Annotated in this window: 108 protein-coding genes, 1 tRNA gene and 1 pseudogene (2 of these 110 running past the window's edge); 65 read left to right on the top strand and 45 right to left on the bottom strand. The window is 60.1% G+C overall.

The genetic code is table 11. From position 1 onward, the window contains the following. From ASE80_RS27135 to ASE80_RS27090, 10 genes are all read left to right on the top strand, one after another. Positions 1-163: the end of a DNA polymerase III subunit delta' gene (locus ASE80_RS27135; RefSeq protein WP_056861637.1), read on the top strand. Its footprint begins 827 nt before the window's first position; 163 of the gene's 990 nt are visible here — the last part of the coding sequence; its start codon lies beyond the left edge, outside the window; it ends in the stop codon at positions 161-163. A 63-nt stretch (positions 164-226) separates the two neighbouring features. After that, positions 227-1,012 carry a TatD family hydrolase gene (locus ASE80_RS27130; protein WP_056861636.1) on the top strand — a complete coding sequence of 262 codons (786 nt, stop codon included), beginning with the start codon at positions 227-229 and terminating at the stop codon, positions 1,010-1,012. Between the two features lie 445 nt (positions 1,013-1,457). Next, on the top strand, positions 1,458-2,126 hold the full coding sequence (locus ASE80_RS27125; protein WP_056861635.1) for a TetR/AcrR family transcriptional regulator: 669 nt from the start codon (positions 1,458-1,460) through the stop codon (positions 2,124-2,126). Positions 2,127-2,266: 140 nt separating this feature from the next. Further along, positions 2,267-3,235 (top strand): GTP 3',8-cyclase MoaA, encoded by a 969-nt coding sequence (locus tag ASE80_RS27120; RefSeq protein ID WP_056861634.1) that lies wholly within the window; start codon positions 2,267-2,269, stop codon positions 3,233-3,235. A 125-nt stretch (positions 3,236-3,360) separates the two neighbouring features. Continuing rightward, positions 3,361-3,966 carry a DUF4823 domain-containing protein gene (locus ASE80_RS27115; RefSeq protein WP_056861633.1) on the top strand — a complete coding sequence of 202 codons (606 nt, stop codon included), beginning with the start codon at positions 3,361-3,363 and terminating at the stop codon, positions 3,964-3,966. Positions 3,967-3,985: 19 nt separating this feature from the next. Continuing rightward, positions 3,986-4,546 carry a DUF1285 domain-containing protein gene (locus ASE80_RS27110; protein WP_056861632.1) on the top strand — a complete coding sequence of 187 codons (561 nt, stop codon included), beginning with the start codon at positions 3,986-3,988 and terminating at the stop codon, positions 4,544-4,546. Positions 4,547-4,617: 71 nt separating this feature from the next. Next, on the top strand, positions 4,618-5,331 hold the full coding sequence (locus tag ASE80_RS27105) for a GntR family transcriptional regulator (protein ID WP_056861631.1): 714 nt from the start codon (positions 4,618-4,620) through the stop codon (positions 5,329-5,331). Beyond that, positions 5,328-6,329: an ADP-ribosylglycohydrolase family protein gene (locus ASE80_RS27100; RefSeq protein ID WP_056861630.1), complete on the top strand. Its 1,002-nt coding sequence runs from the start codon at positions 5,328-5,330 to the stop codon at positions 6,327-6,329. The genes ASE80_RS27105 and ASE80_RS27100 overlap by 4 nt, the downstream gene beginning before the upstream one ends. Before the next feature lie 192 nt (positions 6,330-6,521). Continuing rightward, complete coding sequence (locus tag ASE80_RS27095) at positions 6,522-7,988, top strand: purine-cytosine permease family protein (RefSeq protein ID WP_056861629.1); 1,467 nt, start codon at positions 6,522-6,524, stop codon at positions 7,986-7,988. Beyond that, positions 7,981-8,898, top strand: a complete 918-nt coding sequence (locus ASE80_RS27090) for a PfkB family carbohydrate kinase (protein WP_056861628.1) — start codon at positions 7,981-7,983, stop codon at positions 8,896-8,898. The genes ASE80_RS27095 and ASE80_RS27090 overlap by 8 nt, the downstream gene beginning before the upstream one ends. Positions 8,899-9,017: 119 nt before the next feature. Here ASE80_RS27090 and ASE80_RS27085 read toward each other — a convergent pair whose 3' ends face one another. From ASE80_RS27085 to ASE80_RS27075, 3 genes are all read right to left on the bottom strand, one after another. Beyond that, positions 9,018-9,284 carry a hypothetical protein gene (locus ASE80_RS27085; protein ID WP_056861627.1) on the bottom strand — a complete coding sequence of 89 codons (267 nt, stop codon included), beginning with the start codon at positions 9,282-9,284 and terminating at the stop codon, positions 9,018-9,020. A gap of 51 nt (positions 9,285-9,335) precedes the next feature. Continuing rightward, positions 9,336-9,662 carry a hypothetical protein gene (locus ASE80_RS27080; RefSeq protein ID WP_056861626.1) on the bottom strand — a complete coding sequence of 109 codons (327 nt, stop codon included), beginning with the start codon at positions 9,660-9,662 and terminating at the stop codon, positions 9,336-9,338. A gap of 85 nt (positions 9,663-9,747) precedes the next feature. Next, entirely contained in the window at positions 9,748-10,944 is a 1,197-nt protein-coding gene (locus ASE80_RS27075; RefSeq protein ID WP_056861625.1) for an MFS transporter, read from the bottom strand. A 187-nt stretch (positions 10,945-11,131) separates the two neighbouring features. Between ASE80_RS27075 and ASE80_RS27070 the strand changes: the two genes are divergently transcribed. From ASE80_RS27070 to ASE80_RS27045, 6 genes are all read left to right on the top strand, one after another. Continuing rightward, positions 11,132-11,611 (top strand): GNAT family N-acetyltransferase, encoded by a 480-nt coding sequence (locus tag ASE80_RS27070; RefSeq protein ID WP_056861690.1) that lies wholly within the window; start codon positions 11,132-11,134, stop codon positions 11,609-11,611. A gap of 154 nt (positions 11,612-11,765) precedes the next feature. After that, positions 11,766-12,587, top strand: coding sequence for an SDR family oxidoreductase (locus ASE80_RS27065; protein ID WP_056861624.1), 822 nt, complete (start codon positions 11,766-11,768; stop codon positions 12,585-12,587). A 22-nt stretch (positions 12,588-12,609) separates the two neighbouring features. Further along, positions 12,610-13,590, top strand: a complete 981-nt coding sequence (locus tag ASE80_RS27060) for a substrate-binding domain-containing protein (RefSeq protein WP_056861623.1) — start codon at positions 12,610-12,612, stop codon at positions 13,588-13,590. Further along, positions 13,587-15,086: an L-arabinose ABC transporter ATP-binding protein AraG gene (araG, locus tag ASE80_RS27055; RefSeq protein ID WP_056861622.1), complete on the top strand. Its 1,500-nt coding sequence runs from the start codon at positions 13,587-13,589 to the stop codon at positions 15,084-15,086. The genes ASE80_RS27060 and araG overlap by 4 nt, the downstream gene beginning before the upstream one ends. 19 nt (positions 15,087-15,105) lie before the next feature. After that, the gene (araH, locus tag ASE80_RS27050; RefSeq protein WP_056861621.1) at positions 15,106-16,071 is read left to right on the top strand and encodes an L-arabinose ABC transporter permease AraH; all 966 of its coding nucleotides are present in this window, start codon (positions 15,106-15,108) and stop codon (positions 16,069-16,071) included. 182 nt (positions 16,072-16,253) lie between these two features. Continuing rightward, on the top strand, positions 16,254-17,057 hold the full coding sequence (locus ASE80_RS27045; RefSeq protein WP_056861620.1) for an IclR family transcriptional regulator: 804 nt from the start codon (positions 16,254-16,256) through the stop codon (positions 17,055-17,057). Here the strand turns inward: ASE80_RS27045 and ASE80_RS27040 are convergent, their stop codons facing one another. After that, entirely contained in the window at positions 17,058-18,110 is a 1,053-nt protein-coding gene (locus tag ASE80_RS27040) for an NAD(P)-dependent alcohol dehydrogenase (protein WP_017138342.1), read from the bottom strand. Positions 18,111-18,291: 181 nt separating this feature from the next. Between ASE80_RS27040 and ASE80_RS27035 the strand changes: the two genes are divergently transcribed. Continuing rightward, entirely contained in the window at positions 18,292-19,185 is an 894-nt protein-coding gene (locus ASE80_RS27035; RefSeq protein WP_056861619.1) for an AraC family transcriptional regulator, read from the top strand. Positions 19,186-19,355: 170 nt separating this feature from the next. Here the strand turns inward: ASE80_RS27035 and ASE80_RS27030 are convergent, their stop codons facing one another. Continuing rightward, complete coding sequence (locus ASE80_RS27030; protein WP_056861618.1) at positions 19,356-21,020, bottom strand: electron transfer flavoprotein-ubiquinone oxidoreductase; 1,665 nt, start codon at positions 21,018-21,020, stop codon at positions 19,356-19,358. A 507-nt stretch (positions 21,021-21,527) separates the two neighbouring features. Here ASE80_RS27030 and ASE80_RS27025 point away from each other — a divergent pair. The 14 genes from ASE80_RS27025 (at position 21,528) to ASE80_RS26960 (ending at position 33,152) form a co-directional block, all read left to right on the top strand. Continuing rightward, positions 21,528-22,277 carry an electron transfer flavoprotein subunit beta/FixA family protein gene (locus ASE80_RS27025; RefSeq protein ID WP_017138339.1) on the top strand — a complete coding sequence of 250 codons (750 nt, stop codon included), beginning with the start codon at positions 21,528-21,530 and terminating at the stop codon, positions 22,275-22,277. A 2-nt stretch (positions 22,278-22,279) separates the two neighbouring features. Continuing rightward, positions 22,280-23,209 (top strand): electron transfer flavoprotein subunit alpha/FixB family protein, encoded by a 930-nt coding sequence (locus ASE80_RS27020; protein WP_056861617.1) that lies wholly within the window; start codon positions 22,280-22,282, stop codon positions 23,207-23,209. An 82-nt stretch (positions 23,210-23,291) separates the two neighbouring features. Beyond that, positions 23,292-24,101: a substrate-binding periplasmic protein gene (locus tag ASE80_RS27015; protein ID WP_056861616.1), complete on the top strand. Its 810-nt coding sequence runs from the start codon at positions 23,292-23,294 to the stop codon at positions 24,099-24,101. Positions 24,102-24,110: 9 nt separating this feature from the next. Beyond that, positions 24,111-24,473, top strand: coding sequence for a DUF4398 domain-containing protein (locus ASE80_RS27010; protein ID WP_017138337.1), 363 nt, complete (start codon positions 24,111-24,113; stop codon positions 24,471-24,473). Further along, positions 24,470-25,285, top strand: coding sequence for an OmpA family protein (locus ASE80_RS27005; protein WP_056861615.1), 816 nt, complete (start codon positions 24,470-24,472; stop codon positions 25,283-25,285). The genes ASE80_RS27010 and ASE80_RS27005 overlap by 4 nt, the downstream gene beginning before the upstream one ends. 284 nt (positions 25,286-25,569) lie before the next feature. Further along, complete coding sequence (locus ASE80_RS27000) at positions 25,570-27,009, top strand: aminotransferase-like domain-containing protein (protein ID WP_017138335.1); 1,440 nt, start codon at positions 25,570-25,572, stop codon at positions 27,007-27,009. Positions 27,010-27,124: 115 nt separating this feature from the next. Then, positions 27,125-27,616: a hypothetical protein gene (locus ASE80_RS26995; protein WP_056861614.1), complete on the top strand. Its 492-nt coding sequence runs from the start codon at positions 27,125-27,127 to the stop codon at positions 27,614-27,616. Positions 27,617-27,777: 161 nt separating this feature from the next. After that, complete coding sequence (locus tag ASE80_RS26990) at positions 27,778-28,032, top strand: YkgJ family cysteine cluster protein (RefSeq protein WP_017138333.1); 255 nt, start codon at positions 27,778-27,780, stop codon at positions 28,030-28,032. 41 nt (positions 28,033-28,073) lie between these two features. After that, positions 28,074-28,679, top strand: a complete 606-nt coding sequence (locus ASE80_RS26985) for an START domain-containing protein (protein WP_056861613.1) — start codon at positions 28,074-28,076, stop codon at positions 28,677-28,679. Positions 28,680-28,782: 103 nt separating this feature from the next. Continuing rightward, positions 28,783-29,019: a hypothetical protein gene (locus ASE80_RS26980; protein WP_056861689.1), complete on the top strand. Its 237-nt coding sequence runs from the start codon at positions 28,783-28,785 to the stop codon at positions 29,017-29,019. 213 nt (positions 29,020-29,232) lie between these two features. Further along, complete coding sequence (locus tag ASE80_RS26975; RefSeq protein ID WP_003193463.1) at positions 29,233-29,574, top strand: ribonuclease E inhibitor RraB; 342 nt, start codon at positions 29,233-29,235, stop codon at positions 29,572-29,574. A gap of 414 nt (positions 29,575-29,988) precedes the next feature. Then, positions 29,989-31,398 carry a circularly permuted type 2 ATP-grasp protein gene (locus ASE80_RS26970; protein ID WP_056861612.1) on the top strand — a complete coding sequence of 470 codons (1,410 nt, stop codon included), beginning with the start codon at positions 29,989-29,991 and terminating at the stop codon, positions 31,396-31,398. Positions 31,399-31,401: 3 nt separating this feature from the next. Further along, positions 31,402-32,352, top strand: coding sequence for an alpha-E domain-containing protein (locus tag ASE80_RS26965; RefSeq protein WP_056861611.1), 951 nt, complete (start codon positions 31,402-31,404; stop codon positions 32,350-32,352). Beyond that, complete coding sequence (locus ASE80_RS26960) at positions 32,349-33,152, top strand: transglutaminase family protein (RefSeq protein WP_056861610.1); 804 nt, start codon at positions 32,349-32,351, stop codon at positions 33,150-33,152. The genes ASE80_RS26965 and ASE80_RS26960 overlap by 4 nt, the downstream gene beginning before the upstream one ends. A gap of 121 nt (positions 33,153-33,273) precedes the next feature. Here ASE80_RS26960 and ASE80_RS26955 read toward each other — a convergent pair whose 3' ends face one another. Next, complete coding sequence (locus ASE80_RS26955; RefSeq protein WP_056861609.1) at positions 33,274-34,080, bottom strand: c-type cytochrome; 807 nt, start codon at positions 34,078-34,080, stop codon at positions 33,274-33,276. Positions 34,081-34,728: 648 nt separating this feature from the next. On the opposite strand from ASE80_RS26955, the gene ASE80_RS26950 reads away from it, so the two are divergent. The 3 genes from ASE80_RS26950 to ASE80_RS26940 all read left to right on the top strand — a co-directional run bounded on the left by ASE80_RS26950 (position 34,729) and on the right by ASE80_RS26940 (position 39,035). Beyond that, a complete protein-coding gene (locus ASE80_RS26950; protein ID WP_056861608.1) occupies positions 34,729-35,934 on the top strand; it encodes an acetyl-CoA C-acetyltransferase in 1,206 nt (401 codons plus the stop codon). Positions 35,935-35,950: 16 nt separating this feature from the next. Next, positions 35,951-38,098 carry a 3-hydroxyacyl-CoA dehydrogenase NAD-binding domain-containing protein gene (locus ASE80_RS26945; RefSeq protein ID WP_056861607.1) on the top strand — a complete coding sequence of 716 codons (2,148 nt, stop codon included), beginning with the start codon at positions 35,951-35,953 and terminating at the stop codon, positions 38,096-38,098. Between the two features lie 211 nt (positions 38,099-38,309). Next, a complete protein-coding gene (locus ASE80_RS26940; protein WP_056861606.1) occupies positions 38,310-39,035 on the top strand; it encodes an amidotransferase in 726 nt (241 codons plus the stop codon). On the opposite strand, the gene ASE80_RS26935 is transcribed toward ASE80_RS26940, so the two are convergent. From ASE80_RS26935 to ASE80_RS26925, 3 genes are all read right to left on the bottom strand, one after another. Further along, a complete protein-coding gene (locus ASE80_RS26935; RefSeq protein ID WP_056861605.1) occupies positions 39,032-40,003 on the bottom strand; it encodes a magnesium and cobalt transport protein CorA in 972 nt (323 codons plus the stop codon). The genes ASE80_RS26940 and ASE80_RS26935 overlap by 4 nt on opposite strands. Positions 40,004-40,045: 42 nt before the next feature. Then, on the bottom strand, positions 40,046-40,792 hold the full coding sequence (locus tag ASE80_RS26930; protein WP_056861604.1) for a lysophospholipid acyltransferase family protein: 747 nt from the start codon (positions 40,790-40,792) through the stop codon (positions 40,046-40,048). Positions 40,793-41,220: 428 nt separating this feature from the next. Further along, positions 41,221-41,913, bottom strand: a complete 693-nt coding sequence (locus tag ASE80_RS26925) for a crotonase/enoyl-CoA hydratase family protein (RefSeq protein WP_056861603.1) — start codon at positions 41,911-41,913, stop codon at positions 41,221-41,223. A 336-nt stretch (positions 41,914-42,249) separates the two neighbouring features. Between ASE80_RS26925 and ASE80_RS26920 the strand changes: the two genes are divergently transcribed. Beyond that, a tRNA-Ser gene (locus tag ASE80_RS26920) sits at positions 42,250-42,339 on the top strand. A gap of 268 nt (positions 42,340-42,607) precedes the next feature. On the opposite strand, the gene ASE80_RS26915 is transcribed toward ASE80_RS26920, so the two are convergent. Beyond that, entirely contained in the window at positions 42,608-42,877 is a 270-nt protein-coding gene (locus ASE80_RS26915; RefSeq protein WP_056861602.1) for a hypothetical protein, read from the bottom strand. Positions 42,878-43,230: 353 nt separating this feature from the next. Here ASE80_RS26915 and ASE80_RS31980 point away from each other — a divergent pair, with 353 nt between their 5' ends. The 4 genes from ASE80_RS31980 to ASE80_RS26900 all read left to right on the top strand — a co-directional run bounded on the left by ASE80_RS31980 (position 43,231) and on the right by ASE80_RS26900 (position 45,469). Beyond that, the gene (locus ASE80_RS31980) at positions 43,231-43,437 is read left to right on the top strand and encodes a DUF4160 domain-containing protein (protein WP_082463687.1); all 207 of its coding nucleotides are present in this window, start codon (positions 43,231-43,233) and stop codon (positions 43,435-43,437) included. Positions 43,438-43,440: 3 nt separating this feature from the next. Continuing rightward, positions 43,441-43,899: a DUF2442 domain-containing protein gene (locus ASE80_RS26910; protein WP_056861601.1), complete on the top strand. Its 459-nt coding sequence runs from the start codon at positions 43,441-43,443 to the stop codon at positions 43,897-43,899. A gap of 235 nt (positions 43,900-44,134) precedes the next feature. Further along, positions 44,135-45,109 (top strand): hypothetical protein, encoded by a 975-nt coding sequence (locus ASE80_RS26905; protein WP_056861600.1) that lies wholly within the window; start codon positions 44,135-44,137, stop codon positions 45,107-45,109. Next, complete coding sequence (locus tag ASE80_RS26900; protein WP_056861599.1) at positions 45,110-45,469, top strand: hypothetical protein; 360 nt, start codon at positions 45,110-45,112, stop codon at positions 45,467-45,469. 71 nt (positions 45,470-45,540) lie between these two features. Here ASE80_RS26900 and ASE80_RS26895 read toward each other — a convergent pair whose 3' ends face one another. The 6 genes and pseudogenes from ASE80_RS26895 to ASE80_RS26870 all read right to left on the bottom strand — a co-directional run bounded on the left by ASE80_RS26895 (position 45,541) and on the right by ASE80_RS26870 (position 49,415). Continuing rightward, positions 45,541-46,581, bottom strand: a complete 1,041-nt coding sequence (locus ASE80_RS26895) for a DMT family transporter (protein WP_056861598.1) — start codon at positions 46,579-46,581, stop codon at positions 45,541-45,543. A 68-nt stretch (positions 46,582-46,649) separates the two neighbouring features. Then, positions 46,650-46,985, bottom strand: coding sequence for a hypothetical protein (locus tag ASE80_RS26890; protein WP_056861597.1), 336 nt, complete (start codon positions 46,983-46,985; stop codon positions 46,650-46,652). A 102-nt stretch (positions 46,986-47,087) separates the two neighbouring features. Continuing rightward, a complete protein-coding gene (locus tag ASE80_RS26885; RefSeq protein ID WP_056861596.1) occupies positions 47,088-47,441 on the bottom strand; it encodes a gamma-glutamylcyclotransferase family protein in 354 nt (117 codons plus the stop codon). A 9-nt stretch (positions 47,442-47,450) separates the two neighbouring features. Beyond that, a pseudogene (locus ASE80_RS26880) lies at positions 47,451-47,645 on the bottom strand (M24 family metallopeptidase); the annotation flags it as partial. A gap of 252 nt (positions 47,646-47,897) precedes the next feature. Continuing rightward, positions 47,898-48,476 carry a DUF4337 domain-containing protein gene (locus ASE80_RS26875; RefSeq protein ID WP_056861594.1) on the bottom strand — a complete coding sequence of 193 codons (579 nt, stop codon included), beginning with the start codon at positions 48,474-48,476 and terminating at the stop codon, positions 47,898-47,900. Between the two features lie 54 nt (positions 48,477-48,530). Beyond that, positions 48,531-49,415: a LysR family transcriptional regulator gene (locus ASE80_RS26870; RefSeq protein WP_056861593.1), complete on the bottom strand. Its 885-nt coding sequence runs from the start codon at positions 49,413-49,415 to the stop codon at positions 48,531-48,533. Between the two features lie 93 nt (positions 49,416-49,508). On the opposite strand from ASE80_RS26870, the gene ASE80_RS26865 reads away from it, so the two are divergent. Then, positions 49,509-50,477, top strand: coding sequence for an NAD(P)H-binding protein (locus tag ASE80_RS26865; protein ID WP_056861592.1), 969 nt, complete (start codon positions 49,509-49,511; stop codon positions 50,475-50,477). Here the strand turns inward: ASE80_RS26865 and ASE80_RS26860 are convergent. Both ASE80_RS26860 and ASE80_RS30975 read right to left on the bottom strand, forming a co-directional pair. Then, a complete protein-coding gene (locus ASE80_RS26860; RefSeq protein WP_236708871.1) occupies positions 50,437-50,763 on the bottom strand; it encodes a DUF2784 domain-containing protein in 327 nt (108 codons plus the stop codon). The two genes, ASE80_RS26865 and ASE80_RS26860, sit on opposite strands and share 41 nt — an antisense overlap. A 61-nt stretch (positions 50,764-50,824) precedes the next feature. Beyond that, positions 50,825-50,971, bottom strand: coding sequence for a hypothetical protein (locus tag ASE80_RS30975; protein ID WP_156376425.1), 147 nt, complete (start codon positions 50,969-50,971; stop codon positions 50,825-50,827). 58 nt (positions 50,972-51,029) lie between these two features. Here ASE80_RS30975 and ASE80_RS26855 point away from each other — a divergent pair, with 58 nt between their 5' ends. Next, positions 51,030-51,719: an HAD-IA family hydrolase gene (locus tag ASE80_RS26855; protein WP_056861591.1), complete on the top strand. Its 690-nt coding sequence runs from the start codon at positions 51,030-51,032 to the stop codon at positions 51,717-51,719. Between the two features lie 127 nt (positions 51,720-51,846). Here the strand turns inward: ASE80_RS26855 and ASE80_RS26850 are convergent, their stop codons facing one another. Beyond that, on the bottom strand, positions 51,847-52,593 hold the full coding sequence (locus tag ASE80_RS26850; protein WP_056861590.1) for a 3-oxoacyl-ACP reductase family protein: 747 nt from the start codon (positions 52,591-52,593) through the stop codon (positions 51,847-51,849). A 105-nt stretch (positions 52,594-52,698) separates the two neighbouring features. Here ASE80_RS26850 and ASE80_RS26845 point away from each other — a divergent pair, with 105 nt between their 5' ends. Continuing rightward, positions 52,699-53,622, top strand: coding sequence for a LysR family transcriptional regulator (locus ASE80_RS26845; protein WP_056861589.1), 924 nt, complete (start codon positions 52,699-52,701; stop codon positions 53,620-53,622). Between the two features lie 201 nt (positions 53,623-53,823). On the opposite strand, the gene ASE80_RS26840 is transcribed toward ASE80_RS26845, so the two are convergent. The 3 genes from ASE80_RS26840 to ASE80_RS26830 all read right to left on the bottom strand — a co-directional run bounded on the left by ASE80_RS26840 (position 53,824) and on the right by ASE80_RS26830 (position 57,296). Next, the gene (locus tag ASE80_RS26840) at positions 53,824-54,546 is read right to left on the bottom strand and encodes an aspartate/glutamate racemase family protein (protein ID WP_056861588.1); all 723 of its coding nucleotides are present in this window, start codon (positions 54,544-54,546) and stop codon (positions 53,824-53,826) included. 13 nt (positions 54,547-54,559) lie between these two features. Next, entirely contained in the window at positions 54,560-56,089 is a 1,530-nt protein-coding gene (locus ASE80_RS26835; protein WP_056861587.1) for an NCS1 family nucleobase:cation symporter-1, read from the bottom strand. Between the two features lie 472 nt (positions 56,090-56,561). Beyond that, on the bottom strand, positions 56,562-57,296 hold the full coding sequence (locus ASE80_RS26830; protein ID WP_056861586.1) for a phosphoadenylyl-sulfate reductase: 735 nt from the start codon (positions 57,294-57,296) through the stop codon (positions 56,562-56,564). Between the two features lie 151 nt (positions 57,297-57,447). Here ASE80_RS26830 and thrH point away from each other — a divergent pair, with 151 nt between their 5' ends. Continuing rightward, positions 57,448-58,065 (top strand): bifunctional phosphoserine phosphatase/homoserine phosphotransferase ThrH, encoded by a 618-nt coding sequence (gene thrH / locus ASE80_RS26825; RefSeq protein WP_056861585.1) that lies wholly within the window; start codon positions 57,448-57,450, stop codon positions 58,063-58,065. A gap of 111 nt (positions 58,066-58,176) precedes the next feature. Here thrH and ASE80_RS26820 read toward each other — a convergent pair whose 3' ends face one another. From ASE80_RS26820 to rloA, 6 genes are all read right to left on the bottom strand, one after another. After that, positions 58,177-58,533, bottom strand: coding sequence for a helix-turn-helix domain-containing protein (locus tag ASE80_RS26820; RefSeq protein WP_056861584.1), 357 nt, complete (start codon positions 58,531-58,533; stop codon positions 58,177-58,179). Then, entirely contained in the window at positions 58,533-58,835 is a 303-nt protein-coding gene (locus ASE80_RS26815; protein ID WP_056861583.1) for a type II toxin-antitoxin system HigB family toxin, read from the bottom strand. The genes ASE80_RS26820 and ASE80_RS26815 overlap by 1 nt, the downstream gene beginning before the upstream one ends. Positions 58,836-59,062: 227 nt before the next feature. Further along, positions 59,063-60,406, bottom strand: coding sequence for an aminodeoxychorismate synthase component I (gene pabB / locus ASE80_RS26810; protein WP_056861582.1), 1,344 nt, complete (start codon positions 60,404-60,406; stop codon positions 59,063-59,065). A 185-nt stretch (positions 60,407-60,591) separates the two neighbouring features. Beyond that, on the bottom strand, positions 60,592-61,578 hold the full coding sequence (locus ASE80_RS26805; RefSeq protein WP_056861581.1) for an alpha-L-glutamate ligase-like protein: 987 nt from the start codon (positions 61,576-61,578) through the stop codon (positions 60,592-60,594). Then, the gene (gene rloB, locus ASE80_RS26800) at positions 61,578-63,110 is read right to left on the bottom strand and encodes an osmotic stress tolerance membrane protein RloB (protein WP_056861580.1); all 1,533 of its coding nucleotides are present in this window, start codon (positions 63,108-63,110) and stop codon (positions 61,578-61,580) included. The genes ASE80_RS26805 and rloB overlap by 1 nt, the downstream gene beginning before the upstream one ends. A 5-nt stretch (positions 63,111-63,115) precedes the next feature. Continuing rightward, positions 63,116-63,652 carry a retropepsin-like aspartic peptidase RloA gene (gene rloA, locus ASE80_RS26795; protein WP_056861579.1) on the bottom strand — a complete coding sequence of 179 codons (537 nt, stop codon included), beginning with the start codon at positions 63,650-63,652 and terminating at the stop codon, positions 63,116-63,118. A gap of 272 nt (positions 63,653-63,924) precedes the next feature. Here rloA and ASE80_RS26790 point away from each other — a divergent pair, with 272 nt between their 5' ends. From ASE80_RS26790 to prpD, 6 genes are all read left to right on the top strand, one after another. Then, positions 63,925-64,638 (top strand): GntR family transcriptional regulator, encoded by a 714-nt coding sequence (locus tag ASE80_RS26790; RefSeq protein ID WP_056861578.1) that lies wholly within the window; start codon positions 63,925-63,927, stop codon positions 64,636-64,638. Next, positions 64,635-65,528 (top strand): methylisocitrate lyase, encoded by an 894-nt coding sequence (prpB, locus tag ASE80_RS26785; RefSeq protein WP_017134742.1) that lies wholly within the window; start codon positions 64,635-64,637, stop codon positions 65,526-65,528. The genes ASE80_RS26790 and prpB overlap by 4 nt, the downstream gene beginning before the upstream one ends. Positions 65,529-65,570: 42 nt before the next feature. Continuing rightward, the gene (prpC, locus tag ASE80_RS26780; protein ID WP_017134743.1) at positions 65,571-66,698 is read left to right on the top strand and encodes a bifunctional 2-methylcitrate synthase/citrate synthase; all 1,128 of its coding nucleotides are present in this window, start codon (positions 65,571-65,573) and stop codon (positions 66,696-66,698) included. A gap of 124 nt (positions 66,699-66,822) precedes the next feature. Beyond that, positions 66,823-69,417: a Fe/S-dependent 2-methylisocitrate dehydratase AcnD gene (gene acnD / locus ASE80_RS26775; protein ID WP_056861577.1), complete on the top strand. Its 2,595-nt coding sequence runs from the start codon at positions 66,823-66,825 to the stop codon at positions 69,415-69,417. Between the two features lie 10 nt (positions 69,418-69,427). Then, the gene (prpF, locus tag ASE80_RS26770) at positions 69,428-70,618 is read left to right on the top strand and encodes a 2-methylaconitate cis-trans isomerase PrpF (protein WP_056861576.1); all 1,191 of its coding nucleotides are present in this window, start codon (positions 69,428-69,430) and stop codon (positions 70,616-70,618) included. 216 nt (positions 70,619-70,834) lie between these two features. Beyond that, positions 70,835-72,319 (top strand): 2-methylcitrate dehydratase, encoded by a 1,485-nt coding sequence (gene prpD, locus ASE80_RS26765; protein ID WP_056861575.1) that lies wholly within the window; start codon positions 70,835-70,837, stop codon positions 72,317-72,319. Positions 72,320-72,463: 144 nt separating this feature from the next. Here prpD and ASE80_RS26760 read toward each other — a convergent pair whose 3' ends face one another. Both ASE80_RS26760 and ASE80_RS26755 read right to left on the bottom strand, forming a co-directional pair. After that, positions 72,464-73,786: an ABC transporter ATP-binding protein gene (locus ASE80_RS26760; RefSeq protein WP_056861574.1), complete on the bottom strand. Its 1,323-nt coding sequence runs from the start codon at positions 73,784-73,786 to the stop codon at positions 72,464-72,466. A gap of 14 nt (positions 73,787-73,800) precedes the next feature. Further along, entirely contained in the window at positions 73,801-75,546 is a 1,746-nt protein-coding gene (locus ASE80_RS26755; protein ID WP_056861573.1) for an ABC transporter permease, read from the bottom strand. 360 nt (positions 75,547-75,906) lie between these two features. On the opposite strand from ASE80_RS26755, the gene ASE80_RS26750 reads away from it, so the two are divergent. Continuing rightward, positions 75,907-76,833: a hypothetical protein gene (locus ASE80_RS26750; protein WP_056861572.1), complete on the top strand. Its 927-nt coding sequence runs from the start codon at positions 75,907-75,909 to the stop codon at positions 76,831-76,833. Between the two features lie 64 nt (positions 76,834-76,897). Here the strand turns inward: ASE80_RS26750 and ASE80_RS26745 are convergent, their stop codons facing one another. The 5 genes from ASE80_RS26745 to ASE80_RS26725 are packed head-to-tail and all read right to left on the bottom strand — an operon-like array spanning position 76,898 to position 82,380. Further along, entirely contained in the window at positions 76,898-77,626 is a 729-nt protein-coding gene (locus tag ASE80_RS26745) for an alanyl-tRNA editing protein (RefSeq protein WP_056861571.1), read from the bottom strand. A 2-nt stretch (positions 77,627-77,628) separates the two neighbouring features. Then, complete coding sequence (locus ASE80_RS26740; RefSeq protein WP_056861570.1) at positions 77,629-78,621, bottom strand: serine O-acetyltransferase; 993 nt, start codon at positions 78,619-78,621, stop codon at positions 77,629-77,631. Positions 78,622-78,658: 37 nt separating this feature from the next. Then, positions 78,659-79,573 carry a PLP-dependent cysteine synthase family protein gene (locus tag ASE80_RS26735; RefSeq protein WP_056861569.1) on the bottom strand — a complete coding sequence of 305 codons (915 nt, stop codon included), beginning with the start codon at positions 79,571-79,573 and terminating at the stop codon, positions 78,659-78,661. A gap of 15 nt (positions 79,574-79,588) precedes the next feature. After that, entirely contained in the window at positions 79,589-81,451 is a 1,863-nt protein-coding gene (gene moeB / locus ASE80_RS26730; protein ID WP_056861568.1) for a molybdopterin-synthase adenylyltransferase MoeB, read from the bottom strand. 35 nt (positions 81,452-81,486) lie between these two features. After that, on the bottom strand, positions 81,487-82,380 hold the full coding sequence (locus tag ASE80_RS26725) for a DMT family transporter (RefSeq protein ID WP_017134754.1): 894 nt from the start codon (positions 82,378-82,380) through the stop codon (positions 81,487-81,489). 160 nt (positions 82,381-82,540) lie between these two features. On the opposite strand from ASE80_RS26725, the gene ASE80_RS26720 reads away from it, so the two are divergent. Then, complete coding sequence (locus ASE80_RS26720; RefSeq protein ID WP_056861688.1) at positions 82,541-83,965, top strand: aminotransferase-like domain-containing protein; 1,425 nt, start codon at positions 82,541-82,543, stop codon at positions 83,963-83,965. 210 nt (positions 83,966-84,175) lie between these two features. Here the strand turns inward: ASE80_RS26720 and ppsR are convergent, their stop codons facing one another. Beyond that, positions 84,176-84,994, bottom strand: a complete 819-nt coding sequence (gene ppsR, locus ASE80_RS26715) for a posphoenolpyruvate synthetase regulatory kinase/phosphorylase PpsR (RefSeq protein ID WP_003193298.1) — start codon at positions 84,992-84,994, stop codon at positions 84,176-84,178. A gap of 178 nt (positions 84,995-85,172) precedes the next feature. Here ppsR and ppsA point away from each other — a divergent pair, with 178 nt between their 5' ends. The 8 genes from ppsA (at position 85,173) to ASE80_RS26675 (ending at position 93,316) form a co-directional block, all read left to right on the top strand. Beyond that, positions 85,173-87,548 (top strand): phosphoenolpyruvate synthase, encoded by a 2,376-nt coding sequence (ppsA, locus tag ASE80_RS26710; RefSeq protein WP_056861567.1) that lies wholly within the window; start codon positions 85,173-85,175, stop codon positions 87,546-87,548. Between the two features lie 106 nt (positions 87,549-87,654). Next, a complete protein-coding gene (locus ASE80_RS26705) occupies positions 87,655-88,644 on the top strand; it encodes an alpha/beta fold hydrolase (RefSeq protein ID WP_056861566.1) in 990 nt (329 codons plus the stop codon). A 234-nt stretch (positions 88,645-88,878) separates the two neighbouring features. After that, the gene (gene rraA, locus ASE80_RS26700; protein ID WP_170875840.1) at positions 88,879-89,367 is read left to right on the top strand and encodes a ribonuclease E activity regulator RraA; all 489 of its coding nucleotides are present in this window, start codon (positions 88,879-88,881) and stop codon (positions 89,365-89,367) included. Positions 89,368-89,392: 25 nt separating this feature from the next. Beyond that, entirely contained in the window at positions 89,393-90,388 is a 996-nt protein-coding gene (locus tag ASE80_RS26695) for a zinc transporter ZntB (RefSeq protein WP_017134759.1), read from the top strand. Between the two features lie 86 nt (positions 90,389-90,474). Then, entirely contained in the window at positions 90,475-90,720 is a 246-nt protein-coding gene (locus tag ASE80_RS26690) for a hypothetical protein (RefSeq protein WP_005790375.1), read from the top strand. 2 nt (positions 90,721-90,722) lie between these two features. Continuing rightward, entirely contained in the window at positions 90,723-91,547 is an 825-nt protein-coding gene (locus ASE80_RS26685; protein WP_003193288.1) for a mechanosensitive ion channel family protein, read from the top strand. An 87-nt stretch (positions 91,548-91,634) separates the two neighbouring features. Continuing rightward, the gene (gene sigX, locus ASE80_RS26680; protein WP_017134760.1) at positions 91,635-92,225 is read left to right on the top strand and encodes an RNA polymerase sigma factor SigX; all 591 of its coding nucleotides are present in this window, start codon (positions 91,635-91,637) and stop codon (positions 92,223-92,225) included. A 107-nt stretch (positions 92,226-92,332) separates the two neighbouring features. Further along, positions 92,333-93,316 (top strand): OmpA family protein, encoded by a 984-nt coding sequence (locus ASE80_RS26675; RefSeq protein ID WP_056861564.1) that lies wholly within the window; start codon positions 92,333-92,335, stop codon positions 93,314-93,316. 59 nt (positions 93,317-93,375) lie between these two features. Here ASE80_RS26675 and cobA read toward each other — a convergent pair whose 3' ends face one another. The 8 genes from cobA to ASE80_RS26635 all read right to left on the bottom strand — a co-directional run bounded on the left by cobA (position 93,376) and on the right by ASE80_RS26635 (position 104,717). Further along, positions 93,376-94,119 carry a uroporphyrinogen-III C-methyltransferase gene (gene cobA, locus ASE80_RS26670; protein WP_056861563.1) on the bottom strand — a complete coding sequence of 248 codons (744 nt, stop codon included), beginning with the start codon at positions 94,117-94,119 and terminating at the stop codon, positions 93,376-93,378. A 10-nt stretch (positions 94,120-94,129) separates the two neighbouring features. Further along, positions 94,130-96,838 carry a nitrate reductase gene (locus ASE80_RS26665; RefSeq protein ID WP_056861562.1) on the bottom strand — a complete coding sequence of 903 codons (2,709 nt, stop codon included), beginning with the start codon at positions 96,836-96,838 and terminating at the stop codon, positions 94,130-94,132. Further along, a complete protein-coding gene (gene nirD, locus ASE80_RS26660; RefSeq protein WP_017134764.1) occupies positions 96,838-97,155 on the bottom strand; it encodes a nitrite reductase small subunit NirD in 318 nt (105 codons plus the stop codon). Before nirD ends, ASE80_RS26665 begins: the two co-directional genes overlap by 1 nt. Next, positions 97,152-99,605: a nitrite reductase large subunit NirB gene (nirB, locus tag ASE80_RS26655; RefSeq protein ID WP_056861561.1), complete on the bottom strand. Its 2,454-nt coding sequence runs from the start codon at positions 99,603-99,605 to the stop codon at positions 97,152-97,154. Before nirB ends, nirD begins: the two co-directional genes overlap by 4 nt. Positions 99,606-99,836: 231 nt before the next feature. Next, entirely contained in the window at positions 99,837-101,507 is a 1,671-nt protein-coding gene (locus ASE80_RS26650) for a bifunctional protein-serine/threonine kinase/phosphatase (RefSeq protein WP_056861560.1), read from the bottom strand. Continuing rightward, positions 101,507-102,718, bottom strand: coding sequence for a nitrate/nitrite transporter (locus ASE80_RS26645; RefSeq protein WP_056861559.1), 1,212 nt, complete (start codon positions 102,716-102,718; stop codon positions 101,507-101,509). The genes ASE80_RS26650 and ASE80_RS26645 overlap by 1 nt, the downstream gene beginning before the upstream one ends. Before the next feature lie 183 nt (positions 102,719-102,901). Then, entirely contained in the window at positions 102,902-103,477 is a 576-nt protein-coding gene (locus tag ASE80_RS26640) for an ANTAR domain-containing response regulator (protein ID WP_053257467.1), read from the bottom strand. A gap of 13 nt (positions 103,478-103,490) precedes the next feature. Beyond that, on the bottom strand, positions 103,491-104,717 hold the full coding sequence (locus ASE80_RS26635) for a CmpA/NrtA family ABC transporter substrate-binding protein (protein WP_056861558.1): 1,227 nt from the start codon (positions 104,715-104,717) through the stop codon (positions 103,491-103,493). Positions 104,718-105,005: 288 nt separating this feature from the next. Between ASE80_RS26635 and sctC the strand changes: the two genes are divergently transcribed. The 4 genes from sctC (at position 105,006) to ASE80_RS26615 (ending at position 108,611) form a co-directional block, all read left to right on the top strand. Beyond that, positions 105,006-106,463, top strand: coding sequence for a type III secretion system outer membrane ring subunit SctC (gene sctC / locus ASE80_RS26630; protein WP_056861557.1), 1,458 nt, complete (start codon positions 105,006-105,008; stop codon positions 106,461-106,463). A 205-nt stretch (positions 106,464-106,668) separates the two neighbouring features. After that, on the top strand, positions 106,669-107,058 hold the full coding sequence (locus ASE80_RS26625; protein WP_056861556.1) for a winged helix-turn-helix domain-containing protein: 390 nt from the start codon (positions 106,669-106,671) through the stop codon (positions 107,056-107,058). Further along, positions 107,051-107,506, top strand: coding sequence for a transglycosylase SLT domain-containing protein (locus ASE80_RS26620; RefSeq protein WP_056861555.1), 456 nt, complete (start codon positions 107,051-107,053; stop codon positions 107,504-107,506). The genes ASE80_RS26625 and ASE80_RS26620 overlap by 8 nt, the downstream gene beginning before the upstream one ends. A gap of 85 nt (positions 107,507-107,591) precedes the next feature. After that, positions 107,592-108,611: a quinone-dependent dihydroorotate dehydrogenase gene (locus ASE80_RS26615; protein ID WP_017134772.1), complete on the top strand. Its 1,020-nt coding sequence runs from the start codon at positions 107,592-107,594 to the stop codon at positions 108,609-108,611. A gap of 264 nt (positions 108,612-108,875) precedes the next feature. Here the strand turns inward: ASE80_RS26615 and rmf are convergent, their stop codons facing one another. Beyond that, positions 108,876-109,091, bottom strand: a complete 216-nt coding sequence (gene rmf, locus ASE80_RS30515) for a ribosome modulation factor (protein ID WP_002553055.1) — start codon at positions 109,089-109,091, stop codon at positions 108,876-108,878. Between the two features lie 532 nt (positions 109,092-109,623). On the opposite strand from rmf, the gene rlmKL reads away from it, so the two are divergent. After that, positions 109,624-111,888 carry a bifunctional 23S rRNA (guanine(2069)-N(7))-methyltransferase RlmK/23S rRNA (guanine(2445)-N(2))-methyltransferase RlmL gene (gene rlmKL / locus ASE80_RS26610; RefSeq protein WP_056861554.1) on the top strand — a complete coding sequence of 755 codons (2,265 nt, stop codon included), beginning with the start codon at positions 109,624-109,626 and terminating at the stop codon, positions 111,886-111,888. 151 nt (positions 111,889-112,039) lie between these two features. Next, positions 112,040-113,160 carry the start of a sensor domain-containing diguanylate cyclase gene (locus ASE80_RS26605; RefSeq protein WP_056861553.1) on the top strand. 1,264 nt of this gene lie beyond the right edge of the window, so only the first 1,121 of its 2,385 coding nucleotides appear in the window; the start codon lies at positions 112,040-112,042; its stop codon lies beyond the right edge, outside the window.

Here is a 113,160-nt window from a genome sequence, read left to right as displayed (position 1 = left end):
GGTGCAGTACCTGGCGCAAAAAAGTGCGCAGGACAAGGTGCTTAACATTCAGGACTGGATCCTGGCCCAGCGCCAGAAAGTCCTCGGCAAGGCCAACCTCAACCGCGTGCTGTTGCTCGAAGCACTGCTGGTGCAATGGGTCGGCTTGCTCGGCAGGCGTTAATTTTCGTGGCCGACGGGTGTATCGTCGGCCAGACACTTCCCATGAATTAAGTCGTACTTTCCTATGCTCGTAGATTCCCACTGCCACCTTGATCGCCTCGACCTTGCCCAGCACGGCGGCTCCCTCGATGCCGCCCTGGAAGCGGCACGCCAGCGTGGGGTAGGGCACTTTCTGTGCATCGGCGTGAGCGCCGACAACGCCGCCGACGTCAAAGCCTTGGCTGATCGCTATGCCGATGTCGATTGTTCGGTCGGCATCCACCCGCTGGACCTCAAGCCGGGTGAAGCGCCGGCCCTGGATTGGCTGTTGGCTGAGCTCAATCACCCACGTGTGGTGGCGATTGGCGAAACCGGCCTGGATTACCACTACGAGCCTGAAGCCGCGCAATTGCAGCAAGCCTCCTTCCGCCTGCACCTGCAAGCCGCCCAGCAGACCGGCAAACCGGTGATCGTCCACACCCGAGGCGCCCGCGCTGACACCCTTACGCTGTTGCGCGAAGCGGCCTTGCCCCAGGCCGGCGTGCTGCATTGCTTCACCGAAGACTGGGATATGGCCAAGGCCGCGCTGGACCTGGGCTTCTATATCTCCCTGTCGGGCATCGTCACCTTCCGCAACGCCGACGCCTTGCGCGACGTGGCGCGCCAGGTGCCGGTCGACCGCCTGCTGGTGGAAACCGATTCGCCTTACCTGGCGCCGATTCCCCATCGCGGCAAGCCGAACCTGCCGGAATACGTGCGTGATGTGGCCGATTACCTGGCGATGCTGCGCGGTGAATCCGTTGAGCGCTTTGCCGAACAGACCACCGAGAACTTCAAGCGTCTGTTCCCGCTGGCCCACGTGGCCGGTTGAGGCGGTCAAATCGCAGGCAAAAAAAACCCGGGTTCTGGGGGGTGAATCCGGGCTAAGACCATTAGGAGTAAAACAAGGGCACACAGTCCGTCGGTACCCAGGTCGACGCGTCACTTGGGGGAGATGCCGCGCCGACAATTCAAGTATTGATCAGTATCCGATTCAGTCCAGTCGCGATTGATCGTTTTTTAAACAGATTTGGAATACGCGCGCTTCGCTTGAGTTCTCATTGAGCGCAAGCACGGCTGCCATTGTGATGTATTGTTTCTGACTGAAATCCATCCATTCGTTGGCGCGCTGAAACTAAAGTGCGTGGTGGGTTCACATAGGCGTTGCCCAACGACCGTTCAGTCGGGATAATCCCTCGCATCGGGTAAATCGTATCGCCATGAAGTCGTGGCCCGCGTAACCCTCCCTAATTCCGACCTCTGCAGACCTCTTCCTCATGCACAAAGAACCCCGTAAGGTCCGTGAGTTTCGCCGCCGTGAGCAGGAAATTCTCGACACTGCACTCAAGTTATTCCTCGAACAAGGTGAAGACAGCGTCACCGTCGAGATGATTGCGGATGCCGTGGGTATCGGCAAAGGCACGATCTATAAACACTTTAAATCCAAGGCCGAGATCTACCTGCGGCTGATGCTCGACTACGAGCGCGATTTGAACGAGCTGTTGCATTCGGCTGATGTGGACAAGGACAAGGAGGCGCTGTCACGCGCCTATTTCGAGTTCCGCATGCGTGACCCGCAGCGCTACCGCCTGTTTGACCGCCTGGAAGAAAAGGTGGTCAAGGGCCATCAAGTGCCGGAAATGGTCGAGGAGCTGCACAAGATCCGCGCCTCGAACTTCGAGCGCCTCACCCTGCTGATCAAGGGCCGCATCAGCGAAGGCAAGCTGGAAGACGTGCCGCCGTATTTCCACTATTGCGCCGCCTGGGCGTTGGTACATGGCGCCGTTGCGCTGTACCACTCGCCGTTCTGGAGCAATGTGCTGGAAGATCAGGAAGGCTTCTTCCAGTTCCTGATGGACATCGGCGTGCGCATGGGCAACAAGCGCAAGCACAGCACTGAGCTGCCGAGTGCTGAGCCCAAGGGCAGCGACGCTCCTGCTGTTTAAGCCATTCCCGACAGTGATGGCGCAATGATTTGCTGCCGCTTGCAGTACCCCAGGAATATACTCAGGCAAGGACGCTTGCTAAAAGCTGATTTTTCAGTCAGCTTTTAGCGCGCCTGAACCATCCTCTGCCGGAGTGTTCCATGATCGTTGATCGTCAAGGCAGGCGATTTCGCAATTTGCGGATCAGCCTGACCTCAGCCTGTAATTACGCGTGTACCTACTGCGTGCCTAACGGCAAGCGGCTGGTGGCTGCCCAGGACGAACTCTCGGCCGAGGCCATGGCGCGTGGCGTGGCCTATCTGATCGAAGCGGCCGGCATCGAGCGCTTGCGCATCACCGGCGGAGAGCCGTTGGTCAGCCCCAAGCTGGAAGCCTTTATGGGCGCTGTGGGCGGCATGGGCCTGAGTGACATCAGCCTGACGACAAATGGCCAACTGCTGACGCGCAAGTTGCCACTGCTGGTCGACGCGGGTATTCGGCGCATCAACGTGTCCCTCGATACCCTGGATGCTGACGCCTTCCGCAGCATCGCCCGTGGTGGCGACCTGGCCACCGTGCTTGATGGCATGGACCAGGCCCGCGCTGCTGGCATCAAGATCAAAGTCAATATGGTGCCGTTGCGCGGGCAGAACCTCGACCAGGTGATGCCGTTGCTCGACTACTGCCTGGAGCGTGGCTACGAGCTGCGCTTTATCGAACTGATGCGCATGGGCCATCTGGCCAAGGATTCCAATGCGTTCCTGCAGCAGTTTGTCAGCCTGCAACAACTGCTCAGCCTGATCGGCGAGCATCACGAATACCTGCAAGCCAACGCGCCGATTGATGCCACGGCGGTGCGCTACGAAGTGCCGGGCAAAGGCTTCTTTGGCGTGATCGCCAACGAAAGCGTGCCGTTCTGCCGCACCTGCTCGCGCCTGCGCTTGTCGTCGACCGGTTGGCTGCATGGCTGTTTGTCGTCGAGCAACCGCCACTACGTGGGCGACCTGCTGGACCAACCGCGCCATCAGGCACTGCCGGCCTTGCAAGGGCTGTTGATGAAGGCCTTGGGTGACAAGCAGGAAGTGGCCTTCTCCGGCGGCGCCACGGTCATGAAGATCATCGGCGGCTAAAACCGCACCCAGTCCAATGTGTAAGCCAGCTCCCACATTTGGTTATGCATCCTTCTTGAATGGCGCGGATTCTGCATTAAGTGCCCATTCGCCGGTTTTCCGTCACCGGCTTCTGGAGGATTAGGATGCGTAGTCTGGTTTTGTTGCTGGCGTCAGTGGCGCTGAGTGGCTGCATGACCGTCAGCGATATGGCCGAAGGCACCCGCTATCAGATGAGCGACGCCGGGCTGCTGGACCACAGTGATACCCGCCGTACCGCCTCGGTGCGCATACAGCCGGACTCCTTTGTGTTTATCGCCCAGGGCGCCTTTGTGCCGCCCGGCAGCGCCTACCCGCGTCCCAACGTGGTGGCCGAAGAAGCCTTCAACGGCTTTGTCGAATATTTCCCGATGGTGCGCCGCGCCCGTAAGCCGGAAGGCCTCGAACAGGCCATGGCCGAAGCCCGTGCGGCGGGCGCTCATTACCTGCTGTATTGCCGCTTTGCGGCAGCCGATGACCGAATCGGCAATGCCGATGAGTGGACCGACCAGCAAGCGTTGGACCGTGTTGGCCTGGACAACGGTGTGATTCAGATCATGTTGATCGAGACCAGCACCCAGTATTTGATTGATACTGCACGCATTCGCAGTCGTGGCGGTTTACTGACGTTCCACGACAACAAGCCAGAAGACTTGATTGCCCGCCCGCTGGCCCAATACGCCCGCGGCCTGTTGGGGATGGGGGATCAATAAAAATCCAGAGGAGAACCCTATGACCGATTCCGCCAAGGCCAATGACTTATTGGCTCAACTGCCCAAGGGCAGGGGGCCGGCACCGGTACATCTATGGAACCCGGATTTCTGCGGCAACATCGACATGCGCATCGCCCGTGACGGCACCTGGTTTTACCAGGGCACGCCGATCGGGCGTAAGCCGATGGTCAAGCTGTTCTCCAACATCATCCGCCGCGATGGCGATGATTATTTCCTGGTCACTCCGGTGGAAAAGGTCGGCATCAGCGTCGATGATGCGCCCTTTGTCGCGGTAACGCTGGAAGTCGAAGGGCAGGGCGAAAGCCAGGTGCTGCGCTTTACCACCAATGTCGACGAGGACATTGAAGCGGGCCTTGAACACCCCTTGCGCGTGGTGATCGACCCGATCACCCAAGAACCCGCGCCTTACCTGCGAGTGCGCGCCAACCTTGAAGCCCTTGTGCATCGCAACGTGTTTTACCAATTGGTCGAGTTGGCGGTCAGCCGTCCGATCAACGGTCAGAACTGGCTTGGCGTATGGAGCGGCGGGGAGTTTTTCCGCATTGGCCTGGAGCCTTGAGGCCAATTTTTTCATCACCCTGAAATAATTTTGCTTGCTGAGATCGGGCGCTTTCGGTTATCAATTTGTACATGATTAGACATGTCCGATTTGATAAGAAAAAACGCGTTGTCGACGAACTCATCCGCCGTATCGAAGGTGGAGTGATGGCCGACGGCGTCCTGCTGCCGGGCGAGCATCAACTGGCCGAGGAGTTTGCGGTCAGCCGTGGCACCTTGCGCGAAGCGCTGGCGGAGCTCAAACGGCGCAACTACATCGCCACGCAGAGCGGCGTCGGCTCCATCGTCACCTTTGACGGCATGGCGCTCGATCAACGCAGCGGCTGGGCACAGGCGCTGGCCGATACCGGCGCGTTGGTCATCACCGACATCCTGCGCCTGGAAGCCGTGACGCGACCGGACCTGCTCAGCCGTTTCGGCAGCGACCAATTTATCGCCCTCGACCGCCGTCGGCGCACCCCCGATGGCACCGCTGTGTCTCTGGAACGTTCGCTGATGCCCGCCACCGGCGGCTTGGAAAGCCTGCCGCGTGTCGGCCTGATCGATAATTCCCTCACCATCACCCTGGCCGCCTACGGCTACGTGGGCGCCGAAGGGGACCAGTGGATCGGTGCCGAGCCCTTGAGCGATGAAGACGCCGAGTTGCTCGGCCGCCCAGCCGGTACGGTGTTTCTCAAAGCCTCGCGCACCACCTACGACCGCCGCGAGCGCCTCATGGAGCATGTCGAAAGCTTGCTCGACCCTTTGCATTTTCGCCTGCACCTGCAGTTTGGAGCTTCGAAATGACCGCGCAAAATCGTGCCCTCGGTGCCTTTTACGGCCTGGCCCTGGGCGATGCATTGGGCATGCCCACCCAGTCGTTGAGCCGCGAGCAGGTGCAGCAGCGCTTCGGGGCCATCACCACTCTGGAAGCGGCTGGCGCCGACCAACCCATCGCGCCGAACATGCCGGCCGGCTCCATCACCGATGACACCGAGCAGGCGATCCTGGTCGGTGAGTTGCTGGTGCAAGGGCGGGGCAAAATCGAACCCACGGTGCTCGCCCAGCGCCTGATCGACTGGGAAGCGGCGATGCGCGCCAAAGGCTCCCAGGACTTGCTGGGGCCATCGACCAAACGCGCTATCGATATGATCCTCGCCGGCCACACCCCGGAAGAATCCGGGCGTTACGGCACCACCAATGGCGCTGCGATGCGCATCACGCCGGTCGGTATTGCCGCCGACGTCAGCGACCCGGCGCGGTTTATCCAGGCGGTGATCCAGGCCTGCCAGGTCACTCATAACACCAACCTGGGCATCTCCAGCGCGGCGGCGGTGGCGGCGGTGGTTTCGGCCGGTATCAACGGTGTGGATTTGGGTGAAGCGCTGAACATCGGCACCCAGCTCGCCCAGCAGGCCGAAGGCCATGGCCACTGGATTGCCGGTGGGCGGATTTCCACGCGCATCAGTTGGGCGCGCACCTTGAGCGTCGGCAGCGGCGACAAAGCCCTGTTTGCCGACCTGCTTTACGAACTGATCGGCACCTCCGTCGCCTCACAAGAGTCGGTAGTGGTGTCGTTTGCCCTCGCCCAGCAAGTGGCGGTGGGCGACATGAATGCCTTCGAGGCGCTGTGCCTGGCGGCCAGCCTTGGCGGCGACACCGACACCATCGCCGCCATGCTGGGCGCGATGTTGGGCGCGTGCCTGGGCATGCAGTGCTGGCCTGAGGCGATGATTGAGCAGGTCAAGCAGGTCAATGGCCTGGATTTGCAGGCGTTGGTTCAAGGGCTGCTGCCATTGCGCTGAACACCACTAAGCAAACATGTGGGAGCTGGCTTGCCTGCGATAACGGTGTGCCAGCCACTGATGCACTCACTGAAAGACCGCTATCGCAGGCAAGCCAGCTCCCACATTAAATCGTGTTTGAGTCAGGACGACCGATTAAAGCTTTGACTATCTGCCACAACCACAACAATACAGGCACCAGGAGCACCCCTCATGAGCAGCACTTCTTCCGGCCAAAGTGCCGGGCAATTGGAAACACGCGGCATCGAACCGGTCCCCGAAGGCGAGTGCAACGGCCACCCGCTGCAACTGTTCTGGGTGTGGTTCGCCGCCAATATCAGCATCCTCGGCTTGCCGCTCGGCGCAACCCTGGTGGCGTTTCGTGGCCTGGCAATCTGGCAGGCGATCATTGTGGCGATCCTCGGCGCCGCCGGCTCCTTCGCCGTGGTTGGCATCATCTCGATTGCCGGCCGTCGCGGCCGGGCGCCAAGCCTGACGCTGTCGCGCGCCATCTTCGGTGTGCGCGGCAACATCGGCCCCACGCTGGTCTCGCTGATGTCGCGGCTGGGCTGGGAAACCGTCAACACCACCACCGCCGCCTTTGTGCTGCTGTCATTGTGTTCGATCCTGTTTGGCTCGCCGGTCGAAGCCAAAAGCGCGCCTGTGCTTACGCTGATCTTTATCGGCATTTTCGTGCTGCTGACCTTGTCTGTATCCGGCCTCGGCCACGCCACCTTGCTGGTGATCCAGAAGTGGGCCACCTACGTGTTCGGCGCGTTGAATATCCTGGTGGGCGGCTTCCTCTGTGCCACCATCGACTGGAGCGCGGTGTTCAACGCCACTCCGGCGCCACTGAGCGCCATGATCATCGGCGTCGGCACCATGGCCGCCGGTACCGGTATCGGCTGGGCCAACGCCGGTGCCGACATGTCGCGCTACCAGCACCGCAGCGTCAAGGCCGTGCGCCTGGTGGCGTCTGCCGCCTTTGGTGCGGGCATTCCGCTGGTGCTGTTGATCACCCTCGGCGGCCTGCTGTCGGTGGGCAACAACGACCTGGCGTCGGCCACCGACCCGATCATCGCGATCCGCGACATGCTGCCGACCTGGATGGCCGTGCCGTACTTGATCACCGCGTTCGGCGGGCTGCTGCTCTCCAACAATCTCTCGGTGTACTCGGCCGGTCTCACCACCTTGACCTTGGGCCTTAAGGTCAAACGCGTGCATGCGGTGATCGTCGACATCGTGGCGATCTTCGCCGGCTCCATCTACTTCATGTTGATTGCGGACAGTTTCTACGGCCCGTTCATCACCTTCATCTCGCTGCTGGCCGTGCCCATCACCGCCTGGGTGGGGATCTTTGTGGTCGACCTGATTCACCGTCACTACTACAGCCCCAAAGACCTGCTGGACGTAAGCCCGAGCAGCGCCTACTGGTATCGCGGCGGTGTGGAATGGCGTGCATTCGGCGCCTGGGCCGTGGCGATCGTGCTGGGTTTCAGCTTCACCACCATCGGCACCACTGCCGAAAACATCTGGTTCGCCGGCCCGTTGTCCGACTCCTGGCTGGGCCACAACGGTCTGGGCTGGATCGTCACCTTCCTGGTGGCCGGTGGGATTTATGCGGTACTGGGCGGCGCAGCTGACCGTCGTCCGGCTTTGGTAGAGCGCGCTAATGTCTAGATTGCTGCACACCGGCCAGGTCATCGTCGACCTGGTCATGGCCCTCGACACACTGCCTGCTACCGGCGGCGATGTGCTGGCAAAATCCGCCAGTTTCGAAGCCGGCGGGGGCTTCAACGTGATGGCTGCCGCCCGGCGCAATGGTTTGCCGGTGGTTTACCTTGGCCGCCATGGCAGCGGGCGCTTCGGCGACCTGGCGCGCGCCGCCATGCAGGCCGAAGGCGTGGAAATGGCCCAGGCGGCCAGCGAGGGCAAGGACACCGGTTTGTGTGTGTCGCTGACCGAAGCCAGCACCGAGCGCACGTTCATTTCGCATATCGGCGCTGAAGGGGATTTGAGCGCAGAGGACCTGGCAGGCGTGGTGCCGCGCGCAGACGATTATGTCTACGTCAGCGGCTACAGCTTGTTACTCGACGGCAAGGCCCAGGCGCTGCTTGATTGGTTGCTGGCGCTGCCACGGGAGATCACCGTGGTGTTCGACCCGGGGCCGTTGGTCAAGGCGCCGGATTCGGCATTGATGGTCGCCTTGCTGCCGCGCATCGACATCTGGACCAGCAATGGCCCCGAAGCCCTGGCGTTTACCGGGGCCGGTACGCTGGCCGAAGCGCTGCGCGAACTCAATCGTCACCTGTCGGCCGAAGCATTATTGGTGGTGCGTGATGGGCCGAATGGCTGCTGGGTGAGTCGCCACGGCAGGGCCGAGCATGTGCCGGGTTTCAAGGTGCAGGCGGTGGACAGCAACGGCGCGGGTGATGCCCATGCCGGGGTGTTTCTGGCCGGGCTGGCCGAGGGTTTAACCCCTGCAGTGGCTGCGCGTCGAGCCAATGCGGCGGCGGCGCTGGCGGTCACGCGCTGGGGTCCGGCGACGTCGCCTGGGAGTGCTGAAGTCGACGCATTGCTGGCTGATTAAACATAAATAAAAATGTGGGAGCTGGCTTGCCTGCGATAGCGGTGGGCCAGCAACTACATCGGCTGCTGACACACTGCCATCGCGGGCAAGCCCGCTCCCACACTTGATCTTCGTCTAGCTTAAACCGTGCCTTCGCCTTCCAGCTTACGCGCCTCGTCAACACCCGAGGCGGTCAGCTTGATCGGCAGGTTCAACGAGTATTCACCGGCGTCGTCGGTGGTCACATGCCCATCCTTGATAAACCCGCGGTCCTGCAAAAACGCCAGCACACTGGCGACCTTTTTTTCGCCGCGGTAGTTATCCAGCACCTCCTTGCCCAGGCCGTTGGGGTGGGCGTGCAGCAGGCGGGTGAGGACTTCTTTTTCAAGGTTTCTATCGACGTTCATGCGTACCTCTTCACTGGGAAATGATCGGGTGTCGGTGCGGCTATCGATGCATCAAGGCGCAGGTTGTTTCGGGGCGCCCGGGATGTTGCTGTCATCGCCTTTGTTGATTTTGGGTTCATTGTTAACGCCTGGGCCCATTTTGCCGTTACCGACGGCAGCCGGTGCCTGGCGTTGGGTGTCGGCGCCTTTGGTGCGAGGGTCTGCGCCGTTATCGATAATCGCGCCACCGTTGGTTTCCATCCCTGTGCCCATCGAATCCTGAGACTCCTTGGTAGCAGGGTTGGTGGTGCCGGTAGACGAGGTGGCGGCAACTGCACTCAACGAAGCGGCGGACAGCAGGCCGGTGAGGGCGAGGGCAGCAAACTTGGAATTCTTCATGAGGGTGTCTCCATATGATTAATGTCCTTACCCCTTATTGGTCCGCCCCGGTTTGCGGTTCGTGCCTTGATGGCGACGAACGGTCTTAACTCACCTGTAAGATTTTGTGTGCCGAACGCTGGCGCCAGATCAATCGCGCCACCGTGATCAACCAGTTGAACAAGGCCACGCCCAGCACACTTGCCAGCAGCGTCGGCAAGCCGTAATCGACGATGAGCTTGCCCGCCAGCAGCGGAAAGCCGAACACCCCGACAAAGTACGCCAGGCTAAACAGCAGCAAGGCTTGTGACGTCGTACCAGGCGGCGCCTCATTGGCCACCAGCCCATTGATCACCGAATACGTAAGGCCATAACCCACGCCCAGCGTGGCGGCTGCCAACAGGTAACTGAGGTTGCCGCTCACGCCAAACGCAAACAGCGCGATCGAGCCGAGCATGATCCCGGACAGCACGCAGGCGGCCCCGTACGCATCGCGCTTGACCACGTAGCCCGCGATCAATAGCCGGCTGGTAATGGCGGCGCTCAGGAAGCCGCCGAAGAACAGCGAATAGTCCAACCCATGCGCAGCGGCATAGCTGGTCTGAAACGATGAAAGCCCACCAAACACACAGCCGCCCAGGCCAACCATCAGGATCGCAAACGCGGCTTTGGATGACAGCACGCGGCGGCTCGACGCCCAGGAAATCTTCGAGGTGGGCGCATTCGCGTGGTGTTTGAGGTGGGCGCCCATTCGCCAGAACAGCAGCACGCCGACCAGGCTGGCCACACCGGCAATATAGAAGGCCGCTGTCAGCGGCAGGCCCAGCGCGCCGGCGGCGCGGCCGAGCAAAGGCCCGGCACCGATTCCGCTCAACATACTGCCCGACAGCAGCGCAAAATATCTGGCCCGCTGCGCCGGTTGCACCAGCAGTGTCACGATGATCGGCCCCAGGGTGTAGAACACGCCCCAGCCCAACCCCAGGGACAGACCGAACAGCATCAACCCCAGGCCAAACCCGGGTGTCAGGGCAAACCCCAGGCACGCCACCACCAGCAATACGCCCATGCCCGCAATCGCGCGCGCCGCACCGACGGCATCGGCCAAGTGCCCGCAGAACAGCACCGCCACGAACGTACTGAGCATCGCCATGGAGATTACGCTGCCGGCGTCGTGTTCATTGCCGCCGCGCGAATGGATCAGCAACGACAATAAAAACGTCGAGCCGTAGGACAATGACAACAAGAAGCTGGCGAGGCAGAACAGGGCGAACAGCTTGGTGTTTACCGCAGGTGTGGAATGCATGGGGCAACCTGGAATTTATTAGCGTGAGTTATTAGCGTTATGCCGACTGTTTACCATGCGCGCGTGCCGGGTTTGTTCTGTGGTTGGTGGTGCTTGCTTTACGCGTGGCCGGAGTAATCAAATTGCACTGCAATCAGTCATCAAAGCGCCTTAGTATGTGGCCTTTGACATTGCCCAAGGCCCGCCCATGACCATCGAGATTCGCCCTGCCGTGCCCAGCGACGCTGCGCAGATCCTGACCTTCATCACCGAGCTTGCCGAATACGAGAAAGCCCGCCATGAAGTGATCGCCAGCGTGGTGGATATCGAGCGCAGCCTGTTCAGCGAGGGCGCCACCGCCCATGGCCTGATCTGTTCACGGGATGGCCTGCCGATTGGCTTTGCGGTGTTCTTCTTCAGTTACTCCACCTGGCTGGGCAGCAACTGCCTGTACCTCGAGGACCTCTACATCAACCCCGAGCAACGCGGCGGCGGCGCAGGCAAGAAGCTCTTGCGCCACCTGGCGAAGATCGCCTGCGACAACGGTTGCGGGCGTTTCGAGTGGAGCGTGCTGGACTGGAACGAGCCGGCGATTGCCTTCTACAAGTCCATCGGCGCGCAGCCGCAGGAAGAGTGGGTGCGCTATCGCATGGAAGGTCATGCACTGCGCGATTTTGCCCAGGGCTGAAAGCACTGAAGATCAACGGTGGGAGCCAGCTCCCACTTTTTTTGTGTTTTGTCTCACTATATGGGATGCAAATTTATATATTGAGATATTTCAAAAGATGGGTTTATAGTCGGCGGCATCAGCACTCACTACCAAAAATAAAACAGGTGAAGCGATGCAGCCCCAACCGTTGTCATTACCCGCCGTGCCCGAACCCACCTATGGCGAGCGGCTGAAAAACAAAGTGGTGATCATCACCGGCGCCGCCCAAGGGATAGGCGAGGCGATCGTCGCCTGCTTCCAGGCCCAGCAGGCACGGCTGGTGATTGCGGATATCCAGGCCGAAAAGGTCGAGCACGTCGCCGCCCACTGGCGCGAACGCGGTGCTGAAATCGTTGCGCAGGGCGTCGATATCACCTCCAAAGAGCAATGGCAGGCGCTGGTCAACCTGGCCATCGAGCGCTTTGGGCGCGTGGATGTATTGATCAACTGCGCCGGCGTCAACGTGTTCCGTGACCCGCTCCAGATGACCGACGAAGACTGGCGCAGCTGCTTCGCCATCGACCTCGACGGTGCCTGGTTCGGCTGCCGCACCGTGCTGCCGCACATGATCGAGCAGGGCATCGGCAACATCATCAACATCGCCTCCACCCATTCCAGCCACATTATTCCCGGCTGCTTTCCCTATCCGGTTGCCAAGCATGGCCTGCTTGGCCTCACCCGCGCCCTGGGCATCGAATACGCGCCCAAAGGCATCCGCGTGAATGCCATCGCGCCGGGCTATATCGAAACCCAGCTCAACGTCGATTACTGGAACGGCTTCCCTGACCCGCATGCCGAGCGCCAGCGCGCCTTCGATTTGCACCCGCCCAAGCGCATCGGCCAACCGGTCGAGGTGGCGATGACGGCGCTGTTCCTGGCCACCGACGAGGCGCCGTTTATCAACGCCACCTGCCTGATGATCGATGGCGGGCGTTCCGTGATGTACCACGACTAACAACAATCAAGAGAGGTGGTTCATGTTCAAGAAGACGTTAGGCGCCGTGGCGCTGGCGGTAGCCTTCAGCGGTTTTGCAGCGGCCGAAGAAGTGAAGATCGGCTTCCTGGTCAAGCAGGCTGAAGAGCCCTGGTTCCAGACCGAATGGGCCTTTGCCGAAAAGGCCGGTAAGGACCAGGGCTTCACCGTGATCAAGATCGCCGTGCCCGACGGCGAGAAAACCCTGTCCGCCATCGACACCCTCGCCGCCAACGGCGCCAAGGGGTTTGTGATCTGCCCGCCGGACGTGTCCCTCGGCCCTGCGATCATGGCCAAGGCCAAACTCAACGGTTTGAAAGTGCTGGCGGTGGATGACCGGTTTGTCGATGCCAAGGGCAAGCCCATGGAAGACGTGCCTTATGTGGGCCTTGATGCCTACAAGATCGGCCAGAAACAAGGCGAGTCCATGGCCGCCGAAGCCAGGCATCGCAACTGGGACTGGAAGGACACCTACGCCGTCATCAACACCTTTGACGAGCTGGAAACCGGCAAGAAACGCACCGACGGTTCGGTCGAAGGCCTCAAGGCTGCCGGCTTGCCCGCTGACCACATCCTGTTCAGCGCACAGAAAACCCTCGACGTGCCAGGCAGCATGGACGCCACCAACTCGGCGCTGGTAAAGCTGCCGGGCACCGCGAAAAACCTGATCATCGGCGGCATGAACGACAGCACCGTGCTGGGCGGCGTGCGCGCCACCGAAAGCGCCGGCTTCAAGGCGGCCAACGTGATTGGCGTCGGCATCAACGGCACTGATTCGATTGAAGAGTTGAAGAAAACCGACACCGGCTTCTACGGCTCAATGCTGCTCAGCCCCGATGCATCCGGCTACAAAACCGCCACGGCGATGTTCGAGTGGGTCACCAAAGGCACCGAGCCTGCCAAGTTCACCGCCCTGGATAACGTAACCCTCATCACCCGCGCCAACTTCAAGGAAGAGTTGAGCAAAATCGGACTGTGGAAATGACCGGCGCGGCGTTGCGTTTCAACGGCATCGGCAAGGAGTTTCCCGGGGTCAAGGCGCTGGCGCAGATCAGCTTTGAGGCGCGGCCGCACTCGGTGCACGCGCTGATGGGCGAGAACGGCGCGGGCAAGTCCACGCTGCTCAAGATTCTCGGCGGTGCCTACACGCCCAGCAGCGGCACGGTGCAGATCGGCGAGCAGGTCATGGCGTTCAAGAACGCTGCCGACAGCATCGCCAACGGCGTGGCGGTGATTCACCAGGAGCTGCATCTGGTGCCGGAAATGACCGTGGCCGAGAACCTGTTTCTCGGGCATTTGCCGTCACGTTTCGGCGTGGTCAACGGCGGCCAGCTGCGCAAGCAGGCGTTGGCGTGCCTTAAAGGCCTGGCCGATGAAATCGATCCCCAAGAGAAGCTCGGGCGCTTGTCGCTGGGCCAGCGTCAACTGGTGGAAATCGCCAAGGCGTTGTCCCGTGGTGCCCATGTGATTGCTTTTGACGAGCCCACCAGCAGCTTGTCGGCGCGGGAAATCGACCGCTTGATGGCGATCATCACCCGCCTGCGTGATGAGGGCAAAGTGGTGCTGTATGTGTCGCACCGCATGGAAGAAGTGTTCCGTATTTGCGATGCGGTGACAGTGTTCAAGGACGGCCGTTATGTGCGCACGTTTGACGACATGGCCACACTGACTCACGACCAACTGGTGACCTGCATGGTCGGGCGCGATATTCAGGATATCTATGACTATCGCCCGCGTGAGCGAGGGGAGGTGGCACTCACGGTCAAGGGGTTGCTTGGGCCTGGCTTGCGCGAAGCGGTCAGCCTGCAGGCGCACAAGGGCGAGATTCTCGGCCTTTTCGGGTTGGTGGGCGCCGGGCGTACCGAGCTGTTTCGTTTGCTCAGTGGCCTGGAACGCGCAACGGCCGGGCAGTTGGAATTGTTTGGGCAAACCCTGCAACTGCATTCACCACGCGATGCCATCGCCGCCGGCGTACTGCTGTGCCCGGAGGACCGTAAAAAGGAAGGCATCATCCCGCTGTCCAGCGTGGCCGAGAACATCAACATCAGTGCGCGTGGCGCGCATTCGACCTTTGGCTGGCTGTTGCGTGAAGGCTGGGAGAAGGGCAATGCCGACAAGCAAATCACGGCCATGAAAGTCAAAACGCCGAACGCCGAACAGAAAATCATGTACCTGTCCGGCGGCAATCAACAGAAGGCCATTCTTGGCCGCTGGCTGTCGATGCCGATGAAAGTGTTGCTGCTGGATGAGCCCACACGCGGCATCGATATCGGCGCCAAGTCGGAGATCTACCAGATCATCCATAACCTTGCGGCCAGTGGCATTGCGGTGATTGTGGTGTCGAGCGACCTGATGGAAGTGATGGGCATCTCTGATCGCATCCTGGTGATGAGTGAAGGCGCGCTGACTGGCGAGTTGACCCGCGACCAGGCGGATGAAGCGAAGCTGTTGCAACTGGCTCTCCCGCGTTCGCGGGCTTGAAGAATTCGAGGGTATAGGTATGTCACAGGTAAAAACTGCAAAGGGCTTTTGGCCGGGCTTCAACCAACGCAAATTTCTCGATGACTGGGTGATGCTGCTCGCCGCGTTGAGCATCTTTGTGCTCAGCGCGTTGTTTATCGACAACTTCCTCTCGCCGCTGAACATGCGCGGCCTGGGCCTGGCGATTTCGACGGTGGGCATTGCGGCGTGCACCATGCTGTTCTGCCTGGCCTCGGGGCACTTCGACTTGTCGGTGGGCTCGGTGATTGCCTGTGCCGGCGTGGTCGCGGGGATTGTGATCCGCGACACCGACAGCGTGGTGCTCGGCGTGTCGGCGGCCCTGGCCATGGGCCTGGTGGTAGGGCTGATCAACGGCATCGTCATCGCCAAGTTGCGCATCAACGCCTTGATCACCACCTTGGCGACCATGCAGATCGTGCGCGGGCTGGCCTATATCTTCTCCAACGGCAAAGCCGTCGGTGTGATGGACGAACGCTTCTTCGTGTTCGGCAACGGCCAACTGATGGGCGTGCCGGTGCCGATCATCATCACCGTGTTGTGCTTTGTGTTCTTCGGCTGGCTGCTCAACTACACCACCTATGGGCGCAACACCATGGCCATCGGCGGCAACCAGGAAGCGGCGTTGCTGGCCGGGGTGAATGTCGACCGCACCAAGATCATCATCTTTGCCGTGCACGGCTTGATCGGCGCACTGGCCGGAGTGATCCTCGCCTCACGCATGACCTCGGGCCAGCCGATGATCGGCCAGGGCTTTGAGCTGACGGTGATCTCGGCGTGTGTACTGGGCGGTGTGTCGTTGAGTGGCGGTATCGGCATGATCCGTCATGTGATTGCCGGGGTGTTGATTCTGGCGATCATCGAGAACGCGATGAACCTGAAGAATATCGACACTTTTTACCAGTATGTGATTCGGGGTTCGATCCTGCTCTTGGCGGTCATCATCGACCGCATGAAGCAACGCTAATCTCCGGCCTTATGAGGATCAAAATGTGGGAGCTGGCTTGCCTGCGATAGCGGTGGGTCAGCTAATTATTTGTAGGCTGATGCACCGCTATCGCAGGCAAGCCAGCTCCCACAGTGGATCTCCTCTGTTCAGCAGGGCGGTATTTGCCATAATGCGCTCGCTTTCATACTTATAGGCCCGATATGCAGGAAAACGCCCACATCCCCGTCAAAGACGCCGCCCCCACCGGCACCCAGACCCTGCTGCGTGGCCTGGGCGTGGTGCAAGCGGTGGCGGCGGGTGCGCGCGACTTGAAAGAGATCGCCAAGCGCATCGGCACCACCCGCAGCACCACCCACCGCCTGGCCAGCTGCCTGGTGGAGGAGCGTTACCTGCGTGTGGTGCCGCAAGTGGGTTATCTGCTCGGGCCGAAGCTGATCGAACTGGGTTTTCAGGCCCGTGACGAACTGCCGCTGGTGACCCTGGCGGTGCCGTATTTGGATGAACTGTCGGCATTGACCGGCGACACCATCCACTTGGCGATTCGTGAATACGACGACGTGCTCTACCTGCACAAGAACCCCGGCCGCTACGGCCCGGAAATGCGCTCGCGAGTCGGCCATCGCATGCCGTTGGCGCGCACCGGCGTGGGCAAGGCAATGTTGCTGGATGACTCTGTGCAGGAATGGCAGCGCCTGTATGAAGCCAGCCTGCCCGCCGAAGGCAAGAGCCAGCAATGGCCGTTGCACCCGGAGCAATCCTGGGCGCAGTTCGAGCAGCGCATGCGCGAATACGTGGTGGGCGGGTATGCGTTCGACCTGGAAGACAACGAACCGTCGATCCGTTGTGTGGCGGCACCGGTGCGCGATGCCAGCCGGCGAATCGTCGCCGGCATCAGCATCGCCAGTACCGTGCCCTACATGCCGCTGGAAAAGATGGCCGAGCTGATCCCTGTGATCAAACAGGTCGCAGCGCGGCTGTCTGCGGAGTTGGGCGCGAAGGCCTGATCAGGCCTTCAAGGTCGCCATGTCGATGACAAAGCGGTACTTCACATCACCGGCGATCATGCGGGTGTAAGCCTCGTTGATCTGGCGGATATCGAGCATTTCGATGTCGCAGGTGATGTTGTGCTCGGCGCAGAAATCCAGCACTTCCTGGGTTTCGGCAATGCCGCCGATCAACGAACCGGCCAGCACTTTACGGCCCAGCACCAGCTTGGCGGCATTGACCGGCGGGTCGACGGGCTCGATCAAACCGACCAGGATATGCACGCCGTCAAAGCGCAGCACGTCGAGGTAGGGGTTCAGGTCGTGCTGCACCGGAATGGTGTCCAGCAGGAAATCAAAGCTGCCAGCGGCGGCTTTCATTTGCTCGGCATCGGTGGACACGATCACGTGGTCGGCGCCCTGACGACGGCCTTCTTCAGCCTTGCTCGCGGAGCGGGTGAACAGCGTCACTTCCGCGCCCATGGCCTTGGCGAACTTGATGCCCATGTGGCCCAGGCCGCCCATGCCCAGCACGCCGACTTTGTCGCCCGCCTTGACGCCGTAGTGCTTGAGCGGCGAGTAGGTGGTGATGCCTGCGCACAGAATCGGCGCGGCGCTGGCCAGGTCGAGCTTGGCCGGAATCTTCACCACAAAGTGCTCGCTGACCACGATGCTGTCGGAGTAGCCGCCCATGGTGTTGCTGCCATCTACCCGGTCCGGGGTGGCGTAGGTCATGGTCGGGCCTTCGAGGCAGTATTGCTCAAGGTCCGCATGGCAAGCGTCGCAGTGGCGGCACGAATCAACCATGCAGCCCACGCCCACCAGGTCGCCGACTTTGTGCGCGGTCACGCTGGCGCCGACGGCGGTGACTTTGCCGACGATCTCGTGGCCCGGCATCAGCGGGTACACGGCGATGCCCCACTCGTTGCGTGCCTGGTGGATATCGGAGTGGCACACGCCGCAGTAGAGAATCTCGATGGCTACGTCGTCGGCGCGCGGGCTGCGGCGTTCGAAAGACATGGGGGCGAGGGGAGTGGTGGCCGACTGGGCGGCATAACCGATGGCGGTGTACATGCAGAAACCTCGCAAAAGAATTGACTAGGGAGGTGGCGCATTTTCCGCGCTGGGCCGGGATGCGGCTATGGCGATTGCTCCGAACCTCATGCCTATTCGTCCGGGAGTGCCCTGTGATTGGATTCATGCGCGCTCAGACCTGCGATGATGCACTTATCCCTTTTTAACGAAGTTTTTTGCCATGTTGTTGACCCGCCATCTCGATGCCAATGCCACGCTGGTTGCCTTGATTGAGGACCTCACGCCCTGCGACGGTTTCTCCCCGACGTACCTGCCCGGCGTGAAGGTATTGCGCGCCAGTTGCGACGTGGCACGCGGCCCGCAGATCTATGAGCCGAGCCTGATGTTTGTGGCCCAGGGCAGCAAAGTCGCCTATCTGGGCCCGCGCACACTGGAGTATGGCGCCGGGCATTACCTGATCCAGGCGATGCCGGTGCCGTTTGAATGCGAGACCTTTGCCATGGCGCCCGACGCGCCGCTGTACGGGGTCACCGTGGGGATTGATCGCGTGGTGCTGGGTGAATTGGTCATGGCCATGGGCATGCAGGCCGGGCCGCCGCCGACGGCGCAGACGTTGGAGTCCATGAGCTCGGTAATGCTCGATGATGCAATGCGCGGCAGCGTCGAGCGGCTGCTGCAGTGCCTGCACGATCCGCTGGAAAGCCGGATCATGGGCCCGGCGCGGGTCCGGGAAGTGTTGTTTACCGCATTGCGCGGGCCACAGGCGGATGTGCTGCGTGCATTGGTGGAACAACAAGGGCAATTCTCACGTATTGCCACCTCGTTGCATCACCTGCATGCCCATTACGCCGAGCCGCTGAACATTGAGACATTGGCCGGGTATGCGCATATGAGTGCGTCGACCTTTCACGAGCACTTCAAGCGTTGCACGCTGTTATCGCCGGTGCAGTATTTGAAGCGCCTGCGGTTGTTAAAGGCGCAGCAGTTGTTGCTGGTGGAAGGCTTGGGCGTGGCGCAGGCGGCGCATAACGTGGGGTACCAGAGTACATCGCAGTTCAGTCGGGAATATAAGCGTTACTTCTTGCGTAACCCAGGTGAAGAACGGGTCGCCTGACACCACGCGGTCAAAACTGTGGGAGCTGGCTTGCCTGCGATAGCGCAGTATCAGTCAACCAATCTTTAGCTGACCCACCGCTATCGCAGGCAAGCCAGCTCCCACATTGGATCTGTGCCGGGCATAAAAAAGGCTCCCGTTTGGGAGCCTTTTTTGTTCAAGCAGCCGCCTTACATATTCGGGTAAGTCGGCCCACCCGCGCCTTCCGGCGTCACCCACGTGATGTTCTGCGAAGGGTCCTTGATGTCACAGGTCTTGCAGTGCACGCAGTTCTGGGCGTTGATCTGGAAGCGCTTCTCACCGTCTTCCTTGGTGATCACTTCATACACGCCAGCCGGGCAGTAGCGCTGCGCCGGTTCATCGTAGAGCGGCAGGTTGGTGCCGATCGGGATGCTCGGGTCTTTTAGCTTCAAGTGGCACGGCTGCTCTTCTTCGTGGTTGGTACCGGAGATGAACACCGAGCTCAGCTTGTCGAAGCTCAGCTTGCCGTCGGGTTTGGGGTAGTCGATCTTCTTGCTGTCCTTGGCGAGCTTCAGGCAGGCGTAGTCCGGCTTGGTGTCGTGCAAGGTAAACGGCATTTTGCCGCCGAGGATATTCTGGTCGAACCAGTTGAAGCCGGCGCCGATGATCGGGCCGAACTTGTGCATCGCCGGGCCGAAGTTGCGGCTGGCGAACAGCTCTTCGTAGAGCCAGCTGGCTTTGAAACCGTCGACGTAGTTGGTCAGTTCGTCACCGCCTTCGGATTCGGCGAACAGGCGCTCGGCCACGGCCTCGGCGGCGAGCATGCCGGACTTCATCGCGGTGTGGCTGCCTTTGATCTTGGCCACGTTCATAGTGCCCAGGTCGCAACCGATCAATGCACCGCCCTTGAAGACCATCTTCGGCAACGAGTTGATGCCGCCTTTGGCCAGAGCGCGCGCGCCGTAACTGATGCGCTTGCCGCCTTCCAGGTACTGGGCCAGCACCGGGTGGTGCTTGAGGCGCTGGAACTCATCGAACGGCGACAGGAAGGTGTTGCTGTAGGACAGGTCGACGATCAGGCCGACGACCACCTGGTTGTTTTCCAGGTGATAAAGGAACGAGCCGCCGGTGTTCTCGTTGCTCATGATGTCCAGCGGCCAACCGGCGGTGTGTACCACCAGGCCTGGCTGGTGCTTGGCCGGGTCGATTTCCCAGATTTCCTTGAGGCCGATGCCGTAGTGCTGGGCGTCGGCGTCGCTGTCCAGGTTGAAGCGCTGGATCAGTTGCTTGCCGATGTGGCCACGGCAGCCTTCGGCGAACAGCGTGTATTTGCCACGCAGCTCCATGCCGGGGGTGTAGACGCCTTCTTTCGGATGGCCTTCGCGGTCGACGCCGAGGTCACCGGTGATGATCCCGCGCACCACGCCGTTCTCGTCGAACAGCGCTTCCTGGGCGGCGAAGCCTGGGTAGACTTCCACGCCCAGGTTCTCGGCTTGCTGGGCCAGCCAGCGGCACAGGTTGCCCAGGGAGATGATGTAGTTGCCTTCGTTGTGCATGGTCTTGGGCACAAAGAAGTCAGGCACCTTGGTGGAGGCGTCGGGGCTGCGCAGTACATAGATGTCATCGCGCACTACCGGGGTATTGAGCGGGGCGCCGAGGGCTTTCCAGTCCGGGAACAGTTCGTTCAGGGCGCGTGGTTCAAACACGGCACCGGAGAGGATGTGGGCGCCGACTTCGGAGCCTTTCTCGACCACGCAGACGCTGATTTCTTTACCGGCTTCGGCGGCCTTCTGCTTCAGTCGGCAGGCGGCAGACAGGCCTGCCGGGCCAGCGCCGACGATGACCACGTCGAATTCCATGTATTCGCGTTCCACAGGCTATCTCCTACTCAAGGCTCAACAGGCTTTTTTTTCTAATGGGTGGAGGTTCGGTGTCGTCTTGCAACAATGGCAAGACCCACCTTTCTCTCTAGGTGGCGCATTATATCTACACCACTGGCAGCGTCCAATACAAACGTTTGTTTGAATTGCTTGCAGGCTAGGTAAATCAAAGCAACGCGGCTTATGACTGGCTATTTTGGCGTATTGACCAGAATAGGCGTTCCGGTCAATATACGGTCGGTTTTGCGCTTACCGTAGGCAGACTGCAGGTTTCAAGAGCACGTCCAAAAGCACGACAGGTGACGCGCGTCCAAACGATGGCGCGCAGTTTACACGCTGCGATAAAGAATGACCTCTCAGTCACCCCTGACGAACGGTCATCATTTCCCGTGAGCAAGGTCATCCGCCGAAGTTTTTGGAGGTGCCCTTGTGTGCCGATGAGCATCAACCGCCAGGTTCGCCTAGGCGACTTTCTTTTCACCGGAGAGTAACGAGGAATCCATGAAGGTTCTTGTAGCTGTCAAACGCGTTGTCGATTACAACGTGAAAGTTCGCGTCAAGGCGGACAATTCCGGCGTCGACCTTGCTAACGTCAAAATGTCGATGAACCCTTTCTGCGAAATCGCTGTGGAAGAAGCTGTACGCCTGAAAGAGAAAGGCGTGGCGACTGAAATCGTGGTGGTTTCCATCGGCCCGACCACTGCCCAAGAGCAGCTGCGTACCGCCCTGGCCCTGGGCGCTGACCGCGCCATCCTGGTTGAGTCGGCTGAAGACCTGACCTCCCTGGCCGTGGCCAAGTTGCTCAAGGCCGTTGTCGACAAGGAACAGCCTCAGCTGGTGATCCTCGGCAAACAAGCCATCGACAGCGACAACAACCAGACTGGCCAGATGCTGGCTGCGCTGACCGGTTACGGCCAGGGCACCTTCGCTTCCAAAGTCGAAGTGAGCGGCGACAGCGTCGCTGTGACCCGTGAAATCGACGGTGGCGCACAGACCGTTTCGTTGAAACTGCCGGCCATCGTCACCACCGACCTGCGTTTGAACGAGCCGCGCTACGCGTCTCTGCCAAACATCATGAAAGCCAAGAAGAAGCCGCTTGAATCGGTGACTCCAGAAGCTTTGGGCGTTTCCACCGCCTCTACCAACAAGACCGTCAAGGTTGAAGCACCGGCTGCACGCAGCGCGGGCATCAAGGTCAAGTCGGTGGCTGAACTGGTCGAGAAACTGAAAAACGAAGCGAAGGTGATCTGATCATGGCTATCCTCGTAATCGCCGAACACGACAACAAGGTGCTGGCCCCGGCCACCCTGAACACTGTTGCTGCCGCAGCCAAAATCGGTGGCGACATTCACGTGCTGGTAGCAGGTCAGGGCGCTGGCGCCGTGGCTGAAGCCGCTGCGAAAATCGCGGGCGTGAGCAAAGTCCTGAACGCTGACAATGCTGCTTACGCGCATCAGTTGCCGGAAAACGTTGCTCCGCTGGTAGCTGAGCTGGGCGCTGGCTACAGCCACATCCTGGCTGCCGCCACTTCCAACGGCAAAAACATCCTGCCACGCGTTGCCGCGCAGCTGGACGTTGACCAGATCTCCGAGATCATCTCGGTCGAAAGCGCTGACACCTTCAAGCGCCCGATCTACGCCGGTAACGCCATTGCCACCGTACAATCCAACGCTTCGGTAAAAGTCATCACCGTGCGTGCCACCGGTTTCGACCCGGTTGCCGCTGAAGGTGGTTCGGCTGCCGTTGAAGCCGTCTCCGCTGCCCACGACGCTGGCACTTCCAGCTTTGTCGGCGAAGAGCTGGCCAAGTCGGATCGCCCTGAGCTGACCGCTGCCAAAATCGTCGTTTCCGGCGGCCGCGGCATGCAGAACGGTGACAACTTCAAACACCTGTACGCCCTGGCCGACAAGCTGGGCGCTGCGGTCGGCGCTTCCCGCGCGGCCGTCGACGCAGGTTTCGTACCCAACGACATGCAGGTCGGCCAGACCGGCAAAATCGTTGCGCCACAGCTGTACATCGCCGTCGGTATCTCCGGCGCGATCCAGCACCTGGCCGGTATGAAAGACTCCAAAGTGATCGTTGCGATCAACAAGGACGAAGAAGCGCCGATCTTCCAGGTGGCTGATTATGGCCTGGTGGCAGACTTGTTCGAAGCCGTACCCGAGTTGGAGAAGCTGGTCTAATCCAGCCGCTTCACTTATAAAGAGCCCGGTCTTGTGACCGGGTTTTTTTTGCCCGGCTTTTTTGAATATCGGAGAAACCGCCATGGATCTGCGTCCCGTATTGCTGGTTTTGTCGCTATTGCCCGGCCTTGCGTTAGCCGCCGGCAAGTGTGATCGCCTGGTGATCACCGGCAGCCCGGACGCGCCGCCGTTGCTCTGGCGTGACCCTCAAGACCCAACGCACCTGATCGGCGCCACTGCCGATGTACTGCAACACGTCGGCAAGGACCTGGGCGTTAAAATCGACCTGCTCTACGGCGGCAAACGTTCGCTGGCCCTGGATGAAGTGCGCAGTGGGCGCATGGACATTCTCGCCGATGCGCCGCTGAACCTCGGCGAGCTGGAAACCCTCGATTACATCCACCCGGCGCTGGTGCAGATCGACTACTTGGTGTGGACGCGCAAGGATTCGCCGCTGGTTTACACCACTGCTGACGACTTGCACGGGCATAAAGGCGCGGTCTCCGAGCGTGCGCGCTTGAGCGCTGGTTTCGACACCTTCGCCGGCCAACAGTTGAGCCTGCAACGCCTGCCCAGCTTGACTCCGGCGTTCCAGAAACTGCTGCTGGGTGAAGTCGACTACGTGCTGGCCGGGCGCTACTCAGGCATGGCCATGGCCCAGACGCTGGGCATGAGCAATGACCTGATCGCCCGCGAAATCCCTATCGACCAGCCCGGCCTGTACCTGGCGATTTCCCACAACTCCGCCTGCAACGATCCGTGGCTGCGCGGACAGCTGGCGAAAAAGATGACAGAATTGCCCGCGTCCGGTGTCGCGCAAGCCGCCTTGCAGCGCAACCTCGAACGCTGGAAAGCGCAATTGCAGCAACCCGTCGGCACCCCAGCAAAGTAAGGATTTTCAGTGACTCTTCGACCTCTTTTCGCGGCCCTCGCCGTTGTCGCTCTGGCGGGATGTGCAGCTGATCCTGCGCCGAATGAACAAATACGCCTCACTCAGCAGGCCTTGGAACAGGCCAATGCCGTGGGCGCCAGCACCGATGAATCGCCTGAACTGAAACTGGCTGAAGACAAGTTCGCCAAAGCGCGGGCCGACATGGCCGACCAGTCTTATAAGGATGCACGCATGCAGGCCGAACAGGCCGAGCTGGACGCGCGCCTCGCTGAAGCACGGGTATTGACGCGCAAAAGCCAGGAGCAACTGAACGTGCTCAACACCCGCATCGCCCGACTACGCAAACAATTGCAGCTGGGAGAAGCCCAATGAGCCCGCTGATCCGTGGTTTGAGTGGTGTGTTGCTGCTGGGCAGCGTGGCGTTGGGCGGTTGCGTCAGCCATCCCAACAGCGAGCAGGCGCTGCAACAAGCCGGCAGCGACTTCCAGAAGGTCAAGGAAGACGCGAATGTGCTGCGCTTTGCGCCCAAGGACGTGATTCGCGCCGGCGAATCCCTGGCCCGCGCTGATCGCTTGTCCAGCTACTGGGGCAGCGGCCCCGATGTGGTGCACTACGCTTACCTGAGCCAGCGCTACAGCGAGATCGCCCGCGAACACACCGAGCAGGGGCTTAATGCCGAGCGCGGCACCAAGCTGGAACTGGAGCGCCAACGCCTGCAACTGGCCCTGCGTGAGAGCAAATTGGCCAGCGTGCAGCAGCAGGGCAAGTGGCTCGAAGAGCAAATCGCCAGCCTGACCACCACCCAGACCAATCGCGGCCTGGTCATGACGTTGGGCGATGTGTTGTTCGACACCGGTGACGCCGAGCTGCAAAACTCGGCCAACCGCACCGTGCTGAAGATCGTGCAGTTCCTGCAGTTGAACCCCAAGCGCGTGGTGCGCATAGAGGGTTATACCGACAACACCGGTGGCGAGCAGGAAAACCTCAAGCTGTCCCGCGACCGCGCGCAATCGGTGGCCGATGTGCTGATGGACCTGGGCATCGATGAAAAACGTATCCAGGTCGAGGGCTACGGTGACCAGTACCCGGTAGAGGCCAACGCCTCAGAGCGCGGCCGCGCGCAGAACCGCCGGGTGGAAATTGTGTTCTCCGACGAAAAAGGCCAACTGGGCGCTGCCCGCTAAAACCCGGCATCGATCAATGTGCGAGCTGGCTTGCCTGCGATGCAGGCGCCTCGGTACAGCAGGCAAACCGAGGCGATGCTATCGCAGGCAAGCCAGCTCCCACAGATTGCCGTGTACACACAGAACCGATCATTGATCGGTTTTTTTATGCATCTTGCCCTAACAGTTTTTTCTATCACTGCCGCCCGCGCTCGACTATTGTGGCAACTGTCCCCGTACACTTCTAAACTGTGCCGGTATGTTTCACACAAAAATAAAATACCCGTGAAATCGAGTGCTGCGTCATGACCAATCTGTTGCTTTACCAACGTATCGCCCAGCAACTGGCTGAGGACATCCGGCGCGGTGTTTATCAACCCGGCGAGCGTGTGCCTTCGGTGCGCAAGATGAGCTCACAGCTCAACGTCAGCCACGCCACGGTGTTGCAGGCCTACGCGAACCTGGAAGACCAGGGGCTGATTCGTGCACGGCCGCAGTCGGGTTATTACGTGCACCAGACGCCTGCACTCACGGCGCCGACGCCGGATATCGCCCGGGTTGAGCGCCCGGGGTTGGTCACGCGCAGCAGCATTATCCAGCAGGTATTGGTCGAGTCGCGCCGCGAAGGGGTATTCCCGCTGGGCGCGGCCGTGCCGAGTGTCGACTACTTGCCGGTGCGCGCGTTGCATCAGCAACTGGCCAAGGTCACGCGTTTCCAGAGCCCGCGGGCCTTCAGCTACATGTTCAGCCCCGGTTTCGAGCCGCTGCGCCGCCAGGTGGCGATTCGCATGCGTGATGCCGGCGTGGTGGTGGACCCGTCCGAAGTGGTGATCACCCACGGCTGTGTTGATGCGTTGCAGATGTCGTTGCGTGTGTTGACGCGCCCAGGCGACTTGATCGCCGCTGAGTCGCCGACCTATTACGGCTTGCTGCAACTGGCCGACCTGCTGGGCCTCAAGGTCATCGAGATCCCCAGCGACCCGGCGACGGGCATGAGCCTTGAGGCGCTGCAACTGGCGGCCAACCAATGGTCGATCAAGGCCCTAGTGCTGACCACACGCCTGAGCAACCCGCTGGGCGCGACCATGCCCGAGGAGCGGCAGAAACAGTTGCTGCGCCTGGCTTCGGATTTCGACATTCAGATCGTCGAGGACGATATCTACGGCGAGCTGATGTTCGAGCTGGGTCGTACCAAGGCCCTTAAAGCCTATGACCGCCTGGACCGGGTGATCTACTGCTCGAGTTTCTCCAAGACCTTGTCGCCTGGCGTGCGCATTGGCTGGATGATTGCCGGCAAGTATCAGCAGGAAATCCAGCGGCTGCAGATGTTCAGCACCCACTCGGCGTGCAGCGTTACCCAGATGGGTGTGGCGGCGTACCTGGAAAACGGTGGCTACGACCGGCATCTGCGCTACATCCGCCAGGAATACCGCAAGAACCTCAGCGCATTCCAGCTGGCGGTGCAGCAGTATTTCCCCGAAGGCACGCAGATGACCCGCCCGACCGGCGGCTTTATCCTGTGGGTCAGTTTGCCGGGAAGGGTCAATACCCAGGAACTGCACGTGCGCGCACTGCAGCAGGGCATCAGCATCGCACCGGGCGTCATCTTCAGTAATACGGAACAGTTCAACCACTGTATTCGGCTTAACTGCGGCACGCCGTGGAACCGCGAAGCAGAGCGGGCGCTGATGACGTTGGGGATGTTGGCCAGCCAGTTGTGCCAGGAAACTGCGGCCGGATTTTGAACCTGGACTGAGGCGCGAAAAGGGGACACTTACATTGACCGGCTGATCACAAGGGTTGTCATGCCGCGCTCAACAAGCGAGCATATGGCCTTCTGCCGTTAATGCTGTAGGCAATATGACCTCTATTTTTCGCGCTGTTGTGGTGATTGGCCTGTTAAGCCTGTGTAACGTCGGCACCGTCCTGGCGGCAGCCCCCGTGACTCAAAGCAAGCCCGCAGCCAGCACTGAGCAGAAGGCTCCCGCGAAGAAACCGGCGTCGGCTAAAAAAGCCCCGGCGGCCAAGAAAAAAACCGCCGTCGTGAAAAAACGTGCACCGATGGCGAGCAAATCCAAATCTGCCCACGAAGTGGCCCAGACCAAACTGCCACCGGCACAGTTGGACCTGTCCCTGCCCACCGAAATGGTCAGGCACTTGCAACCCATCGGCACCATGCCTAAACCCAAGAGCGTGCCGCTGTTGCCGCCGATGTTTGCGGAAAAACCCACCGACAACAGTGCGTTCCAGATCAATGGCCGCTTGCTCAGCAACCAGATGCAGTTGCAACTGCGTAACGAAGAGCGCCGTGACATCGAAGGCGCGGCGCTGGATTTCGAGTTCAAGCAATAAAATTGCCCGCTTAGGTGACGTACGCCTTCCACCATCTGTCGCAGACTGGTTGGTCACTTTTGTTTTGTGCGAAAAACCTCTGTTAGACCATTTTAAAACGGCTGTTTAAGGGCGTACTCTAGCCCGGTCATCCACATTGAGTCGTCGAGGACCTGCTGGTCATGAAATGCCGTGAAGGCTGTGGCGCATGCTGCATTGCCCCCTCCATCAGTTCGCCGTTACCGGGAATGCCCAATGGCAAACCGGCGGGAGAACGTTGCCTGCACCTGTCGGTCGAACAGCTATGCCAGCTGTTCGGGCAACCGGAGCGGCCGGCGGTGTGCAGTGATTTCAAGGCAGACCTTGAGGTGTGCGGCAACGATCAGGCCGATGCGATCCGTTTGATCGGCTGGTGGGAGCAGATGACGGCGGCTTGATGGGCTTTACTATCGGAACTTCAAAAATAAGGAATACAACAATGGGTTCGCTGAAACGATTGGCTGTGGTGTGCGGTTTTACGGTGTTGTTTGCTGCCACTGCCCAGGCTGAAGATTGGCAAGTCGCCAAGGACGAAGACGGTATCAAAGTGTCCTTGAGCGAAATCGCCGGCTCCAAGTACAAGGCTTATCGCGGTGTCACCGTGATCAAGGCCCCCATCGCCAGGATCCAGGCCCTGCAGGAAGACGTGGCCGGTGCCTGCGCCTGGATTCACGAGTGCAAATCGCAAAAACTGCTCAAGACCGAAGGTGACAAGAGCTGGACCTACACCCAGTTCAAGGCGCCGTTCCCGGTGACCGACCGCGACTCGATCCTTGAGATCACCACCTCCAAGGCCGCCGACGGCACCGTGACGCGCAAGCTGCTGGAAGTGCCGAAATACCAGCCCGAAGTGAAAGGTTACGTACGTGTTGAGAAGGTAGACGGCTACTGGAAACTGGTGCCAAAAGGCGATAACCAAACCGAAGTCACCTACCAGGTGCACACCGAGCCAGGCGGCAGCGTGCCCTCGTGGCTGGCCAACAAGTTCGTGGTCGACGCACCGTTTAACACCTTGAAAGCCTTGAAAGAACACGCTGAAAAATAAGCGCAGTTAATCCGGTGCCCGAGGCCTTGAGTGGAACGTTTGCCGACCGCTCAAGGTCCAGATAGATGTGAGCCCACACATGGGCTTTATCGAGGAGGCACCGATGCAAACGTGGCAGATTACCTTCGTAGATGATCACGGTGTACAGACCGTGGAGCAGTTCGCCTGCGCGCAAAAGCCCAGCCTCGAAGACGCGGCGCACATGATCCGTAACAAGCTGGTGCCCGTGGCCGCCGAACTTGACCTCAATGACCTGGAGGGCCGCAAGCCCGAGCCTACGGTCAAGATCCTCAAAGATCAGAACAGCATCCAGATCCTCGACATCTCACCCGCCGCCTGAACATTTCCTGTAGGACCACGAAACCCCTCTGGTGGAGGTGATAGCTTCGCGCTACTCTGCAATTGAGATCAGCGAATGAATCGCTAAGGTCTGGTCTTGTCAGCTACATGCTTGTTTTCCCTCGGTGTTGTTATTGCCGTAGTACCCGCGCCAGTAGGGCGCGGGCTTCGGGAAGCACGGAAAGTCTATCCATCGGTTTGAGGAGGACGTTTCATGAGCACAGCCTATCAAGAAGACATCAGCACCAACGTACTGCGCCGGATGAAAGAAGGCGGGTTCGACTTCTCGCGTTTTCACCCCATCGAGTTCTACGCCATTTTCCCGGATGAGGAACGTGCGCGCAGGGCTGCGGGTCGCTTTCGCGGGGAATCCCTGAATGCCCAGGTCAGCGCGCGCGATGACGGCGCCTGGTACCTGGAACTGAGCAAAATCATGTTCGCAACCTACGACGGCATAGGAGACTTCGAGCAGGACTTTGAAGCGGTGGTGGAACCGCTGGGCGGCATCATCGAAGGATGGGGCGTCAAGCAGGAGGTGCGTGGGTTACCCATGTAGTTCAATTGTGATGAGTAAAGCAGCGTATCGGCTGACCTTCGGGTTGGCCGATTTTGTGTGTGCTGTATGAAATCTCCTAACCCTGTACCTCACTTTTCTTGCACCAAAAAAAAGCCACTTAAACAGGGTGGCCCAAAGGGAAGAGCGGTTCGCTGAAACTGTAGGACGTGTCCTGTTCAGCCGATAGGGGTGATTATCCGCAAGGCGGGGCGGGCAGTGAAATCAACTCTGACTATGCTGTTGATAGTCAAAACCCGCATTGTGATGAAGCGCGGGGCGTGACGGCGGGCATTCTGCGCACCAGGAAGGTGCAAGCGGAATCCGTTGTTTATTCAACTTACTGATTTTTAAGTGTTTATGCCGATGGCGCGGGCCTTGCAACACTGCTTGCGTCCGAGTGACAAGGAGTACGGCATGACCCGCACTTATTACGATGAAATGTACGACGGGGCAGGGCAGGTCCGGCCCCATTACCGCGAGTTCGCCCGCTGGCTGGCTGAAACGCCCGCCGAACTGCTGGCGCAGCGTCGGCGTGAGGCTGATTTGCTGTTCCACCGCGCCGGCATCACCTTCACCCTTTACGGGGATGAGCAGGGCACCGAGCGCCTGATCCCGTTTGACACCATCCCGCGCAGCATTCCCGCCAGCGAATGGCGGATGGTCGAGCGTGGCTGCATTCAACGGGTCAAGGCGCTGAACCTGTTCCTGGCCGACCTGTACCACGAGCAGCGCATCATCAAGGCCGGCATCATCCCCGCCGAACAAGTGCTGGCCAATGACCAATACCAACTGGCCATGCAGGGCTTGAACCTGCACCGCGATCTGTATTCGCACATCTCCGGTGTCGACCTCGTACGTGACGGCGACGGCACGTACTACGTGCTGGAAGACAATTTGCGCACGCCGAGCGGTGTGAGCTACATGCTCGAAGACCGCAAGATGATGATGCGCCTGTTCCCCGAACTGTTTGCGGCCCAGCGCATTGCGCCCATCGACCATTACCCCAACCTGCTGCTCGACACCCTCAAAAGCTCAAGCCCGCTGGATAACCCCAGCGTGGTGGTGCTGACGCCGGGGCGTTTTAACAGTGCGTTTTTCGAGCATGCCTTTTTGGCCCGTGAGATGGGCGTGGAATTGGTGGAGGGCGCCGACCTGTTCGTGCGTGATGACCGTGTGTTCATGCGCACCACCGACGGCCCCAAGGCGGTGGACGTGATCTACCGGCGTCTCGACGACGCATTCCTCGACCCGCTGGCCTTCAACCCCGATTCGATGCTCGGCGTGCCCGGCCTGCTGGCCGCGTACCGCTCGGGCAATGTGGTGCTGGCCAATGCGATCGGCACCGGGGTAGCGGATGACAAATCGGTGTACCCGTTTGTCACCGAGATGATCCGTTTTTACCTGGATGAAGAGCCCATTCTGCAGAACGTGCCGACCTTTCAATGCCGCAAGCCCGATGAATTGTCCCACGTACTGGCCAACCTGCCGGAGCTGGTGGTCAAGGAAACCCAAGGCTCCGGTGGTTACGGCATGCTGGTGGGGCCGGCCGCCACGGCGGCGGAAATCGAAGCCTTCCGCGCACGCATCAAGGCCAAGCCCCATGCCTATATCGCCCAGCCGACCCTGTGTTTATCCACCTGCCCGACCTTTGTGGAAAACGGCATCGCGCCACGGCATATCGACCTGCGCCCATTCGTGTTGTCCGGCAAGGAAACCCGCGTGGTCCCCGGCGGCCTGACCCGTGTGGCGCTGCGCGAAGGCTCGCTGGTGGTCAACTCGTCCCAGGGCGGCGGCACCAAAGACACCTGGGTGGTCGAGGATTGAACCATGTTGAGTAGAACTGCCTCGGATTTGTACTGGATGTCGCGCTATCTGGAGCGCGCGGAAAACCTCGCGCGCATGCTCGATGTCAGCTATTCGCTGTCGCTGATGCCCCAGGACGGGCGCGGTGACGGCCTGCACGAATTGGCCATGCCGCTATTGATCACCGGCACTCTGGACGATTACCACGCGCGTCACGGCGAGTTGCATGCTGAGCGCCTGCTGCACTTTTTCGCGCTAGACGCGGCCAACCCGGCGAGCATCTACAGCTGCCTCGGCGCCGCGCGGGCCAGCGCCCATGCGGTACGTGGGCGAATTACCGCTGACATGTGGGAAAACATCAACGCCACCTGGCTGGATATTCGCGATATCGCCCGGCAAGGGCTGAGCCGTTACGGCATGAGCCGGTTTTGTGAATGGGTCAAGGAGCGCTCGCACCTGTTCCGCGGCGCCACCTACGGCACCATCATGCGTAACGACGCGTTTCGCTTTATTCGCCTGGGCACCTTTATTGAGCGTGCCGACAACACCTTGCGGCTGCTCGATGCGCGCTATGAAATGGCCGGCGACCAAGCCGCCGCCGTCACCGACGGCACGGCCCATGCCTACTACCAGTGGAGCGCCTTGCTGCGCGCCTTGTCGTCGTTCGAGGCCTACACCGAGATCTATCGCGACGCACCCGGCGCCCGGCAAGTGGCTGAATTACTCTTGCTACGGGCCGACGTCCCGCGCTCGTTAAGGGCGTGCAGCGAAGAGATCGACCAGATCCTCGCCAGCCTGCCGGGCATCAACGGCCGCCCGGCCCAGCGCCTGGCCGCCGAAATGGACGCGCGCCTGCGCTTTACTGCGATTGACGAAATCCTCGAGGAAGGCCTGCACGCCTGGCTGACCGACTTCATCCCCTTGGTGCGCCAGTTGGGCGACGCCATCTACAGTTCCTACCTGGAGGCCGCATGAGACTCTCCATCAGCCACGAAACCACCTACCACTACGAAGACCAGGTGCGCGCCAGCATTCAGTACCTGCGCCTTACGCCCCACGACAGCGAGCGCCAGCATGTGATCAGTTGGCAGCTGGATTTGCCGCGCCCGGTGCGCGCGCAAGTCGACCCGTTCGGCAATATCCTGCACGTGCTGACCCTGGATGAGCCCCACGATGCAATCATCATTGGCGCCCGTGGCCAGGTGGATATCGACGAGTTGCGCGAGGCGGAACACGAAAGCCAGTCAGCGTTTCCGTTCCTGCGCAGCACGCGCCTGACAGAACCCGATGAAGCCTTGCTGGGCTTTGCGCGACAGCACTGCCATCAACGTCGCGACCGCAGCGCGTTGATCGACCTGATGCACGCGCTCAACCAAACCATGGTCTACACGCCCGGTGCCACCGAAGTCGACACCTGCGCCGCCCAAGCCTTTGCGGGTCGGGCGGGCGTGTGTCAGGACCACACCCACGCGTTCCTGGCCTGCGCACGCAGTCTGGGGGTTCCTGCACGGTATGTGTCGGGGTATTTGTACACCGAAGACAGCACGCACCTGGCCAGCCACGCCTGGGCCGAAGCCTGGCTGGATAACGCCTGGTACAGCTTTGACGTGACCAACCAACTGGCCCGACCGGAGCGGCATTTGAAGCTGGCGGTGGGGTTGGATTACCTCGACGCCTGCCCGGTGCGCGGCATGCGCAGAGGCGGCGGGCATGAGCAGATGCATGCCAAGGTGTTCGTGGCGCCGACGCCGGTGGTTTCGGTGCAGCAGCAATAGGCACAGCACTTTAAGTGTGGGAGCTGGCTTGCCTGCGATAGCGGCCTGCCAGCCAGCACAGGTGTAGCTGACCCACCGTTATCGCAGGCAAGCCAGCTCCCACACTGGGTTTGTGATGGGCTCAGGGTTGCTGTTTACGCCCCGCCATATGCTTCAAGTACCCCACCAGCAGATCCAACTCGCCATCGGGCAACACACTGGCGCTGAACGCCGGCATCTTCGCCTGTGGCCAATGCCGCAAGCTCTGCGGGTCGCGAATGTAGCGCTTGAGGAAATCCCCGCTGAAATACTCGGTGGGGTTGTAGGGAATATTCAGGTCCGGCCCCACCTGCGCATCACCGGCGCCATTGAGACGGTGACACGCCAGGCAATTCTTCTGGAACAGCGCAAAGCCCTGGTTGACCGGATCATTCGCGGCCAACTTCGGGTCAGGCAACAAGGCCGGAAAACGCTCCGCCACCGTCTTCAATTGCTTGATCGCGGACACCTGGAACGGCCACTGTTCAGGGCTGATATGCCCGGCTTGTGGGTCGGTCCATACCAGATAGAAAGGCCCGGCACTCGGTTTGCCGTCTGCCAGCGCAGGCCATGGCTGGGCCGGGTCTTCCACTGCCAGCCAGGCGCGAGCGCCGTGTTTCTCCAGCAACGGCGCAGCGGTGAGTTCGGCGGCAAACCCATCCAGTGCCACGGCTTGCAGATGGTTCGCAGGCTTCAGACCCGGCAGCAGAGAGGCCATCGGCACGGCGCGATAGGTCATGGTGCGCTTGTAGGAAACGTCATCGACGATCTGCACCGTCTGCGCATCCGGGTGCTTGAGCAGGTCGGCGGTCTGCCAGGTCTTGCGGGTGTGGTCGAGTTCGATGGTCAATTGCGCGGCCGTTGCCGGCAGGGCCAACATCAAGGCGAGGAAGGCAAGGATCGGTTTCAAGGGAAAGTCCGGTTCGAAGTGGCGGTGGCGCCCACGATACCGGAAATCTGCGCGCAAAAAGACAGCCCCTGCAACAGGACCGCTATGCGCAATGTCCCGGCAGGTGCTGCCAAAAACTGCAGTCCTGATGCTGTGTGTACACGGAATCCGGAGGCTGAATCGTCACCCGATAACCTTGGTTAAATTGGGCAAGATCAGAATCAGTGTGGTGGCGAACAGAATAAGTCCCGCCTGACGTACTTTCGAATGTTTAAACATGGCTGACTGCCTTTTGTTGTTATTCCTGAGCGTCAAATGCGTGCCGATGTATTTCAGTATCGCGATGTGACGTTGCACTTTTCTTACAACTGCCCCAGCAAAACCCGGCAGCAGCTTCCTACTGATTCAACCTTAGAGCCCTCGTTCTTCGCGGCTTAGATCCATTTCATATCAGCTAATCATTATTTGCGCTAAAAACGGCATGAGGCTTATTGCCATCTTCGCGGCAGCCCCGAGGCTAGACAGCTAAAACGATTAATCAGCGGTTTCCCATAGCTGCCTACCGTTCGTCCGAGCGAGGGGGTCAAAAGCAATGAGCGCATCCGTCATTGAAACCGTGTCAATCGGGCCTGAAGGTAGGCACACACGCACTGGCTGCTCGAGGATGTCATGACCCAAGCTTTGATCTTTGATGCGATACGTACGCCCCGTGGCAAAGGCAAGGCCGATGGTGCCCTGCACAGCGTCAAACCGGTAAACCTGGTGGCGGGCCTGCTGACGGCGCTGGCGCAACGCAGCGACCTCGACACACGCCAGGTGGATGACATCGTCCTCGGCTGCGTCACCCCGGTGGGTGACCAGGGCGCCGACATTGCCAAGACCGCCGCGCTGGTGGCCGACTGGGACGTCAGCGTCGCTGGCGTGCAGATCAACCGCTTCTGCGCCTCGGGCCTCGAAGCGGTGAACCTTGGCGCAATGAAAGTGCGCTCGGGCTTCGAAGACCTGGTGGTGGTCGGCGGTGTCGAGTCCATGTCCCGCGTGCCCATGGGCAGCGACGGCGGCGCCTGGGTGCTCGACCCGCAGACCAATCTGCACAGCCACTTCACGCCACAAGGCATCGGCGCGGACCTGATCGCCACACTGGAAGGCTTCACCCGCCAGGACGTCGACACCTTCGCCCTACAGTCCCAGCAGAAAGCGGCCAGGGCTCGTGCAGACGGTTCCTTCAACAAGTCGCTGATCGCGGTGCAGGACCAGAACGGCATTGTGCTGCTGGACCACGACGAATTTATCCGTAGCGACTCCACCCTCGAAGGCCTCGGCAAGCTCAAGCCAAGCTTCGAAATGATGGGCCAGATGGGTTTCGACGCCACCGCGTTGCGGGTCTACAGCCATGTGGAGCGTATCCACCATGTACACACGCCGGGCAACAGCTCCGGCATCGTCGACGGCGCCGCGTTGATGCTGATCGGCTCCGAGGCCAAGGGCCGCGAGCTGGGCCTGCAACCGCGAGCGCGCATCGTCGCCACGGCAGTCACCAGCACCGACCCGACCATCATGCTCACCGGCCCCGCACCGGCGACGCGCAAGGCCTTGGCCAAAGCCGGTTTGCGCGTTGAAGACATCGACCTGTTCGAGGTCAACGAAGCGTTTGCTTCTGTGGTCCTCAAGTTCATCAAAGACATGGGGGTCGACCCTGCCCGAGTCAACGTCAACGGCGGCTCCATTGCCATGGGCCACCCGTTGGGCGCCACCGGTTGCGCGATCCTCGGCACCCTGCTCGACGAGCTGGAAGCACGCCAGCAGCGCTATGGCCTGGCCACCCTGTGTGTCGGCGGTGGCATGGGCATCGCCACCATCATCGAACGCCTCTGAGCCCAAGGAATTTGTCATGACCGAAGCCATTCGTTACGAAAAAGGCCACGACCAGATTGTGGTGCTGACCCTCGACATGCCCGGCCAGAGCGCCAACACCATGAACGGCGTGTACCGCGAGGCCATGGCGGCCACCGTCACACGTCTTGAGGCGGAAAAGGCCGACATCGCCGGCGTGGTTATCACCTCAGCGAAGAAGACTTTCTTTGCCGGTGGCGACCTCAATGAACTGATCAAAGTCGACAAAGCCCACGCCAAGGATTTCTACGACAGCGTGCTGGTATTGAAGGCGCAACTGCGGCGCCTGGAAACTCTTGGCAAACCGGTGGTGGCTGCGATCAACGGCGCTGCGCTGGGCGGCGGCTGGGAGATTTGCCTGGCGTGTCATTACCGCGTGGCGCTGGATGACAAATCCACCCAGCTTGGCCTGCCGGAAGTCACCCTGGGCCTGTTACCGGGCGGCGGCGGGGTAGTGCGCATGGTGCGCATGCTCGGGCTGGAGAAGGCTTTGCCGTATTTGCTGGAAGGTAAAAAAGTGCGGCCGCAGCAGGCTTTGCAGGCGGGGTTGATCAATGAGCTGGCGGCAGATCGTGATGAACTGCTGGCCAAATCCCGCGCCTGGATTTTGGCCAACCCCGAGGCCAGACAACCGTGGGACAACAAGGGATACCAGATCCCCGGCGGCACACCGTCAAATCCAAAAGTTGCGCAAATGCTCGCCATCGCCCCGTCGATTTTGCGCAGTAAAACCAATGGCTGCTTTCCCGCGCCGGAGAAAATTCTCTGTGCGGCGGTAGAAGGCGCCCAAGTGGATTTCGACACCGCGCACCTGATCGAAACCCGCTACTTCACCGAGCTGGTCACCGGGCAAGTGGCAAAAAACATGATCGGCACCTTCTGGTTCCAGCTCAATGAGATCAACGCCGGCAGCTCACGGCCCAAAGGTTTTGCCCCGTATGTCACGCGCAAGGTGGGCGTGCTGGGCGCCGGGATGATGGGCGCAGGCATTGCTTATGTGAGTGCCTGTGCGGGCGTCGAGGTGGTGCTCAAGGACATCAACCTGGCGGCAGCCGAGAAGGGCAAGGCGCATTCGGCGGCGCTGCTGGACAAGAAAGTCAGCCGTGGGCAATTGACCGCCGAACAGCGGGAAAGCACCTTGGCGCGGATTCATCCTACGGCCTCCGATGCCGACCTGGCCGGTTGCGACCTGGTTATCGAAGCCGTATATGAGGACCGGGATCTCAAAGCCAAGGTTACGGCGACGGCGCAAAGCGTGGTCGGCAGCGAGGCCGTGATCGCCTCCAACACCTCCACGTTGCCCATCACTGGCCTGGCGACAGCGGTGCCCGATCAAGGCCAATTCATTGGCCTGCATTTCTTCAGCCCCGTCGACAAGATGCCGCTGGTGGAAATCATCAAGGGCGCCCACACAAGCGACGAAACCCTGGCCCGGGGTTTTGATTTCGTACTGCAAATCAAGAAAACCCCGATCGTGGTCAACGACAGCCGCGGCTTCTTCACCTCGCGGGTGTTCGGCACCTTCACCAACGAAGGCATCGCCATGCTCGGCGAAGGCGTGGCCGCGCCGATGATCGAAACCGAAGCGCGCAAGGCCGGTATGCCGGTGGGGCCGCTGGCGGTGTCGGATGAAGTGTCCCTCAGCTTGATGAGCCATATCCGACAGCAGACGGCGAAGGATCTGCAAGCCGAAGGCAAAGCGCTGCCGACTCACCCGGCTACGGTCGTGATCGATCTGTTGGTGAATGAATACAAGCGCACGGGCAAGGCGGCAGGCGGCGGTTTTTACGATTACCCTGCGGGCGGGCACAAGCAACTGTGGCCCGAGTTGAAAACCCGCTTCGAACAAGCCGGCAAACAGATCTCAGCGCAGGATGTGCGCGACCGTTTACTGTTTATCCAGGCGATTGAAACCGTGCGGTGCGTGGAGGAGGGCGTGTTGCTGTCCACGGCGGATGCCAACGTCGGTTCGATCTTCGGCATAGGTTTTGCCGCGTGGAGTGGCGGCGCATTGCAGTTTATCAACCAGTATGGCCTGAACGACTTCATTGCCCGGGCGCGCTACCTGGCTGAGCAATACGGGGAGCGGTTCTCGCCGCCGGCGTTGTTACTTGAGAAGGCTGCAAGAGATGAACTATTTGCCTGACCCGACCTGTTTGAATGATGGAGAACCCCTGTGGGAGCGGGCTTGCCCGCGATAGCGTCATATCAGCCGATATTTGCAGTGGCTGACACACCGCTATCGCGGGCAAGCCCGGCTCCCACAAGTGTTCACTCGGCGGGACTTGCTTTGCTGGGGTGTTTCAAGGCAGGCTCTGGGCTGTGCATTATTCCCATCACCGTGTCAGGTATTTTTTATGTCGCTACGCGTCTGTATCCTGGAAACCGATATCCTGCGTCCGGGCTTGATCGATCAATACCAAGGGTACGGGCAGATGTTCAAGCGCCTGTTCTCCAAGCAACCGATTGCCGCCGAATTTGTCATCTACAACGTGGTGCAGGGCGAATACCCGCCTGCCGACGAGGTGTTTGACGCCTACCTGATCACCGGCAGCAAGGCCGACTCCTTCGGCACCGACCCGTGGATCCAAACCCTCAAAACCTACGTGCTTGAGCGCTACGAGCGTGGCGACAAGTTGCTGGGCGTGTGCTTCGGTCACCAGCTACTCGCGCTGCTGCTGGGCGGCAAGACCGAACGCGCCAGCCAAGGCTGGGGCATGGGCATCCACGACTACAAGCTCAACGCCAAAGCACCTTGGATGAGCCCGGTGGTGGAAGAACTGACCTTGCTGATCAGCCACCAGGACCAGGTCACCACGCTGCCTGACAACGCCACCGTGATTGCCTCCAGCGATTTCTGCCCGTATGCCGCGTACCACATCGAAGACCAGGTGCTGTGCTTCCAGGGCCACCCGGAGTTTATCCACGACTATTCCCGCGAGTTGCTGGAGATTCTTCAGACAACCCTGGGCGAAAAGGTCTACACCCACGGCGTGGCCAGCCTGGCGCGTGACCACCACGGTGCCACCGTGGCGGAATGGATGATGCGCTTTGTCGCCCACAAGCCAGAGGCTGCGGCTTAAAGCCAGCCCGAGCGTTTAAAGCTGGCCCACAAACTGGTGCAGCCCACCGCAATAAACCCGAGCACCGCAAAATAGCCGTAGTGCCATTGCAGCTCGGGCATGTTCTGGAAGTTCATTCCGTAAATCCCCGCCACCGCCGTGGGGAACGCCAGAATCGCCGCCCACGCGGCGAACTTGCGCTGCACCACGCTTTGCCGTGAAGCCTCCAGTAACACACCGATCTCGATGGTCTGGCTGGCGATGTCGCGCAGGGTGGTGAGGTCTTCCATCTGCCGCGTCACGTGGATCTGCACATCACGAAAATACGGGCGCATATTCTTGTCGATAAACGGGAAGCTCAGCTTCTGCAGCTCCTGGCTGATCTCCACCATCGGTGCCACATAACGTTTAAGCCGCAGCACATCGCGGCGCAGGCCGTGCAGGTTCTGTATATCGCGCTCGCTCAGGGAACTGCACAGTACGTTGCGCTCCAGCTCATCAATCTCGGCGTGGATCGCTTCGCTCACCGGCTGGTAGTTTTCGGTGACGAAATCCAGCAGCGCATAGAGTACGAAATCTTCCCCATGCTCCAGTAACAACGGCCGCGCCTCACAGCGCTGGCGCACAAAGCCGTAGGACGCCGAGTGACCGTTGCGCGCAGTGATGATGTAGCCGTTGCCGGCAAAGATATGGGTTTCGATAAACTCCAGCTTGCCGTTCTCGCGCACCGGTGAGTAGGTAACGATAAACAGCGCATCGCCGAAGGTTTCAAGCTTGGGGCGGCTGTGTTTTTCCAGGGCGTCTTCGATGGCCAGTTCATGCAGGTTGAACTGGCGTTGCAGGTTGGCCAGCTCCTGGGCGCTGGGTTCTTCCAGGCCGATCCATACAAAATGGTTGGGTTTGGCAGCCCAGGCGGCGCCTTCGTCGAGGGTGATATCCGTGACTTTCTTACCGGCGCTGTAAACGGCTGCCGCAACAACTCTACCCATGGTGCTGATCGCTTCTTGTTAGGAGGACAGGTGTTGGGCAGCTTAGCTGGAGGGGAGTTCTATTGTTGCGGCATTTTGCAGTTCGCGGTCCATTGCCGCGATGCAGTCTTCCATCTGCGCCTGACAGGTCTGCATCAACGCCGGGATGTCATCCGAAGTCAGCCCACAGGTAGGAATCGGCGGCAACGAGCGTATGAGCACATCACCGCTGTTCCAGCGATTGAGCTGCATATGCTTGACGTAAGTGCTGGCACACACCTGAACGATCGGCACACCGGCCGCAATCGCCATATGGAACGCGCCCTTCTTGAACGGCAGCAAGCCGTTACCCAGGTTGCGCGTGCCTTCGGCGAACACCCAAATCGAGGTGTCCTCATGCTGCAAGGTCTGGGTGGTGGTGAGCATCGCCCGGCGCGCCTTGTGCGCATTGCCGCGGTCAATCAACACATTGCCCGCCAGCCAGAACAACTGGCCGAACAACGGCACCCACTTCAGACTCTTTTTGGCGATACACACGGTGCGATGGGGCACCACATTGCCGAATATAAACAGGTCATAGTTGGACTGATGGTTGGCGATGACCACACAGGTGCCGGGCTTGTTACGCAGCGAGTCGACATCGGCCTTCAGGCGCAAGCCCAGAATACGCATGGCAGGCAACGCATACAGGCGAGCACACAGGCGGCTGTTGTCCGGGTTGAACGGCCGGCACACACCCAAAAGCACGCCCAATACCCCGGCGACCATAAAGTGCAGGCCCATCAACAACATACGTAACAGAAAAAGCATCGACACAGCCCATCGGGACAAAAGGTGGCGCAGTGTACGGATGTGCACTGTATTCGGCAATTGCCCCTACAGACGTAGGAGATAGGCGATGTTTAAGCACATGTTTCAACGTATGCCGACATAGGCCGACTAGAGCGGCTAAAGACGTTTCGGATTTATTTGTAAGAAAAAGCCCGACTCAAGGTCGGGCTTTGGCACATCAGCTTTAGGTATCTTCACAATTATTAACGGCGGCCACCTATTCTGTGGCGAGCGGGCTTGCCCCGCGTTGGGCTGCGAAGCAGCCCCAGTAAAGGCACTGAGGTTTCTCCTGAAACAACTCGTTGCCTGGTTTTGGGGCCGCTGCGCAGTCCAACGCGGGGCAAGCCCGCTCGCCACAACAGCCCGCTCAGAGCAGATTTTGCCTATAGATGCTCAGCTACGGGGCATCAGCCCAGGTTGTGGCCCTGATCCTGAATAATTGCATCATCCAAGGCTTCCAGCAGTGCCTTACGCACCTTCAGCTTGGTGTGTTTGTGGGCATTCATATTGATCTTCTTCAACTGCCTCGCAGCCTCCAGGGCCGCTGCGTGCAACTCATCCGGCGCCACCACCTTATCCAGGAAGCCAGCGCCCAACGCGCCCTGCGGATCAAACATCTCGGCATTGATCACCGAACGATGAAACGCCGACTTACGCAGACGATCCCGCGCCAACTCGATACCGGCGTGATGCATGGTCATGCCGATCGCCACTTCGTTCAGGCCAATGCTGAACGGGCCTTCCACACCAATTCGATAATCCGCCGACAACAGCAGGAATGCACCCTTGGCCACCGCATGCCCAGGGCATGCCACGATCACCGGAAACGGGTGCGACAACAGGCGCCGCGCCAGCGTCGAACCCGACGTCACCAGGCCAATGGCTTCTTTAGGCCCGGCCGTCATCACCTTCAAATCATAACCACCCGACAGAATCCCCGGCGTACCGGTGATGATCACCACCGCCCGATCCTTCTCGGCCTGATCCAGCGCAGCGTTGAACTCAGCAACCACTGCCGGAGAAATGGCGTTTACCTTGCCGTTGCTCAAGGTCAGGGTCGCGATACCGTCTTCGAGGTGGTAGGCAATCAACTCACTCATGACGCGGTTCCTTGTAGGAATTGTTATAGATAGGCTGTTAATAGAAGCACATGCGCAGACGTTACCCACCACGCCCGCCCCGGTAAAGCGCCGTGACTGACTACACAGTCAGACTTTTCCCGCATTCCCAAGGGTAGACGGCCCGCAGCAGGGCACAGCCGCCGTGCCAGACGCTCGCGACCGATGCCCAAGAATGGCAGATTCACCGCCCCTCACCGAGCGAGTCACGGCATATCCGTCTAAGCGCATGAAAATTCTGAAAAAAACCTTTGCCATCAGAAAGGCTTTCGACTACATTAGCGCGCCTCGACAGACTGAACTGGTTTGACGAGATACGGTGAAGTGTCCGAGTGGCTTAAGGAGCACGCCTGGAAAGTGTGTATACAAGAAATTGTATCGAGAGTTCGAATCTCTCCTTCACCGCCACATTCTACAAACACAAACCCCTGATTTTCCTAGAGAAAGTCGGGGGTTTGTGGTTTTTGGCGTTTGAAAAAGAGCCGTTTGGGAACATGCCTGGGAATACACCTCGCCAGACAGGGCTGCGCTAGCAAGCGTACTGAGGAATCGAAAAAGCGAAACGGGGGACGGTTTTTTTATTCTTCAAGCACCCCTGTGACAAACAAAACCCCTGGTTTCGTGAGAAGTCAGGGGTTTTATAGTTTCTGGCGTTTGAAAACGTGTCTTTTTTAAATCATGCGCAAGGCATATCCATGCGCCGGCCTATTACGTCCAGCAAGTCGCAGCCATCGCGCAACGGGATTGAACACAGCAAGGCAAAATCACTGAGAACAACTGCATCACTACTGATCTCGCTACGCAGTGCAAGGTTCTCAAGGACTTGGGTGACGGCACGCAGCCGAAAACTCGCAGCGTCGAGGAGGATTTCCAGGGGGGCGGTGGTATCGACAAAAAGGGCAGGTGTGGCGCTGTCGTTGCTGGTGAGGGCTATGTATTGGTTCATGCGTTAAATCCATTGAGACAAAGATAATAACGACGGAGTTTTCATGGTCTACAGCCAAAAATGGCAGTCGCCTGAAATAGCGTCGTTTACATTCCGTCTTATCATCGAGTCGCCAAACCCGGCCGCCATATGGGCGACCGAGTGACTATAGGCTCGACGATTTTGAAGTGCGAGACCGACGCTTCTGAACGGTCTGTAGGACGTTGCCTGGATTGCTGGAAATGGGCAGTCCTGCCTACGAACCCTGCGACCTCGAGAGTGGCAAATTGAGTAACCGTTTGAAATTACGATTGTACTAGGGCGATTTTTTCTCTAGCGTCCCTCCCCATGGCGACCCTTCACAGTGAACGAAGCTGGAAATAAAAATCCATCCCGACGACCACGCGCCGCCGCACTTTCACGTGCAGACGCCGGATGGCGAGTCGCTGGTTCAGACAGAAGGGCTTGTTGTGCTCGGTACAGGGGCAGAAACAAAGGCCTTGAAAGCCGCCCTGCTTTGGGCAAAAGCTCATATCGCGGATCTCAAGCGCGTATGGGATGAACAAAACCGGAGGAACTGACTTATGACCAGCAAGCTTCGCATCTCTGCTGTGCAATCAGTTGCCGGCAAGCATGCCTTACAGATCGAATGGAATAGCGGCAAGCGGCATACCGTTGATCTTCTCGATCATATAAATGCCTTTCCGATCCTCAAACCTCTTCTGGATTTGGCTCGATTTAGCCAAGTAGAAGTCGGTGAGTGGGGGTTTGATGTGACGTGGGGTAACGACCTCGAACTGTCAGCTGTCACGCTGCACCGTCTAGCATTGGAGCAATCCGGTGAGGTGATGCTGACACAGGATTTCCGACAGTGGATGCTCAGTAACAACCTGTCCCTTTCCGCAGCGGCTGTGGAGTTGGGGTTCTCTCGCAGGACCATCACCGCCTATAGCAGCGGCGCTGCTTTGATTCCCAAGCATGTGGGGCTGGCGTGCAAGGGCTGGGAGTACGAGCATAAAGGTTACAAAGAGCACTACGCCTGAAGGTGCCGGTATTACGCAAAAAGGGTGGTCAATTGAGCCGCTCTAATTCATTTTGTTGAAAATCTACCGTCCTGTGCGATGTGTACACATGATCAGCAGAAGCGCGCAATGCGTGGGCATATACCTGGATTAAAGTAGTCCATTTCTGAAACGTTAAAACCGCCCCTCTGCACGTCTTACCTGCGCCGTTACGCTTTCTTATAGTCCTGCGCCTCAGCCACTTGGAGGTGCACGCATGCAGGGACCCTACGCATTTATCAATGAACATCCCCAGCCTTATCTATTGCTTAAACTAAGCTTGGCGCTTGATCCGCATACACACACCAAGTTCGACACCCTCAACCAGCACATCCGCAATACGGTGGTGTTGCCGGGGCAATTGGTGATCATCGGTGATAGCCGAACCGCCGCTTGCACCGCTGAAGAGGCACAGTTGATGCGCTCGGCGCAAAATATAAAGCTCGCCCTGTTGGCGCACTCCGCAACTGACCAATTTCTGATCAAAAACTATGATCAGTTGCAGGCCATCTTGACCTATTCGTCCCTTGGCATCGGCAGTGCCAGCAGTGCATGGAGCAAGCATTTGGCGCAAGTTGAGAAGACCCTTATGGAAATCGAGAGTTTGCATAAGCAGTACTTGAGCAAAGGCACCACTGGGGCGAGGGAGGAGTTTTTGGTTAAACGAAGGGCGCTATTTTCCAGGTTGGACAGCCAAATCTCGGGCATGGCGCGCTTTGGTACGGGGTTGAGAAACGAAGGTTCCATTAAAAAGATGTTGGGAATCTCCAGTAAAAGCTACTGGCACCACGGAGAAATTCGTGGATATGAGGAAAGGGTCAAGCATTTGGCCAAGGCCTCGCAAATATTGAAGAAGGGGACTTACATTGGCATAGCGCTGGATGTTGGGGCGACGGCGCTGGAGATAACGGAGGCGTGTTCCACGGGGCGTGAGCAAGCGTGTACGCAGGCGACGTATGTTGAAGGGGGTAAGTTAGTGTTTGGAGTCGGTGGTGCATCGTTAGGTGGAAGTATAGGTGCCTCTGTAGGAATAGGGGCCTGCATGGTTGTTTTTGGCATACCTACAGCAGGTGCCGGAGCTTTGGGGTGTGCCATCTTTGGCGGCGCCACAGGCGGACTCGTTTTAGGCAAAGCTGCAAGCGCTCTCGGAGAAAGCACGGGAAAAGTTCTCTATGAGGCGGTGAGGGATTAAATGGTCTTCGAATACATCGGCATGTGTGCGGGCGTCATCATGCTACTCAGCCTTCCTCTCACTTTTTTTGTCATGTTCAAAAAGCTCGATGCAGCAGAACGCTTTGTGGAGCACAGCGACTATGTAGCCATGCACAAGCGCATTTTTCGTAATGCTCCATTTGAAGGCCGACAAGTGCGCGTATTCGCCATGGCCACCATCATTCTTATGCCAAAAGTACTCCAATGGAGGCGTTTAGTGCGGGTTGAGGACGTTGAAAAAATCCCACGACATCTCAAGTATTGGATGGTCATCCCGACACTGATTGCTTTCACTTCCGCTATCGTCATGTGTATTGCCTGGCTTTTTATAGAGAACTAATCCGCCTTTTTGGGCGACTGTCTTTTGCCCTTTCCCAAAACATCATCCGGCAGACTTCTGTCGTCAGGCCCTCAATGCCGATGCCGATGATGCACATCCGGAAAATGCGCATGGCTATGCCGCATCACACTGTGAACATGCACATGACTGTGCGGCTGCGCCGGGTCCCACTCAAACCCGTGCTCATGCTGGTGATGTTCATCGTGCACGTGCCGATGCCCATGTTCCGTCGCCTCATGCAGATGCTCATGGGCATGCCGCTCCGTCAGGTGCAGCCACACGCCCACGGCCATCAGCGCGGATGCAATCCAGAACGCCACCGTTACCGATTCCCCAAATGCCAGCAGGGCAACAGCCGCGCCGAGGAATGGCGCCGTCGAGAAGTAAGCACCCGTGCGTGCGCTGCCCAACCCCCGCAACGCCAGCACGAACATGACCAGGCTGATGCCATACCCCAAAAATCCAACCAACAAGATGGGCGCCAGCTGCGCCACACCCGGAATCTGCGCGCCGAGGTAAAGCGCCAGGCTGCAATTCACCAGCCCGGCTATCAATCCCTTGGCGCCGGCGATGAACAGCGCGTCCGAGGCCGAGACCTTGCGCGTCAGGTTGTTATCAATCCCCCAGCATGCGCACGCCAATGCCACGGCAAACGGCCCGGTCCAGTCGTGGCTGGCGCCGCCGCCGTCGGACCATGACAACACCACGCCGCCCAGCACGATCGCGAGCATGCCGAGGACGATGCGGCGGTCGGCGTTTTCTCTGAACACCAGCCAGGCGATCACGGCGGTCAGCACCGATTCAAGGTTGAGCATCAGGGAGGCGGTCGCGCCGGCGGTGCGGGTCAGGCCGAACATCAAGGCAACCGGGCCGAGGATGCCGCCGAAGGCGATGGCGCCGAGCAGCCAGGGCCATTCAGCACGGGTCAGCCCGCTGGGTTTCCAGCCGCGATCACGGATAAGGCGCACGCAGGCCAGGCCGAGACCGCTGCCGAGGTAGAGCAGGCCGGCGAGCAGTACGGGCGAAAGGTTCAGGCCGAGGCTTTTGGCGAGCGGGGTGCTGGCGCCGAACAGGGCGGCGGCGGCGAGTGCGTAAACGATGCTGAGGTTCATGGGCCATCCTCGAAAGGTTGACCCATGATACGTCGCTTGCCAGGGTCAGCGCCCTGACAACTTGAGACTTACTGCGCGGTTTTCAGCTTGATCACATCACCCGAAATCTTGGTGGTGTAACCATTCAGTACCCAAGCCCAGAACCATTTTTCCTGCACTTGAGTGTTGATCAGCGCGTCGCCGCCTTTGGCCTTGATGGCGGCATCCTGGGCGCGCACGAAGCGGCTGTTCTGACCGATCGGGATGATGCCGAGCAACATCACGCCGGTGGCGCTGCCTTCACTGTGGCCCAAAACGGTGTATTGGCTGCTGTCGTACTGCGGGGATTTGATGGCGGTGCCGGTGCAGCCTGCGAGGGTGAAACCGAGAACAGCTGCTGCAACTACTTTACTGACGTACTTCACTGTGTAACTCCATGGACTGACCCTCGGGATTCAATTCTCGAGGGGGCGCTACTTTAAATCCTACATTGGCAGATTGAAATCAATTACCGGGATGTTTCATTTTCACGCCTGCACGTACACCCACGCTGTAAGACCCGAAGCCAGCGCCACGGACACGCGCTTGTAGTCCGACACCTCATACGCATCCGCTGCCGCCAGTTCCTGCGCGTTAATCTGAAAGACCATGCCTTCGACGCTGGCAGCCTTTTCTTCGGTGGGCGCGACAATCGGGTGATGGGTCTTGCCGCTGGTGGCCAGCACTTGCGGGTCGGTGATTGCTACCCAGCTTTGCGCATAGCCGAGCATGGCGTCGTGCTGGCCGACCAGTTCCCGGCCGAAGTTGGTCAGTTGCACGGCCTTGTCCTGCAAGGTGCCGTAGGAAAACAGCAGCACGGGAAATTGGGTGGAGCGTTCCATGGATGTTCCTTAAGCGAGTAGGTCTTCGTAAAAAGCGCCGTAGGGCTTGCTCGGGTGGGCGACCTGGATTTCCAGGATCCACAGCCCGGCATTCGGGTAATGCTCGAAATCGCCCAGGTCGCCGCCGCGATGGATGGCGTGGGGGAAGTCGCTGACGCGGTGGCCTTTGATGTCGAGGTTGAGTCGCCAGCCCATGGCCTGGGCGTAACGCATGGCGTCGATGCTGTAGGCGGCGCCCACGGCTTCTTTGGGTTGTGCAGTCACCGGTGTTCCCTCGCAGTCAGGCTGTGCTGGTCGTTATGCGTTTTACTATATAGCGATGCGGAGACGGAACCCAACCCTGAAAACACCAAAAATCAACTGTGGGAGCTGGCTTGCCTGCGATAGCGGTGGCTCAGGCAGCATAAGTGTTAGCTGACCCACCGCCATCGCAGGCAAGCCAGCTCCCACATGCTGTCAGAGATGCAGCCAGGCCAGGCTACCCAGCACCATCGCCACGCCACCTGCGGTATAAGACATGCGCTTGAGCCACTCCTTGCGCGTCAGCAACGTAATTGCCGCCAACGAAATTGCGATCTGAATCGCGGTCATCGCCTGCGCCCAGCGGTGATGCTGGTGCAGCGCCTCTTCGGATTTCTGGTCCCATTCCTTGGATGTCGCCTCAAGCTTCTCGGCCTGTTTGCGCACCTCTTCCTTCTGGCCCTTGTAGCGCTCGATCTCGTCCTTGTAATGCGCCGCATCCACACCCGGAATGTGCGTGGCCAGCTCCGCCAGGTTCTGGCGGCTGGATTTGGCCTGGTAGTAGTTCCACTGGTTGGCGGCTTCGGTCTTGATAATGGCGGCGTTGTTCTTGTCCATCGCCGCTTCGCTCTCGGTGGAGCCGGCCTGGTAGCTGAGCATGGCACCCAGAGTGGCCATCAACGCGGTCATTACGGCGATGCGGCTGGCGAAATTGTCACCGCGCCCGTGCGCATGTTCGGTGGTGTGTTCAATGTGTTTTTCGTGGGGGCTGGGGACTTCGAAGGCTTCGGACATGGGGGCGTCTATGAAGGGACTGAGGGAGTCTGATTCTTTACCAGTGAAGCTGTCTCAAGCCTGTACGTAACGCTGCAAACCCTGCACCAGCGCATCAAATGTCACGCGGCAGCGCGGGCTGTTGCGCAGGTCTTCGTGCATGGTTACCCAGGTGTCCAATTTGAGCGCAAAGCCATCGGGCAGCACCCGGCGCAAACGCGGGTCGCGCTGGGCCAGTTGCACCTGGCAGCCGCCGATACCGGCACCGGCGCGGATCAGCGCCAGTTGCGCCAGGTCGCTGTCGCTGCTGATGGCGAAGGCGCTGCGTTCAAAGCCCTTGATGGCCAGGCTGCGGATAAACGCGTTTTCCTGGTCGAAACCGATGACGTAATGGTTGACCAGATCCTGCATGTGCAGAGGAATGCCATGCAGTTGCAGGTAATCGTCGCGGGCGTGCAAGCCGACCTCAATCAAACCGACGCGCTGCGCCAGCAGTTGCTCCTGACTGGGGCGGACCATGCGCACGGCAATGTCGGCTTCCAATTGCAGCAGGTCGCTGAGGCGGTTGGTCAGCACCAGTTCAACCCGCAGGTGCGGGTGCTCGCGGCGCAATTGGGTGATGATCGGCGGCAGTACTTCCACGCCGACCACCTCGCTGGTGGAAACTCGCACCACCCCGCGCACTTCATCGCCGTGGGATGAGGCGGCGCGCTCCAGGGCGGCGGCGGTGCGTTCCATGGTGTCGGCATGGGCGCGCAAGGTGTGGGCCACCGCCGTCGGCAACAGCCCGGCGGGCGAGCGGGTGAACAGCACCACGCCCAGTTCGGCTTCCAGCGCAGCGATGTGCCGGCCCACCGTAGGCTGTGTGATACCGAGCTGCCGCGCGGCACCCGATAACGATCCCTCCTTGAGTACGCCGAGGAACGACCGGTAAAGCTCCCATCCAATTGTCGATGCCATGCATAAATGTATAGCGGCTGGATGGTCTTCGGCAATTTATCTATAGCCAGGCTGCGCACACACTGGCCTCACCAACCCGTGGAGGAGAAGGTGATGAGCAAGGTTCTGGTGCTGGGTGCAACCGGCGGGATCGGCGGTGAAGTGGCGCGGCAGTTGCACGCGTCAGGCTGGGAAGTGTGTGCGCTGACGCGCAATGTGGGCAAAGCCCGCCAGGCGAATGCCGACTTTTCCTGGATCGAGGGCGATGCGCTCAACCGTGATGAGGTGCTGGCCGCCGCCCGTGGTTGTGCGGTGATCGTGCATGCCGTCAACCCACCGGGTTATCGCAACTGGGCTGAGCTGGTCATGCCGATGATCGACAACAGCATTGCGGCGGCCATCGCCGAGGGCGCGACGATTGTGTTGCCGGGCACGGTCTACAACTTCGGGCCGGATGTGTTTCCGGTGCTGTATGAGGATTCGCCGCAGCACCCGCGAACGCGCAAGGGGGCTATCCGCGTACAGCTGGAGCAGCGTCTGGAACAGGCGTCCCTCCGTGGCGCCCGTGTGCTGATTGTGCGCGCCGGGGATTTTTTCGGCGCTCGGGTGGCCAACAACTGGTTTGCCCAAGGCTTGATCAAACCCGGCAAACCGGTACACGCCGTGAGCTATCCGGGCGCGCCGGGTGTGGCGCATCAATGGGCTTATTTGCCGGACGTGGCGCGCACCCTGGTCGAGCTGCTTGAACGCCGGTCAACCCTGGAAGCTTTTGCGCGCTTTCACATGGCCGGGCATATGGACACGGACGGCACGCAGATGACCCACGCGATCCAGCAGGTGGTGCTGCGCAGGACAGGCCAGCAACCACGCGTAGGTCGTTTCCCATGGTGGTTGCTGACAGTGGCCGCGCCCTTTGTCGTCACTCTTCGCGAGATGCAGGAGATGCGTTACCTGTGGCAAACCCCATTGCGTCTGGATAACACGCGCTTGGTCGCGGCCTTGGGTCGCGAGCCGCACACGCCGCTGGAACAGGCGGTGGAAGCTACATTGCTCGGTCTGGGGTGTTTGCCTGACGCCGTCTGATCAAACGCACATACACCGCGATATTGACCAGCAGCACCACGGCACCCAGCCCCAGTTGAATCTCTGGTGTCAGCCCGGCCGGGTAGATCAGCGTAAGCAGGTAATGCTCGATAAAACCGCCGCCATAACCGTCCTGCCCGGCGAGGTGACGCAGCAGGTTCTCCCAGCGGGTCAGCGGGCAGGGCAGGTGGAACACTTCCACCGCCACGCCCCAGGCTGCAGCCACATGACTGGCCGCCACTTGAGCGCCAGCAACCCGCCAAACAGCACGAACAGGATAAAACACAGGTGGAACAGCACGAGGCTGTCGGCGGCAATGCGATAGAGCATGAAGAGGTTCGCTTTTATCAGGGCTGGCGTTGAGTTTGCAGGTAGTCGATAAACACGCGCAGTTTTTTTGGCGTGTTGCTGCGGTTGAAGTCATACAAGTACAGCGCACTGTGGGCACCTTGAATAGCGCCGCAGGGTGAAAGGCCGCCAAGGTTGCTTACCAACGCTGTAGGCCGCTATTGTGCTGAATCCTTTTAGTCCTTCCCCCAAGGTTCTGTTGCGATGAATGTACCGCGTACCGCAGTCGGTCCCATCAAGGCCGTGATTTTCGATATGGACGGGTTGTTGCTGGATACCGAAGGCATCTACACCGAAGTGACACAGATCATCGCCGAACGCTACGGCCGCACCTACGATTGGGGCATCAAGCAACACATCATCGGCCGAGGCGCCCAGGACCTGGCCGACTATGTGGTGAAAGCGCTGGACTTGCCAATCACCCCGGCGGAGTTTCTGCAGATTCGCGAGCCTTTGATGAGTGAGCGTTTCCCCAAAGCCCTGGGCATGCCGGGGGCCGAAGCGCTGGTGCGGCACCTGAAGGCGCACAATATCCCGATTGCCGTGGGCACCAGTTCGTCGCGCAATTCATTTGGCCACAAGACCACCTTGCACCGTGAATGGTTTGGCTTGTTCGGCACCATCGTCACCGCCGATGACCCTGAAGTGGGGGCCGCCAAACCCGCGCCGGATATCTTCCTCACCGCCGCCCGCCGCCTGGGTGTCGCGCCTGAGGATTGCCTGGTGTTCGAAGACTCGCCGTTTGGCGTGACCGCCGCCAAGGCCGCCCACATGACTGCCATCGCCGTGCCCGATGAGGCCATGGCCGACAGCAAGTACCAGCATGCCGACCAGATCATCCGCAAGCTGGCGGACTTCGACCTGGCGGCCTACGGCTTGCCGCCAATGTCCTGAGTAAAACACGCTCAAAAAAATGTGGGAGCTGGCTTGTCGGGTCGCCGCATCGCTGCGATGGCGATCTTGAGGACGCTATCGCAGGCAAGCCAGCTCCCACATTTGGTTTGGCAGTGCTGCAGAAGTCTCAGGCGCTGAAACCACCATCAATGGTCAAGCTCGCGCCCGTGATGTAGCCCGCTTCCGGGCCAGCCAGATACGCCACGAAGCTGGCAATCTCCTCGACCTGCCCATACCGCCCAACCGCCATCAACCCCATCAAACTCTCGGCAAACTCACTGTCCGCCGGGTTCATATCGGTATCCACCGGCCCGGGCTGCACATTGTTAATGGTGATGCCACGCGGTCCCAGATCCCGTGCCAGGCCCTTGGTCAGCCCCACCAGCGCCGCCTTGCTCATCGCATACGGCCCGCCACCGCCAAACGGCATGCGCTCGGCATTGGTGCTGCCGATATTGATCACGCGGCCGCCTTCGCCCATGTGTTTGGCTGCTTCCTGAGTGGCGATAAATACGCTGCGCACATTGATCGCCAGGGTCTGGTCGAAGTCTTCCAGCGTGAAGTCTTCCAGTGGCGCGATGGCCAGCACACCGGCGTTGTTCACCAGGATATCCAGGCGCCCAAAGGCTTCGACGGTGGCGTTGACCGCGTTGCGAATCGCCGTGGCATCGGCGCTGTCGGCCTGAATGGCCAAGGCTTTGCCGCCTGCACTGATCACGCTGTTTTGCAGTTCCTCGGCCTTGGCGGCGGAGCTGACGTAGGTAAAGGCGACGGCCGCGCCTTGCGCTGCCAGGCGCTTGACGATGGCAGCGCCAATGCCGCGGGAGCCGCCCTGGATCAATGCAACTTTGCCGCTGAGGTTGTGTGTGTTCATGTCGATCTCCAAGTAGTTGATGAGCCGAGTATCGGCCTCACCCACCCATGTCGGTAGACCGTGATTGCTATAGTCTGTGTAAACCAAAAGTTTAGAGTGGTCGACATGGAAAGCTTTGGCAGTATCGAATGTTTCGTGCGCAGTGCCGAAGGTGGCAGCTTCGCCGAAGCGGCCCGGCATCTGAGTTTGACCCCGGCGGCCGTGGGTAAAAGCGTCGCCAAGCTGGAAGCGCGCCTGGGGGTTCGGCTGTTTCAGCGTAGCACTCGGCGGCTGACGCTGACCGAAGCCGGCAAGCTGTTCCTCGAAGAAGTCAGCGCCAGCCTCACCACCATCCAGAACGCGGTGGCTAACCTTGCCAGCGCCGAAGGGCGGCCGGTGGGTACCTTGAAAGTCAGCATGGGCACGGTGGTCGGGTGTTTGTATATCGTGCCGTTGCTGGGCGAGTTTCTGAAACGCTTCCCCGATATCAGCCCCGACTGGCATTTTGATAATCGCCAGGTTGATCTGATTGGCCAAGGGTTCGACGCCGCATTGGGCGGTGGGTTTGAACTGCCTCAGGGCGTGGTCGCGCGTAAGCTCGCGCCGGCGCATCGAGTGCTGGTGGCCTCACCGGATTATCTGGCGACACGTGCGAGGGTGTTGCAGCCCGAAGACCTTGAGCACTGCGAAGGCATTCTGATTCGTTCGCCACAAACCGGCCGCGTGCGCTCCTGGCAGCTGACCGGTCGCCACGGCGGGCACGCCCCGCTGAACCTCAAGGCGCGCATGACCATGAGCGATTCCCAGGCGGCCTGCGTCGCGGCAGACCAGGCGTTGGGCATCGCGCTGGTGAGCATGCCGTTTGCCGTGCCTTGGCTGGCCAGCGGCAAGTTGGTACGCGTACTGCCCGACTGGTACGTCGACGATGGCAACATCTCCATTTACTACGCTGAACACAAACTGCTGCCCGGCAAAACCCGGGCGTTTGTCGACTTCATCATCGAGCAGTTTGCCGAGCAGAAACTGGGGCAAGTGTTCAGCGCGATTTGATCACGGCGATCTGCCGAGTGGCGGCCAATGTCTGTGGTGAGGCGCCCGTTGTGGCGAGCAGGCTTGCCCTGCGTTGGGCTGCGAAGCAGCCCCAAATCCAGGCGCTGAGTACCTTCAGAAGGAACTTCAGTGCGTTTACTGGGGCCGCTGCGCAGCCCAACGCAGGGCAAGCCTGCTCGCCACAGGAGAATATGGATGCCTTCAGCGGTGGCCTGGCCAGCCGATCACCTTCTTCGGCCGTGGCGTTGCATAAGTCCTGATCTTCGACGTCGACAACCCCAGGCGCACCAGCGATTCGGCAATGGTCACCGCCGCCGTGACGCCATCCACCACCGGCACGCCGGTACGCTGGCGAATCTGCTCATCCAGCCCAGCCATGCCGCCGCAGCCCAGGCAGATGACTTCGGCCTTGTCGTCGCGAATGGCCAGCTCCGCCTCGCGCACGATGGCTTCCATGGCGGCCAGCGGGTCTTCTTCCAGCTCCAGCACCGCCATGCCGCTGGCGCGGACCGAGGCGCAGCGTTGATAGAGACCTGCGAGTTTCAGGCGGTCTTCGATCAGCGGCACGGTGCGGTCCAGGGTAGTCACCACCGAATAGGCATGCCCCAGAAACATCGCCGTGCTGGCCGCCGCCTCGGTAATGTCCACCACCGGCACGTTGAGCAATTCCTGCAAGCCTTCACGGCCATGTTCGCCGTAGCCGGCCTGGATCACCGCATCGAACGGTTGATCGTAGGCCATCACCCGGTCCATCACGGCGATGGCGGCCAGGTAGCTTTCAAAGTTGCCTTCCACCGATTCGGCGCCAAAGAACGGCGTAAGCCCGACGATTTCGGTGCCCGGTGACGCCACGGCCCGCGCCTGCTGGGCGATGGTGTCGGTGATGGATGCGGTGGTGTTGACGTTGACCACGAGGATGCGCATGGAATGTCCTTGATTAATGAATGACGTTATCGACTGCAATGCTTTCGCCGCTGACATCGGCGTAGAACCCTTGGCGCTTGGCAATCAGCAAGTACAGCAGCCCTGCAATACCGGCGCCAAACAGCCAGGAAAACGGTGCCACGCTGGCAAAACCCGGCAACAGCGCCAGCAGAATCGCGATGACTGCTGCCGGAATAAACGCCGCGACCGCGCGTAAATTGACCCCACGGCTGTAGTAATAAACGCCATTCGGGTCTTCGCTATACAGCTGCAGTACATCCACCTGGCTTTTACGGATCAGCCAATAATCGACCATGATCACCCCATACAACGGCCCCAGCAGCGCACCCAGCCCGGAGAGGAAATACACGATCACCAGCGGGCTGTTGTAGAGGTTCCACGGCAGGATCAGCACCGCCACAGTGGCGCTGATCAGCCCGGCCCGCCGGAAGTTCAGGTACTTGGGCGCCAGGTTGCTGAGCACAAAGGCCGGCGCGACAAAGTTGGCCATGATGTTCACCGCCACGGTAACGATCAGGAACGCCAGGCAGCCGAGCACGAGGAAGAAGGTATTGGGGATGGCCGCGATGATTTCGGTCGGGCTTTCGATCACTCGGCCATTGAGCTGGAATTGCCCGCCGCAGAGCAATACGGTGATCGCGGCAAACACCAGGATATTCACCGGCAAGCCCCAGAAGTTGCCGACCAGGATGGTTTTGCGGCAGGGCGAGGAGCGGGCGAAATCGCAGAAATTGAGGATCAGCGTGCCGTAGATGCTCAGCCACAGCGCGCCACCGGCAAAGATATTGCGCCACATCTCGCCGCCGCTCAAAGGCTCGCGGATCGACCAGGCAATATTGCCGCCGACCTGAAAGTACATCCAGCCGGCCAGCGACGCCACGGTCACCAGAATCACCGGCCCGGCGAAGGCTTCATAGCGGCGCACCATTTCCATGCCGTAGGCCAGGATCGCCAACTGCACAAACCAGATCGTTATAAAACACGCCCAGCCCAGGGTCGACAGGCCGAGGATGGCGTTGTGGTCATAATCGGCAAATCCTGGATGAATCGCCGACAGCAGCACACGAAAAACCACCGAGGCCAGGTAGGTCTGAATACCAAACCAGGCAATCGCAATCACCGCGCGGATCAACGCCGGGATCTGCGCACCATGAATGCCGAAACTGATACGGCTGATCACCGGAAACGGCACCCCGGTTTTCTGGCCCATAAACCCCGACAAGTTCATGAAGAAATACACCAGCGCTGCGCCGATCCCCAGGGACAGCAGAATCTGCCAGCCGCCGAGGCCCAGCGCATACAGGCCGATGGCAAACGAATAGTTGGCGATGTTGTGCACGTCGTTGGTCCACAACGCGAAGATGCTGTAACGCCCCCAGCGTCGGCCTTCGGCTTTGGTGGGCGCCAGGTCCTTGTTGTGCAGGCGCGGGCTGAGCACCAATGGGCCGGGGCTTGCCGCCTCGGGGTTCAGGGCGGAGGAGGGCAGATCCAGTGCGATGTCATTCGAGAGGCTTGTACGCATTCCGGCAGGCTCCGGCGCATCTGCAGGAACGCTGCAGATGGCAAAGTGTATGTATGTTTTGTATTTATTGTATACAAAGCGTCATTCACCTTAAGCCACATGTGTGCCAGTTTTGGATCTATGAAAATCAAGGTTAATTTCGTTTTTTTAGGTTTTATAAATAACTAGCTGAATTAAAAGCAATATAAATTGACCGATTGAACAGGTAATTATTTTTTGACGGGGAGGCGCGCTATTGAAGCGCCGAACAGCATGCGGAAATGGGTGTTACGTTTTGGTGCGGATGACCCTGGATTGCACACATAAATGGCACTTATGGTTACATTGGTGTGTACATTTTTACGGTGTCGCGCAAAAAAAATGTGGGAGCGGGCTTGCCCGCGATTACGGTGGATCAGTCGATATCTTCATGACTGATAAACCGCAATCGCGGGCAAGCCCGCTCCCACATTGATTATTGACCGTAAGGGAATCAAGCCTTGCTGATGATATTCCCAGCATGCAGCCCGCATTCCTTCTGCGTTGCCTCTTCCCACCACCAACGCCCTTCGCGCTCGTGCTGATTAGGCAATACCGGGCGGGTGCAGGGCTCGCAGCCGATGCTGATAAACCCGCGCTCATGCAGGGTGTTGTAGGGCAGCTCCAGCATGCGAATGTAGCCCCAGACTTCCTCGCTGGTCATCTGCGCCAGCGGGTTGAATTTGTACAGGGTGCGCTCCGGGGTGGAGAACGCCGTATCGATCTCCAGCGCCGCCACCTGGCTGCGGGTGCCGGGGCTCTGGTCGCGGCGTTGGCCGGTGGCCCAGGCGCTTACGTCGGACAGTTTGCGCCGCAGCGGCTCGATCTTGCGCACGCCGCAGCATTCGCCATGGCCGTCTTTATAGAAGCTGAACAGGCCCTTTTCCTTGACGAAGGGTTCCAGCTTGCTCTGGTCCGGCGAAATCAACTCGATGTCGATCTTGTAGAAGTCGCGCACCTGCTCGATAAACCGGTAGGTCTCCGGGTGCAGGCGGCCGGTGTCGAGGCTGAACACCTTGATGTTCTTGTTCAGCTTCCAAGCCATATCGACCAGCACCACATCCTCGGCACCGCTGAAGGAAATCCACAGGTCATCACCGAACTGGCTGAATGCCAGCTTGAGAATGTCCTGGGCGGATTTGTTGGCATAAGTCGCGGCGAGTTCAGCGACGTCGAAGGCTTGGTTCATCAGGACGGTTCCTACAGGTCAGTGGCGCTGAGCGCTCTATAGGGGAGCGATGGTATCAAAATCCGCTCTGCGTTGCGGCGCCGCGCTTGAATCGCTAGAGTTCGGCAGTCCTTTTGCTCGCTCAACTAATAACATCCAATAGGAGTGTCTTGTGGAAATTGCCTGTCTCGACCTGGAAGGGGTGCTGGTCCCGGAAATCTGGATCGCCTTCGCTGAAAAAACCGGTATTGAATCCCTGCGGGCCACCACTCGTGACATTCCCGACTACGACGTGCTGATGAAGCAGCGTCTGCGCATTCTTGACGAGCATGGGCTCAAACTTGCCGATATCCAGGAGGTGATCGCCACCCTCAAGCCGCTGGATGGCGCCATCGAGTTCGTCAACTGGCTGCGCGAACGCTTCCAGGTGGTGATTCTGTCGGACACCTTCTACGAATTTTCCCAGCCTTTGATGCGCCAGCTGGGTTTCCCGACCTTGCTGTGCCACCGCCTGATCACTGATGAACATGATCGAGTGGTGAACTATCAACTGCGTCAGAAAGACCCTAAGCGCCAGTCCGTGCTGGCGTTCAAGACCCTTTACTACCGCGTGATCGCCGCTGGCGATTCCTACAATGACACCACGATGCTGGGTGAAGCTGACCGCGGGATTCTGTTTCATGCGCCGGAAAATGTGATTCGCGAGTTCCCGCAGTTCCCGGCGGTGCACACCTTTGAGGACTTGAAGAAAGAGTTTATCAAGGCATCGAATCGGCAGTTGAGCCTGTAATACACCCAGCGCTGTTGATGGCCCCATCGCAGGCAAACCAGCGCCCACACTGAATGCGGTCAGCCTGTGGGAGCTGGCTTGCCTGCGATGAGGCCCGTGCGGCCACTGTGCCTAAACCCCGGCCAGTAACCGCTCATAAGGAATGCTCAAGCCTTCATGCAGCCGCTTGATCATCGACAGGCTCAGCTTGCGCTTGTGGTTAAGCACCTCTGACACCCGCCCACTGGTGCCAATGAAGGGCTCCAGATCACGGGCAGTCATGCCAAGCTGTTCCATGCGAAATTTAATCGCTTCCACCGGGTCCGAAGGTGGCATTGGAAAGTGTTCCGCCTCGTACTTCTCGATGAGTACGGCGAGAATTTCCAGCTCGTCACCCTCAGGCGAGCCGATTGGCGCGCCCCAAAGCTGCTCCACACGCGCAAGCGCGGCAGTCAGGTCTTCCTGGGAATGAATAGGTTTGATGTTCATCACACGGTCTCCGCGTTTATCTGGTCATACTGCATATGGGTGCCCACGAAGCGCACGAACCCCAGCTGTCGTTGATAGTCGATCGCCATGATCACTCGATACTTGTTGCCGCCCACGTTGAAAACAACCCTGCTGCCCTTGAGAATACTCGCCGTTCTAAGCTCTGCCTTGAGTGCCTGTGGCGTTGTGTAAGTGGTCCTCTCCATATGGCGATACAGTTCGACCAGCGGTGTTTTGGCATCGGTATAAGCGGGATGGCTTTCCCAGAATGTCCTTAAGGTAGAGAGGGCGATTATCCGCATCGCTGTATCCTCCCAATTTGGGAGATATTAGGTGGGGTTAGTGTGAGATGCAATCTCGGAATTAATTTCTGACGAATAGGCAGTCGCTTCATGTGATCCTTCACAGGTGGCGGGTGGACGGTCTGAACCGGACGCTATCCGCCCGCTCATACTTCGTCCACAGCCGTTCTGATTCAGGTTTTTTCTGTCGCTGGGCGCCGCGTACGAGCGCCAGGAAAGGTGGGGTGCTACAGGTTTTCCAACGTGTGTAACAAGACCCGTACTTTGGTCAGCGACTCTTGATACTCCGCCTCCCACTGCGAGTCCGCGACAATTCCGCCGCCGCCCCAGCAGTTCACGTGCCCATCCTTGACCAGCAGACTGCGGATGGCGATGGAGCTGTCCATCTCGCCGCGTACATCCAGATACACCAGCGAGCCGCAGTACAACCCGCGTCGGGTCGGCTCCAGCTCATCGATGATCTGCATCGCGCGAATCTTCGGCGCGCCGGTGATGGAGCCGCCAGGGAAGCTGCCGGCGATCAGGTCGAGGGCGTCTTTGTCGTCGGCCAGCACCCCGGTCACGCTGCTCACCAAGTGGTGCACATTGGGATAGCTTTCCAGGCTGAACAACTCCGGCACCTTCACCGAACCGGTGCGGCACGTGCGGCCGAGGTCGTTGCGCAGCAGGTCGACAATCATCAGGTTTTCGGCGCGATCCTTGGGGCTGGCCAGGAGTTCGGCGGCGTTGGCGGCATCCTCTTCGGGCGTCAAACCCCGCGGGCGGGTGCCTTTGATCGGGCGGGTTTCCACCTGGCGTTCGTTGATCTGCACGAAGCGTTCCGGCGACAGACTGAGTACCGCGCCGTCATCCGGCAGGCTCTGAAACCCGGAAAACGGTGTAGGGCAGGCCTCTCGCAGCGCGCAATACGCGACCCAGGGATCGCCGGCACAGGGCGCGCGAAAACGTTGCGCAAAGTTGACCTGGTAGCAGTCGCCCGCCTGGATGTAGGCCTGGATACGCACGATGGCCTGTCGGTAGGCCTCGGGCGTAAGGTCCGGCGCCATGGGACCGTTCAGCTTGAAAGTGTCAGATGATTGAGCCGTTGGTTGCCCAAACAGGTCGAGCAACCGAAGCCGTTCGCTGTCGGCCAACGCGGGGTGAAATACCAACTGGCTGGTCTGCGCCTGGTGATCGCTGATCAGCGCCCAGGCATACAGCCCGAAGCGCGCATCCGGCAGGTGCAGGTCATCCACGGCCCAATCAGGCAGTTGCTCCAGGTGCCGGCCAAAGTCGTAACTCAAGTAGCCAATCAAGCCGCCAGCGAAGGGCAGCGCATAACCTGCCGGCAGATCCGCTTCGCCCAACTGCGTCAGGTTTGCCCGCAAGCGTTGCAGGAAATCGCCGCCACTTTCGTCAGGCGCTACCGTCAATGTCGCTTGCGGCCAGGCGCTGAGCAGGTCATAACGCCCGCGTTCGGCTGCCGGGCGGCCACTGTCGAGCAGCACTGCGCCAGGGGCATGACGAATCGCCGCAAAGTAGTCGGCGGGGTTGGCCCGGTAGGGCAGCGGGTGTACGGAGCAGGTCGACATTGCAGGGTGGATCAGCTGTTGGCGTGGGGGTGGCGATTGTAGTCCCCTGAAGGGTTTGGTCCTAGAGGGGATGTCGGTGATAGCTCGATAGAGGTGTTGCTTGTCAGAAAGCTATCGCAGGCAAGCCAGCTCCCACTGGTTGATCGCGTTCTCCTGTGGGAGCTGGCTTGCCTGCGATGAGGCGATCAGCCTTCTACCGCAGGAATATGCCCAAACATTTCCTGCACAAACTTCACGCGTTCTTCCGCAGTTTCGGTCACGCCAGCTGCTTTGAGTTCGTCCAGTCGCGCTTCCACCGCGTGGGTACGCAACGTCAAACCGCAGTCATTGGCGATCTGGATATTCAGCCCCGGCCGCGCATTCAGCTCCAGGATCAACGGGCCTTTTTCCTGGTCCAGCACCATGTCCACGCCGATATAGCCCAGCCCGCACAGCTCGTAGCAGCCGGCCGCAAGCTTCATGAAGCCGTCCCAGTTGGGCAACTGCACGCCATCTACCGCGTTGGTGGTGTCGGGGTGTTTGGTAATGATGTTGTTCAGCCAGGTGCCGCGCAGGGTCAGGCCGGTGGCGAGGTCCACGCCCACGCCAATCGCGCCCTGGTGCAGGTTGGCCTTGCCGCCGGACTGGCGGGTCGGCAGGCGCAGCATGGCCATCACCGGGTAGCCCATCAGCACGATAATGCGGATATCCGGCACGCCTTCGTAGCTGATGCTCTTGAAGATCTGGTCGGGCACCACGCGGTATTCGATCAGTGCGCGGTCGCGGTGGCCACCCAGGGAATACAAACCGGTGAGGATGCTGGAGATCTGGTGCTCGATTTCTTCATGGCTGATGATCTTGCCGGACACCGTGCGGTAGCGCCCTTCAAACCGGTCGGCCACCACCAGGATGCCATCACCGCCGGCGCCCTGGGCCGGTTTGATTACGAAGTCGCTGCGCCCGCCGATGATGTCGTCGAGCTTGTCGATTTCCTTCTCGGTGGAAATGACCCCGTACATCTCGGGCACATGGATGCCCGCTGCAATCGCCCGTTCCTTGGTGATGATCTTGTCATCCACGATCGGGTACAGGCTGCGCTTGTTGTATTTGAGCACGTAGTCGGCGTTTCGCCGGTTGATGCCCATGATCCCCCGCGCTTCGAGGGCCTTCCAGGTTTTCCAGAAGCCGAACATTACGAGTCAGCCTTGAGGAAGGCCTTGAAACGCACCAGCTCGGTGAGGCGATAGCCGCGATAGCGACCCATGGCCAGCATGAAACCCACCAGGATCAACAGGATGGCCGGGAAGGTGAACACAAAGTAAACCAGCTCCGGCACGCTCATGATGATGTGGGCCAGGGCGGCGGCGAACAGGGTGCCCACGGCCACTTTCAACGCATGGTTGGCGCCGCGTTCTTCCCAGGTGATCGACAGACGCTCGATGGTCATGGTCAGAATCACCATCGGGAACAGCGCCACCGACAGCCCGCGTTCCAGGCCCAGCTTGTGGCTGAACAGGCTGATGGCCGCAATCAGCACCACCACAAAGGTCAGCACCACCGAGAGCCTTGGCAGCATCTGCAACTTCAAATGTTCCAGATACGATCTGAGCGACAGGCCCAGCGCGGTGATGATGGTAAACAGCGCAATGCCGAAGCCCAACTGCGTCTCGCGAAACGCCAGGGCGATCAGTACCGGGGTGAAGGTGCCCAGGGTTTGCAGGCCGATCAGGTTGCGCAGGATCAGAATCACCAGCACGCCGATGGGGATCATCACCATGATCATGAAGGTCTGCTGGGTTTGCAGCGGCAAGCCGTACAACGAGTATTCGAGGAAATTGGCGTCGGTGTTTTCGTCGGTCAGCTTGGCCAGGCGAATCGCGTTCATCTCGCTGTTGTTCAGGCTGAAGGTCACCATGGCTTTCTTGCCGCCCTCCACCGAAATCAGGTTTTCATCACCGGTCCACCACAGCAGGCGGTCGGCAGGCAGGCCCTGCTCGCCGGTTTCCGGGTTGAAGTACAGCCAGTCATTGCCGTTGAAGCTGCGCAGCCACAGTTCCGGGGTTTGCGGCTGGTCGGCGACGAGCCGGATAGTGTGGACTTTTTCCACCGGCACATGGGCGATGGACAGCAACAGTTCGACGATCTTGGCTTTGTGCGGCGTGGACGGGTCGCCCGCCAGCAGCAGCTTTACATTGTCGTCGTTGAGGTTGTTGGTGCGCTTGATCGCTTCGGTGATAAAGGTCTCGACGTCGGCCGAATGCTGGCGGATCGGCGCCAGCAGGGCTTCGGCGGCGATTTTTTCGGGGCCTTCGACGGCGATACTGTCGCGGAAGGTGGGGCCTTTGACCTTGACCTTTTCGCCGCTGTAACGCTTGGTCAGCACCAGGCGGTAATACAACGTCTGGTTGCCCTTGGCGCGGCGCGCCGACCAGGTGACCTTGCGGTTGCCGTCGGCGCGGTTGACGCTCACGCCGTAGTTATTGGAAATAAAACTCTCGTTAAGGCTGACGAAGTCGCGGCTCAGGGGCGGCACGAACATCGAAATTTTCACCGGGTCCTTGGGGTTGGCGACGAATTCGACCTTGGCGTCGATGTTCCACAAGTCGTCGGTGGCGTCCTCGGTGACGGGGATCCCCAGCACGAAAATCTGGTAGGCGGTGACCGAAATACCCAATACCACCAGGATGGTGATGAGGATTCTCAGGTGCAGGGTCAGAGAGCGCATTCGGTTTACTCGGCGGTATGAGCGTCGGCGGCGCAGGCGGGTTTGCCCGCTGCGTATTTAAGACTGGGGTCGACCAGCGCATCAAAGCGTTTCAACGCTTCGGAGCCGATCAGCAGCGGGTATTGGAAGGCGCTGCGGTCAGTCAAGTTCACTTCGATGCTGCGTAAAGCGGTGCCCATGCAGATATCCAGGGCAATCACTGGGCGGGCGGTGTAGTTCTTGTCCTCATCGGGGTCGTAGTCACCGGCGCGGCGCTTGATCTTGCTCACGCGGGCCAGAGGACGTTCGATGGGGTGGGAATGGGCGGTGTCGATGGCGAGATAAAAGCGTACCCAGGATTCGCCGTTGCGCTTGAAGCGCTTGATATCGCGGGCGCTCAACGAGGCGGTCTTGGCGCCGGTGTCGAGTTTGGCGGCCACTTCCAGGTCGATGCCTGCCAGTTTGGCGTATTCATTCAGGCCATACACGGTCTTCTCGGCGGCAACGCCAAGGCCAGGTATGCACAGTAGGCAAATAATAAGAAGGAAGGGCTTGAGTCTCATAGATCCTGACGCGGTGCAGTGCGATGTTCAATTCAAGGCGACTGGCATTGCTGCGCAAACTCCCTCGTGCGCCGTTTCATCAAGTGATGTCAGGCAAAAGCGGCGGGCATTCTAACATGATGCTTTTCTGGCGCCAGCGCTGGCAGGCGGCCATGCCCAGTGAAGGTGGGGCAAGAGTTATTAGACGATTGTCGACAATGTGTATTTATTCTTTGACTAACAGGGCTTGATTGGCTAGTTTTTGCGGCATTGCTTTTAAAGGTGTCGACAATATGCTGGATCAACTGGAAACGCCGGTGGTGGCGCAAGACGATTCCCAGACCATGTCCGAGAACGTTTTCCGGCGCATCCAGGCCGCCATCGTCAAAGGCGAGATCGCTCCCGGCAGCAAAATCTCCGAACCGGAGCTGGCGCGCACCTACGGCATCAGCCGTGGCCCTTTGCGTGAGGCTATCCACCGCCTCGAAGGCCAGCGCCTGCTGGTGCGCGTGCCTCACGTCGGCGCCAGAGTGGTGTCCTTGAGCCATGCCGAGCTGATCGAGCTGTATGAAATCCGCGAATCCCTGGAAGGCATGGCTTGCCGCCTGGCGGCCGAGCGCATGACCGACGCGGAAATCGAAGAGCTGCGCCAGGTGTTGCACACCCATGAGCGCGACGAAGCGTTCCAGGCGGGCCTGGGCTACTACCAGCAGGAGGGCGACTTCGATTTTCATTACCGGATAATTCAAGGCGCCGGGAACCGCACCCTTACCCAAATGCTCTGCGGCGAGCTGTACCAGTTGGTGCGCATGTACCGCATCCAGTTTTCCGCCACCCCTAATCGTCCACGCCAGGCTTTTGCCGAGCATCACCGCATTCTTGACGCGATTGCCGATCGCGACGGTGAACTGGCCGAGTTGTTGATGCGCCGCCATATCGGCGCTTCCAAACGCAATATTGCCCGTCACTTCCCGGACGGCGCTCCTTCATCACGAGGTGAGTCATGAGTTCCAACAATAAAACCACTCCAGGCCAGCGTTTTCGTGACGCCGTCGCCAGTGAACAGCCCTTGCAGGTGGTCGGTGCGATCAACGCCAACCACGCGCTGTTGGCCAAGCGCGCCGGTTTCAAGGCGATTTATCTGTCAGGCGGCGGCGTAGCTGCCGGTTCCCTGGGCGTGCCGGACCTGGGCATCACCGGCCTGGATGACGTACTCACCGACGTACGCCGCATCACCGACGTGTGCGACCTGCCGTTGCTGGTCGACGTCGACACCGGTTTCGGCTCCTCGGCGTTCAACGTGGCGCGCACCGTCAAGTCGATGATCAAGTTCGGCGCCGCCGCCATCCACATCGAAGACCAGGTTGGCGCCAAGCGTTGCGGGCATCGCCCGAACAAAGAAATTGTGTCCCAGCAGGAAATGGTCGACCGCATCAAGGCCGCCGTGGACGCACGCACCGACGACAGCTTCGTGATCATGGCGCGTACCGACGCGCTGGCGGTTGAAGGCTTGGAGTCGGCCTTGGAGCGTGCCGCCGCCTGCATCGAAGCCGGCGCCGACATGGTGTTCCCGGAAGCCATCACTGAGCTGGAGATGTACAAGCTCTTCGCGTCAAAGGTAAAGGCCCCGATCCTGGCTAACATTACCGAGTTCGGTGCAACCCCTCTCTATACAGTCGATCAACTGAAATCTGCCGATGTTTCCATCGTGCTGTACCCGCTCTCGGCTTTCCGCGCCATGAACAAGGCCGCCGAGAACGTCTACACCGCGATCCGTCGCGACGGTACGCAACAGAACGTGATCGACACCATGCAAACCCGCATGGAGCTTTACGATCGCATCGACTACCACACCTTCGAGCAGAAGCTCGACGCGCTGTTCGCCGCGAAAAAGTAACGAACGCGCCTCCCTGAATAACTACAAAATTGGAGAAGAACCATGGCTGAAGCAAAAGTACTGAGTGGCGCCGGCCTGCGTGGCCAGGTGGCCGGGCAGACCGCACTGTCCACCGTCGGCCAGGCCGGTGCCGGCTTGACCTATCGCGGCTATGACGTTCGCGAATTGGCCGCCGATGCGCAATTTGAAGAAGTCGCCTACCTGCTGCTCTACGGTGAGTTGCCGAGCAAAACCGAATTGGCCGCTTACAGCGCCAAACTCAGCAAACTGCGCGACCTGCCGCAAGCGCTTAAAGAAGTATTGGAACGCATCCCCGCCGACGCCCACCCGATGGACGTGATGCGCACCGGTTGCTCGTTCCTGGGCAATATCGAGCCCGAGAAAGACTTCAGCGCCCAGCACGATGTCACCGACCGCCTGCTCGCCGCTTTCCCGGCGATCATGTGCTACTGGTATCGCTTCAGCCACGACGGCAAGAAGATTGACTGCGTGACCGACGAGCCCAGCATCGGCGGCCACTTCCTGCACCTGCTGCATGGCAAGAAGCCGAGCGCGCTGCATGAAAAAGTCATGAACGTGTCGCTGATCCTCTACGCCGAGCACGAATTCAACGCCTCGACATTCACCGCCCGCGTATGTGCTTCAACCCTGTCCGATCTGTATTCCTGCGTGACCGCCGCCATCGGCTCGCTGCGCGGCCCGTTGCATGGCGGCGCCAACGAAGCGGCGATGGAGATGATCGAGCGTTTCGGCTCGGCCGAAGAAGCCGTCGAAGGCACCCTCGGCATGCTGGCGCGCAAAGACAAGATCATGGGGTTTGGCCACGCGATCTACAAAGACAGCGACCCGCGTAATGAAGTGATCAAGGGCTGGGCGAAAAAGCTCGCCGATGAGGTGGGCGACAAGGTGTTGTTCCCGGTCTCGGAGGCTATCGACAAGACCATGTGGGAACAGAAAAAGCTGTTCCCCAACGCCGACTTCTACCATGCCTCGGCGTACCACTTCATGGGCATTCCGACCAAGCTGTTCACGCCGATCTTCGTGTGCTCGCGCCTGACCGGCTGGGCCGCGCATGTGTTCGAGCAGCGCGCCAATAACCGCATCATCCGTCCAAGCGCCGAGTACATCGGCGTAGAACAGCGCAAGTTCGTGCCAATCGAACGTCGCTGAGTGGGCTGAACCCGGCACATTGGCCAATGTGCTGTTCTGTGGGAGCAGGCAAGCCAGCTCCCACAGAGAGCCAGGCCAGTGTCGACAGTTCGCCTTGTGAACCTACCGTGACCGAGTCCTGACGATGAACACTGAATTTCGCAAACCGCTGCCCGGCAGCCGCCTGGATTTCTTCGACGCCCGCGCGGCTGTCGAGGCAATCACCCCCGGCGCCTATGCCACCTTGCCGTACACCTCGCGCGTGCTCGCCGAAAACCTGGTACGCCGCTGCGACCCGGCCACCCTCAATGCTTCCCTGAGCCAACTGATCGAACGCAAGCGCGACCTCGACTTCCCATGGTTCCCGGCGCGTGTGGTGTGCCACGACATCCTCGGCCAGACCGCGTTGGTCGACCTCGCCGGCCTGCGCGATGCCATTGCCCTGCAGGGCGGTGACCCGGCGCAGGTCAACCCGGTGGTGCCGACCCAACTGATCGTCGACCACTCCCTGGCCGTCGAAGCCGGTGGTTTTGACCCGCAGGCCTTCGAGAAAAACCGCGCCATCGAAGACCGTCGTAACGAAGACCGTTTCCACTTTATCGAGTGGACCAAAAAGGCCTTCAAGAACGTCGACGTGATCCCGCCGGGCAACGGCATCATGCACCAGATCAACCTGGAGAAAATGTCTCCGGTGATCCAGGTGCGCGATGGCGTGGCCTTCCCCGACACCTGTGTCGGCACCGACAGCCACACGCCGCACGTGGATGCCCTGGGCGTGATCGCCATCGGCGTCGGTGGCCTTGAAGCCGAGAGCGTGATGCTGGGCCGCGCCTCATGGATGCGCCTGCCGGAAAGCGTCGGCGTGGAGCTGACGGGCAAGCTGCAACCGGGCATCACCGCCACCGACATGGTGCTGGCGCTGACCGAGTTCCTGCGCAAACAGAAAGTCGTGGGTGCCTGGCTGGAGTTCTTCGGCGAAGGCGCTTCGGCACTCACCCTGGGCGACCGCGCGACCATCTCCAACATGGCCCCGGAATACGGCGCTACCGCCGCGATGTTCTACATCGACCAGCAAACCATTGCCTACCTGAAACTCACTGGCCGTGAAGACGAACAGGTCACGCTGGTCGAGCAATACGCCCGCCATACCGGCCTGTGGGCAGACGACCTCAAGGGCGCGCAATACGAGCGTGGCCTGACCTTCGACCTGTCCAGCGTCGTGCGCAACATGGCCGGCCCGAGTAACCCGCATGCGCGCGTGGCGACCAGCGATCTGGCGTCCAAAGGCATCTCCGGTCAGTGGGACGAAGTGCCGGGGCAAATGCCCGACGGCGCGGTGATCATCGCCGCCATTACCAGTTGCACCAACACCAGCAACCCGCGCAATGTGATCGCCGCCGGCCTCTTGGCGCGCAACGCCAACAAGCTCGGGCTGACCCGTAAACCGTGGGTCAAATCCTCGCTGGCGCCGGGCTCGAAAACCGTGGCCATGTACCTGGAAGAAGCCGGCCTGGGCCATGAGCTGGACAAGCTCGGCTTTGGCGTGGTGGCGTTTGCTTGCACCACCTGCAACGGCATGTCCGGTGCGCTCGACCCGCTGATCCAGCAAGAAATCATCGACCGCGACCTGTACGCCACGGCCGTTTTGTCGGGTAACCGCAACTTCGACGGGCGTATTCACCCGTATGCCAAGCAAGCCTTCCTGGCGTCGCCGCCGCTGGTAGTGGCCTATGCGATTGCTGGCACCATCCGTTTCGACATCGAAAAGGACGTGCTGGGCCTGGATGCCGACGGCAAGGAAATCCGCCTGAAAGACATCTGGCCGAGCGACGAAGAAATCGACGCTGTGGTCAAGGCCTCGGTCAAGCCGGAGCAGTTCCGCGCCGTCTATATCCCGATGTTCGCGATCCACGAAGACACCGGCCCCAAAGTCGCGCCGTTGTACGACTGGCGCCCGCAAAGTACCTATATCCGTCGCCCACCTTACTGGGAAGGTGCGTTGGCCGGTGCGCGGCCGCTCAAGGGCATGCGCCCGCTGGCGGTACTGCCGGACAACATCACCACCGACCACCTGTCGCCGTCCAACGCGATCATGCTCGACAGCGCCGCGGGTGAATACCTGGCGAAAATGGGCCTGCCGGAAGTCGACTTCAACTCTTACGCGACCCATCGCGGCGACCACTTGACCGCCCAGCGCGCGACCTTCGCCAACCCGAAACTGTTCAACGAAATGGTGCTGGAAAACGGCAAGGTCAAGCAGGGTTCCCTGGCGCGTATCGAGCCGGAAGGCCAGGTCACGCGGATGTGGGAAGCCATCGAAACCTACATGGAACGCAAGCAGCCGCTGATCATCATCGCCGGCGCCGACTACGGCCAGGGCTCGTCCCGCGACTGGGCGGCCAAGGGCGTGCGCCTGGCCGGTGTGGAGGCGATTGCCGCCGAAGGGTTCGAGCGCATCCACCGCACCAACCTGGTGGGCATGGGCGTGTTGCCGCTGGAATTTTTGCCGGGCACCGACCGCCACACACTGAAGATCGACGGCAGCGAAACCTATGACGTGGTCGGCCAACGCACCCCGCGTGCGCAACTGACGTTGGTGATCAACCGCAAGAATGGCGAACGTGTCGAAGTGCCGGTGACCTGCCGCCTGGACACCGCCGAAGAAGTGTCGATCTACGAGGCGGGTGGCGTGTTGCAACGTTTTGCCCAGGACTTCCTGGAATCGGCGGCGACCGCTTAAGGGGATAACCATGGCACATGCAGCGCAAATCAAGATCCCCGCCACCTACATGCGTGGCGGTACCAGCAAGGGCGTGTTTTTCAGCCTCAAGGACCTGCCCGAATCGGCGCAGGTGCCGGGTGCTGCTCGCGATGCCTTGCTGTTAAGGGTCATCGGTAGCCCTGACCCCTACGACAAGCAGATCGACGGCATGGGCGGTGCAACCTCCAGCACCAGCAAAACCGTAATCCTGGCCAAAAGCACCCGCGCCGATCACGACGTGGATTACCTGTTTGGCCAGGTCTCGATCGACAAGCCGTTTGTCGACTGGAGCGGCAACTGCGGCAACCTGTCGGCGGCGGTGGGTTCGTTTGCCATCAGCGCCGGCCTGGTTGACCCGGCCCGCGTGCCGCCTAACGGTGTGGCGGTGGTGCGGGTGTGGCAGGCCAATATCGGCAAGACCATCATCGCTCACGTGCCGATCACCGACGGCGCGGTGCAGGAAACCGGCGACTTTGAGCTCGACGGCGTGACCTTCCCGGCCGCCGAAGTGCAGCTGGAGTTCATGGACCCGGCAGCGGAAGAAGAGGGTGGCGGTGGCTCGATGTTTCCCACCGGCAACCTGATCGACGACCTGGAAGTGCCGGGAGTCGGCACCTTCAAGGCGACGCTGATCAACGCCGGCATCCCGACCATTTTTATCAACGCCGAAGACCTCGGCTACACCGGCACCGAGCTGCAAGGCGCGGTCAACAGCGACCCGAAAGCACTGGCGATGTTCGAGACCGTGCGGGCCTATGGCGCGTTGCGCATGGGCCTGATCAAACACCTGGACGAAGCCGCCCAGCGCCAGCACACGCCGAAGGTCGCATTTGTGGCCAAACCTTTGGATTACGTGGCGTCCAGTGGCAAGGCAATCAAGGCCGGCGATGTGGATTTGCTGGTGCGCGCACTCTCCATGGGCAAGCTGCACCACGCGATGATGGGCACAGCGGCGGTGGCGATTGGCACGGCGGCAGCGATTTCCGGCACCCTGGTCAACCTCGCGGCCGGTGGTGTGGAGCGCAACGCGGTGCGGTTCGGGCACCCGTCCGGCACTTTGCGCGTGGGCGCCGAGGCCACCCAGGTAAACGGCGAATGGGTGGTAAAAAAAGCCATCATGAGCCGCAGCGCACGGGTGCTGATGGAAGGTTTCGTGCGCGTCCCCGGCGACGCGTTCTAACCCTTGCGGGAGCTGGCTTGTGTGGGAGCTGGCTTGCCTGCGATGCAGACACCTCTGTGTATCAGACGAACCGAGGTGATGCCATCGCGGGCAAGCCCGGCTCCCACACAAGCCCGCTCCCACAGGTAATCCTCTATTTCAAGGCAGACACACAAGATCTGCTCTCCAACAACCGTAAGCCCGAGGACTAACCCCAACCCACTTTGGAGTACTGCCATGAGCGCCAACGTCGACCAGAACAACCGCCCGGACTACGACCAGGTCCTGCAGGACATTGCCGACTATGTCCTCAGCTACCGCATCGATTCCCGGGACGCCCTGGACACCGCCCGCAACTGCCTGATGGATACCCTCGGCTGCGGCCTGCTGGCGCTGCGTTTTCCCGAGTGCACCAAGCACCTGGGGCCGATTGTCGAAGGCACCGTCGTGCCGTTTGGCGCGCGTGTGCCGGGCACCTCATTGCGCCTGGACCCGGTCAAGGCTGCCTGGGACATTGGCTGCATCGTGCGCTGGCTCGACTACAACGACACCTGGCTCGCCGCCGAATGGGGCCACCCTTCGGATAACCTCGGCGGCATCCTCGCCGTGGCCGATCACGTGTCGCAAAAACGTGTGGCCAACGGTGACGCGCCACTGACCGTGCGTGCGGTGCTGGAAGCGATGATCATGGCCCACGAAATCCAGGGCGTGATTGCCCTCGAAAACGCCTTCAACCGCGTCGGCCTCGACCATGTGTTGCTGGTGAAAGTCGCCTCTACGGCGGTCACCGCCAAGCTGATGGGCGCCAACCGTGAACAGCTGCTGTCGGCGTTGTCCCACGCCTTTGTCGATGGGCAGGCGCTGCGCATCTATCGCCACGCGCCCAATGCCGGTTCGCGCAAATCCTGGGCGGCCGGGGATGCATCGAGCCGTGGCGTGCGCCTGGCCGATATCGCAATGCGCGGCGAGATGGGCATCCCCGGTGTGCTGAGCGCGCCGCAATGGGGTTTTTATGACGTGCTGTTCAGCCACACCAACAAAGACCTCGCACTCAAGCCTGAGGACAAGCGTGGGTTCAGCCTGCCCCAGCCTTATGGCACCTATGTGATGGAAAACGTGCTGTTCAAGATCAGCTTCCCGGCCGAGTTCCATGCGCAAACGGCCTGTGAAGCGGCGGTGACCTTGCACCCGCTGGTCAAGGATCGCCTGCATGAAATCGAACGCATCGTGATCACCACCCACGAGTCGGCGATTCGCATCATTTCCAAAGTCGGGAAACTGGCCAACGCCGCCGACCGCGACCACTGCCTGCAATACATGACTGCCGTGCCGTTGGCGTTCGGCAATCTGGTGGCCGAGCAGTACGAGGATGAATTCCACGCGGCGCACCCGATCATCGATGAGCTGCGCGAAAAGATGGAGGTCGTTGAGGACTTGCGCTACAGCCGCGAATACCTGGAAGCCGACAAGCGCTCTATCGCCAATGCCGTGCAGGTGTTTTTCAAGGATGGCACCCACACTGAACAAGTCGCGGTGGAATACCCGATTGGGCATCGCCGCCGTCGGGTGGATGGCATTCCATTGCTGGAGGACAAGTTCAAAGCCAACCTGGCCACGCGGTTTACCGCGCAGCGCAGTGGCGAGATTTTTGCGTTGTGCAAGGATCAGGCGCGGCTTGAGGCTACGCCGGTGAATCGGTTTGTGGATCTGTTCGTAATCTGACAACCACCCCGTATCCACTGTGGGAGCGGGCTTTTGTGGGAGCTGGCTTGCCTGCGATAGCATCACCTCGGTATAGCTGAAAGACCGAGTTGTCTGCATCGCAGGCAAGCCAGCTCCCACAAAAGCCAGCTCCCACTTGGTCCATTACATACTGCCTTCCACATCATCCAGGCTAAACGTCTCGGTATGGTCGTCATACGAAAAAATCTCCGCATAACGCCCCCACGCAATCACGCTTTCGAGGGTTTTTTCCACGAACGCTTCGGTCATCGAGTCTTCCAGCTCCTGCTCGAAACGCACCCGTGGCGCGCGATGCCCGCTGCGCTCGAGCAACACCTGATGAATCCGCGCGGCCAGGGGCACGTGTTTGATCAAATGCTCGGCGAACAGGGTTTTGCGCTCTTGGGTGCCGTAGTCGGCGAACAGCTTGCCGGCCTCGGTGAGGGTGATGTCGGCGCCCTTGAGTTCAGCGAAACCCAAATGCTCGAGCATCTCGGCCACCGGAAACAGGTCATCGACTTCCAGCAAGCGTCGTTCGGCCACGGTGGGCAAACCGGCATGGCCGTTGTAAGGCTCGGCGGCCAGGGTTTCGATCAGGCCGGCCATCAGGTTGGTGGACACCTCCGGCAGCAGGCTGCCCATTTTCAGCTCGGGTATGCCACGGCTGGCATCGGCGCTGCGTCGGTCGGTCATCAGGGCGTAGATGTCATCGACCATTTGCCGGAACGTTGGGTCCAGGCGGTTGCGCGGGTGCGCGAACGGCACTTTGATCTCGGCGACCACGCGGCCGGGGTTGGATGACAGCACCAGGATGCGGTCGCACATCAGCACCGCTTCTTCGATGTTGTGGGTCACGATCAGGATCGACTTGATCGGCAGCTGCTTGCCGCTCCACAAGTCCAGCAGGTCGGTACGCAGGGTTTCGGCGGTGAGCACGTCGAGGGCCGAGAAGGGCTCGTCCATCAGCAACAGCGTCGGGTTGACCACCAGGCCACGGGCAAACCCCACGCGCTGGCGCATGCCGCCGGACAGCTCGCGCGGGTAGGCGTTTTCAAAGCCGTCGAGGCCGATCAAGTCGATGGCGGCCAAGGCGCGCCGACGGGTTTCCTTGCGCTCGACTTGCAGGGCTTGCAGGCCGGCTTCGACGTTTTCCAGCACGGTCAGCCAGGGGAATAGCGCAAAGGTCTGGAACACCATGGCCACGCCTTCGGCCGGGCCGTTGAGCGGCGCGCCGTTGTAGCGGACTTCGCCGGAGGACGGCTGGATCAGCCCGGCGATGATGCGCAGCAGGGTGGATTTGCCCGAGCCGGAACGGCCAAGCATGCCGACGATCTCGCCTTCGTGCAGGCTCAGGTCGACGCCGCTGAGCACTTGCAGCTCGTCTTTACCTTTGCCGAAGACTCGGTTGACGTTTTTCAGCGAGTAGATTTGCGGGGTATCGGCAGTGTTTTCGGTGTAGGTAGTCATCACAGCGAATCCCATCAATTCAGACGAAGTTTGTTTTCAGCGATGGCGTACATCGGCCGCCAGACCGCGCGGTTGAACGCCACCACGAAGATCGACATCACCACCACGCCCAGGGCAATTTTCGGAAAGTCGCCGGCGGCGGTGGTTTGCGCGATGTAGGCGCCCAGCCCATGGGCGACCACGTTGTCCTGGCCCCAGGACACGTACTCGGACACGATGCTGGCGTTCCAGGCACCGCCCGAAGCAGTAATGGCGCCGGTGACGTAATAGGGGAAGATCCCCGGCAGCATCACCTTGCGCCACCACAGCCAGCCGCGAATGCGGAAGTTGGCGGCGGCTTCCTTGAAGTCATTGGGGAAGGCGCTGGCGCCGGCAATCACGTTGAACAGGATGTACCACTGGGTGCCCAGCACGATCAGCGGGCTCAGCCAGATATCCGGGTTGAGGTTGTAGTGCAGGATCACGATCACAAACACCGGGAACAACAGGTTCGCCGGGAAGGCCGCGAGAAACTGCGCCAACGGCTGGATTTTTTCCGCCAGCGCAGGGCGCAAGCCGATCATCACGCCCAGCGGCACCCAGATCAGCGAAGCGATCAGGATCAGCCCGGCCACCCGCAGCAAGGTGATCAGGCCCAGCACAAACACATGGCCGACTTCGGCGAAGGTCACTTCGGTGCCGACGTATTGCACGATGTGGTACAGCGCATACGCGGCCAGCAGCGCAATCAGCGTGCCCCACACCCAGTCGATCACTTTTGACGCCGCCGGTGTTTCGGCCGGCAACGCCTTGAACGCACCACCCGCCAGGCTGAAGCGTTTGTTGCCGATGCGGCTGAAGGCCCGGGTGATGGGGCGCAGGATGCGCTGCACGATGCGCGTGCGCTGGATCAGGTTCAACAGCCAGGATTGTGGCGCCGCGCCCTGGGACGCGGTGGTTTCCATGCGGAACTTGTCAGCCCAGGCCACCAGCGGGCGGAACAGCAACTGGTCATACAGCAGGATCACCACAATCATCGCCAGAATCACGTAACCCACGGCGTGCAGGTCTTTCTGGGCGATCGCCAAGGCCAGGTACGAACCTACGCCCGGCAGGGTGATGGTCTTGTCGCCGACGGTGATGGCTTCGGAAGCCACCACGAAGAACCAGCCGCCGGACATGCTCATCATCATGTTCCACACCAGCCCCGGCATGGCGAACGGCACATCGAGCTTCCAGAATTTCTGCCAGCCGGAAAGCCGCAGGTTGGTCGACACCTCTACCAAATCGTGGGGCAGCATGCGCAGCGACTGATAGAAGCTGAACGTCATGTTCCAGGCCTGGCTGGTGAAGATCGCAAAGATCGCTGCGAGCTCGGCGCCGAGCACGCGCCCGGGGAACAGCAGCAGGAAGAACGTCACCGTGAATGAGATATAGCCGAGCACTGGCACCGATTGCAGGATATCGAGCACCGGCACCAGCAGCTTTTCAGCACGTCGGCTTTTGGCGGCCAGGGTGCCGTACAGCAGGGTAAAAACCAGCGCCGCGACCATGGCTGCGAGCATGCGCATCGTGGTGCGCATCGCGTATTCCGGCAGGTTGGCCGGGTCCAGGGAAATGACTTCACTCTGCAACGTGGCGATGGGCGCCCAGGTTTCCCGGGCCGTGAGGGAGAAAAACAGCAGAAAGCCGATCACCAGCGGCAGCGCGACCAGGTCCCAGCGGTTGGGCAGCAAGCGCAGGGTGGATGCCGGCAGGTAATCGCGGAACACTTTGTTCATAGGCATTCAGTCCTGCAGCGTTCAGGTTCAGGGGCGTAATGAGGGTGAGCTTAGCTGCTGCACGAATGACCCACCGAGAAGGGGCGGGCGCTGTGTTCGTGAGTCAGGGGCAACGAGACGTTGCAGGCGGGATTGTACGTTTCTGAATGTTACAGGCGCGTAAATTTGCTGTCAGTTTCCTGTACGAACTGCGGCTTTGACACAGGGGGTGTTATGTCACTGGCCCAAGCTGGCACTCAATTTTTCTTACGCCAAGGAACGATTTTTCGATACTGGCCAATTAGGTTGGAGGATGACTTGTTGTGCCAGATCGTCCGACGAACCCAGCGTAAGAATCCGTGAAAAACTGAAAGGTCCTTTATGACAACCATAAACAATCAACAGTATGCGCCCCAATACCGCTACGAGATGCCCCCGACGCGGCCACCTGTCTCATCTGACGACAATACCGATGCACAGGCCAATCACAATACCTCACAAGATTCAGCGCGGCCTCGCGCTCCGGTGGGTCCGGAACAGCGTGGTCAATTTTCCAGCCATAACAAGATCGTCAACCAGCAACCTCAGAACGCTGACTCACAGGGTGAGATCGCAGACCTGACGCGTAAAAATAAAAACCTTATTGCTAAATACAATGTGTTGGTCGAAAAATTTAAGGCGAAGCTCACTGAGTTCAATACGAAAATTGAAAACCTGACCAAGCAACTCGGTAATTCAGGTAACGAGACTGCAGATGCACCCGTTGCGCCGGATGCTCAGCCACAGGGCCGTGGCGCTGCCGATCAGTCTGTTGCGCCTGAAACACCCACCACGCAGAACACCCAGGCTCAGCAGAGTCAGGAGACACCGAAGACGGAGCAAAGCCAGTCTCAAGGGATTGATGAATTGGCTGCTCAAATCACCGAGATGAAAGACGTATTCAAAAATTTGTTGGATCAACTCAATATTGCAATAAATACGCTGACGCAAAAATTGGAAAATCTGACGCAGATGATCAGTAAAGGTGCCCCTCAAGACCAGACACCTGCGGATCAGTCAGACACCACCGAGACGGCTTCGTCGAATGACGTGGCACCTGAGCAACCCGCCGATCCGCAAAGCGAAGAGTCGGCCACAGCCGATGAATCCAAAGCGCATGCCCCTGGCTCCATTGATCACTTGAAGCAGGAAAACCAGAAGCTTGAGGCGCAAATTGCTGAGATTGAACAGACCTTTGAGCAGGCGATGTCAAAACTTCAACAGCAGTTCGAGACCTTGACCAAGCAAGTGAGCGAGCGAAAGCAATAAAGCCGGATACCGGGTTGGCGAGTGTGGGGTAATGTCCGCACTCGCACCTGGCAGCATCCATAGCTCACTCAAACCGCAGAATCACCCGGCGGTTGTGCTTGCTCTTCTTCTCGATTTTTTCGCAGAACACCCGGCCGATTTCTTCGGTGTTGATCACATGGGTGCCGCCGCACGGCTGGATATCAATTCCGGCAATTTCAATTACGCGTACAGAGCCCTGGATGACCGGTGGCGCCACCGCCTGGGTACGGGTGATCTGCAGCAGCGTCGAATACTCCGAAGCGGGCATCGACAGGGTTTTCACCGCATGGGCTTGTTCGATCAAGGCATTGAGGTCGCGGGTGATGCTGTCCTTGTCGAGGGTCATTTCCGGTAAGTCGAAGTCCAGGCGGCCTTTGTCTGCGCTGATGCTGCAGCCGGTGACGGGCGCATCAATGATCGAGCACAGCAGGTGCAGGCAGGTGTGCATTTTCATGTGCTGGTAGCGGCGTTCCCAATCCAGGCCGGCATCCACCTGTACGCCGGCCGTCAATTGCTCGGGGCAGTGTTCAACCTGGTGCCAGATGATCGAGCGCAACACCGGGTCGCGCACGGTGCCGGTCACGTTGACCCGCGTGCCATCGGCCAGGGTCAGGTGCCCGGTGTCGCCCGGTTGCCCGCCGCCGGTGGGGTAGAACAGCGTGTGTTCCAGGGCAATGCCCTGTTCGCTGACGGCAATCACCCGGGCGCTGAAAGCGTTCTGGTAGGGCGCGCTGTCAAACAGCGCCAGGGTTTCCATGGTATGCACGGACATGTTCAACCTCCGACGATCAGTGGGCTGGCTTGCAGCAGGTGACGCACCATTGCGCTCAAGCCAGGCGGGGAGAGCAGGGTGATCTCAAATTCGGGGCCACAGACTTTCAGGTTCAGCGGCAAGCGTGGCAGATGGTCGCCGGTGTCCAGGCGACGCAGGCGAAACTGCAAGTGATGACGCTCCTTCACCGTGGGCTCCAGCATCAGCCCGTGCAAAGGGTGAAAGTCGGCATCCAGCACCGTGACCTTGTGGCTGGCGCTGACTTCGCCGACCACGTGCAAACGTTCATCCAGCGCGAAAGCCCCCAGGTAATTGCTGTGATCCGATTCGGCGTTCTTTTGTAACTGGATCTGGTTGACCACTTTGACCTTGGTGCCCGCAGGCACGTCCTGGGTGATCACACACGAAGGGCTGATAAACACGTTGTCGCCAATCTGCACATAGCCCAGCACCCGCGCGCCGGAGCCAACCTCGACGTTATTGCCCAGGCGCGGGTGGCGTTTGCCGTCCGGGTTGTTGGCAATGCCTCGGGCACCGAGGGTCACGCCGCAGAGGATGTAGCAATCGTTGCCGATCTCGCAGGTTTCACCGATCACGGTGCCGAAACCGTGGTCCAGCACAAAGCGTCGGCCGATCCGGGCTGCGGGGTGGATTTCGGCGCCGGAGAGGATTTTGCCCTGGTTGCTGAGCTTGAGGGCCATGCGTGAGAACAGACCGTTGGCCTGGTCGGGAAAATTCCACACCAAGTGTGCCAGTCGGTAGAACAACACCGCCTTGAACGAGGCGTAGGACTCCAGGATCAGCTCGCCCCGCCCACGGGACGCCGGGTCGCGGTAGGCATAGGCAATCAAGTCCTCTGCCACGGCCTGTGCGGCATTCTGGATCAATGGCGCCAAATGCGGTTCCAACTGCTTCATCTGCGCAGGCGTCAGGGTCTGGATGAGGTGGGTCAGCAACTCATCGTGCAGCTGTTGCATGTCGATAAAGCCCCCCATGGAGGCACCCCCACAGTCTGGATGGTTGAAAAACCGGTTATTCGAAATTGGGCAGGTAGCTGTCGGCATTGTCGTAGACCATGGTCAACACCACCGTTTCGGGCGGGAGTTCGGGGGCGAGTTGGGCGATGGCCACCATGTTGGCGGCCGAAGACAAACCCAGGCTGATGGCGTCGGTGCGCATGATGCGTTTGATCATGTCGATGCACGCCAGGCGCGAGACCTTGAGCATGCCGTCAATGACACCCACGTTAAGAATGCTCGGGATCAAGCCGATCGACAGGCCCTGGATATGGTGCGGCGCGTGCTGGTCCTTGAGCAGGTCGCATTCTTCCGGCTCCACGCCCATGACGCGCAGCGCAGGCCAGGCCGCCTTGAGGGTTTCGCCGATGCCGGTGATATGGCCACCGGTGCCGATGCCGCTGACGAAGTAGTCCACGCGCTGTTCACCGAAGGCGCGGAGGATTTCCGGTGCGGTGGTGTCGCGGTGGGTCTGCGGGTTGGCGCCGTTGCGCTGCTGGTTGAGCATCACGAAATTGGGGTTTTCCAACTGCAGTTCCATGCACTTTTCGCCGTGGGAATTGTTCCCGAGGCGGCTGTCCGACAGCACCACCTTGGCGCCGTACAAGCGCAGCAGTTTCTGCTTTTCGGGGCTGTAGTTGTCAGGGATCACCAGCACCACTTTGTAGCCCAGCACATTGCCGGCCATCACCAGGCCAATGCCGGTATTGCCGCCGCTGGGCTCAATGATGGTTTGCCCGGAGTCGCGAATCAGCACGCCTCGACGTTCTGCGTCGAGGATCATGCCCAGGGCGATACGCGCCTTGTGGCTGCCGCCAGGGTTGAGGGATTCGAGCTTGGCGTAGACCTCGATGCCGAGGTCTTCGGAAAACTGCGCCAGGCGCACGATCGGCGTATGGCCGATCACGTCGAGAATGGAGTTATGCAACATCGCTCAGCCCCCGGATCAGTACAAAGGCATGTCGGGTTCGACGTCGCGAACCCAATGTTTCATGCCGCCCTGCAGGACTTTGGTATTGGCGAAGCCGGCGGCCAGCAGAGTGCTGGCGGCTTGCTCGGCGCGGGTTCCGGCGTAGCAGATCAGGTAATGGGTATTGTCGCGGCTCAGGCGGCCCAATTGCCCGTCCAGTTCGGCCAGGGGGATATGCACCACGCCCGGCAATTTGCACACTTCCAGCTCGCTGGCGTCGCGCACATCCAGCAACACGTCGGCGCTGCGCGGGTGTTCGAGCAGTTGCTTGAGCACGCGTGGTTTGATATAGCGCTCTTCGGCCAACGCGGGCTGGCTCGGAACGGCATCCGCGCACACGGCTGGCGCGACGCTTTCGCTGTGGCGCAGGTCTGAGCAGCATGGGCAGTCGGCGCGGCGTTTGAAGCGGATCTCGCTGAACTTCATGGCCAGCGCGTCGAAGCGCATCAGGCGGCCCGACAGCGGTTCGCCAATGCCAATGAGTAATTTGATCGCTTCGGTGGCCTGGATCATTCCGACCACACCCGGCAGCACACCGATCACGCCACCGGCGCTGCAGTTGGGTGCCAACTCGGCCGGCGGTGCTGAAGGAAACAGGCAGCGGTAGCACGGCCCGCCTTTGTAGTTGAGTACGCTGATCTGCCCATCGAAACGGTAGATGGCGCCGTACACCAACGGCTTGCCCAACTGCACACAGGCATCGTTGACCAGGTAGCGGGTGTCGAAATTGTCAGTGCCGTCGATCACCAGGTCATAAGCGCCTACCAGCTCCAGCGCATTGTCGGCGTTGAGGGCGGTGTTGTGGGCATTGATCTGGATATGGCTGTTGAGGTCTTGCAGCCGCCGCTTGGCCGACTCGACCTTGGGCATGCCCAGGGTGCTGTTGCCGTGCACGATCTGGCGTTGCAGGTTGCTGCTCTCGACCACGTCGAAATCCACCAGGCCCAGGGTGCCGATGCCGGCTGCCGCGAGGTACAGGCTGATGGGCGAGCCCAGGCCGCCGGTGCCGATGATCAGCACCTTGGCTTTTTTCAGGTTCAACTGGCCTTCACGGCCGACGCCGGGCAGGGTGATGTGGCGCACGTAGCGCTGGACTTCTTCGTTGCTCAGTGCGTCGACGTCCATGCCGCCGGAGGTGGCCAGCAGCACTTCGATACTGGCCTTTTCCGGCAAGGGTTCATCGGCGCCGATCAATTCTTCCTCGGCGGTGAACAGGAAGTGTTCCTTGAGCTGGTTGTTGTTTTCGTGGAACAGGTGCGAGCGCAGCTGCGGGTGGCTGCTGCAGAGGTTTTCAATGACTTCGCGCAATGTCGATCCAGTGCCCTCAAGGGTCGATTCCGGCAGCTTGGCCACGCGAACCAGGATATCGGGGAAAGAGACAGCGTTCATGGACAACTCCGTGTGCAGGTCGTTGAAGGGTTTAAGGGCGAATTGCTTGCCATCCCAGGCAAACAGCTTTGAGCCCAGGGCCTGGCCCTGGCGCACGTCCACCACCAGGTAGCTGACAGGGTGGATCGGCTCACCCAGGAACAGTGCCTTGTCCTGGTCTTCATCACTGAAATAGGCGCCGACGTCCGGGTGGGAGTGATAGATCACCACCACCGGGTTGTCACTGCGAAACGCCTTGTTCAGCAGCAGGGTGTCGGCCACCGAAAAGGTATAGCCATTGGCCGCGCTGCGCGGGTACATCTCGGGGTTCTTGTGGTGCAGCTCATTCTGGATATTGTTGCCCAGGTACACACTGCCATCGGCGAAGACAAAACCGCAGCATTCGTCCGGGTAGCTGCGGCTGGCGTGGGCATAGATCTGTTCCAGAGCGGTGGGGCGGAGTACTTCCATGTTTCTCTCGCGTTGTTGTCGTTGTGGTTTAAGGGTCAATTTTTCTTGGCCAGGAGTTTTTCAACCGGCAACTTGGTGATCGCAAATCCCGCCAGCAGGATGGCCGAGTACAGCATCAGGTCACGGGAAATTTCTACGCCTTCGTACCAGGCGCCGATGATCACCGCGAACACCGGGAAAATAATGAACACGAACGACAAAATGATCGGGCTCAAACGTTTGAGCAACATGAAATACACAATAAAACCGCCCACCGACGCCACCAGCCCCAGGTAGAACAGCGCACTCCAGGAGCGCAGGGTGATGTTTTCGAAGGTCGGTGTTTCAAACCACAGGCCGGCCACGAACAGCATCAGCCCGGCAATACCGATGGGCAGTGTGTTGTAGGTAATCACGCTGATGGCGCTGCCTTTTTGCTTGGTGATGACGTAGCACAAGGCATGCATGATCGCGGCGGTCAGAATCGCCAGCACGCCGAAGAATTCGGCGTGGTCCAGGTGCAGGCCCTGGCTCTTGATGATCATGTAAAGGCTGCCGAAACCGATGCCGATGCCGACCACCTGGGAAAAGTAGATGCGCTCGCGCAAAAACAGCGCGGAGAAAATCAGGATGAACACCGGCATGCAGCTGAACAGCAGGGCGGTGAGGCCGGACGACACATGCATTTCGCCGTAGTTGAGCAAGTAATAGGGAACGCTGAAATAAGACAGGGTCACAAATACGAAGAACCAGCGGCTTTCACGCGGGAACAGGATCGGCTCGCGGCGCACGAGGGCAAAACACAGGAACAGCGGGAACGCGATAAGAAAGCGCAGCCCGGCAGACGTCAGCGGCGGCACGCTTTCGACGGCGATCTTGATGCCCAGCCAGGTGGTGCCCCAACTCAGGCACACGATAAGAAACATCACGCTGGTGACCAGACCGGCCAGCCACTGTTTCTGATTTTTTGTTTTTGTAGTGTTTTCAAGAACGGCGGACATTGGCATCGTTTATTGCTTCCCTGAGCCGGAATTGAACTCTATATTGACTGTGTATTAAGTTGTTTCACCCGGTGATTGAACCCGTAAAAGCACACTATTAGGGCGAATGATGGCTGTCAAAACAAATATTGACATGGTGTCAATTATGCGTGAGGGGTTGGCCAGCGGTCAGGGCGTGAAGTACAAACGCCTGTCCGATGTGATGGAGCGGGGCATCCTTGAAGGCTTGATTGAACCGGGGCGCAAACTGCCGCCCCATCGGGTTCTTTCCGATAATCTCGGCGTGACCATCGGCACCATCAGCCGCGCCTACGGCGAGCTGGAGCGACTGGGGTTAGTGGTGGCACGTGTTGGTGACGGCACCTTCGTGCGCAAGCGTGGGATGGAGCGCCAGCGTGATGAAGGCTTTCGCAACGTCAGCGAAGAGCCGCGCCAGTATTTCGACATGAGCCGAAACATGCACATTCCCGGGCAAGAAACGGTGTTCCTGGCCCAAAGCTTCCAAACCTTGTCGACCAACGCCAAGTTCCTCCAGGACATCAGCGCCTACACGCCGGACGCCGGTTTGCCGCGCTACCGCGAGGCCGGTGCGCAATGGCTGGTGCAGCGCGATTTTCATCCGATTCCCGAGCAGGTCATCTGCGTCAATGGCGGCCAGCATGGCCTGCTCTGCGCCATGATGGCGTTGCTGCGGGCGGGGGATACGGTGGTCACTGAGCAACTGACTTACCCAGGGCTTATCACCGCCGCACGCATGCTCGGTGTACGGCTGATCGGCCTGGAGATGGATGACGAAGGCGTGCTGCCCGGTGCGCTGGATGAAGTCTGTCGTAATCACCGGGTTTCGGCGTTGTACTGCACCCCGACGATTCAGAACCCGACCACGGCCGTGCTGTCGGTCGCGCGCCGGGAAGCGCTGGCCAAGGTGTGCCGCGAGCATAATCTGCTGATTCTGGAAGACGAAGCCCACGGTGTGTTGGTGGAAGATCGCCCGCCGCCGCTGAGTTTTTTCGCGCCCGAACGTACGATTTTGATCAGCAGCCTGAGCAAGGCGGTGTCTGCCGGATTGCGCGTGGGGTATGTGCATGCGCCACCGGCATTGGTCAGCCGGATTTCGGCGGCCTTGCGCTCGACCTGCTGGATGGCCACGCCGGTGACGCTGGAGCTGGCGACACAGTGGATCGAAAACGGCACGGCAGAATACCTGTTGCGCCAGCAAATCAACGAGATCAGCCGGCGCAAGGCCCTGGTGCGTGATCTGCTGGTGGGGCTGGAATACCGCACTCACCTCAACAGCCCACACTTCTGGATTGAAGTGCCGGAGCCCTGGCGTGCGTCGGAAATCGAGGCGGAACTTAAGCAGAATAATTACCTGATCGCCACCGCAGAGGCGTTTGCCGTAGGGCAGACGGCGGTGCCGCAGTTTATTCGGGCGAGTATCTGTAATACGTCGGGTGACGATCAGTTGCTGCGTGAGGGCTTTGACGCGCTCGCCACCGCGCTGGGGCAGGGCGGTGACAGGTTTCAGCTGTAGGCAGGTTTACCGCGTTATCGTTCATCGCAGGCAAGCCAGCTCCCACATTTGGAATGCATTCCCCTGTGGGAGCTGGCTTACTGGGGCCAGTTCAGGCATCCACTCCTCGAATCAGCACTCCACACCTTTCTCCACCAGAATCTCCCCCATTTGGAATGCATTCCCTTGTGGGAGCTGGCTTGCCTGCGATGGCGCCCGTGCAGGCACCCACTATTTGAAGCGGCGCTCCACACCTTTCTCCACCAAAATCTTCGCCGAAATCTCTTCCACCGAAAAATGCGTGGAATTGATGTGCGCAATATTCTCGCGACGGAACAAATTTTCCACTTCGCGCACTTCGAACTCGCACTGGGCATAGCTGGAGTAGCGGCTGTTGGGCTTGCGCTCGTTGCGGATGGCGGTGAGACGGTCCGGGTCGATGGTCAGGCCGAACAGCTTGTGCGAATGCGCACGCAGGGCGGCGGGCAGCGTCAGGTGCTCCATGTCGTCTTCGGTGAGCGGGTAGTTGGCCGCGCGGATACCGAACTGCATGGCCATGTACAGGCAGGTCGGGGTCTTGCCGCAGCGAGACACGCCCACCAGGATCAGGTCGGCCTTGTCATAGTAGTGGGTGCGAGCGCCGTCATCGTTGTCGAGGGCGAAGTTCACCGCCTCGATACGCTCCATGTAGTTGGAGTTATGGCCAATGGAATGGGACTTGCCCACGGAATAGGAGGAATGTTCACTCAGCTCCTGTTCCAATGGCGCCAGGAACGTAGAGAAGATGTCGATCATGAAACCATTGGAGGTTGCCAGGATCTCACGAATGTCCTGGTTGACGATGGTGTCGAAAATGATCGGGCGAAAACCGTCTTTTTCGGCCGCCAGATTGATTTGTTGTACCATGGCCCGCGCTTTATCCACGCTGTCTATATACGGCCGCGTGAATTTGGCGAAGGTAATGTTTTCGAACTGCGCGAGCAGGCTCTGGCCCAATGTTTCGGCTGTAATGCCGGTGCCGTCGGAAATAAAGAAAGCAGATCGTTTCATTTGAGCCCTGGGCCTTAAGCTGATGGCGAATCTTGGATATGATAGGCGCGATTTTGCCGTCCCGCAGTGGGCCGCATTCTCACTTATTTTCCAGGTCCAGGCCACAAGCGCTGGCGTTTGCTCCTACTGAGCCGCCGGCGTCCTGAGCTTTTCCAACACAGAAAGTGGAGAGATCACCTTGGTAGAGTACGTAGTTTCCCTCGATAAGCTCGGCGTCCATGATGTAGAGCATGTGGGGGGCAAGAACGCATCCCTCGGCGAGATGATCAGTAATCTTGCAGGCGCTGGAGTCTCGGTGCCCGGTGGTTTCGCCACCACGGCCCAGGCTTACCGCGATTTCCTCGAGCTGAGCGGCCTCAACGCCCAGATCCACGCCGCGCTGGATGCCCTGGACGTCGATGACGTCAACGCCCTGGCGAAAACCGGCAGCCAGATCCGCCAATGGATCATGGACGCCGAGTTCCCCGAAAAGCTCAACGAAGAAATCCGTACCGCCTTTGCGGCACTGTCGGCCGGCAACCCGGACATGGCGGTTGCCGTGCGCTCCTCGGCCACCGCCGAAGACTTGCCGGACGCCTCCTTTGCGGGCCAGCAGGAAACCTTCCTGAACATCCGCGGCGTTGAAAACGTGATCCGCGCAGCCAAGGAAGTGTTTGCCTCGCTGTTCAACGATCGCGCTATTTCCTACCGCGTACACCAGGGTTTCGACCACAAGCTGGTGGCCCTGTCTGCCGGTGTACAGCGCATGGTGCGTTCGGAAACCGGCACCGCCGGCGTGATGTTCACCCTGGACACCGAATCCGGTTTCCGTGACGTGGTGTTTATCACCGGCGCCTACGGCCTGGGCGAAACCGTCGTACAAGGCGCGGTCAACCCGGACGAGTTCTACGTCCACAAACACACCCTTGAGGCCGGCCGCCCGGCCATCCTGCGCCGCAACCTGGGCAGCAAGGCCATCAAGATGATCTACGGCGACGAGGCCAAGGCCGGTCGCTCGGTGAAAACCGTTGAAGTCGACAAGGCCGAACGCGCGCGTTTCTGCCTGACCGACGCAGAAGTCAGCGAACTGGCCAAACAAGCGATGATCATCGAAAAGCACTACAAGTGCCCGATGGACATCGAGTGGGCCAAGGACGGTGACGACGGCAAGCTGTACATCGTGCAAGCGCGCCCGGAAACCGTGAAGAGCCGCACTTCGGCCAACGTGATGGAACGCTACCTGTTGAAAGAAACCGGTACCGTGCTGGTGGAAGGCCGCGCCATCGGCCAGCGCATCGGCGCCGGCAAGGTGCGGATCATCAAGGACGTGTCCGAAATGGACAAAGTCCAGCCCGGCGACGTGCTGGTCTCCGACATGACCGACCCGGACTGGGAACCGGTGATGAAACGCGCCAGCGCCATCGTCACCAACCGTGGTGGGCGTACCTGCCACGCGGCGATTATTGCCCGTGAGTTGGGGATTCCTGCAGTTGTGGGTTGCGGCAACGCCACCCAACTGTTGAAAGACGGTCAGGGTGTGACGGTGTCCTGCGCTGAAGGCGACACCGGCTTCATCTTTGAAGGTGAACTGGGCTTCGACATCAAGCAAAACTCCATCGATGCCATGCCGGACCTGCCGTTCAAGATCATGATGAACGTCGGTAACCCCGACCGCGCCTTCGATTTCGCACAGTTGCCGAACGCCGGTGTGGGCCTGGCCCGCCTCGAGTTCATCATCAACCGCATGATCGGCGTGCACCCCAAGGCCCTGCTGAACTACGACGGCCTGCCGCTGGAGATCAAGGAAAGCGTCGACAAACGCATCGCCGGCTACAACGACCCAGTGGGTTTCTACGTCGAGAAGCTGGTGGAAGGCATCAGCACCCTGGCGGCGGCGTTCTACCCGAAAAAGGTCATCGTGCGCCTTTCGGACTTCAAGTCCAACGAGTACGCCAACCTGATCGGCGGCAAGCTCTACGAGCCCGAAGAAGAAAACCCGATGCTGGGCTTCCGTGGCGCTTCGCGTTACATCAGCGAAGCCTTCCGCGACTGCTTCGAGCTGGAATGCCGTGCCCTCAAGCGCGTGCGCAACGAGATGGGCCTGACCAACGTCGAGATCATGGTGCCGTTTGTACGCACCCTGGGCGAAGCGAGCCAGGTCGTCGACCTGCTGGCTGAAAACGGCTTGTCCCGCGGCGAAAACGGCCTGCGCGTGATCATGATGTGCGAACTGCCGTCCAACGCCATCCTGGCCGAAGAGTTCCTGGAGTTCTTCGACGGCTTCTCCATCGGCTCCAACGACCTGACTCAGCTGACCCTGGGCCTGGACCGTGACTCGGGGATCATCGCGCACCTGTTTGATGAGCGTAACCCTGCGGTCAAGAAGCTGCTGGCCAACGCTATCCAGGCCTGTAACAAGGCCGGCAAGTACATCGGCATCTGCGGCCAAGGCCCTTCCGACCACCCGGACCTGGCCAAATGGCTGATGGAACAGGGTATCGAAAGCGTTTCCTTGAACCCCGACTCCGTGCTGGAAACCTGGTTCTTCCTGGCGGAAGGCCAAGCGTCCGCCTAAGGTCGTGACGTCAAAAGTGCCGGTCCCCCAGCCTGGGTGACCGGCATTCTTATCTGTACAGGGCGGAACTCCATCCGGACGCCGCCCTTTTTTGTGCAAGAGCATTATGCAAAGCAGCAGCAACCTATTTCCCGTCGCCTTGATCAGTGCTGAACGTCGTGGCGACCTGAGTGAAGATGTGTACCGCCTCAAACCCGGTAACAGCCCCGACGGCACCGTCGAGCTGGCTGTGACCCGTTTGGGTTTGGCGGATGCCCCGGAAAACCGGGGCACGCCGGTTATTTTATTGCACGGCAGTTTTTCCAATCGGCGCTTCTGGTATTCGCCCAAAGGTATCGGCTTGGGCGCTTACCTGGCGCGTCAGGGATTTGATGTATGGATCCCGGAAATGCGCGGCCATGGCCTGTCCAAGCGCAATCAGGACTACGCCAGAAATCGCGTCGCCGATTACGCGCGTTACGATTTGCCGGCGATCGGCGCATTTGTCCGTGAGCAGAGCGCACAAATCCCGCACTGGGTCGGCCACTCCCTGGGCGGCACCGCCTTGGCAGCGGCCCTGGGCGGTCAGCACCTTGGCGCGCCAGCTGTGGCGTCGGTGGCGCTGTTCGGTTGCCAGGTCAGCCGCACCCACTGGCCGTTGAAGATTCCGCCGCTGGAGTGGACCGGCCGGTTGCTCTTGAAACGTTTTGGTGAAGTATCCGGCGTACGGCTCAAACGCGGCCCCGAGGACGAGCCGGCGGGCGTGATGATCGAAGCGATGCGCTGGAATGGCCTGTTCGGTCGTTTTGGCGATGGCAACCAGGACTGGTGGAAAGGCCTGGCCGATGTCGACGTGCCGCTGCTGGCGGTCAGCGCTGCCGGCGATCAACAGGACCCGGACTGGGCCTGTCGCAAATTATTCGAACAAGTGGGCTCTGAGCATCGCCAATACCTGTGCCTGGGGCGCAAGCAAGGCTTCAGCGGGGATTTCGGACATGTCGAGATGCTGGTCAGCAAGGCCGCGCAGGTTGAAGTGTGGCCGTTGGTGGCGCAGTGGTTGAAAGAACCACTGACACCTTTATTCGCGGCAGAGCCGCAGGTCATCGCCATGGTTTGACGCAGCCGCTCTGCCAGGGGCGTTTCACTCGCGCGAGGTTGCGGCTAAGATATGACGCGGCAAACGTTTCTGGTCATATTCAGTCGTGCAGTGGCTATTGCGTTGCGACGATGTGAGTCTGATCATGGCCGCGACTGACGAGAGCGCACTTAAAGTTCAACCGTTGTGACGCGTTTTTCTGATGTACACCGTGGGATGTTCGACCTCTTCCTTGATGACAGGAGTTTCCCGATGATCCATTACGTGACGCCCGATCTTTGCGACGCCTACCCTGAGCTGGTGCAGGTAGTTGAGCCGATGTTCAGTAATTTCGGTGGCCGAGACTCCTTTGGCGGTGAAATCGTCACCATCAAGTGCTTCGAAGACAACTCGCTGGTCAAGGAACAAGCCGACCAACCAGGCGCCGGCAAGGTGCTGGTAGTGGACGGCGGCGGCTCCCTGCGTCGCGCGCTGCTGGGCGACATGATCGCCGAGAAAGCTGCAAAAAATGGCTGGGAAGGGTTGGTGATCTACGGTTGCGTGCGTGATGTCGATGTCCTCGCCCAGACTGACCTGGGTGTGCAGGCGTTGGCACCGCACCCGATGAAGACCGACAAGCGCGGCATTGGCGACCTGAACGTGGTAGTGACGTTTGCCGGCGTGACCTTCCGCCCTGGCGAATACATCTACGCCGACAATAATGGCGTGATCGTTTCGCCAAGCCCGCTGAAAATGCCTGAATAAACCGCAGTAGCCGAAAGGGGTGAGGATGTTCGAGGAAGAAAACGCGCAGTGGGGGCTGGTGCATGCCCTGGTGCTGGACGGTAAAGGCGGTGCGCGTTCGATTGCCCGGACTGAGCTCGACGATTTACAGCTGCAGCCCCAGGAAAGCCTGTGGCTGCATTGGGATCGCAGCCATCCACAGACCCAGACCTGGTTGCGTAAATCCAGCGGTCTGAGCGAATTCGCCTGCGACCTGTTGCTGGAGGAGAACACCCGCCCGCGCCTCTTGCCGCTGCCGGACAGCGAATTGCTGCTGTTTCTGCGTGGGGTCAACCTCAACCCGGGCGCCGAGCCGGAAGACATGGTCTCGGTGCGTATTTTCGCGGCCGCCAGCCGCGTGATTTCCCTGCGCTTGCGCCCATTGCGGGCTACCGACGAGCTGCTGGTGCAACTGGCGGAGGGCAAAGGGCCAAAAACCGCCTCTGAACTCATCCTTTATATGGCGCAGTACCTGACCAATAAAGTGCAGGATCTGGTCACCGACCTGTCCGAAGTCGTCGATTTAGAGGAAGAAAAACTCGATGCCGACGAACGGTATACGCCGGAGCACGGCAACGTGTTGCAGATCCGCCGACGGGCTGCCGGACTGAAGCGTTTCCTGGCGCCGCAGCGGGATATTTTTGCCCAGCTGACGCGGATCAAATTGCCGTGGTTCTGTGACGACGATGCTGACTACTGGAACGAGTTGAACAACAGCCTGACCCGTTACCTGGAAGAGCTCGAACTGACCCGGGAGCGCGTGGGGCTGGTGCTTGAGGCCGAAGACCGGCGCTTGAGCGTGCGCATGAATCGCACGATGTACCGCTTCGGGATCATCACCGGGATCTTCCTGCCGATGAGTTTTCTGACCGGTTTGCTGGGCATAAATGTGGGCGGGATTCCGTTCTCCGCCAGCCCCTATGGATTCGTGATTGCCTGCTTGTTGATGGTCTCGGTAGCGCTCGGACAATGGTGGTTATTTCGACGATTGCGCTGGGTTTGACCTGAATATGACCTGAACACAAGCAGGGGCATATGTGACCCCAAGAATTTAACCCTCGTCTTTTAACTCACTTGCGAGAGGTCTTTATGCACGATCCGTTCGAACAGTCTTTGCGTGACATGCTCAATGCTTCGCCATCCAACCGTGATGACGATGCCTGCCTGGGCCGCGTGTTGAAAACCGCCAATCGTCAGGTAGGGGCGGGTGACCTGTTCGGGCTGCTGGGTCGTTGGTTGCCGGCGTTGATGATGGCCCTGAACAATGGTTCGGCCCACGTATCGCCGGTTTCGCGTCGTAAACCTCTTGCTCGCACTGCTGATAAGGCTGATTGAATATGGAACTTGATCTCTGGACCCAGAGCCTGGTCACCGCGATGACCGCATTGTGGACCAAGGTGGCGAATTTCATTCCCAACCTGTTTGGTGCTCTGGTTTTGGTGTTGCTGGGCTTTGTCGTGGCCAAGTTGCTCGATACCCTGCTGTCCAAGTTGCTCGCAAAATTGGGGCTGGACCGCTTGATGGCAGGCACCGGCCTGACTAAGCTGCTGGGCCGCGCCGGGTTGCAGGTGCCGATCTCCACCCTCATCGGGAAGATCGTTTATTGGTTTGTTCTGCTTATTTTTCTGGTTTCTGCGGCTCAATCCCTTGGACTTGAGCGAGTTTCAGCTACGCTCGACATGCTGGCGCTGTATTTGCCGAAGGTTTTCGGCGGCGCGCTGGTGTTGCTGGTAGGTGTTTTGCTGGCGCAACTGGCCAACGGGCTGGTGCGCGGGGCCGCTGAAGGCGTGGGGCTGGACTATGCTGCGGGCCTGGGGCGAATCGCCCAGGGACTGGTGATCATCATCAGTATTTCCGTCGCGATCAGCCAGTTGGAGGTCAAAACCGACCTGCTCAACCACGTGATTGTAATTGTTTTGATTACCGTTGGTCTGGCCGTTGCACTGGCCATGGGTTTGGGAAGCCGGGAAATTGCCGGTCAGATTCTTGCGGGAATCTATGTGCGTGAGCTGTATCAGGTTGGGCAACAGGTGCGTGTGGGCGAGGTTGAAGGGCAAATCGAGGAGATCGGCACGGTCAAGACGACGGTGCTGACCGATGACGGTGAGCTGGTATCGCTGTCCAATCGGATTCTCCTCGAGCAGCAGGTCAGTAGCCGCTAACCCGGCAAATCCTGCTAATGTACGCCGCCGCAAACCCGGGTGACCGGGCTGTAGCGGACATTGACCTGACTGTCGGCACGACTTGTTTTGAATAAAGCCCAAACGCTGTCCACGCGCTATGACCCCCGTGAGCTCTCTGATGAGGAGTTGGTCGCGCGCTCGCACACGGAGCTGTTTCACGTAACACGCGCGTACGAAGAATTGATGCGCAGATATCAACGCACTCTGTTCAACGTTTGTTCAAGGTATTTGGGGAACGATAGAGACGCGGATGATGTCTGTCAGGAAGTGATGCTCAAGGTGCTATACGGCCTGAAGAACTTTGAGGGAAAATCGAAGTTCAAGACATGGCTCTATAGCATCACGTACAACGAGTGCATCACGCAGTATCGTAAGGAACGGCGAAAGCGTCGCTTGATGGACGCTTTGAGTCTGGACCCCCTTGAGGAAGCGTCTGAAGAAAAGGCGCCGGTACCCGAGGAAAAGGCCGGACTTGATCGCTGGTTGGTGCATGTGAATCCGATTGACCGGGAAATTTTGGTGCTACGATTTGTCGCAGAGCTGGAGTTTCAGGAAATTGCTGACATCATGCACATGGGTTTGAGTGCTACAAAAATGCGTTACAAGCGTGCTCTTGATAAATTACGTGAGAAATTTGCGGGCGAGACTGAAACTTAGTGCGTGGCAAATATCTCTTACGTGTAGGCAAGTTCTGTTAGACTTGTCGCCGAGTTGTCCCCCGGTTTGTGGGACTGCTTTACAATCACCAGATGGGGATTTAACGGATGAAACTGAAAAACACCTTGGGCTTTGCCATTGGTTCTCTTATTGCTGCCACTTCTTTCGGCGCTCTGGCACAAGGCCAAGGCGCAGTTGAAGGCCAGCTGTTCTACAAGAAGCAGTTCAACGATAGCGTCAAGCACATCGAAGACGGCTTCAACCCTGGCGCTAGCATCGGTTACTTCTTGACCGACGACGTGTCGATCAACCTGAACTACGACACCACCAACCACACCCGTTCGAACGACGGTACTGGTTCCCAGAAGATCAAAGGTGACACTGGCAGCGTAACTGCTCAGTACCACTTCGGTCAGGCTGGTGTTGATTCCCTGCGTCCATACGTAGAAGGTGGTTTCGGTCACCAGAGCCGTACCAACGTTGAAGCTGATGGCCACAAAGGTCGTGACCAGACCACTCTGGCAATCGCTGGCGCTGGCGTGAAGTACTACTTCACCAACAACCTGTTCGCTCGTGCTGGCGTTGAAGCTGACTACGGCATCGACAACGGCAAGTGGGACTACTCCGCACTGGTTGGCCTGGGTGTGAACTTCGGCGGCAACGCTGGCGCAGTCGCTCCAGCTCCTACCCCAGCACCAGCTCCAGAGCCAACTCCAGAGCCAGAAGCTCCAGTTGCTCAGGTTGTTCGTGTTGAGCTGGACGTTAAGTTCGACTTCGACAAGTCGGTTGTTAAGCCTAACAGCTACGGCGACGTGAAAAACCTGGCCGACTTCATGGCTCAGTACCCAGCTACCAACGTAGAAGTTGCTGGTCACACTGACTCCATCGGTCCAGACGCTTACAACCAGAAGCTGTCCCAGCGTCGTGCTGACGCTGTTAAGCAAGTCCTGGTTAAAGACGGCGTTGCTCCTAGCCGCATCACCGCGGTAGGTTACGGCGAATCCCGCCCAGTTGCTGATAACGCAACTGAAGCTGGTCGCGCTGTTAACCGTCGCGTAGAAGCGTCGGTTGAAGCTCAAGCTGCTCAGTAATTACTGAGTAGTAGAAAAAGCCCGGCTTAGGCCGGGCTTTTTTTTGCCTGAAATTTGCCTCAGGCGCTCGCTGACACCGCAATGCAGGCGGCTTGCTCTGCGCCAGCAACACTGCCGATCACCAGGATCGCCGGGCTTTTCAGAGCAAATACCTGTGCATCGGTGTGCATGTGCGCCAGAGTGCTGCGCCATTCGCGCTGCTGAGGCAATGAGGCGTTCTCGATCATCGCCACTGGCATATCCGCTGCCATGCCACCCTCCAGCAATTGCTGACGAATCTCCTCCAGCTTCGCCACGCCCATATACACCACCAATGTCGTCCCGCCCTCGGCCAAGGCGCGCCAGTTCAGGCTGCTGTCGTCCTGGGTATGCGCGGTGACCAGCGTGACGCCGCGACTGACCCCGCGCAGCGTCAGGGGAATATCGCAGTTCGTTGCACCCGCCAGGCCCGCGGTAATCCCGTTGACCAATTCCACCTCTATCCCGTGTTCTCGCAACCACAGCGCTTCTTCGCCACCCCGGCCGAAAATACACGGGTCGCCGCCTTTGAGCCGCACCACGCATTTGCCTTGGCGCGCATAGCGCAACATCAGGCGCTGGATAAAATCCTGGGGTGTCGAACGGCAGCCGCCGCGCTTGCCCACGGTGACTACCCGGGCGTCCGGGCAGTGTTCCAGCACCCTAGCGTTGACCAAGTCATCGATCAGCACCACATCGGCCGCGTGCAGGGCGCGTACCGCTTTGAGGGTTAACAGCTCCGGATCACCGGGGCCTGCGCCTACCAGCCAGACTTTTGCGCTCATGTTTATCCCCTCACACACTGATTGCGATTGGCAGCGACGTGCTGGCCAAAAGACGTTTGATTTCCGGAACGCAGGAGCCGCATTGCGTGCCGCACCCCAGTTCCTGTTTAAGCCCGGCCAGGTCCAGGCCACGGCCAATACCGGCACATACCGCGCTTTCACTGACGTTCTTGCAGTTGCACACAATTTTGCTGCTGGCCGCTGCGCCTCCCGGTGGTGCACTGAGCGGCGCAAGTAACCAGCGCCGAAGTTGATCGTCGGCACGGCCTTCCAGCCACAAACTCTGCAGCCAATGCCGCGCCAGGGTTTCGCCGGCCAGGCGCAGCGCGGTAATGCGGCCTTTTTCGATTTTTACCCGCTTGCCAATCGAGCGGCGCGGATCGTCATAGGCCATGACCGGGCCGTCATTGAGGCCCAACAGTTCGTCGATACGGGTTAACAGTTGCAAATCGGGCGCTTCGGTATGGGCTGCGCGCACCAGAAGAGCCGGCCGTTCACGCCCGGCCAGGCTCAAGCTGACGTAGGCAAAGCCCTCACACAGCGGGCGGAGGGCGTCAAAGTGTTGCTGTACATTTCCTTCGATCAACGCGAACAACTGCCACGGTAGTTGCACGGCCTCCAGGCGCACGCCGCTGTGTTTGAGTTCGGGCTGTTTCGACAAGGGGTCGAACGCCGGCTGGGTAAGGGCATTAACACCGCCCTTGAGAAAACGATCACCCCAATGCATGGGCAGGAACGCCTGACCTGGGCGCACGCTGTCATCACTGCTGACGGCGACAATCACACTGCCGCGACGGCTTTTCAGGCTGATCAGGTCGCCCTCTTTGAAACGATGCCGACGCAGCTCATCCGGGTGCAGGCTCAGCAAGGCTTCATTGACATGGCCGAACAATTGCGCGGCCGTGCCGGTGCGGCTCATGCCGTGCCATTGATCGCGCAGGCGCCCGGTGATCAGGGTCAATGGGAAGCGCGCATCACGTTGTTCTTTGGCGGCGCGGTAAGGGTCGGCGATAAAGTGCGCGCGACCGCTGTCTGTCGGGAACACACCCTCGGTGTACAGGCGCGGCGTGCCGGCGTGTGCGCCCTCTGGAAATGGCCATTGCTGCGGGCCGAGCCGGTCGAGCAGGGCATGGCTGATACCCGACAAGTCGAGGTCGCGGTGGCGGGTCAGCACCTTGTATTCATCAAAGATCTGCGCCGGTTGCTCGAAGGCGAACAAGCTCGGCAACCCCGGACGCAAGTGTTGCTCCAGGCGCTGTGCGAAATCCACGGTAATCGCCCAGTCCGGCCGTGCTTCCCCAGGTGGGGCGACGGCGCGTCGTACGTGGGAAATCCGCCGTTCGGAATTGGTCACCGTGCCTTCTTTCTCGCCCCAACTGGCGGCGGGTAACAGCAGGTCGGCGTAGGCGGCGGTTTCGGTCGTGCGAAAAGCCTCCTGCAATACCACGAATGGGCAGGCCGCTAATGCCGCACGCACGCTGTTCTGGTCCGGCAATGATTGCGCGGGGTTGGTGCAGGCAATCCACACGGCCTTGATCTTGCCGGCCTGGATCTGTTCGAACAGTTCGATAGCCGTCAGCCCGGTAGACGCTGGCAACGTTTCGACGCCCCAATAAGCCGCGACTTCGGCCCTGTGCTCAGGGTTGGCCGCCTCGCGATGCCCCGGCAGCAGGTTCGACAAACTGCCGGTTTCGCGCCCGCCCATGGCATTCGGTTGGCCGGTCAGGGAAAACGGCCCGCAACCCGGCCGACCAATAGTGCCGGTGGCCAGGTGCAGGTTGATCAGCGCACTGTTTTTGGCACTGCCGGCGGTGGATTGGTTAAGCCCCATGCACCACAGCGAGAGAAAACTGCTGGAGGTGCCGACCCACTCTGCACACAGACGCAACTGCTCAACGCTGATGCCGCACAACTGCGTGACCATCTGCGGCGTGTAGTCATGCACCAGTCGCTTCAATTCGAGCAACCCATCGGTATGCGCCTGGATAAAGTCGCGGTCGATCCAGTCTTCCCACAGCAACAGGTGCAAGATCCCATGGAACAGCGCCACATCGGTGCCCGGCAGGATCGCCAGGTGCAAGTCGGCCAAATCGCAGGTATCCGTGCGCCGTGGGTCAATCACCAGCACTTTCATTTGCGGGCGCCGTGCCTTGGCTTCCTCAAGGCGTCGGAACAGGACCGGATGGGCGTAGGCCATGTTGCTGCCGACGATCATCACGCAGTCACTCGATTCCAGGTCCTCATAGCTGCACGGCGGCGCATCCGCACCCAGGCTGCGTTTGTAGCCGACCACCGCCGAAGACATGCACAGCCGCGAATTGCTATCGATATTGTTGGTGCCCACCAGTGCGCGGGCCAGCTTGTTGAAGCTGTAGTAGTCCTCGGTCAGCAACTGGCCGGAGATGTAAAACGCCACGCTGTCCGGCCCATGTTCGGCAAGGGTGTCGGCGAACACGTTGGCCGCGTGGTCCAGGGCGCTGTCCCAGTCGGTGCGGGCACGGGCCAGGCCTTTGCCCAGGCGCAGTTCCGGGTACAAGGCGCGGGCCGCCAGGTCGCCGGTCAAGTGCAGGCTGGAACCCTTGCTGCACAACTTGCCGAAGTTAGCCGGGTGGCTCGGGTCGCCTTGCACACCCAGGATCTGCGTGCCGTCATGCTCGATCAGCACGCCGCAACCCACCCCGCAGTAACAGCAGGTGGACGCAGTGGTCTGGCGGCTCATCAACCGGCGTCCCGCAGGGCCAGCATCACCCGGCCGTTTTCCACACGGGCGGGGTGATGATGGGCGCAGCCGATGTCCGGCGCCTGGGCTTCGCCCGACGCCAGGTCGATCTGCCAGTTGTGCAGCGGGCAGGCCACGCGTTTGCCGTAGATCAAGCCTTGGGACAGCGGCCCGCCTTTGTGTGGGCAGCGGTCATCGAGTGCGAAAACTTCATCGTCACTGGTACGAAAAATCGCAATATCGCCTTTTGGCCCATTGATGATGCGCGAGCCCAGGGCGTTGATCTCATCGAGGGCGCAGATATCCAGCCAGTTCATACCGACACCTCCAACTGCTTGACGGGGATGACTTCGAATTCCTTTTTCAGCAGCGGCTGTTCCAGGCGTTCTTTCCACGGGTCTTGTTCGAATGACAGCGAGAATTGCAGGCGCTCGTTGAGGGCCTGACGCCGGGCCGGGTCTTCCAGAACAGCTTTCTTGATGTGCTCCATGCCTACCCGTTGCAGGTAATGCACGGTGCGCTCCAGGTAGAAAGCCTCTTCGCGATACAGCTGCAGGAACGCGCCGTTGTATTCGCGCACTTCCTCGGCGGTTTTGAGCTTGACGAAGAACTCCGCGACTTCAGTCTTGATCCCGCCGTTGCCGCCGATGTACATCTCCCAGCCGGAGTCGACGCCGATTATGCCGACGTCCTTGATACCCGCTTCCGAGCAGTTGCGTGGGCAACCGGACACCGCCAGCTTGACCTTGTGCGGCGACCACATGTTGAACAGGTCGTGCTCCAGCTCGATGCCCAACTGTGTGGAGTTCTGCGTGCCGAAGCGGCAGAACTCGCTGCCCACGCAGGTCTTCACGGTGCGGATGGATTTGCCGTAAGCGTGGCCGGAGGGCATGTCGAGGTCCTTCCACACACCGGGCAAATCCTGTTTCTTGATGCCCAGCAGGTCGATACGCTGGCCGCCGGTGACCTTGACCATTGGCACGTTGTACTTGTCGGCCACGTCGGCAATGCGCCGCAGCTCCGACGGATTGGTCACACCGCCCCACATCCGTGGGACTACGGAGTAGGTGCCGTCTTTCTGAATATTGGCGTGGGCGCGTTCGTTGATCAGGCGCGATTGCGGGTCGTCCTTGGCCTCGCCGGGCCAGGTGGAGATCAGGTAATAGTTCAGGGCCGGGCGGCAGGTGGCGCAACCGTTGGGGGTGCGCCAGTTCAGGTAGCTCATGGTGCCGGCGATGGTCAGCAGGTGCTGGTCGCGGATCGCCTGGCGAATTTGCCCGTGGTTGAGGTCGCTGCAGCCGCAGATGGCTTTTTCGCTTTTGGGTTTGACGTCGGCGGCGCCGCCCACGGTGTTAATCAAAATCTGCTCCACCAACCCCGCGCAGGAGCCGCAGGAGCTGGCGGCCTTGGTGTGTTTTTTGACGTCATCGACACTGAACAATCCGTGTTCCTGGATCGCCTTGACGATGGTGCCTTTGCACACGCCGTTGCAGCCGCAGACTTCGGCGTTGTCGGCCATGCTCATGGCTTTGTCCTGGCCTTGATGGCCCACATCGCCCAGCGCGTTCTCACCGAACATCAGGTGATCACGGATCTCGCCAATCGCGTGGTTCTCACGGATCTGGCGGAAATACCAACCACCGTCGGCGGTATCGCCGTACAGGCACGCGCCGACCAGGATGTCGTCCTTGATCACCAGCTTCTTGTACACGCCGCCAATCGGGTCAGAGAGGGTGATGGTCTCAGTGCCTTCGCCACCCATGAAATCCCCGGCGGAAAACAGGTCGATGCCGGTGACCTTCAGCTTGGTCGAGGTCACCGAGCCTTTGTAAGTGGCAAAGCCCAGTTGGGCCAGGTGATTGGCGCAGACCTTGGCCTGTTCGAACAGGGGCGCCACCAGGCCGTAGGCGATCCCACGGTGGCTGGCGCACTCGCCGATGGCATAGATGCGCGGGTCGTAGGTTTGCAGAGTGTCATTGACCAGAATCCCACGGTTGCAGGGGATGCCGGATTTCTCTGCCAGTTCGGTGTTGGGGCGGATGCCGGCGGCCATCACCACCAAGTCGGCGGGGATGATGTCGCCATTCTTGAACTGCACCGAGCCGACACGACCGTTGCCGGCGTCGTGCAGGGCCTGGGTTTGCTCGCACAGGCGAAACACCAGGCCACGGCTTTCCAGTTCGGTTTGCAGCAACTGGCCGCTGGTCTTGTCCAGCTGGCGCTCCAGCAGCCATTCGCCGATGTGCACCACGGTCACGTGCATGCCGCGCAACATCAGGCCGTTGGCGGCTTCCAGGCCGAGCAGGCCACCGCCGATGACCACCGCGTGCTTGTGGGTTTTGGCGGTGTCGATCATGGCCTGGGTGTCGGCGATGTCGCGGTAGCCGATCACACCCTGCAAGGTATTGCCGGGGATTGGCAGGATAAAAGGCGTCGAGCCGGTGGCAATCAACAGGCGGTCGTACTCGGCCTCACTGCCGTCCTCGGCGATGACGATGCGTCTTACGCGGTCGATCTGCACCACTTTGCGGTTGAGCAACAGCTTGATGTGGTTGTCCAGGTACCAGTCGAGGTCGTTGAGCACGATCTCTTCGAAGGTCTGCTCGCCGGCCAGCACCGGTGACAGCAGGATGCGGTTGTAGTTGGTGTGGGGCTCGGCGCCGAACACCGTGATGTCGTACAGGTCGCTGCTCAGCTTGAGCAATTCTTCAAGGGTGCGAACCCCGGCCATGCCGTTGCCGATCATCACCAATTTGAGTTTTTTCATGTCGTTCTCCGCAATGGCTCGACAAATCGTGCGCAAACAAAAAAGGCGCCCCCACCAGTTACCTGGCGAGGACACCTTTGTCCGGTCCCGTTCTCTCGGGAAGCTCGATCCTTCGACGTTGAAGGGGCGGCTATATGTGAGTTGTTGATGAAGCTAATGCAGCGGTTGTGCCAAGTCGCCAGGCGCCCGCTTTATTGGGATTGCCATCGATACTGTGTGGCAAATCGCCCCCTAGTGGTGCAGCAGCCAGTACAGCAGCACCAGATTGACCAGCAGCGAGACGGTTGCCAGGGTTTGCCAGACCTTGAGCGGCTCGCGCTCCAGCAAGGGTTTGGGGCGTACGCTCAATTCACGGCGGTCGGCCAGTTCCAGCACCAGCAACCATTCCTCGGCGGTTTCATAACGCTCTGCGGGCTGCGCGGCCACAGCGCGGTCCAGGCTCAACGGCAACCACTCCGGTAAATCGGGGCGGTAACGACTGGCGCTGACGGGCTGGGTGAAACGTGGCCGTTGGAAAGCTTCGATTTCTCCGTAGGGGTAATGCCCGGTCAGCAGGTAATAGAGCGTGACGCCGACACTGTATAAATCCTGTTGCGGCGTAGGACGTTCGCCACTGAAGGCTTCGGGCGCGATAAAACTCGGGGTGCCGGGCAGCAAATGGGCGCGGTCCTCGGAAAGCCCCGGGCAGTAAGCCAGGCCGAAATCCAGCACACGCAACTCGCCATCATCGCCCAGCAGCAGGTTTTCCGGTTTGATGTCGCGGTGCAGGATCTGCCGTCGATGCAGCAGGCCCACTGCGCGCAGCAAACGCTCGGCAATGGACTGCCATTGCGCCAGGGGCAGCGGGCCTTGTTGCTGGAACAGTTGGGCGAGGGTCTGCCCCGAATATTCACGCATCACGTAGTACAAATGCTGACGCCCACTGGCTGCATGCACTTCAGGAAATGCGCGGCCGGCTACTCGGCGCAGAAACCATTCTTCCGACAGCAAGGCTTGGCCGGCGTCGTTGTCATCGTCGCGGTTGAGCGGCAAGGTTTTCAACAGCCAGGCTTGCTGCTGGGCATCGCGCACGCGGTACAGCAATGACTGTCGGCTTTGCGCCAGCAGGCTTTCAACCTGCCAGCCTTCAAAGCGTTGCCCGGCCTTCAGGGGCGGTGGCAGCGGCCATTGCTGCAACTGCACGAGCGCATCGCCCAGGGTCGCGGCGCCGAGCTGGTCGATACGCACCAGCAGCGCGCTGGCATTGTCCTGGCTGGCGGCCAGGTGCGCGGCATTCACGAGCGTGTTCACCGCGGCGTCGAGATCGGTTTGTTCGCGCAGGATCGCGCTGATGCTGTGGTCGCCCAACGTGGCCCACACGCCATCGCTGAGCAGCAGGAAGCACTCGCCTTCGCGCAGTTCACCGTCGAGAAAGTCCAGCACCAGGTGTTGATCCAGGCCGAGGGCGCGCTTGAGCACATGCTGCATGCCCGGTTGCTCCCACACATGGTCTTGCGTGATGCGCTGCAACTCGCCGTCCAGCCAGCGATACACCCGGCAATCACCGACATGCGCCAGGGTGAAGCGTTGGCCACGAAATACCAGGGCGCTGAGGGTGGTCAGCAGCGGCTGGCCCCCACCGTTGGCCTGCAGCCAGCGGTTCTGCGCCAGCAATAAACGCTCCAGGGCCTGGGCCACGCCCCAGGTTTGCGGTGTGGCGTAGTAGTCCAGGGCCAGCGCCTGCAAGGTCGAACGGGCGGCCAGGCCACCGTCGGCGCATTGGCTGACACCATCGGCGATGGCGCACAGGTAACCCTTGCTCGCGGCCAGTTCCGGCATGGGCGTGACCACCCGCAGAGCGTCCTGGTTTTGTGCGCGCGGGCCGATGGCGCTGGCCTGGGCGACGCTCAGTTGCAGGCTCATCAGACGCGTGCGGCAGTCACGGCGGCCGAGCCCCACGTCGTTCTCCAGCGACGCTTGACGCCGTGCAGGCCGAACCAGGCCAACACGCCCAGGCTGGCAAACAACCACAAGGCCAGCTGATAACTGCCGGTGCTTTGTTTGATTGCGCCCATGCCTGCCGCCAGGGCAAAGCCGCCGATGCCGCCCGCCATGCCGATCAGGCCGGTCATCACGCCGATCTCGCGGCGAAAACGCTGGGGCACCAGTTGGAACACCGCGCCATTCCCTGCGCCAAGGCCGAGCATGGTGCAGACGAAAAGCGCCAGTGCGGCGTAGGAACTGGGCAGGTTGAAACCCACGGCGGCGATGCAGATCGCGGCCACGCCGTACATGCCGAGCAGGGTGCGAATGCCGCCGAAACGATCGGCCAGCGCGCCGCCCAAGGGGCGCATCAGGCTGCCTCCAAATACACAGGCGGCGGTGTAGTAACCGGCGGTCACCGGGCTCAGGCCGTATTGATCGTTGAAGTAGCCGGGCAGGGCGCTGGCCAGGCCGATAAAGCCGCCGAACGTCACACTGTAAAAGAACATGAACCACCAGCTGTCGCGGTCGCCCAGGGCCTTGAAGTAGTCGGCCATGGATTTGGCTTTCGGGCGTTCGGGCGCATTGCGCGCCAACCAGGCGAACACGATCAGTGTCAGCACCAATGGGATCAGCGCGAAGCCGAACACATTGCTCCAGCCAAATGCGGCGGCCAGCACCGGCGCCAGCAATGCGGCAAACACGGTGCCGGAGTTGCCGGCGCCGGCGATACCCATGGCTTTGCCCTGGTGCTCGGCGGGGTACCACTGGGAGGCCAAGGGCAGCGCAACGGCAAAGGAAGCACCGGCCATGCCCAGGAACGCACCCAGCAACAGGGCTTGTTCGTAGCTATGGATGCCGAGTTTCCAGGCGCCGAACAGCGCGGCAATCACAATCACCTGGCCGATCAGCCCGGCGGTCTTGGGTGACAGCTTGTCGGCCAGCATGCCCATCAAAAAGCGCAGCACCGCGCCTGCCAGGATTGGCGTGGCCACCACCAGGCCGCGTTGCTGGGTGGTCAGGTGCAGGTCGGCGGCAATCTGCACCGCCAGTGGCCCCAGCAGGTACCAGACCATGAAGCTCAGGTCGAAATACAGGAACGCGGCAAACAGGGTCGGGGTGTGCCCGGATTTCCAGAAGCTTGATTTCATCACGCACCTCAACGGTTGGGGGTCTTGTCAGAAGGCCTGTTGGCCCCAATCGCCGGGGCCAAAACGAAAAAAAACGCCGCCATCGAGTTCGCGAGTGCAAACCGGATGGGCGACGTCTTTGTCGTAGAAGGGGCAACCGCCGTTGGCTACCTGTAATGAATGCTTAGCAAGAGCTGCGCCAGTTCAGCCGAGCAGCTCACTCATGGCGATGATCTGCTCGGCCACCTGGATCAGTTTCTGCTGGCGGCTCATGGCCTGGCGGCGCATCAGGGTGTAGGCCTCTTCCTCATTGCAGTGCTTCATTTTCATCAGCATGCCCTTGGCCAACTCGATGCGCTTGCGCTCGGCCAACTGTTGGTCACGGGCCTGGAGCTGGGCGCGCAAGGCCTGGTCGCTTTCAAAGCGGGCCATGGCCACGTCGAGAATCGGCTGCAGGCGCTGGGCCTGAATGCCTTCGACGATGTAGGCGCTGACCCCGGACTTGATCGCCTGGCGCATCACATTGGGGTCGTGCTCATCGGTGAACATCACGATGGGGCGCGGCTGGTCGCGGCTGACCAGCACCACTTGCTCCATCACATCGCGGCCAGGTGACTCGGTATCGATCAGGATCACGTCCGGGCGCACCGTTTCGACGCGCGCCGGCAAGTCGATGGTCAAGCCGGACTCATCGATCACCTCGAAACCGGCTTCGGTCAAGGCGGCTTTGAGGCGCCCGACCTTGCGCGGGGTGTCGTTGATCAACAGGATTCGTAACATAGTCGTGGTCCTGTCAGCGCAATGCCTGGCGGCTGGTAAGGTCCGCCAGGGCATGCAGGCGGAAGCTGCGGGCGTAGGCGGCGGGGTCGGAGCCGTCCCAGATCTTGCCGTCGATCAACTGGCTGCTGCGCATGTCTTGGGCATTGGCCGGGACGCCAACCGCAGCCGCGGCTTGGCGATACAGGTCCAGTTGCTGCACCTGGCGGGCCACGCCCAGGTAGTCCGGGTCTTCGCGCAGCAGGCCCCAGCGGCGAAACTGGGTCATGAACCACATGCCATCGCAGAGGTACGGCAGGTTCACCTCGCCATCGGCGAAAAAACGCAGGGCGTGCGGGTCTTGCCACTGGTTGCCGAGGCCGTCGTCATAATTTCCGAGCAAGCGGGGTTCGATGCAGTCGAGCGGCGCATCAAGGTACTCACGGGCGCTGAGCAGTTGTGCGGTGGAGCGACGGTTTTCCTGGCTTTGTTCGATGAAACGGCTGGCCTCAAGGATCGCCATGACCAGTACGCGGGCGGTGTTCGGGTATTGATCGACGAACGCCTGGGTGCAACCGAGCACTTTTTCTGGGTGATTCGGCCAGATCGACTGGGTAGTGGCCAGGGTGAACCCCTGGTTTTGCTGGACCGCGCTGGCGCACCAGGGCTCCCCAACACAAAAACCGTCAATGCGCCCGGCTTGCAGGTGCGCGATCATCTGCGGCGGTGGTACCACCACACTGTCGACGTCTTGCAAAGGGTGAATGCCTTGGCTCGCCAGCCAGTAATACAGCCACATGGCGTGGGTGCCGGTGGGAAATGTCTGGGCGAACGTCAGCTTTGTCCGGCTTTGGTGCACATGGCGGTCGAGTGCCTCAGGAGTGGTCACGCCCTGCTGTTGCAGGCCGTGGGACAGGTTGATGCTCTGGCCGTTCTGGTTGAGCCCCATCAGCACGGCCATATCGGTGGGCGCTACGCCGCCGATGCCCAAGTGCACGGCATAGATCAACCCGTACAGGCTGTGGGCGGCGTCCAGTTCACCGCTGACCAGTTTGTCGCGCAGGCTGGCCCAGGAGGATTGGCGCTTGAGGTTCAGCGTCAACCCGTAAGGTTGGGCAAACCCCTGGGTGGCGGCGACCACCAATGAAGCGCAGTCGCTGAGTGCCATGAAACCCAGGTCCAGGCTGCTCTTTTCCGGGGCGTCACTGCCGTTGACCCACGCCAGTGGGGTGTTCACCGGGCTGTTGCCGACCGAGTCGTTCATCAACACCTACCTTTTCTGTCAAAAAAAAAGCATCGCTCCTTCGCATGGCAGTACAAGCCATTGCCGGGTAACGACGCCTTTGTCTGTAAGCCTGCTCCGACGTTGGCGCGGGCTCTGATGCAGAGTCCGTAGCAAGGCACATGCCACGGGGCGGCGGATGGAGCCTGCCGTCACCTTTCCATCAAGATTGAAACTCGAGTGCCTTTCAGTATGGCCGCTTCTTTGCGCCCGACTGCCAGGAACACCCAAGGTGCCTATCGATTCACCCACCCTGATGAGCTACTACCGATGAGCAGCGCCCGCCTGTGCCGCTGGCTGCTGTGCTGTGCCGTGCTGTGGGCCAACGTTCCCGCTTGGGGGGAAAGCTATCAGGCACGGGATGAAAGCCTGCATACCTTTTTCACCGCGTTGTCGTTGCCCTTGGGGTTGCCTGTGGTTGTCAGCCGTGAAGTGGCGCGTAAACGCCTTTCTGGCACTTTCGATCTGGAAGCGGCGCAGCAAACCCTGACGACAGTGGCCGAGCAACAGGGCCTGATCTGGTACAGCGACGGGCAGGCGCTTTATCTGTATGACGCCGGCGAAGCGAAAAGCTCGGCGGTGGTGCTGCGGCACATTCCGGTCGACAGGTTGCGCGGGTTCATGCGCCGTTCGGGGCTGGATGAATCACGTTATCCACTCAGAGAGAGCGGCGCGCGCACGTTCTACGTGTCCGGGCCACCTAATTATGTCGACCAGGTGCTGCACCTGGCCCAATTGATGGACAGGCCACGCACCGAAGTGCGTGTGGGCAAACAGGCTTTCGGTGTGGTCCAGGTGTTCAACACCCACGTGGCCGACCGTCAGTACGCCATGGGCGATGACAAGGTCAATGTACCGGGCATGGCCACGATGATCGAAAAGCTGCTGGCCATCGAGCAGCAGGATGCCACGCAGCGTCCTCCGGGGTTACTGGCCGACAAGAGCCTTTTGGTGATGGCTTATCCGGACTCCAACAGCTTGTTGATCAAGGGCAAGCCGGCCCAGGTCAAGGCCATCGAGGAGCTGGTGGTGGAACTGGACAAGCCCAAGCGGCCGATTGAAGTAGCGCTTTGGCAGGTCGATGTGGACCGCAGCGAGTTCGACAGGATGGGGGCAGCGTTCGCTCGGGAAGCCAGCACCGGGGCCACCGTGACGCGGGTATTGGAACCTTTGGACGACAATCGTTTGATGGCTCAGCTCGGTGTGCTTGAGCGTCGGCGTAAAGCCAAGGTCACTGCGTTCCCGGTGATCCTTACCCAGGAGAATGTGCCGGCGGTATTCCACGACAACCATACCTTTTACCTGCCCAAGCCTGGCGCTGACAGTGGCGAGTGGCAGCCCGTGGGGTATGGCACCGAAGCCAGCGTGCTACCACGCTTTGCGGCGGCCAATCAGATTGAAATGCAACTGACGCTTGAGGATGGCCGTCAATTGGACAGCAAGCTCGAGCCAGGCTCGGCCGGGGCTGTAGGGCGAGTAGGGATCAGCACGGTGGTGCGGGTGCCCCAAGGCAGGCGTCTGTGGCTGGGTGGTTTTCCACGTGAGGGCGACGCGGGTCAAAGCCGACGGGCCGCCGTTCGGCTGTTTGTGATCCAGGCCCGTGCGGTAGGGGCCGAACCGCGCATGCTGGCCGGTGCCGTGGGGCCGCCACCGCTGACACAACGCCAATATGAGCGTGTGCAACGTGCATTCATGCGTGAAAGCCGTGAAGCCCCGGAAACCCCTTAGCCCTTTGAGCGCCAATCGACGTATTCCAGAACGGTTGCCGTCGGCGATGGTGAAAAGTCCTACGCGATGCCCACCGAAAACCTCGATTACATGGGTTTTTTCCTAACGTTGTTCCGAGGCCGGCTTTTTATAGTCGCGAGGTTGGCGTATCGGCCGTTTCTGGAAACAAGGAATTCAATGTCAGTAGTCAGGTGCAGAGGTGAATATGACCCTCGTGGATGAAGGGCTGACGGTCGCATGGTTTTTTGCCGGGTGGACCTTGCATGCGGATGGCCGTTTGACGGGCGAGGGTGTGGATATTCAGCTGCCGCCCAAGGAGTGGCAGGTGCTGCGGTTGCTGCTGGCATCCGATGGTGTGCTGATGACCAAGGATCGTTTACTTGAGCAGGCCTGGTCCCGTGGTGAAGTCGCGGAGGAGTCACTCACCCGTTGTATCTACGAATTGCGCAAGCACTTGAGGAAAGATAAGGGCTTTATCAAGACCATATACGGCAGGGGTTATCGCTTTACCTGTGCCGTCACCGTCCGGCACCACTCAGGGGCGGGGCGTGTGCAGCGCGTCTGTTCGGCCTGTGGCCAGGTGCAACATGATTAGGCGCCTGGGCAACGGGGTGCTGTTGAGCCTGCTGATGGGCAGTCATCAGGCCTGGGCCAGTTGCTGGGATGACGTTGCCCGTCGCTACGACATCGAGCCGGAGTTGTTGCAGGCCATCGCTGTCGTGGAGTCGGGCGCACGCGGCGGCGCGATGAACCAGAGCAATAGTGATGGCTCGCGGGATATAGGCCTGATGCAAATCAACAGCATACACTTGCCGCGTCTGGCCAAGCAGGGGATTACCGAAGAACGGTTGCTGAGCGACCCATGTTTATCGGTCGAAGTGGGCGCTTCGATCCTGGCCGACTTCATCCAGCGCTTCGGTTACAACTGGACAGCCGTGGGTTCCTATAATGCCGGGCCGGCACCTGGGCGCGAGGCATTGCGCCTGCGGTATGCAGAAAAAATCTGGGCGCAGTACGAAGCGTTGGTTGCACAACGCCAGTGACGAATGGACGGCACGCCTCGCACCCGGCGTGCCACCCCGGCTATAATCGCGCCACCTTTCGCCGCCATCCGAGTCTAGCCCGCCCATGTATACCCTGGCCCGCCAGTTGTTGTTCAAACTCTCCCCGGAAACCTCCCACGATCTGTCCCTGGACTTGATCGGTGCCGGTGGTCGCCTGGGGCTCAATGGCCTGGTATGCAAGGCGCCGGCAAAAATGCCGGTGTCGGTGATGGGGCTCGATTTCCCCAACCCGGTCGGGCTGGCTGCCGGCCTGGACAAGAACGGCGCAGCCATCGACGGCTTTGCGCAACTGGGGTTCGGCTTTGTCGAGATCGGCACCGTGACGCCCCGTCCGCAGCCGGGCAACCCGAAGCCACGTATCTTTCGTTTGCCCGAAGCCGAGGCCATCATCAACCGCATGGGCTTCAACAACCTGGGCGTTGATAACTTGCTGTCGCGGGTTCAAGCCGCGAAGTACAAAGGCATTCTCGGCATCAATATCGGCAAGAACTTCGACACGCCGGTCGAGCGCGCTGTGGATGATTACCTGACCTGCCTGGACAAGGTCTACGCCCACGCCAGCTACGTCACGGTCAACGTCAGTTCGCCCAACACGCCAGGCCTGCGCAGCCTGCAGTTTGGCGATTCCCTCAAGCAATTGCTCGAAGCCTTGCGCCAGCGCCAGGAAGACCTGGCCGTGCGCCATGGCAAGCGTGTGCCGTTGGCCATCAAGATTGCCCCGGACATGAGCGATGAAGAGACCGTGCTGGTTGCCCAGGCCCTGGTGGATTCGGGCATGGATGCGGTGATCGCTACCAACACCACCTTAAGCCGCGTAGGCGTTGAAGGGCTGGCGCATGGTGACGAAGCGGGCGGCCTGTCGGGCGCCCCGGTACGGGACCAGAGTACCCATATCGTCAAGGTGCTGGCGGCCGAGCTGGCGGGGCGTTTGCCGATCATCGCCGTCGGCGGCATCACCGAAGGCAAGCACGCAGCCGAGAAGATCGCCGCCGGCGCAAGCCTGGTGCAGCTCTATTCCGGCTTTATCTACAAAGGCCCTGCGTTGATTCGCGAGTCGGTGGATGCCATCGCGGCTTTGCGCTGATAGATCGTGATAGATCGTTCCCACGCTCTGCGTGGGAATGCATCAAGTGACGCTCTGCGTCACACCTTCAAATCGGGACGCGGAGCGTCCTGGGCGGCATTCCCACGCAGAGCGTGGGAACGATCAGTAGATCAGCCAATTTCCGAGCATTAAAAAGGGCTCCAAAAGGAGCCCCCTGGGCCGAAGCCCGCCGCCCGGATAGGACGTGCGTGGTTAAGTCGTTAAAAAAATCTTCAAGGTAGTTGTCGGATTAAGTGCCCCGTGTCAGCCGACGGCGTGAAGTTCGTTGAGTCTGTGGATTCCCGCAGTGCCAGTCATACCGTCCCAGTTGTCGCCGCGTCCTTCTCGCCAGCCGTTGATCCAGGCTTGGCGTACCGACGGTAGAGTAAATGGGCAAAGCTCACGGGATTTACCATGAACGCCATATTGATATCCGCGTAAAAATGCTCTTTCCAACGGATCACGCTTAAGTCTTCTCATAGGGTGTTTCCCTCACTTGTTGACTGTCTAGATATCCTTCGGCCCCGCGTGGGGCCGGGCAGGGTTTTCCTGCCATTGGTGGGCTCGCTGCCGGCGTGGCGAGCCTATGTGTCGGCGTCGTTACGGCGCCAACCTGTGTTGAGTTCTAACCAATAGGTCACATGGATTCAATGATCGTTTTGTCATAAGCACGTAACGATAACGATGCTATAGCCATAAGCTGGGATGGCTTTTCGCCCCATTTAATAGGCAAACCCAGCTATGATGTGCCCTGCATAGAGGATGGGTTTAATCCTTTAGTGAGAATGCCCGCCCGTTGCAGTTGGTTATTATTCGACGAAGGGTCGGAATATTTCTTTTTGTTGCGATGATTTATTTATCTGCCCCGGCAATTAAGGCTCAAACGCCCGGCAGCCGGGGTGGAACGGCACATTCGTGCCACGCGAGCACTCTTCAAGAAAAGTGCTTGATTGAAAACCGAGCCGGCGATGCGTCGCCCGTTCATTTATTGCTGAAAAGCCTGGAATGCCCCATGTCGGACCGTTTTGAACTCTTCCTCACCTGCCCCAAGGGCCTCGAAGGCCTGCTGATCGAGGAAGCCGTCGGGCTTGGCCTTGAAGACGCGCGCGAGCACACCTCGGCCGTGCGCGGCATGGCCGACATGGAAACCGCCTACCGCCTGTGCCTCTGGTCGCGCCTGGCCAACCGCGTGCTGCTGGTGCTCAAGCGCTTCCCGATGAAGGACGCCGAAGACCTGTATCACGGCGTGCTGGATATCGAATGGGCAGACCACATGGTCCCGGACGGCACCCTGGCCGTTGAATTCAGTGGCCACGGCTCGGGCATCGACAACACCCACTTCGGCGCGCTGAAGGTCAAGGATGCGATTGTCGACAAGCTGCGCACCCCGACCGGCGAACGTCCGTCCATCGACAAGATCAACCCGGACCTGCGCATTCACCTGCGCCTGGACCGTGGCGAAGCCATCCTTTCCCTTGACCTGTCCGGCCACAGCCTGCACCAGCGCGGTTATCGCCTGCAGCAGGGCGCCGCACCCTTGAAGGAAAACCTGGCCGCCGCGATCCTGATCCGCGCCGGCTGGCCGCGCATTGCGGCCGAAGGTGGCGCGCTGACGGACCCGATGTGTGGCGTGGGCACCTTCCTGGTGGAAGGCGCAATGATCGCCGCCGACATGGCGCCCAACCTGAATCGTGAGCTGTGGGGCTTCACCACCTGGCTCGGTCACGTACCGGCGCTGTGGAAAAAGCTGCATACCGAGGCCACCGAGCGTGCCGCCATCGGCATGAACAAGCCTCCATTGTGGGTACGTGGCTACGAAGCCGACCCGCGCCTGATCCAACCCGCGCGTAACAACATCGAACGCGCAGGCTTAAGCCACTGGATCAAGGTGTACCAGGGCGAAGTCGGTACTTTCGAGCCGCGCCCGGACCAGAACCAGAAAGGCCTGGTGATCTGCAACCCGCCCTACGGCGAGCGCCTGGGTGACGAAGCCAGCCTGTTGTACCTCTACCAGAACCTCGGTGAGCGCTTGCGCCAGGCGTGCATGGGCTGGGAAGCGGCGGTGTTCACCGGCGCGCCGGACCTGGGCAAGCGCATGGGCATCCGCAGCCACAAACAGTATTCGTTCTGGAACGGCGCGTTGCCGTGCAAGTTGCTGCTGATCAAGGTCAACCCGGACCAGTTCGTCACTGGCGAGCGCCGCACCCCGGAGCAGCGTCAGGCCGAGCGTGAGCAAGCCGCTTACGATCAAGCCCCGACCGAGCCGGTCGAGCGCCAGTACAACAAGAACGGCAACCCGATCAAGCCGGCTCCAGCCCCGGTGGTTGAGCAGGCGCGCCTCAGCGAAGGCGGGCAGATGTTCGCCAACCGCCTGCAAAAGAACCTCAAGCAGTTGGGCAAATGGGCCAAGCGCGAAGGTGTTGACTGCTACCGTGTGTATGACGCCGATATGCCGGAATACTCGATGGCGATCGACCTGTACCACGATTGGGTGCATGTGCAGGAATATGCCGCGCCGAAATCCATCGATCCGGAAAAAGCTTCTGCGCGCATGTTCGATGCGCTGGCCGCGATTCCCCAGGCGCTGAATGTCGACAAGAGCCGCGTGGTAGTCAAACGTCGCGAACGTCAGAGCGGCACCAAACAGTACGAACGTCAAAGCGCCCAGGGCAAGTTCACCGAGGTCAGCGAAGGCGGCGTGAAGCTGCTGGTTAACCTCACCGACTACCTGGACACCGGCCTGTTCCTTGACCATCGCCCGATGCGCATGCGCATCCAGAAGGAAGCGGCCGGCAAGCGTTTCCTCAACCTGTATTGCTACACCGCCACCGCGAGTGTGCATGCAGCCAAGGGCGGCGCGCGCAGCACCACCAGCGTCGACTTGTCCAAGACTTACCTGGACTGGGCACGTCGCAACTTCTCCCTTAACGGTTTCTCTGACAAGAACCGCCTGGAGCAGGGTGATGTGATGGCCTGGCTGGAGGCCAGCCGTGATGAGTTCGACCTGATCTTCATCGACCCGCCGACCTTCTCCAACTCCAAGCGCATGGAAGGCATCTTCGACGTACAGCGTGACCACGTGCAGTTGCTCGACCTGGCCATGGCGCGCCTGGCGCCTGGCGGCGTGCTGTACTTCTCGAACAACTTCCGCAAGTTCGTGCTGGAGGACAACCTCAGCGAGCGCTACGCGGTCGAGGAAATCAGCGACAAGACCCTGGACCCGGATTTCGCACGTAACGCCAAGATTCACCGGGCGTGGAAAATCACCGCGCGCTGATCGCCACACTCAAGCTGCACCAAAAAGCCGCAAGCCCGGACTATTCCGGGCTTGCGGCTTTTTTGCACTGGTCAAACGTCGGCCTCATGGCTATAACTTAACGCCTAGCCAAAGTGACACCCCCCGCACGCTGGCGTTGTGAGTGTTGCCTATGCCGATGCAAGCCGTTCGCCCGAAAATACTAGGCTTTATCAGTGAGCAGGCGTCGGCTTGGCTGGTGGCATTGGTGGTGTTATTGGCAGGTGGGGCGCTGACGGTCATCGTCGCCTGGGCGGCCGCCGACCTCTACCAGCAGCAAATGCGCCAGCGTTTCCAGTTGTTGGTCAACGAACGCTACACCCGCCTTCAAGAGCGTTTCGAAGACCAGGAGCAACGCCTGGCCAGCCTGCAGCGTTTCTTCGTCAATTCCAGTGACGTGTCCCGCGCCGAGTTCGATGGTTTCGCCAAGCCTTTGCTTCTGCGCGCCCGCGCCTATGCCTGGGCGCCGCGTATATTTCGCGAACAGCGCAGTGCTTTTGAACAGGAAATCTCGCGTCAGCGGGGTACACCTTTCGCCATTCGAGAGTTGAACGCTGCGGGTGAACTGGCGCCTGCGCCCGAGCGCGACGAGTATGTGCCGGTGTTGTACAGCCAGACCCAAAGCTTGCTGGGGTCACCCTTGGGGTTCGACCTGTTGGCCCAGCCCCTGCGCCGTTCGGTGCTTGAGCGGGTGCAAAGCAGCGGCCGGCCTGCGGTGTCCCAGCCCATGCAGTTGGTGGGCGTAGAACCGGCTTATGCTGCCGGCGTTTTGCTGGTGGCGCCCGTGAGCAAACCCGCCGACACCGAGCCCCATGGTTATGTGATGGCAGTGATCAGCATGCGCCAACTGGTCGCCGATGGGTTGCCCAAGCCCAGCCGCGACAACCTGGTGATGCAGATCGTCGACACCTCCGACACGCAGCAACGTGTGCTGTACGCGTCCAGCAACGCGGTGGGCGACAGCGGCCTTGTCGCCACGCGCCGCCTCACCCTCGGCGACCATGTGTATGCCTTGAGCATTCGCGCCAGCCAGGTGTTCGACCAGGCCAATCACTCGTCGATGCACACCCTCCTGGCCATGGGCGTGCTCCTCAGCCTGCTGCTCAGTGCGTTGCTGTATGTGTTGGTCAGCCAGCGCCAGCGTGCGCTCAAGCTGGTTGAACAACGCACACAGCAGTTGCACCTGCGTGAGCAGGAGCTTCGCGCCGCCCACGGGCAATTGCGCAGTGTGCTGAACGCCGCCACCCATGTTGC

The organism is Pseudomonas sp. Leaf15 (assembly GCF_001421425.1).
In the GTDB taxonomy this organism is placed as follows: Bacteria; Pseudomonadota; Gammaproteobacteria; order Pseudomonadales; family Pseudomonadaceae; genus Aquipseudomonas; species Aquipseudomonas salomonii.
The sequence above is the reverse complement of the archived record's forward strand: the minus strand, read 5'-3'. Positions and strand labels throughout refer to the sequence as shown.

Excerpts from the sequence above, each read along its gene's own strand:
- ASE80_RS26990 (WP_017138333.1), top strand. The coding sequence starts at position 27,778 with ATGAAATGCCGTGAAGGCTGTGGCGCATGCTGCATTGCCCCCTCCATC.
- ASE80_RS27125 (WP_056861635.1), top strand. The coding sequence starts at position 1,458 with ATGCACAAAGAACCCCGTAAGGTCCGTGAGTTTCGCCGCCGTGAGCAG.
- ASE80_RS26905 (WP_056861600.1), top strand. The coding sequence starts at position 44,135 with ATGCAGGGACCCTACGCATTTATCAATGAACATCCCCAGCCTTATCTA.
- ASE80_RS27060 (WP_056861623.1), top strand. The coding sequence starts at position 12,610 with ATGTTCAAGAAGACGTTAGGCGCCGTGGCGCTGGCGGTAGCCTTCAGC.
- ASE80_RS27075 (WP_056861625.1), bottom strand. The coding sequence starts at position 10,944 with ATGCATTCCACACCTGCGGTAAACACCAAGCTGTTCGCCCTGTTCTGC.
- ASE80_RS26760 (WP_056861574.1), bottom strand. The coding sequence starts at position 73,786 with ATGACTACCTACACCGAAAACACTGCCGATACCCCGCAAATCTACTCG.
- ASE80_RS26910 (WP_056861601.1), top strand. The coding sequence starts at position 43,441 with ATGACCAGCAAGCTTCGCATCTCTGCTGTGCAATCAGTTGCCGGCAAG.
- ASE80_RS26875 (WP_056861594.1), bottom strand. The coding sequence starts at position 48,476 with ATGTCCGAAGCCTTCGAAGTCCCCAGCCCCCACGAAAAACACATTGAA.
- ASE80_RS27105 (WP_056861631.1), top strand. The coding sequence starts at position 4,618 with ATGATTAGACATGTCCGATTTGATAAGAAAAAACGCGTTGTCGACGAA.
- ASE80_RS26915 (WP_056861602.1), bottom strand. The coding sequence starts at position 42,877 with ATGAACCAATACATAGCCCTCACCAGCAACGACAGCGCCACACCTGCC.
- ASE80_RS27025 (WP_017138339.1), top strand. The coding sequence starts at position 21,528 with ATGAAGGTTCTTGTAGCTGTCAAACGCGTTGTCGATTACAACGTGAAA.
- ASE80_RS27085 (WP_056861627.1), bottom strand. The coding sequence starts at position 9,284 with ATGAACGTCGATAGAAACCTTGAAAAAGAAGTCCTCACCCGCCTGCTG.
- ASE80_RS26675 (WP_056861564.1), top strand. The coding sequence starts at position 92,333 with ATGAAACTGAAAAACACCTTGGGCTTTGCCATTGGTTCTCTTATTGCT.
- ASE80_RS26805 (WP_056861581.1), bottom strand. The coding sequence starts at position 61,578 with ATGTTCGGCTTCTGGAAAACCTGGAAGGCCCTCGAAGCGCGGGGGATC.
- ASE80_RS26820 (WP_056861584.1), bottom strand. The coding sequence starts at position 58,533 with ATGAACATCAAACCTATTCATTCCCAGGAAGACCTGACTGCCGCGCTT.
- ASE80_RS26895 (WP_056861598.1), bottom strand. The coding sequence starts at position 46,581 with ATGAACCTCAGCATCGTTTACGCACTCGCCGCCGCCGCCCTGTTCGGC.
- pabB (WP_056861582.1), bottom strand. The coding sequence starts at position 60,406 with ATGTCGACCTGCTCCGTACACCCGCTGCCCTACCGGGCCAACCCCGCC.
- ASE80_RS27110 (WP_056861632.1), top strand. The coding sequence starts at position 3,986 with ATGACCGATTCCGCCAAGGCCAATGACTTATTGGCTCAACTGCCCAAG.
- ASE80_RS26830 (WP_056861586.1), bottom strand. The coding sequence starts at position 57,296 with ATGAACCAAGCCTTCGACGTCGCTGAACTCGCCGCGACTTATGCCAAC.
- ASE80_RS26940 (WP_056861606.1), top strand. The coding sequence starts at position 38,310 with ATGTCGCTACGCGTCTGTATCCTGGAAACCGATATCCTGCGTCCGGGC.
- ASE80_RS26665 (WP_056861562.1), bottom strand. The coding sequence starts at position 96,838 with ATGAGCCGCCAGACCACTGCGTCCACCTGCTGTTACTGCGGGGTGGGT.
- ASE80_RS26690 (WP_005790375.1), top strand. The coding sequence starts at position 90,475 with ATGCACGATCCGTTCGAACAGTCTTTGCGTGACATGCTCAATGCTTCG.
- ASE80_RS26970 (WP_056861612.1), top strand. The coding sequence starts at position 29,989 with ATGACCCGCACTTATTACGATGAAATGTACGACGGGGCAGGGCAGGTC.
- ASE80_RS27100 (WP_056861630.1), top strand. The coding sequence starts at position 5,328 with ATGACCGCGCAAAATCGTGCCCTCGGTGCCTTTTACGGCCTGGCCCTG.
- ASE80_RS26685 (WP_003193288.1), top strand. The coding sequence starts at position 90,723 with ATGGAACTTGATCTCTGGACCCAGAGCCTGGTCACCGCGATGACCGCA.
- ppsR (WP_003193298.1), bottom strand. The coding sequence starts at position 84,994 with ATGAAACGATCTGCTTTCTTTATTTCCGACGGCACCGGCATTACAGCC.
- ASE80_RS26995 (WP_056861614.1), top strand. The coding sequence starts at position 27,125 with ATGACCTCTATTTTTCGCGCTGTTGTGGTGATTGGCCTGTTAAGCCTG.
- ASE80_RS26960 (WP_056861610.1), top strand. The coding sequence starts at position 32,349 with ATGAGACTCTCCATCAGCCACGAAACCACCTACCACTACGAAGACCAG.
- ASE80_RS26925 (WP_056861603.1), bottom strand. The coding sequence starts at position 41,913 with ATGAGTGAGTTGATTGCCTACCACCTCGAAGACGGTATCGCGACCCTG.
- ASE80_RS26865 (WP_056861592.1), top strand. The coding sequence starts at position 49,509 with ATGAGCAAGGTTCTGGTGCTGGGTGCAACCGGCGGGATCGGCGGTGAA.
- ASE80_RS27065 (WP_056861624.1), top strand. The coding sequence starts at position 11,766 with ATGCAGCCCCAACCGTTGTCATTACCCGCCGTGCCCGAACCCACCTAT.
- ASE80_RS27040 (WP_017138342.1), bottom strand. The coding sequence starts at position 18,110 with ATGTACACCGCCATCGGTTATGCCGCCCAGTCGGCCACCACTCCCCTC.
- prpF (WP_056861576.1), top strand. The coding sequence starts at position 69,428 with ATGGCACATGCAGCGCAAATCAAGATCCCCGCCACCTACATGCGTGGC.
- ASE80_RS26755 (WP_056861573.1), bottom strand. The coding sequence starts at position 75,546 with ATGAACAAAGTGTTCCGCGATTACCTGCCGGCATCCACCCTGCGCTTG.
- araH (WP_056861621.1), top strand. The coding sequence starts at position 15,106 with ATGTCACAGGTAAAAACTGCAAAGGGCTTTTGGCCGGGCTTCAACCAA.
- ASE80_RS27045 (WP_056861620.1), top strand. The coding sequence starts at position 16,254 with ATGCAGGAAAACGCCCACATCCCCGTCAAAGACGCCGCCCCCACCGGC.
- prpC (WP_017134743.1), top strand. The coding sequence starts at position 65,571 with ATGGCTGAAGCAAAAGTACTGAGTGGCGCCGGCCTGCGTGGCCAGGTG.
- ASE80_RS26705 (WP_056861566.1), top strand. The coding sequence starts at position 87,655 with ATGCAAAGCAGCAGCAACCTATTTCCCGTCGCCTTGATCAGTGCTGAA.
- ASE80_RS27120 (WP_056861634.1), top strand. The coding sequence starts at position 2,267 with ATGATCGTTGATCGTCAAGGCAGGCGATTTCGCAATTTGCGGATCAGC.
- acnD (WP_056861577.1), top strand. The coding sequence starts at position 66,823 with ATGAACACTGAATTTCGCAAACCGCTGCCCGGCAGCCGCCTGGATTTC.
- ASE80_RS27115 (WP_056861633.1), top strand. The coding sequence starts at position 3,361 with ATGCGTAGTCTGGTTTTGTTGCTGGCGTCAGTGGCGCTGAGTGGCTGC.
- ASE80_RS26815 (WP_056861583.1), bottom strand. The coding sequence starts at position 58,835 with ATGCGGATAATCGCCCTCTCTACCTTAAGGACATTCTGGGAAAGCCAT.
- ASE80_RS26855 (WP_056861591.1), top strand. The coding sequence starts at position 51,030 with ATGAATGTACCGCGTACCGCAGTCGGTCCCATCAAGGCCGTGATTTTC.
- ASE80_RS26965 (WP_056861611.1), top strand. The coding sequence starts at position 31,402 with ATGTTGAGTAGAACTGCCTCGGATTTGTACTGGATGTCGCGCTATCTG.
- ASE80_RS26845 (WP_056861589.1), top strand. The coding sequence starts at position 52,699 with ATGGAAAGCTTTGGCAGTATCGAATGTTTCGTGCGCAGTGCCGAAGGT.
- moeB (WP_056861568.1), bottom strand. The coding sequence starts at position 81,451 with ATGGAAGTACTCCGCCCCACCGCTCTGGAACAGATCTATGCCCACGCC.
- ASE80_RS26790 (WP_056861578.1), top strand. The coding sequence starts at position 63,925 with ATGCTGGATCAACTGGAAACGCCGGTGGTGGCGCAAGACGATTCCCAG.
- rlmKL (WP_056861554.1), top strand. The coding sequence starts at position 109,624 with ATGTCGGACCGTTTTGAACTCTTCCTCACCTGCCCCAAGGGCCTCGAA.
- ASE80_RS27090 (WP_056861628.1), top strand. The coding sequence starts at position 7,981 with ATGTCTAGATTGCTGCACACCGGCCAGGTCATCGTCGACCTGGTCATG.
- nirB (WP_056861561.1), bottom strand. The coding sequence starts at position 99,605 with ATGAAAAAACTCAAATTGGTGATGATCGGCAACGGCATGGCCGGGGTT.
- ASE80_RS27000 (WP_017138335.1), top strand. The coding sequence starts at position 25,570 with ATGACCAATCTGTTGCTTTACCAACGTATCGCCCAGCAACTGGCTGAG.
- ASE80_RS26640 (WP_053257467.1), bottom strand. The coding sequence starts at position 103,477 with ATGTTACGAATCCTGTTGATCAACGACACCCCGCGCAAGGTCGGGCGC.
- ASE80_RS26695 (WP_017134759.1), top strand. The coding sequence starts at position 89,393 with ATGTTCGAGGAAGAAAACGCGCAGTGGGGGCTGGTGCATGCCCTGGTG.
- ASE80_RS26975 (WP_003193463.1), top strand. The coding sequence starts at position 29,233 with ATGAGCACAGCCTATCAAGAAGACATCAGCACCAACGTACTGCGCCGG.
- ASE80_RS26720 (WP_056861688.1), top strand. The coding sequence starts at position 82,541 with ATGGCTGTCAAAACAAATATTGACATGGTGTCAATTATGCGTGAGGGG.
- ASE80_RS26835 (WP_056861587.1), bottom strand. The coding sequence starts at position 56,089 with ATGCGTACAAGCCTCTCGAATGACATCGCACTGGATCTGCCCTCCTCC.
- rmf (WP_002553055.1), bottom strand. The coding sequence starts at position 109,091 with ATGAGAAGACTTAAGCGTGATCCGTTGGAAAGAGCATTTTTACGCGGA.
- ASE80_RS26980 (WP_056861689.1), top strand. The coding sequence starts at position 28,783 with ATGCAAACGTGGCAGATTACCTTCGTAGATGATCACGGTGTACAGACC.
- ASE80_RS26615 (WP_017134772.1), top strand. The coding sequence starts at position 107,592 with ATGTATACCCTGGCCCGCCAGTTGTTGTTCAAACTCTCCCCGGAAACC.
- ASE80_RS26870 (WP_056861593.1), bottom strand. The coding sequence starts at position 49,415 with ATGGCATCGACAATTGGATGGGAGCTTTACCGGTCGTTCCTCGGCGTA.
- ASE80_RS26945 (WP_056861607.1), top strand. The coding sequence starts at position 35,951 with ATGACCGAAGCCATTCGTTACGAAAAAGGCCACGACCAGATTGTGGTG.
- ASE80_RS26745 (WP_056861571.1), bottom strand. The coding sequence starts at position 77,626 with ATGTCCGTGCATACCATGGAAACCCTGGCGCTGTTTGACAGCGCGCCC.
- ASE80_RS26645 (WP_056861559.1), bottom strand. The coding sequence starts at position 102,718 with ATGAAATCAAGCTTCTGGAAATCCGGGCACACCCCGACCCTGTTTGCC.
- ASE80_RS26950 (WP_056861608.1), top strand. The coding sequence starts at position 34,729 with ATGACCCAAGCTTTGATCTTTGATGCGATACGTACGCCCCGTGGCAAA.
- ASE80_RS26650 (WP_056861560.1), bottom strand. The coding sequence starts at position 101,507 with ATGAGCCTGCAACTGAGCGTCGCCCAGGCCAGCGCCATCGGCCCGCGC.
- ASE80_RS27005 (WP_056861615.1), top strand. The coding sequence starts at position 24,470 with ATGAGCCCGCTGATCCGTGGTTTGAGTGGTGTGTTGCTGCTGGGCAGC.
- ASE80_RS26735 (WP_056861569.1), bottom strand. The coding sequence starts at position 79,573 with ATGTTGCATAACTCCATTCTCGACGTGATCGGCCATACGCCGATCGTG.
- ASE80_RS26900 (WP_056861599.1), top strand. The coding sequence starts at position 45,110 with ATGGTCTTCGAATACATCGGCATGTGTGCGGGCGTCATCATGCTACTC.
- ASE80_RS26840 (WP_056861588.1), bottom strand. The coding sequence starts at position 54,546 with ATGCGCATCCTCGTGGTCAACGTCAACACCACCGCATCCATCACCGAC.
- araG (WP_056861622.1), top strand. The coding sequence starts at position 13,587 with ATGACCGGCGCGGCGTTGCGTTTCAACGGCATCGGCAAGGAGTTTCCC.
- prpB (WP_017134742.1), top strand. The coding sequence starts at position 64,635 with ATGAGTTCCAACAATAAAACCACTCCAGGCCAGCGTTTTCGTGACGCC.
- ASE80_RS26930 (WP_056861604.1), bottom strand. The coding sequence starts at position 40,792 with ATGCTTTTTCTGTTACGTATGTTGTTGATGGGCCTGCACTTTATGGTC.
- ASE80_RS26740 (WP_056861570.1), bottom strand. The coding sequence starts at position 78,621 with ATGGGGGGCTTTATCGACATGCAACAGCTGCACGATGAGTTGCTGACC.
- prpD (WP_056861575.1), top strand. The coding sequence starts at position 70,835 with ATGAGCGCCAACGTCGACCAGAACAACCGCCCGGACTACGACCAGGTC.
- ASE80_RS27095 (WP_056861629.1), top strand. The coding sequence starts at position 6,522 with ATGAGCAGCACTTCTTCCGGCCAAAGTGCCGGGCAATTGGAAACACGC.
- ASE80_RS26625 (WP_056861556.1), top strand. The coding sequence starts at position 106,669 with ATGACCCTCGTGGATGAAGGGCTGACGGTCGCATGGTTTTTTGCCGGG.
- rloA (WP_056861579.1), bottom strand. The coding sequence starts at position 63,652 with ATGAGACTCAAGCCCTTCCTTCTTATTATTTGCCTACTGTGCATACCT.
- ASE80_RS27020 (WP_056861617.1), top strand. The coding sequence starts at position 22,280 with ATGGCTATCCTCGTAATCGCCGAACACGACAACAAGGTGCTGGCCCCG.
- ASE80_RS27035 (WP_056861619.1), top strand. The coding sequence starts at position 18,292 with ATGTTGTTGACCCGCCATCTCGATGCCAATGCCACGCTGGTTGCCTTG.
- ASE80_RS26935 (WP_056861605.1), bottom strand. The coding sequence starts at position 40,003 with ATGGGTAGAGTTGTTGCGGCAGCCGTTTACAGCGCCGGTAAGAAAGTC.
- ASE80_RS26885 (WP_056861596.1), bottom strand. The coding sequence starts at position 47,441 with ATGGAACGCTCCACCCAATTTCCCGTGCTGCTGTTTTCCTACGGCACC.
- rloB (WP_056861580.1), bottom strand. The coding sequence starts at position 63,110 with ATGCGCTCTCTGACCCTGCACCTGAGAATCCTCATCACCATCCTGGTG.
- ASE80_RS27130 (WP_056861636.1), top strand. The coding sequence starts at position 227 with ATGCTCGTAGATTCCCACTGCCACCTTGATCGCCTCGACCTTGCCCAG.
- ASE80_RS26635 (WP_056861558.1), bottom strand. The coding sequence starts at position 104,717 with ATGAACGACTCGGTCGGCAACAGCCCGGTGAACACCCCACTGGCGTGG.
- ASE80_RS26985 (WP_056861613.1), top strand. The coding sequence starts at position 28,074 with ATGGGTTCGCTGAAACGATTGGCTGTGGTGTGCGGTTTTACGGTGTTG.
- ASE80_RS26850 (WP_056861590.1), bottom strand. The coding sequence starts at position 52,593 with ATGAACACACACAACCTCAGCGGCAAAGTTGCATTGATCCAGGGCGGC.
- nirD (WP_017134764.1), bottom strand. The coding sequence starts at position 97,155 with ATGAACTGGCTGGATATCTGCGCCCTCGATGAGATCAACGCCCTGGGC.
- ASE80_RS27015 (WP_056861616.1), top strand. The coding sequence starts at position 23,292 with ATGGATCTGCGTCCCGTATTGCTGGTTTTGTCGCTATTGCCCGGCCTT.
- ASE80_RS27080 (WP_056861626.1), bottom strand. The coding sequence starts at position 9,662 with ATGAAGAATTCCAAGTTTGCTGCCCTCGCCCTCACCGGCCTGCTGTCC.
- sctC (WP_056861557.1), top strand. The coding sequence starts at position 105,006 with ATGAGCAGCGCCCGCCTGTGCCGCTGGCTGCTGTGCTGTGCCGTGCTG.
- ASE80_RS27070 (WP_056861690.1), top strand. The coding sequence starts at position 11,132 with ATGACCATCGAGATTCGCCCTGCCGTGCCCAGCGACGCTGCGCAGATC.
- cobA (WP_056861563.1), bottom strand. The coding sequence starts at position 94,119 with ATGAGCGCAAAAGTCTGGCTGGTAGGCGCAGGCCCCGGTGATCCGGAG.
- ASE80_RS26620 (WP_056861555.1), top strand. The coding sequence starts at position 107,051 with ATGATTAGGCGCCTGGGCAACGGGGTGCTGTTGAGCCTGCTGATGGGC.
- ASE80_RS26750 (WP_056861572.1), top strand. The coding sequence starts at position 75,907 with ATGACAACCATAAACAATCAACAGTATGCGCCCCAATACCGCTACGAG.